Source organism: Micromonospora sp. NPDC005979, from assembly GCF_040614415.1.
Taxonomy (GTDB): Bacteria; Actinomycetota; Actinomycetes; order Mycobacteriales; family Micromonosporaceae; genus Micromonospora.
The window spans coordinates 170,770-282,209 of record NZ_JBEXUR010000003.1 but is presented as its reverse complement, the minus strand read 5'-3'; the positions used below and the strand labels follow the sequence as shown (position 1 = coordinate 282,209).

General features: G+C 72.0%; 118 protein-coding genes, 2 tRNA genes and 1 pseudogene (2 of these 121 only partly in view). 73 read left to right on the top strand and 48 right to left on the bottom strand.

Going from position 1 to position 111,440, the window contains the following annotated elements; all coding sequences use genetic code 11:
* A protein-coding gene (locus ABZ272_RS07505; protein ID WP_355049040.1) for a 2-oxoacid:acceptor oxidoreductase subunit alpha crosses the window boundary here: on the bottom strand, nt 1–46 show its start. The gene continues 1,802 nt to the left of window position 1, outside the view; 46 of the gene's 1,848 nt are visible here — the first part of the coding sequence; its start codon is at nt 44–46; the stop codon falls past the left edge of the window.
* 224 nt (nt 47–270) lie between these two features.
* Nucleotides 271–1,710, bottom strand: coding sequence for a hypothetical protein (locus ABZ272_RS07500; RefSeq protein WP_355049039.1), 1,440 nt, complete (start codon nt 1,708–1,710; stop codon nt 271–273).
* A gap of 128 nt (nt 1,711–1,838) precedes the next feature.
* Here ABZ272_RS07500 and ndhC point away from each other — a divergent pair, with 128 nt between their 5' ends.
* Nucleotides 1,839–2,216, top strand: a complete 378-nt coding sequence (gene ndhC, locus ABZ272_RS07495) for an NADH-quinone oxidoreductase subunit A (protein WP_355049038.1) — start codon at nt 1,839–1,841, stop codon at nt 2,214–2,216.
* 90 nt (nt 2,217–2,306) lie between these two features.
* Here the strand turns inward: ndhC and folP are convergent, their stop codons facing one another.
* Nucleotides 2,307–3,176, bottom strand: a complete 870-nt coding sequence (gene folP / locus ABZ272_RS07490) for a dihydropteroate synthase (RefSeq protein WP_355049037.1) — start codon at nt 3,174–3,176, stop codon at nt 2,307–2,309.
* A gap of 153 nt (nt 3,177–3,329) precedes the next feature.
* Between folP and ABZ272_RS07485 the strand changes: the two genes are divergently transcribed.
* The 4 genes from ABZ272_RS07485 to ABZ272_RS07470 are packed head-to-tail and all read left to right on the top strand — an operon-like array spanning nt 3,330 to nt 5,792.
* Nucleotides 3,330–4,022 carry a DivIVA domain-containing protein gene (locus ABZ272_RS07485; RefSeq protein WP_355049036.1) on the top strand — a complete coding sequence of 231 codons (693 nt, stop codon included), beginning with the start codon at nt 3,330–3,332 and terminating at the stop codon, nt 4,020–4,022.
* Entirely contained in the window at nt 4,019–4,516 is a 498-nt protein-coding gene (locus tag ABZ272_RS07480; RefSeq protein WP_355049035.1) for an SRPBCC family protein, read from the top strand. Before ABZ272_RS07485 ends, ABZ272_RS07480 begins: the two co-directional genes overlap by 4 nt.
* Before the next feature lie 57 nt (nt 4,517–4,573).
* Nucleotides 4,574–5,143 carry a DNA-3-methyladenine glycosylase I gene (locus tag ABZ272_RS07475; RefSeq protein WP_355049034.1) on the top strand — a complete coding sequence of 190 codons (570 nt, stop codon included), beginning with the start codon at nt 4,574–4,576 and terminating at the stop codon, nt 5,141–5,143.
* 25 nt (nt 5,144–5,168) lie between these two features.
* Nucleotides 5,169–5,792 (top strand): hypothetical protein, encoded by a 624-nt coding sequence (locus tag ABZ272_RS07470; protein ID WP_355049033.1) that lies wholly within the window; start codon nt 5,169–5,171, stop codon nt 5,790–5,792.
* Here the strand turns inward: ABZ272_RS07470 and ABZ272_RS07465 are convergent.
* From ABZ272_RS07465 to ABZ272_RS07450, 4 genes are read right to left on the bottom strand one after another with little or no spacing between them, the layout of a single operon-like run.
* Nucleotides 5,789–7,030, bottom strand: a complete 1,242-nt coding sequence (locus ABZ272_RS07465; RefSeq protein WP_355049032.1) for a DUF1501 domain-containing protein — start codon at nt 7,028–7,030, stop codon at nt 5,789–5,791. The genes ABZ272_RS07470 and ABZ272_RS07465 overlap by 4 nt on opposite strands.
* An 18-nt stretch (nt 7,031–7,048) precedes the next feature.
* Nucleotides 7,049–8,347: a DUF1800 domain-containing protein gene (locus tag ABZ272_RS07460; RefSeq protein WP_355049031.1), complete on the bottom strand. Its 1,299-nt coding sequence runs from the start codon at nt 8,345–8,347 to the stop codon at nt 7,049–7,051.
* A gap of 59 nt (nt 8,348–8,406) precedes the next feature.
* Nucleotides 8,407–9,198 (bottom strand): enoyl-CoA hydratase-related protein, encoded by a 792-nt coding sequence (locus ABZ272_RS07455; protein WP_355049030.1) that lies wholly within the window; start codon nt 9,196–9,198, stop codon nt 8,407–8,409.
* A gap of 4 nt (nt 9,199–9,202) precedes the next feature.
* Complete coding sequence (locus ABZ272_RS07450) at nt 9,203–10,021, bottom strand: PaaX family transcriptional regulator C-terminal domain-containing protein (RefSeq protein WP_355049029.1); 819 nt, start codon at nt 10,019–10,021, stop codon at nt 9,203–9,205.
* 190 nt (nt 10,022–10,211) lie between these two features.
* On the opposite strand from ABZ272_RS07450, the gene ABZ272_RS07445 reads away from it, so the two are divergent.
* Nucleotides 10,212–10,379, top strand: coding sequence for a DUF3117 domain-containing protein (locus tag ABZ272_RS07445; RefSeq protein WP_007455245.1), 168 nt, complete (start codon nt 10,212–10,214; stop codon nt 10,377–10,379).
* 146 nt (nt 10,380–10,525) lie between these two features.
* A complete protein-coding gene (locus ABZ272_RS07440) occupies nt 10,526–11,998 on the top strand; it encodes a leucyl aminopeptidase family protein (RefSeq protein WP_355049323.1) in 1,473 nt (490 codons plus the stop codon).
* Nucleotides 11,999–12,001: 3 nt separating this feature from the next.
* Here the strand turns inward: ABZ272_RS07440 and ABZ272_RS07435 are convergent, their stop codons facing one another.
* On the bottom strand, nt 12,002–12,589 hold the full coding sequence (locus tag ABZ272_RS07435) for an O-methyltransferase (protein WP_355049028.1): 588 nt from the start codon (nt 12,587–12,589) through the stop codon (nt 12,002–12,004).
* 284 nt (nt 12,590–12,873) lie between these two features.
* On the opposite strand from ABZ272_RS07435, the gene ABZ272_RS07430 reads away from it, so the two are divergent.
* The gene (locus ABZ272_RS07430; RefSeq protein ID WP_355049322.1) at nt 12,874–14,280 is read left to right on the top strand and encodes a trypsin-like peptidase domain-containing protein; all 1,407 of its coding nucleotides are present in this window, start codon (nt 12,874–12,876) and stop codon (nt 14,278–14,280) included.
* A gap of 76 nt (nt 14,281–14,356) precedes the next feature.
* A complete protein-coding gene (locus ABZ272_RS07425; protein ID WP_355049027.1) occupies nt 14,357–14,779 on the top strand; it encodes a preprotein translocase subunit TatB in 423 nt (140 codons plus the stop codon).
* A gap of 75 nt (nt 14,780–14,854) precedes the next feature.
* On the opposite strand, the gene ABZ272_RS07420 is transcribed toward ABZ272_RS07425, so the two are convergent.
* The 3 genes from ABZ272_RS07420 to ABZ272_RS07410 form a co-directional block, all read right to left on the bottom strand.
* Nucleotides 14,855–16,003, bottom strand: coding sequence for an Mrp/NBP35 family ATP-binding protein (locus ABZ272_RS07420; RefSeq protein ID WP_355049026.1), 1,149 nt, complete (start codon nt 16,001–16,003; stop codon nt 14,855–14,857).
* Nucleotides 16,004–16,079: 76 nt separating this feature from the next.
* Complete coding sequence (locus ABZ272_RS07415) at nt 16,080–16,688, bottom strand: DUF1003 domain-containing protein (protein ID WP_355049025.1); 609 nt, start codon at nt 16,686–16,688, stop codon at nt 16,080–16,082.
* Complete coding sequence (locus tag ABZ272_RS07410) at nt 16,681–17,967, bottom strand: CBS domain-containing protein (protein WP_355049024.1); 1,287 nt, start codon at nt 17,965–17,967, stop codon at nt 16,681–16,683. The genes ABZ272_RS07415 and ABZ272_RS07410 overlap by 8 nt, the downstream gene beginning before the upstream one ends.
* 33 nt (nt 17,968–18,000) lie before the next feature.
* Here ABZ272_RS07410 and ABZ272_RS07405 point away from each other — a divergent pair, with 33 nt between their 5' ends.
* Both ABZ272_RS07405 and ABZ272_RS07400 read left to right on the top strand, forming a co-directional pair.
* The gene (locus ABZ272_RS07405; RefSeq protein ID WP_355049023.1) at nt 18,001–18,876 is read left to right on the top strand and encodes a PhzF family phenazine biosynthesis protein; all 876 of its coding nucleotides are present in this window, start codon (nt 18,001–18,003) and stop codon (nt 18,874–18,876) included.
* A 12-nt stretch (nt 18,877–18,888) separates the two neighbouring features.
* Nucleotides 18,889–19,419 (top strand): hypothetical protein, encoded by a 531-nt coding sequence (locus ABZ272_RS07400; protein WP_355049022.1) that lies wholly within the window; start codon nt 18,889–18,891, stop codon nt 19,417–19,419.
* Nucleotides 19,420–19,424: 5 nt separating this feature from the next.
* On the opposite strand, the gene ABZ272_RS07395 is transcribed toward ABZ272_RS07400, so the two are convergent.
* Nucleotides 19,425–20,138, bottom strand: a complete 714-nt coding sequence (locus ABZ272_RS07395; RefSeq protein WP_355049021.1) for an HAD family hydrolase — start codon at nt 20,136–20,138, stop codon at nt 19,425–19,427.
* A 94-nt stretch (nt 20,139–20,232) separates the two neighbouring features.
* On the opposite strand from ABZ272_RS07395, the gene ABZ272_RS07390 reads away from it, so the two are divergent.
* Complete coding sequence (locus tag ABZ272_RS07390) at nt 20,233–21,192, top strand: DMT family transporter (RefSeq protein WP_355049020.1); 960 nt, start codon at nt 20,233–20,235, stop codon at nt 21,190–21,192.
* A gap of 7 nt (nt 21,193–21,199) precedes the next feature.
* On the opposite strand, the gene ABZ272_RS07385 is transcribed toward ABZ272_RS07390, so the two are convergent.
* The 3 genes from ABZ272_RS07385 to ABZ272_RS07375 all read right to left on the bottom strand — a co-directional run bounded on the left by ABZ272_RS07385 (nt 21,200) and on the right by ABZ272_RS07375 (nt 23,078).
* Entirely contained in the window at nt 21,200–21,844 is a 645-nt protein-coding gene (locus ABZ272_RS07385; protein ID WP_355049019.1) for a hypothetical protein, read from the bottom strand.
* Between the two features lie 123 nt (nt 21,845–21,967).
* On the bottom strand, nt 21,968–22,243 hold the full coding sequence (locus ABZ272_RS07380; protein WP_355049018.1) for a hypothetical protein: 276 nt from the start codon (nt 22,241–22,243) through the stop codon (nt 21,968–21,970).
* A 10-nt stretch (nt 22,244–22,253) separates the two neighbouring features.
* The gene (locus ABZ272_RS07375; protein WP_355049321.1) at nt 22,254–23,078 is read right to left on the bottom strand and encodes an SDR family NAD(P)-dependent oxidoreductase; all 825 of its coding nucleotides are present in this window, start codon (nt 23,076–23,078) and stop codon (nt 22,254–22,256) included.
* A 125-nt stretch (nt 23,079–23,203) separates the two neighbouring features.
* Here ABZ272_RS07375 and ABZ272_RS07370 point away from each other — a divergent pair, with 125 nt between their 5' ends.
* Entirely contained in the window at nt 23,204–24,160 is a 957-nt protein-coding gene (locus ABZ272_RS07370) for a CoA ester lyase (protein ID WP_355049017.1), read from the top strand.
* Nucleotides 24,161–24,237: 77 nt separating this feature from the next.
* On the opposite strand, the gene ABZ272_RS07365 is transcribed toward ABZ272_RS07370, so the two are convergent.
* Nucleotides 24,238–24,798: a DUF4190 domain-containing protein gene (locus tag ABZ272_RS07365; RefSeq protein WP_355049016.1), complete on the bottom strand. Its 561-nt coding sequence runs from the start codon at nt 24,796–24,798 to the stop codon at nt 24,238–24,240.
* Between the two features lie 117 nt (nt 24,799–24,915).
* Here ABZ272_RS07365 and ABZ272_RS07360 point away from each other — a divergent pair, with 117 nt between their 5' ends.
* Nucleotides 24,916–25,821, top strand: coding sequence for an SDR family NAD(P)-dependent oxidoreductase (locus tag ABZ272_RS07360; protein WP_355049015.1), 906 nt, complete (start codon nt 24,916–24,918; stop codon nt 25,819–25,821).
* On the opposite strand, the gene ABZ272_RS07355 is transcribed toward ABZ272_RS07360, so the two are convergent.
* On the bottom strand, nt 25,822–26,361 hold the full coding sequence (locus ABZ272_RS07355; RefSeq protein ID WP_355049014.1) for a DUF4190 domain-containing protein: 540 nt from the start codon (nt 26,359–26,361) through the stop codon (nt 25,822–25,824). It lies immediately after the preceding gene.
* Between the two features lie 177 nt (nt 26,362–26,538).
* Here ABZ272_RS07355 and ABZ272_RS07350 point away from each other — a divergent pair, with 177 nt between their 5' ends.
* A complete protein-coding gene (locus tag ABZ272_RS07350; protein ID WP_355049013.1) occupies nt 26,539–27,735 on the top strand; it encodes an acyl-CoA dehydrogenase family protein in 1,197 nt (398 codons plus the stop codon).
* A 104-nt stretch (nt 27,736–27,839) separates the two neighbouring features.
* Here the strand turns inward: ABZ272_RS07350 and ABZ272_RS07345 are convergent, their stop codons facing one another.
* The 4 genes from ABZ272_RS07345 to ABZ272_RS07330 all read right to left on the bottom strand — a co-directional run bounded on the left by ABZ272_RS07345 (nt 27,840) and on the right by ABZ272_RS07330 (nt 31,219).
* Nucleotides 27,840–28,247: a CoA-binding protein gene (locus ABZ272_RS07345; RefSeq protein ID WP_355049012.1), complete on the bottom strand. Its 408-nt coding sequence runs from the start codon at nt 28,245–28,247 to the stop codon at nt 27,840–27,842.
* A gap of 179 nt (nt 28,248–28,426) precedes the next feature.
* Complete coding sequence (locus ABZ272_RS07340; RefSeq protein WP_355049011.1) at nt 28,427–29,389, bottom strand: DUF2092 domain-containing protein; 963 nt, start codon at nt 29,387–29,389, stop codon at nt 28,427–28,429.
* The gene (locus ABZ272_RS07335) at nt 29,386–29,976 is read right to left on the bottom strand and encodes a sigma-70 family RNA polymerase sigma factor (RefSeq protein WP_355049010.1); all 591 of its coding nucleotides are present in this window, start codon (nt 29,974–29,976) and stop codon (nt 29,386–29,388) included. The genes ABZ272_RS07340 and ABZ272_RS07335 overlap by 4 nt, the downstream gene beginning before the upstream one ends.
* 196 nt (nt 29,977–30,172) lie before the next feature.
* On the bottom strand, nt 30,173–31,219 hold the full coding sequence (locus ABZ272_RS07330) for an Rv2578c family radical SAM protein (RefSeq protein WP_355049009.1): 1,047 nt from the start codon (nt 31,217–31,219) through the stop codon (nt 30,173–30,175).
* 91 nt (nt 31,220–31,310) lie between these two features.
* Between ABZ272_RS07330 and ABZ272_RS07325 the strand changes: the two genes are divergently transcribed.
* A complete protein-coding gene (locus ABZ272_RS07325; RefSeq protein ID WP_355049008.1) occupies nt 31,311–31,730 on the top strand; it encodes a DUF393 domain-containing protein in 420 nt (139 codons plus the stop codon).
* Here ABZ272_RS07325 and ABZ272_RS07320 read toward each other — a convergent pair.
* From ABZ272_RS07320 to trxA, 3 genes are all read right to left on the bottom strand, one after another.
* Nucleotides 31,694–32,626 carry an HTTM domain-containing protein gene (locus ABZ272_RS07320; protein ID WP_355049007.1) on the bottom strand — a complete coding sequence of 311 codons (933 nt, stop codon included), beginning with the start codon at nt 32,624–32,626 and terminating at the stop codon, nt 31,694–31,696. The genes ABZ272_RS07325 and ABZ272_RS07320 overlap by 37 nt on opposite strands.
* The gene (locus ABZ272_RS07315; RefSeq protein ID WP_355049006.1) at nt 32,623–33,063 is read right to left on the bottom strand and encodes a hypothetical protein; all 441 of its coding nucleotides are present in this window, start codon (nt 33,061–33,063) and stop codon (nt 32,623–32,625) included. The genes ABZ272_RS07320 and ABZ272_RS07315 overlap by 4 nt, the downstream gene beginning before the upstream one ends.
* A 154-nt stretch (nt 33,064–33,217) precedes the next feature.
* Nucleotides 33,218–33,580 (bottom strand): thioredoxin, encoded by a 363-nt coding sequence (trxA, locus tag ABZ272_RS07310; RefSeq protein ID WP_030329190.1) that lies wholly within the window; start codon nt 33,578–33,580, stop codon nt 33,218–33,220.
* Nucleotides 33,581–34,128: 548 nt separating this feature from the next.
* On the opposite strand from trxA, the gene ABZ272_RS07305 reads away from it, so the two are divergent.
* The 11 genes from ABZ272_RS07305 to ABZ272_RS07255 all read left to right on the top strand — a co-directional run bounded on the left by ABZ272_RS07305 (nt 34,129) and on the right by ABZ272_RS07255 (nt 42,573).
* Entirely contained in the window at nt 34,129–34,644 is a 516-nt protein-coding gene (locus ABZ272_RS07305; RefSeq protein ID WP_355049005.1) for a MaoC family dehydratase, read from the top strand.
* 87 nt (nt 34,645–34,731) lie between these two features.
* Nucleotides 34,732–35,256, top strand: a complete 525-nt coding sequence (locus tag ABZ272_RS07300; RefSeq protein WP_355049004.1) for a hypothetical protein — start codon at nt 34,732–34,734, stop codon at nt 35,254–35,256.
* Nucleotides 35,257–35,295: 39 nt separating this feature from the next.
* Entirely contained in the window at nt 35,296–35,919 is a 624-nt protein-coding gene (locus ABZ272_RS07295) for an RNA methyltransferase (protein ID WP_355049320.1), read from the top strand.
* Nucleotides 35,920–35,957: 38 nt separating this feature from the next.
* Entirely contained in the window at nt 35,958–36,677 is a 720-nt protein-coding gene (locus tag ABZ272_RS07290) for a DUF6758 family protein (protein WP_355049319.1), read from the top strand.
* Nucleotides 36,678–36,793: 116 nt separating this feature from the next.
* Nucleotides 36,794–36,952 carry a hypothetical protein gene (locus ABZ272_RS07285; protein ID WP_007455302.1) on the top strand — a complete coding sequence of 53 codons (159 nt, stop codon included), beginning with the start codon at nt 36,794–36,796 and terminating at the stop codon, nt 36,950–36,952.
* Between the two features lie 6 nt (nt 36,953–36,958).
* The gene (locus ABZ272_RS07280; RefSeq protein ID WP_355049003.1) at nt 36,959–37,825 is read left to right on the top strand and encodes a PH domain-containing protein; all 867 of its coding nucleotides are present in this window, start codon (nt 36,959–36,961) and stop codon (nt 37,823–37,825) included.
* 103 nt (nt 37,826–37,928) lie between these two features.
* A complete protein-coding gene (locus ABZ272_RS07275; RefSeq protein WP_355049002.1) occupies nt 37,929–38,726 on the top strand; it encodes a SigE family RNA polymerase sigma factor in 798 nt (265 codons plus the stop codon).
* Nucleotides 38,723–39,985: a hypothetical protein gene (locus tag ABZ272_RS07270; RefSeq protein WP_355049001.1), complete on the top strand. Its 1,263-nt coding sequence runs from the start codon at nt 38,723–38,725 to the stop codon at nt 39,983–39,985. The genes ABZ272_RS07275 and ABZ272_RS07270 overlap by 4 nt, the downstream gene beginning before the upstream one ends.
* Nucleotides 39,986–40,079: 94 nt before the next feature.
* Entirely contained in the window at nt 40,080–40,952 is an 873-nt protein-coding gene (locus ABZ272_RS07265; protein WP_355049000.1) for a PHP domain-containing protein, read from the top strand.
* 41 nt (nt 40,953–40,993) lie between these two features.
* The gene (locus ABZ272_RS07260; RefSeq protein WP_355048999.1) at nt 40,994–41,608 is read left to right on the top strand and encodes a MarC family protein; all 615 of its coding nucleotides are present in this window, start codon (nt 40,994–40,996) and stop codon (nt 41,606–41,608) included.
* Between the two features lie 137 nt (nt 41,609–41,745).
* On the top strand, nt 41,746–42,573 hold the full coding sequence (locus ABZ272_RS07255) for a PD-(D/E)XK nuclease family protein (protein ID WP_355048998.1): 828 nt from the start codon (nt 41,746–41,748) through the stop codon (nt 42,571–42,573).
* Nucleotides 42,574–42,611: 38 nt separating this feature from the next.
* Here ABZ272_RS07255 and ABZ272_RS07250 read toward each other — a convergent pair whose 3' ends face one another.
* Nucleotides 42,612–43,469, bottom strand: a complete 858-nt coding sequence (locus ABZ272_RS07250) for an oxygenase MpaB family protein (protein ID WP_355048997.1) — start codon at nt 43,467–43,469, stop codon at nt 42,612–42,614.
* 75 nt (nt 43,470–43,544) lie between these two features.
* Nucleotides 43,545–43,973 carry a Fur family transcriptional regulator gene (locus tag ABZ272_RS07245; protein WP_355048996.1) on the bottom strand — a complete coding sequence of 143 codons (429 nt, stop codon included), beginning with the start codon at nt 43,971–43,973 and terminating at the stop codon, nt 43,545–43,547.
* Nucleotides 43,974–44,172: 199 nt separating this feature from the next.
* On the opposite strand from ABZ272_RS07245, the gene ABZ272_RS07240 reads away from it, so the two are divergent.
* On the top strand, nt 44,173–44,655 hold the full coding sequence (locus tag ABZ272_RS07240; RefSeq protein WP_355048995.1) for a DUF2231 domain-containing protein: 483 nt from the start codon (nt 44,173–44,175) through the stop codon (nt 44,653–44,655).
* A gap of 38 nt (nt 44,656–44,693) precedes the next feature.
* Here ABZ272_RS07240 and ABZ272_RS07235 read toward each other — a convergent pair whose 3' ends face one another.
* Entirely contained in the window at nt 44,694–45,020 is a 327-nt protein-coding gene (locus ABZ272_RS07235) for a hypothetical protein (protein WP_355048994.1), read from the bottom strand.
* A gap of 51 nt (nt 45,021–45,071) precedes the next feature.
* Here ABZ272_RS07235 and ABZ272_RS07230 point away from each other — a divergent pair, with 51 nt between their 5' ends.
* A complete protein-coding gene (locus ABZ272_RS07230) occupies nt 45,072–45,254 on the top strand; it encodes a hypothetical protein (protein WP_355048993.1) in 183 nt (60 codons plus the stop codon).
* 98 nt (nt 45,255–45,352) lie between these two features.
* On the top strand, nt 45,353–45,547 hold the full coding sequence (locus ABZ272_RS07225; RefSeq protein ID WP_355049336.1) for a hypothetical protein: 195 nt from the start codon (nt 45,353–45,355) through the stop codon (nt 45,545–45,547).
* Between the two features lie 14 nt (nt 45,548–45,561).
* On the opposite strand, the pseudogene ABZ272_RS07220 reads toward ABZ272_RS07225, so the two are convergent.
* Nucleotides 45,562–45,702, bottom strand: a pseudogene (locus tag ABZ272_RS07220) (FmdB family zinc ribbon protein); the annotation flags it as partial.
* A 63-nt stretch (nt 45,703–45,765) separates the two neighbouring features.
* Nucleotides 45,766–46,443: a 5-formyltetrahydrofolate cyclo-ligase gene (locus tag ABZ272_RS07215; RefSeq protein ID WP_355048992.1), complete on the bottom strand. Its 678-nt coding sequence runs from the start codon at nt 46,441–46,443 to the stop codon at nt 45,766–45,768.
* Nucleotides 46,444–46,528: 85 nt separating this feature from the next.
* Here ABZ272_RS07215 and ABZ272_RS07210 point away from each other — a divergent pair, with 85 nt between their 5' ends.
* From ABZ272_RS07210 to ABZ272_RS07185, 6 genes are all read left to right on the top strand, one after another.
* A complete protein-coding gene (locus ABZ272_RS07210) occupies nt 46,529–48,883 on the top strand; it encodes a diguanylate cyclase (protein WP_355048991.1) in 2,355 nt (784 codons plus the stop codon).
* Between the two features lie 9 nt (nt 48,884–48,892).
* The gene (locus ABZ272_RS07205) at nt 48,893–49,855 is read left to right on the top strand and encodes a UTP--glucose-1-phosphate uridylyltransferase (RefSeq protein ID WP_355048990.1); all 963 of its coding nucleotides are present in this window, start codon (nt 48,893–48,895) and stop codon (nt 49,853–49,855) included.
* Nucleotides 49,852–51,165: a gephyrin-like molybdotransferase Glp gene (gene glp / locus ABZ272_RS07200; RefSeq protein WP_355048989.1), complete on the top strand. Its 1,314-nt coding sequence runs from the start codon at nt 49,852–49,854 to the stop codon at nt 51,163–51,165. The genes ABZ272_RS07205 and glp overlap by 4 nt, the downstream gene beginning before the upstream one ends.
* 67 nt (nt 51,166–51,232) lie before the next feature.
* A complete protein-coding gene (locus tag ABZ272_RS07195; RefSeq protein ID WP_355048988.1) occupies nt 51,233–51,883 on the top strand; it encodes a GNAT family protein in 651 nt (216 codons plus the stop codon).
* Nucleotides 51,884–52,062: 179 nt separating this feature from the next.
* Complete coding sequence (locus tag ABZ272_RS07190) at nt 52,063–52,842, top strand: hypothetical protein (RefSeq protein ID WP_355048987.1); 780 nt, start codon at nt 52,063–52,065, stop codon at nt 52,840–52,842.
* 277 nt (nt 52,843–53,119) lie between these two features.
* A tRNA-Ala gene (locus tag ABZ272_RS07185) sits at nt 53,120–53,196 on the top strand.
* 71 nt (nt 53,197–53,267) lie between these two features.
* On the opposite strand, the gene ABZ272_RS07180 is transcribed toward ABZ272_RS07185, so the two are convergent.
* From ABZ272_RS07180 to ABZ272_RS07170, 3 genes are all read right to left on the bottom strand, one after another.
* Nucleotides 53,268–53,951: a lytic polysaccharide monooxygenase gene (locus ABZ272_RS07180; protein ID WP_355048986.1), complete on the bottom strand. Its 684-nt coding sequence runs from the start codon at nt 53,949–53,951 to the stop codon at nt 53,268–53,270.
* Between the two features lie 144 nt (nt 53,952–54,095).
* A complete protein-coding gene (locus tag ABZ272_RS07175; RefSeq protein ID WP_355048985.1) occupies nt 54,096–54,674 on the bottom strand; it encodes a hypothetical protein in 579 nt (192 codons plus the stop codon).
* A gap of 321 nt (nt 54,675–54,995) precedes the next feature.
* Nucleotides 54,996–55,694: a hypothetical protein gene (locus ABZ272_RS07170; RefSeq protein WP_355048984.1), complete on the bottom strand. Its 699-nt coding sequence runs from the start codon at nt 55,692–55,694 to the stop codon at nt 54,996–54,998.
* 193 nt (nt 55,695–55,887) lie between these two features.
* Between ABZ272_RS07170 and ABZ272_RS07165 the strand changes: the two genes are divergently transcribed.
* On the top strand, nt 55,888–56,889 hold the full coding sequence (locus ABZ272_RS07165; RefSeq protein ID WP_355048983.1) for a hypothetical protein: 1,002 nt from the start codon (nt 55,888–55,890) through the stop codon (nt 56,887–56,889).
* Between the two features lie 52 nt (nt 56,890–56,941).
* Here the strand turns inward: ABZ272_RS07165 and ABZ272_RS07160 are convergent, their stop codons facing one another.
* Nucleotides 56,942–57,793, bottom strand: a complete 852-nt coding sequence (locus tag ABZ272_RS07160; RefSeq protein WP_355048982.1) for a DUF4352 domain-containing protein — start codon at nt 57,791–57,793, stop codon at nt 56,942–56,944.
* A gap of 138 nt (nt 57,794–57,931) precedes the next feature.
* Nucleotides 57,932–58,597 (bottom strand): 4'-phosphopantetheinyl transferase superfamily protein, encoded by a 666-nt coding sequence (locus ABZ272_RS07155; protein ID WP_355048981.1) that lies wholly within the window; start codon nt 58,595–58,597, stop codon nt 57,932–57,934.
* 183 nt (nt 58,598–58,780) lie between these two features.
* On the opposite strand from ABZ272_RS07155, the gene ABZ272_RS07150 reads away from it, so the two are divergent.
* Nucleotides 58,781–59,050 (top strand): hypothetical protein, encoded by a 270-nt coding sequence (locus tag ABZ272_RS07150; protein WP_355048980.1) that lies wholly within the window; start codon nt 58,781–58,783, stop codon nt 59,048–59,050.
* A gap of 52 nt (nt 59,051–59,102) precedes the next feature.
* Here ABZ272_RS07150 and ABZ272_RS07145 read toward each other — a convergent pair whose 3' ends face one another.
* The 3 genes from ABZ272_RS07145 to ABZ272_RS07135 form a co-directional block, all read right to left on the bottom strand.
* Nucleotides 59,103–59,885, bottom strand: coding sequence for a peptidase (locus ABZ272_RS07145; protein ID WP_355048979.1), 783 nt, complete (start codon nt 59,883–59,885; stop codon nt 59,103–59,105).
* A complete protein-coding gene (locus ABZ272_RS07140) occupies nt 59,885–61,174 on the bottom strand; it encodes a VWA domain-containing protein (RefSeq protein WP_355048978.1) in 1,290 nt (429 codons plus the stop codon). Before ABZ272_RS07140 ends, ABZ272_RS07145 begins: the two co-directional genes overlap by 1 nt.
* A 359-nt stretch (nt 61,175–61,533) precedes the next feature.
* Nucleotides 61,534–63,087 (bottom strand): phospholipid carrier-dependent glycosyltransferase, encoded by a 1,554-nt coding sequence (locus ABZ272_RS07135; protein WP_355049318.1) that lies wholly within the window; start codon nt 63,085–63,087, stop codon nt 61,534–61,536.
* Nucleotides 63,088–63,333: 246 nt separating this feature from the next.
* On the opposite strand from ABZ272_RS07135, the gene rsmI reads away from it, so the two are divergent.
* Nucleotides 63,334–64,182, top strand: coding sequence for a 16S rRNA (cytidine(1402)-2'-O)-methyltransferase (rsmI, locus tag ABZ272_RS07130; RefSeq protein ID WP_355048977.1), 849 nt, complete (start codon nt 63,334–63,336; stop codon nt 64,180–64,182).
* 13 nt (nt 64,183–64,195) lie between these two features.
* On the opposite strand, the gene ABZ272_RS07125 is transcribed toward rsmI, so the two are convergent.
* Nucleotides 64,196–65,407, bottom strand: a complete 1,212-nt coding sequence (locus ABZ272_RS07125; RefSeq protein WP_355048976.1) for a hypothetical protein — start codon at nt 65,405–65,407, stop codon at nt 64,196–64,198.
* A 158-nt stretch (nt 65,408–65,565) separates the two neighbouring features.
* Here ABZ272_RS07125 and metG point away from each other — a divergent pair, with 158 nt between their 5' ends.
* Entirely contained in the window at nt 65,566–67,368 is a 1,803-nt protein-coding gene (gene metG, locus ABZ272_RS07120) for a methionine--tRNA ligase (RefSeq protein WP_355048975.1), read from the top strand.
* Nucleotides 67,369–67,411: 43 nt separating this feature from the next.
* Here the strand turns inward: metG and ABZ272_RS07115 are convergent, their stop codons facing one another.
* Nucleotides 67,412–68,659, bottom strand: a complete 1,248-nt coding sequence (locus ABZ272_RS07115; RefSeq protein WP_355048974.1) for a hypothetical protein — start codon at nt 68,657–68,659, stop codon at nt 67,412–67,414.
* Between the two features lie 76 nt (nt 68,660–68,735).
* Between ABZ272_RS07115 and ABZ272_RS07110 the strand changes: the two genes are divergently transcribed.
* The 6 genes from ABZ272_RS07110 to ABZ272_RS07085 all read left to right on the top strand — a co-directional run bounded on the left by ABZ272_RS07110 (nt 68,736) and on the right by ABZ272_RS07085 (nt 74,722).
* A complete protein-coding gene (locus tag ABZ272_RS07110; RefSeq protein WP_355048973.1) occupies nt 68,736–69,635 on the top strand; it encodes a TatD family hydrolase in 900 nt (299 codons plus the stop codon).
* A complete protein-coding gene (gene rsmA, locus ABZ272_RS07105) occupies nt 69,629–70,498 on the top strand; it encodes a 16S rRNA (adenine(1518)-N(6)/adenine(1519)-N(6))-dimethyltransferase RsmA (protein WP_355048972.1) in 870 nt (289 codons plus the stop codon). Before ABZ272_RS07110 ends, rsmA begins: the two co-directional genes overlap by 7 nt.
* An 86-nt stretch (nt 70,499–70,584) precedes the next feature.
* Complete coding sequence (locus ABZ272_RS07100) at nt 70,585–71,535, top strand: 4-(cytidine 5'-diphospho)-2-C-methyl-D-erythritol kinase (RefSeq protein WP_355048971.1); 951 nt, start codon at nt 70,585–70,587, stop codon at nt 71,533–71,535.
* A 120-nt stretch (nt 71,536–71,655) separates the two neighbouring features.
* Nucleotides 71,656–73,461: an ABC-F family ATP-binding cassette domain-containing protein gene (locus ABZ272_RS07095; protein ID WP_355048970.1), complete on the top strand. Its 1,806-nt coding sequence runs from the start codon at nt 71,656–71,658 to the stop codon at nt 73,459–73,461.
* Between the two features lie 102 nt (nt 73,462–73,563).
* Nucleotides 73,564–74,019 carry a DUF4383 domain-containing protein gene (locus ABZ272_RS07090; protein WP_355048969.1) on the top strand — a complete coding sequence of 152 codons (456 nt, stop codon included), beginning with the start codon at nt 73,564–73,566 and terminating at the stop codon, nt 74,017–74,019.
* Nucleotides 74,020–74,245: 226 nt separating this feature from the next.
* Nucleotides 74,246–74,722: a DUF4383 domain-containing protein gene (locus ABZ272_RS07085; protein WP_355048968.1), complete on the top strand. Its 477-nt coding sequence runs from the start codon at nt 74,246–74,248 to the stop codon at nt 74,720–74,722.
* A gap of 7 nt (nt 74,723–74,729) precedes the next feature.
* Here ABZ272_RS07085 and ABZ272_RS07080 read toward each other — a convergent pair whose 3' ends face one another.
* Both ABZ272_RS07080 and ABZ272_RS07075 read right to left on the bottom strand, forming a co-directional pair.
* Nucleotides 74,730–75,416 (bottom strand): TetR/AcrR family transcriptional regulator, encoded by a 687-nt coding sequence (locus ABZ272_RS07080; RefSeq protein ID WP_355048967.1) that lies wholly within the window; start codon nt 75,414–75,416, stop codon nt 74,730–74,732.
* A gap of 222 nt (nt 75,417–75,638) precedes the next feature.
* Entirely contained in the window at nt 75,639–76,604 is a 966-nt protein-coding gene (locus tag ABZ272_RS07075) for an acyl-CoA desaturase (RefSeq protein WP_355048966.1), read from the bottom strand.
* Nucleotides 76,605–77,027: 423 nt separating this feature from the next.
* On the opposite strand from ABZ272_RS07075, the gene ABZ272_RS07070 reads away from it, so the two are divergent.
* The 8 genes from ABZ272_RS07070 to ABZ272_RS07035 all read left to right on the top strand — a co-directional run bounded on the left by ABZ272_RS07070 (nt 77,028) and on the right by ABZ272_RS07035 (nt 84,778).
* Nucleotides 77,028–77,099 (top strand) — tRNA-Gln (locus ABZ272_RS07070).
* Nucleotides 77,100–77,209: 110 nt separating this feature from the next.
* Entirely contained in the window at nt 77,210–78,796 is a 1,587-nt protein-coding gene (gene glmU, locus ABZ272_RS07065) for a bifunctional UDP-N-acetylglucosamine diphosphorylase/glucosamine-1-phosphate N-acetyltransferase GlmU (protein WP_355048965.1), read from the top strand.
* Between the two features lie 57 nt (nt 78,797–78,853).
* Complete coding sequence (locus ABZ272_RS07060; protein WP_355048964.1) at nt 78,854–79,834, top strand: ribose-phosphate diphosphokinase; 981 nt, start codon at nt 78,854–78,856, stop codon at nt 79,832–79,834.
* A gap of 311 nt (nt 79,835–80,145) precedes the next feature.
* Nucleotides 80,146–80,841, top strand: a complete 696-nt coding sequence (locus tag ABZ272_RS07055) for a 50S ribosomal protein L25/general stress protein Ctc (protein WP_355048963.1) — start codon at nt 80,146–80,148, stop codon at nt 80,839–80,841.
* 91 nt (nt 80,842–80,932) lie between these two features.
* Entirely contained in the window at nt 80,933–81,523 is a 591-nt protein-coding gene (gene pth, locus ABZ272_RS07050; RefSeq protein WP_355048962.1) for an aminoacyl-tRNA hydrolase, read from the top strand.
* A 134-nt stretch (nt 81,524–81,657) separates the two neighbouring features.
* A complete protein-coding gene (locus ABZ272_RS07045; protein ID WP_355048961.1) occupies nt 81,658–82,488 on the top strand; it encodes an inositol monophosphatase family protein in 831 nt (276 codons plus the stop codon).
* A gap of 65 nt (nt 82,489–82,553) precedes the next feature.
* Nucleotides 82,554–83,465: a sulfate adenylyltransferase subunit CysD gene (cysD, locus tag ABZ272_RS07040; protein ID WP_355048960.1), complete on the top strand. Its 912-nt coding sequence runs from the start codon at nt 82,554–82,556 to the stop codon at nt 83,463–83,465.
* Nucleotides 83,465–84,778: a GTP-binding protein gene (locus ABZ272_RS07035; RefSeq protein WP_355048959.1), complete on the top strand. Its 1,314-nt coding sequence runs from the start codon at nt 83,465–83,467 to the stop codon at nt 84,776–84,778. The genes cysD and ABZ272_RS07035 overlap by 1 nt, the downstream gene beginning before the upstream one ends.
* A gap of 204 nt (nt 84,779–84,982) precedes the next feature.
* On the opposite strand, the gene galK is transcribed toward ABZ272_RS07035, so the two are convergent.
* Together galK and galE are read right to left on the bottom strand one after the other, a co-directional pair.
* Nucleotides 84,983–86,152, bottom strand: a complete 1,170-nt coding sequence (galK, locus tag ABZ272_RS07030; protein WP_355048958.1) for a galactokinase — start codon at nt 86,150–86,152, stop codon at nt 84,983–84,985.
* A 51-nt stretch (nt 86,153–86,203) separates the two neighbouring features.
* On the bottom strand, nt 86,204–87,187 hold the full coding sequence (gene galE / locus ABZ272_RS07025; protein ID WP_355049317.1) for a UDP-glucose 4-epimerase GalE: 984 nt from the start codon (nt 87,185–87,187) through the stop codon (nt 86,204–86,206).
* Between the two features lie 170 nt (nt 87,188–87,357).
* Between galE and ABZ272_RS07020 the strand changes: the two genes are divergently transcribed.
* From ABZ272_RS07020 to ABZ272_RS06995, 6 genes are all read left to right on the top strand, one after another.
* Nucleotides 87,358–88,485: a hemolysin family protein gene (locus ABZ272_RS07020; protein WP_355048957.1), complete on the top strand. Its 1,128-nt coding sequence runs from the start codon at nt 87,358–87,360 to the stop codon at nt 88,483–88,485.
* A gap of 33 nt (nt 88,486–88,518) precedes the next feature.
* The gene (gene trpS / locus ABZ272_RS07015) at nt 88,519–89,544 is read left to right on the top strand and encodes a tryptophan--tRNA ligase (RefSeq protein WP_355048956.1); all 1,026 of its coding nucleotides are present in this window, start codon (nt 88,519–88,521) and stop codon (nt 89,542–89,544) included.
* Nucleotides 89,545–89,570: 26 nt separating this feature from the next.
* Nucleotides 89,571–90,140 (top strand): 2'-5' RNA ligase family protein, encoded by a 570-nt coding sequence (locus tag ABZ272_RS07010; protein WP_355049316.1) that lies wholly within the window; start codon nt 89,571–89,573, stop codon nt 90,138–90,140.
* Between the two features lie 79 nt (nt 90,141–90,219).
* The gene (locus tag ABZ272_RS07005) at nt 90,220–91,143 is read left to right on the top strand and encodes a YhjD/YihY/BrkB family envelope integrity protein (protein WP_355048955.1); all 924 of its coding nucleotides are present in this window, start codon (nt 90,220–90,222) and stop codon (nt 91,141–91,143) included.
* Nucleotides 91,144–91,151: 8 nt separating this feature from the next.
* Nucleotides 91,152–91,529 (top strand): GntR family transcriptional regulator, encoded by a 378-nt coding sequence (locus tag ABZ272_RS07000; RefSeq protein ID WP_355048954.1) that lies wholly within the window; start codon nt 91,152–91,154, stop codon nt 91,527–91,529.
* Between the two features lie 86 nt (nt 91,530–91,615).
* Nucleotides 91,616–92,053, top strand: coding sequence for a hypothetical protein (locus ABZ272_RS06995; RefSeq protein WP_089017805.1), 438 nt, complete (start codon nt 91,616–91,618; stop codon nt 92,051–92,053).
* A 185-nt stretch (nt 92,054–92,238) separates the two neighbouring features.
* Here the strand turns inward: ABZ272_RS06995 and ABZ272_RS06990 are convergent, their stop codons facing one another.
* Together ABZ272_RS06990 and ABZ272_RS06985 are read right to left on the bottom strand one after the other, a co-directional pair.
* Nucleotides 92,239–93,861 (bottom strand): glycoside hydrolase family 13 protein, encoded by a 1,623-nt coding sequence (locus tag ABZ272_RS06990; RefSeq protein ID WP_355048953.1) that lies wholly within the window; start codon nt 93,859–93,861, stop codon nt 92,239–92,241.
* A 73-nt stretch (nt 93,862–93,934) separates the two neighbouring features.
* Nucleotides 93,935–94,981: a LacI family DNA-binding transcriptional regulator gene (locus ABZ272_RS06985; protein ID WP_355048952.1), complete on the bottom strand. Its 1,047-nt coding sequence runs from the start codon at nt 94,979–94,981 to the stop codon at nt 93,935–93,937.
* A 197-nt stretch (nt 94,982–95,178) separates the two neighbouring features.
* Here ABZ272_RS06985 and ABZ272_RS06980 point away from each other — a divergent pair, with 197 nt between their 5' ends.
* The 11 genes from ABZ272_RS06980 to ABZ272_RS06930 all read left to right on the top strand — a co-directional run bounded on the left by ABZ272_RS06980 (nt 95,179) and on the right by ABZ272_RS06930 (nt 108,184).
* Nucleotides 95,179–96,429: a maltose ABC transporter substrate-binding protein gene (locus ABZ272_RS06980; RefSeq protein ID WP_355048951.1), complete on the top strand. Its 1,251-nt coding sequence runs from the start codon at nt 95,179–95,181 to the stop codon at nt 96,427–96,429.
* A complete protein-coding gene (locus tag ABZ272_RS06975; RefSeq protein WP_355048950.1) occupies nt 96,429–98,069 on the top strand; it encodes an ABC transporter permease subunit in 1,641 nt (546 codons plus the stop codon). The genes ABZ272_RS06980 and ABZ272_RS06975 overlap by 1 nt, the downstream gene beginning before the upstream one ends.
* Nucleotides 98,066–98,944, top strand: coding sequence for a sugar ABC transporter permease (locus ABZ272_RS06970; RefSeq protein WP_355048949.1), 879 nt, complete (start codon nt 98,066–98,068; stop codon nt 98,942–98,944). Before ABZ272_RS06975 ends, ABZ272_RS06970 begins: the two co-directional genes overlap by 4 nt.
* A 68-nt stretch (nt 98,945–99,012) precedes the next feature.
* Nucleotides 99,013–99,360, top strand: coding sequence for a hypothetical protein (locus tag ABZ272_RS06965; RefSeq protein ID WP_355048948.1), 348 nt, complete (start codon nt 99,013–99,015; stop codon nt 99,358–99,360).
* Between the two features lie 278 nt (nt 99,361–99,638).
* The gene (locus tag ABZ272_RS06960) at nt 99,639–100,706 is read left to right on the top strand and encodes a BMP family ABC transporter substrate-binding protein (RefSeq protein WP_355049315.1); all 1,068 of its coding nucleotides are present in this window, start codon (nt 99,639–99,641) and stop codon (nt 100,704–100,706) included.
* Nucleotides 100,707–100,895: 189 nt separating this feature from the next.
* Nucleotides 100,896–102,542 carry an ABC transporter ATP-binding protein gene (locus ABZ272_RS06955; protein ID WP_355049314.1) on the top strand — a complete coding sequence of 549 codons (1,647 nt, stop codon included), beginning with the start codon at nt 100,896–100,898 and terminating at the stop codon, nt 102,540–102,542.
* The gene (locus ABZ272_RS06950; RefSeq protein ID WP_355048947.1) at nt 102,539–103,888 is read left to right on the top strand and encodes an ABC transporter permease; all 1,350 of its coding nucleotides are present in this window, start codon (nt 102,539–102,541) and stop codon (nt 103,886–103,888) included. The genes ABZ272_RS06955 and ABZ272_RS06950 overlap by 4 nt, the downstream gene beginning before the upstream one ends.
* A 3-nt stretch (nt 103,889–103,891) precedes the next feature.
* Nucleotides 103,892–105,169 (top strand): ABC transporter permease, encoded by a 1,278-nt coding sequence (locus ABZ272_RS06945; RefSeq protein ID WP_355048946.1) that lies wholly within the window; start codon nt 103,892–103,894, stop codon nt 105,167–105,169.
* A gap of 113 nt (nt 105,170–105,282) precedes the next feature.
* A complete protein-coding gene (locus ABZ272_RS06940) occupies nt 105,283–105,993 on the top strand; it encodes a cytidine deaminase (RefSeq protein ID WP_355048945.1) in 711 nt (236 codons plus the stop codon).
* A gap of 135 nt (nt 105,994–106,128) precedes the next feature.
* Entirely contained in the window at nt 106,129–107,412 is a 1,284-nt protein-coding gene (locus ABZ272_RS06935; protein ID WP_355048944.1) for a thymidine phosphorylase, read from the top strand.
* Nucleotides 107,413–107,503: 91 nt separating this feature from the next.
* Nucleotides 107,504–108,184 (top strand): DUF4272 domain-containing protein, encoded by a 681-nt coding sequence (locus ABZ272_RS06930; RefSeq protein ID WP_355048943.1) that lies wholly within the window; start codon nt 107,504–107,506, stop codon nt 108,182–108,184.
* Between the two features lie 2 nt (nt 108,185–108,186).
* Here the strand turns inward: ABZ272_RS06930 and ABZ272_RS06925 are convergent, their stop codons facing one another.
* Both ABZ272_RS06925 and ABZ272_RS06920 read right to left on the bottom strand, forming a co-directional pair.
* Entirely contained in the window at nt 108,187–109,287 is a 1,101-nt protein-coding gene (locus tag ABZ272_RS06925) for a putative RNA methyltransferase (RefSeq protein WP_355048942.1), read from the bottom strand.
* A 1-nt stretch (nt 109,288) separates the two neighbouring features.
* A complete protein-coding gene (locus ABZ272_RS06920) occupies nt 109,289–109,780 on the bottom strand; it encodes a MarR family transcriptional regulator (RefSeq protein WP_355048941.1) in 492 nt (163 codons plus the stop codon).
* Nucleotides 109,781–109,839: 59 nt separating this feature from the next.
* Here ABZ272_RS06920 and ABZ272_RS06915 point away from each other — a divergent pair, with 59 nt between their 5' ends.
* Nucleotides 109,840–110,253, top strand: a complete 414-nt coding sequence (locus tag ABZ272_RS06915) for a PPOX class F420-dependent oxidoreductase (RefSeq protein WP_355048940.1) — start codon at nt 109,840–109,842, stop codon at nt 110,251–110,253.
* 44 nt (nt 110,254–110,297) lie between these two features.
* Nucleotides 110,298–111,371 carry an adenosine deaminase gene (locus ABZ272_RS06910; protein ID WP_355048939.1) on the top strand — a complete coding sequence of 358 codons (1,074 nt, stop codon included), beginning with the start codon at nt 110,298–110,300 and terminating at the stop codon, nt 111,369–111,371.
* 5 nt (nt 111,372–111,376) lie between these two features.
* On the opposite strand, the gene ABZ272_RS06905 is transcribed toward ABZ272_RS06910, so the two are convergent.
* Nucleotides 111,377–111,440: the end of a hypothetical protein gene (locus ABZ272_RS06905; RefSeq protein WP_355048938.1), read on the bottom strand. The gene runs 254 nt beyond the window's last position; 64 of the gene's 318 nt are visible here — the last part of the coding sequence; its start codon lies off the right edge, out of view; its stop codon occupies nt 111,377–111,379.

Genomic DNA, 111,440 nt, shown 5'->3' with positions numbered 1-111,440 from the left:
CGAACCGGATGACCACCCGGTCGAGTTGACGGATCTGCTTGGTCACTGTGCCACCTTCGTTCGCGACTGCGGGCTCGCAAGCGCTGTCGTTCCCCACCCAGAGCCTACGTCGAACGGACCCCCGGGCCTCCCCGGAGGTCCGCCGACTGAGACCGGATCAACGCCGAAATTGCTGTGGAATGCGGGGTTTCGCCCCGCCCGCCGTAATTCAGATCACCGTCCGCCGGCCCGCGACGACCCCGGCCGGCGGCGGCCAGGGTCGTCGATCGATCAGTCGGTGGGCGGGGTCGGGGGCTCGCTCACCGGTCCGCCGAGCCGGCGCCGCAGCGAGGTGGTGGCCAGCGCGAGGGCCAGCACCACCAGCAGCGCGGAGACCGCGACCAGGATGACCGCGGTGCGCTGGACCGAGGTCATGCTGTCGTCGGTGGTGGCGCCCGCCGGCAGTACGCCCTGGGAGCCGGTCGGCGCGGGCGGCGAGACGACCGGCGTGGCCAGCGCCGCCGCCGCGGTGATCCGGAAACTCATCTGCAACCGCCGGGTCGCGCCGTTGCGTGGGTCGAGTTGACCGACCACGGCCCCGGACAGCGGCGCCTCCCGCTGGGCCTGTGGAGTCGCCTCCACCGGTAGCCGCAGCTCACGGGTCTCGCCAGCGGACAGCAGACCCGCGTCGCAGCGGGTACGGGACGCGTCGAGAGCCACGCAACCCGGCGGTGGGGCGGGCGCGCTCACCCCGGACGGCAGGACCACCTCCACCAGCCCGGTGGCGTCCACCGTGCCAGTGTTGCCCAGCCGCACCGCGAGGGTGCTCTGGGCGCCACTGATGTCGAACGCGACCTCGTCGGCGGCCAGTGAGATCCCGGGCACCGGCGGACCGGGCGGGAACAGCACCGCGAAGCCCTGGTCGTCAGCCACCTCGCCGGGTGTTCCCGGCACGTCCGCGACGACCCGCACCGAGCCGCTGAGTGGCATCCGCTCCCAGGCGTCGCCGGCGATCCGCAACCGGATCAGGCTGCTGAACCGGGTGCCCGCCTCGGTCGTCCACGCCCCGCAGCGGTACGCGCCGCCGCCCTCCTCGACGCACCCGTTCGTGCCGGCGTCACTCACACCGGCCGGCAGGGTGTACGACAGCCGGACCCGCTGCGCGGAGGTGCCGGTGTTCGTCACGGTGACCCGCAGCGTGGTGGTCGTGCTGGGCGCGTTCCAGTACGACTCCGGGAGGGAGACGTCCTCGGTGGTCACCTGCACGCCGAGAGGGCTCGGCGGCGGCGCCTGCGTGCCGCCCGGCGCGGGCGGGTTGACCGGTGGGACCGGGGGTGCGGGCGGCCCGGCCGTCGGCGGACGGGTGGCGCCGCCCGGGGCGGGAGCGCTGGTGACCGGCGGCGGAGGAACGGTGGTCGGCGGGGGCGCCGGCGGTGTGGTCTCCGGTGGGGGCGCGGTGGTCGGCGGTGCCGGGTCGGTGGGCTCGGGATCGCCGCCCGGATCTTCGGTCGGAATGGGTTCCTGCGGCGGGGTGGTCTCCGGATCCGGGTCGGGATCGGGCGCCGACTCCGTCACGGCGGTGACCGGGTGCGCGCGCGGTGCCGCCGCGCTGGCGAGGGCCGGTGCGACGGCCAGCGCCGCGAGCAGCCCGAGCGCGAGCGACGTTGCCAGTAGGGGGGTGGGATGCCGCCCTGCGGCCCAGCGATCGGGCGAAACCTTCACGCGGGCCATCTGTCCTCCGGTTGCAGGGGTAGGAGTCCAATACTCTTAATAGTTGCCCCGGTGCACTAGTCCCACCTGGAAACAAATCCGTAACGTGTTGGGGACGGTCCCTCCGGGGCGGGCGGTAGGCTCCGGACGTGACCGGTTACCTGGGCTCGTACGCGACGCTCGGGCTCTTGCTGCTCGTCAGTGTCCTGTTCTTTGTGACGGCGTTCTCGGCCAACCGGGTGTTACGTCCCGCCCGCCCGGCCGACCCGCTCGGTAAGCGGGCCAGCTACGAGTGCGGGCTCGACCCGGTCGGCGGGGACTGGGCGCAGATGCAGATCCGCTACTACGTCTACGCGTATCTCTACGTGCTGTTCGCGGTCGAGGCGGTGTTCCTCTTCCCGTGGGCGGTGGTCTTCGACCGACCCGGCTTCGGCCTGGTCACGGTGGTGGAGATGGCGCTCTTCGTGGCGGTGCTCGCCCTCGGCATCCTCTACGCCTGGCGCAGAAACATCCTCCGCTGGACCTGACCCACCAGCCGCGTTGATCATGAAGTTATCGTCCCGACACGCACGGCAGGGCAATAACTTCATGATCAACGGGGGTCGGGCGGGGTTGGGTTAGGCCAGGGCTCTTCTGGTGGCTCTGGGTGGGCGGTCGCCCCGGATCGAGGCCACCATGTCCAGCACTCGGCGGGTCGGCCCGACCTGGTGGGCCCGGAAGACGCGGGCGCCCAGCCAGGCCGAGACCGCCGTCGCGGCGAGCGTGCCCTCCAGGCGCTCGCCCACCGGAAGGTCGAGCGTCTCGCCGATGAAGTCCTTGTTGGAGAGCGCCACGAGCACCGGCCAGCCGGTCACGGTCAGCTCGCCCAGCCGGCGGGTGATCTCTAACGAGTGGCGGGTGTTCTTGCCGAAGTCGTGCGCCGGGTCGATGAGGATCCCGTCGGGGCGTACCCCCTCCGCCACCGCACGCTCGGCGAGCCCGGTCACCGTCGCGACCACGTCGGCGACCACGTCGTCGAAGGCGGCGCGGTGCGGCCTGGTCCGCGGGGTCAGGCCGCCGGCGTGCGAGCAGACCAGCCCGGCGCCGGTGCTCGCCGCGACCCGGGCGAGCGCCGGGTCGACGCCCGACCAGGTGTCGTTGAGCAGGTCCGCGCCGGCCGCCACGGCCTCCGTCGCCACCTCGGCGCGCCAGGTGTCGATGGAGATCACCACCTCCGGGAACGCGGACCGTACGGCGGCGATGGTGTCCACCGTGCGTCGGATCTCCTCGGTCACGTCCACCTCGGTACCCGGACCGGCCTTGACCCCGCCGATGTCGATGATCTCGGCGCCCTCGTCGACTGCCCGTTCGACCGCCCGGAGCGCGCTGTCCGCGGCGAAGGTGGCGCCCCGGTCGAAGAACGAGTCCGGCGTGCGGTTGACGATGGCCATCACCACCAGCTCACCCGGCGCGAACGTCCGCGAACCAAGCCGAAGTGCCCCGGCCATGCCGCCTCCCGCCTCCTGCGCGCCGTCGCCGCTGCTCCGGCCGCCACCGACGCTAGCCGGTCCGTACGGGCACGCGCGGGGCGGGCGTGGGCGTCGATGGCTGATCGGGGTGGTGGGGTCGCTACCGGCGGGCTGTCGTGCCACGATCAGTGCATGGGTCAGCTTCTGCTCCTCCTGGTCGTGGCGTTGACCGTCGCGGCTGTGGTTTTCGGCGTGACGGTGCTGGTCGGCGGGCGCGATCCCGGTCTCGCTCCGACGGAACCGGATTCGCAGGCCGTACCGCTGCCGGGCACCCGGCCGCTGCGCGAATCCGACGTCGGCGCGGTCCGCTTCGACACCGGTCTGCGTGGCTACCGGATGGCCCAGGTCGACCAGGCGATGCGCCGCGCCGCCTACGACATCGGCTACAAGTCCGAACTGATCGGCGTGTTGGAGGCGGAGGTTATCGCGCTGCGCGAGGGCCGGACCGACGACGCGGACGTGCTGCGCCGGGCGCGGGAGCAGTCCGCCGGTGCGGCGCCTGACGCCACGGCAGTCGAGCCCGCGGCCACCTCCTCGGCCGCCGACGCGGACGGCGTGGCACCGGCGACCGACCAGGCCGTGGACGCCGACGGCGTCACCCCGACCACGTCTTCGGCTGTGGATGCCGACGGTGTCGCCCCGGCCACCTCTTCGGTTGCGGATGCCGACGGTGTCGCCCCGGCCACCTCTTCGGCTGCGGATGCCGACGGTGTCGCCCCGGCCGCCGACGACGCGAGCGTCCGTACGCCCGCCGACGACGCACCGACCGGGGCCTCCCGGGGCGCCGGACAGCAGGGCGCGGTGGTCCGGTCGGAGTCGGCGTGACCGGCCCGGAGGGCGCCGATGCTCTCCGGGAGGCGGCCCAACCGGGCGCCGGCGAGGTGACCGCCACGGTCATCGTCAACGCGCCGGCACCCCGCGTCTTCGCCGCGCTGCTCGCCTGGGAACGGCAGTCCGACTGGATCCCGTTCACCCGGGTCCGGGTCGTCGAGGGCGACGGGCGCGAGGGCAGCCGGATCGAGGCGGTGACCACGCTCGGCCGGGCGACGCTGCGCGACGAGATGCTGGTGGTCCGGGTGGACGAGCCGTACGAGATCGGCGTGGTGCACCACGGCCAGGTGCTGCGCGGCCCAGGTGTCCTGCGCTGCACCGAACTCGGGCAGGCCCGTACCCAGGTCGTCTGGCACGAGTGGTTCCACCTGCCCGGCGGCGCGGCCGGCCGGCTGGCGTGGCCGGTGCTCTGGCCCGGTTCCAAGCTGGGCCTCACCCAGGCGCTCAAGAGGTTCGCGCGGCTGGTCGAGCAGGGCCGCCTGCCCTGACGGCGTCGTCGGCCGGTTGAGCATGGGCTGTCGGTGCGATGGCCTAGCGTGTGCGACGTGAGTGACCTGGTGATCGGCGCCGACGGGCTGGCCCGCTGCGCCTGGGGGGCGAGCACCCCCGACTATGCCGTCTACCACGACACCGAGTGGGGTCGGCCGCTGCACGGCGACGACGCGCTCTACGAGCGGATGACCCTGGAGGCCTTCCAGTCCGGCCTGTCGTGGCTGACCATCCTGCGCAAGCGGCCCAATTTCCGGCTGGCCTTCGACGAGTTCCACATCCCCACCGTCGCCGGCTACGACGACACGGACGTGACCCGGCTGCTCGCCGACGCCGGCATCGTCCGCAACCGGGCCAAGATCGAGGCGGCGATCGCCAACGCCCGCGCCGCCCTCGAACTGCCCGACGGGCTGTCCGCGCTGCTCTGGTCGTTCGCGCCGGAGCGGCGGCCGGCCCGTCCCGCCTCGTTCGCCGAGCTGGCGCCGATCACCGCCGAGTCGACGGCGATGGCCAAGGCACTCAAGAAGCGCGGCTTCCGGTTCGTCGGCCCCACCACGGCGTACGCCCTCATGCAGGCCACCGGGATGGTCGACGATCACATCGTCGGCTGTCACGTCACCCGCTGACTGCCGGCGTGATGGGATGGCAGGCATGACGACCGAGACCGCGTACCGGGCCGACGGGGCCGGCCACGCCGACGGGCCGGGCACCTGGGCCGTGCTGCTGCCCGCCGAGCGTTACGAGGCCGAGCGGCTCGTGCACCACGACTCGCTGAAGCTGACCGGCCTGACCGACGCGGGGCGGCCGGGCCCCGGCGACCGGGTGGCGGTGCTGGCCGACGCGCCGCCACGCCTGGTGGCCCTGGGCCGGGTCGCGGCGCCGACACAACGGCACCGTGAGGACCCGGACGACCCGCAGTCCCCGGTCGAGCCGGAGACGCTCGTGGTGGCGTACACCCGGCGGGCCTTCGACGAGCCGGTGCCGGCCGACCTGCTCACCCTCGACGGGCCGGTCACCGCACTGGATCCGGCGACCTTCCGGGCGCTGGCCGACCAGCTCGGACCGCCCCCGGCACGGCGTACCTGGCTGGTCAGCCTGGACCTGCCGATCGAGGCCGGCACGCCCGCCGAGGCGGTACGCCTGTTCTGGTCGTACGTGCAGGAGCTGGGGCCGCGTGAGCTGCCCGCCTTCGTCGCGCCGTCCGGCGACGAGCTGGCCATGCAGGCGTTCGTGCTCGGCGCGGAGGCCAACCAGGACCCGGAAGAGGACGACTAGAAGAGTTTGTCGAGGCGTCCGCGCCAGTCGGCGAGCACCGGGCCCGGGTCGGTGTCCAGCACCCGTTCCAGCAGCGTGGCGTAGACGTCCCGGAAGTCCGTCGTGTACTTCAGGTCCCCGTCGTCGAGGTCGGTGAGGCTGGGCGCGTCCCCGTGCCAGCCGCCGCGCACTCCCGCGCCAAGCAGCAGCATGTCGGACGCGGTGCCGTGGTCGGTGCCGTCGGAGGCGTTGGCCCGGACTCGGCGGCCGAACTCGGAGTAGACGGCCACCACCACCTTGCGGCCCGCCTCGGTGCGGCTCATCCGGTCGGCGAACCTGGTCAACGCCCGGTCGAGCTGACCCAGCAGCACGGCCTGCAACTGCTTCTCGTCGGCGTGCGTGTCGAAGCCGCCGAGCGAGACCGAGAAGGCCCGGGTGGACACCCCGGCCTCCACACACTGCGCTACCAGGTCGAGTTGCGCGTCCAGGGGCGTAGCGGCCCCTCCGGTGGCGGTGGCCGGAGCCTGGTCGCCGTCCGCGTCCGTCGTGTCCGGGTCGGCGGAGTCGCGGACCTCGCGGATCATCTCGTCCACCGAGCGCATGTCGGCGAAGCAGGCGGCGGCCCGGGCGCGGGCCGGCGACTCGCCCGCCTCGGCGGCGGAGAACGCCTTCAGCGTGTCCGCCGAGAGCCCCTTGGCGGCCTTGCGGTCGGTCACCGGGACGGCTGCGCCCGCGCTGCGCTCCCCGGCGAGCAGCGGCGGCAGCGCCGGCTCGAAGGAGACCGCCAGTCGGGGGTCGCCGCCCGCCCGGTCGAGCCAGCGGCCGAGCCAGCCGGTGGTGCCGGGCCGGTCCGGTTGCGCGGTGTGCCAGATGTCCATCGACCGGAAGTGGCTGCGGTCCGGCTTCGGGTAGCCGATTCCGCGCACGATCGCGAGTCCACCGGTCGACCAGCGCTTGTGCAGGCCCTCCAGCGCCGGGTTGAGGGCGAAGTCGTCGTCGAGGCGACGCACCTCGTTGTCGGGGTACGCCAGCTCGGGGCGGGCCGCCCGGTAGGCCGGGTCGCCGTACGGGATGACGGTGTTCAGGCCGTCGTTGCCGCCGTAGAGGGTCACCAGCACCAGCGTCTGTGACTGCGGGTCGCGGTCTCCGGCGGTGTCCAGCAGGTCCCGCAGGCTGTACGCGCCCGCGCCGGCGGCCAACGCGCCCGCGCCGACCACCCCGCTGGTGAGCAGGAACCTGCGTCGGGTCAGGGTGTCCATCTTCTCGACTCCTTCCGCTCAGCTGACGGTGTACTCGGGGCTGACCAGGCCGGCAGCCAGTAGTTTTCGAGGTTCGCCGGCCAGCGGGGTGAGGGCGGCCCGGGTACGGGCGCTCCACCCGTCGACGACCAGCAGCCGGGCCAGGGCGTCCGCCCGTCCGGCGGTGGGCGCGGCGGTCAGCCGGTCCAGCACGGCCGGGGTGGCCGCGGCGGCGAGCATCCCGGCCAGCCGGAGTCGGCCCTGTAGCGACGAGGTGGTCAGCCAGGCGGGGCCGGCCGGCCAGCCACCCACGCTGGGCGGTCGCAGCGGTACCTGGTCCAGCGCGTTCAACCCGCTCAGCAGTTGCTTGCGCTGCTGCTCGGGCAGCTCCTTGGGGCGGATGCCGAGCTGTCGCAGCGCGCCGACCATCCACTCCACGGGCTGCTTCACCAGCGTGCCGCGGGTCTGGGCGAAGGCCGGTGACGAGAACAGCGCCCGCAGGATGGCGATGGTGTCCGCGCCGGCCAGGCCGTCCGGCGTCGGGACGTCGGCGCCGGCGTAGCGGAACCAGAGCCGCCGGGCCACGAACGTCGCCGCCGCCGGTTGGGCGGCCAGCAGTCCGGCGTACGCCTCGGCGTCGAAACGGCCGTTCTGGCCGAGGATCGTCTTCTCCCCGGGGTCGTGTCGTTTGGCCTCGAAGCGGGCCACCCCGGTACGGCGGTCGACGGTCCAGCCGGTCAACGCCCGCGCGCCGGCCTTCACGTCGGCCTCGGTGTAGCCGCCGATGCCGAGGGTGAACAGCTCCATCAGCTCGCGCGCCAGGTTCTCGTTGGGCGCCTTACGGGTGTTCTTCTGCCCGTCCAGCCAGACGATCAGTGCCGGGTCGCGCACCATCGCGGCGACCAGGGGGGCCAACGGCCCGCGCCCGTGCCGGCGCAGCGTCTCCAACTGGCCCTGCATCATCCGCGCCGACTTGACCTTCTGGGCACTCGTCGCCCAGTGCCCGTGCCAGAAGAAGAGCAACTTCTCGGTGAGCCCGTCCTCGGCGGCGACCATCCGGTCCAGCCACCACAGGGTGACCTGCGCAAGTTGCTCCTTGCGCTGGGCGTTGGCCTTCTGCCGCTGCTCGCGGGTGGACTCCTTGGTCAGCGCGGCGTACGGGTCGGCGGGCAGGGCCGGCGGTGGCGTGGCCGCCGCGCCCCGGTCGGCTCGCCCCGGGGCGAGCAGGTTGTCCAGGGTCGCCGCCGGCCCGGCCCGTTCGGCCGCGTCCACCTCGTCGGCGGTCGGCCCGAAGGTGGCCCGACGCAGCAGGTGCGCCACCGCTTCACGATCGCTCATGGAAGCCGACGCTAGGCGGTCCGCGTACGAGGACGGTAAGGGCCGGGTGCGAATCGCGTTCAGTGTCCCTCGAAGACCGGTTTCTGCTTGGCGACGAAGGCGAGGGTGGCCGCCTTGTGGTCGGCGGTGGCGCCGCAGATGGCCTGGGCCTGGGCCTCGGCCGAGAGCGCGTCGGCGAGGGTGCCGGCGTCGGCGATCGAGAGCTGCCGCTTGATCGCCCCGTACGCGACGGTGGGGCCGGCGGCGAGTCGCGCGGCCAGTTCCTGCGCGGCCGGCAGCACCTGCTCGTCGTCGTCCATCAGCCGGGTGAGCAGCCCGAGCCGGCAGGCCTCCTCGGCGCGGACCGGTTCGGCCAACATCAGCAACTCGACGGCCTTGGCGTGGCCGACCAGTCGGGGCAGGGTCCAGGAGGCGCCGGTGTCGGCCGCCAGACCGACCTTGGCGAAGGCCATCAGGAAGCTGGTGCTCGGCCCGCCGATGCGGATGTCGGCCAGGAAGGCCAGCGACGCGCCCGCCCCGGCGGCCATCCCCCGCACGGCGGCCACCACCGGCTTGGGCAGGTTGGCCAGCCGGGCGGCGATCGGGTTGTAGTGCACCCGGACGGTGCCCAGCGGGTCGGTCGAGCCGTTCTCGAGCGTCGAGGTGTGCTCGCGCAGGTCCTGCCCGGCGCTGAAGGACCCACCCGCGCCGGCCAGCACGACCGCCCGGCAGGACCGGTCGGTCTCCAGCTCCGCCAGCGTGTCCCGCAGCGCCTCCTTCAGCGCGACGTCGAACGCGTTCATCGCCTGCGGCCGGTTCAGCGTGAGGGTGACGACGGCGTCGGTCCGGTCGACGAGCAACGGCTCGGTCACGTGTCTAACGACCCTTCTGTCGAACGATGCGGTTGCCGGCGTCGAGGCACTGCTCGACGTACCGGTCGGCGGCTGGACGCAGGCGGGCCGCGTGCCGGTCGAAGAAGCTGGCCGCGGCGGTGCCGGGCCAGCGCTCGGGCAGCAGCGCCGGGGGCAGCTGCGGGTCCCGGAACAGGAAGGTACGCCACGCGTGCACGAGCCGGAACCGGACGGCGTACGCCTCCTCGTCGCTGCTGCGCACGGTGACCGCGCTCAGGAGCGGGCGCTGGTCGGCGACGAACCGCTCGTACGCGCGGCCGATCTCGGCCAGGTCCCACGCCCGACGGACGACGCCCATCGCGCCCGGGGTACCGGAGAAGTGCGATGCGGTGAACCGTTCGAACCGGATGCCGGCCTCGGCCAGCAGCAGGTCGACGTCCTCGGCGGGGCGGGTCGCGACCCACGTCTGCTCGTCGAGGGTGCCGTAGCCGAGGAAGCTGAGGGTGGCGGCGAGTCGTTGCCGGTCCCGCCGGGAGCCCGGCGCGTCGAGGACGAGCAGATCGAACCGGCCGTCCCAGGTGACCCGGCCGGTCCGGTAGATCCGGGCCGCCGCCTCGTCGAGTCGTCGGGCGGCTTTTGGTGTGATCGAATATCCCGGTCCGGAGGCCAGCCGGAGCGGGTCGAGCCAGCCTTGACGCACCATCCGGGACACGGCGGTGCGAACGGCGGGCGGCGCGATTCCCAACGGCGCCAGTAGCTTGACCAGGGCGGCGACCGGTGCGCGGCCACCCCTCGGTCGGAGATGGTCGCCGTACAGGTCGAAGAGTGCCGACCGTGCCTGCATGACCGCACATTGTGACAGGCCTTCTCAAGATAAGCTAGATGCTGTTACATCAATGCTGCTCCGGTTTGGGTCCGGCGGTGTTCATCAGGGAAAATCGTCTGTCGACACCCCCGCGAGCGTTGCGGGTGGTCGTGACGAAGTGGCTGTGGGGCAACCCACCGACCCTGGTGTAGGTCTGAGGGGAGACAACATGGCGGCGATGAAGCCGCGGACGGGCGACGGTCCGCTGGAAGTCACCAAGGAGGGTCGGGGCATCGTCATGCGTGTCCCGCTGGAGGGCGGTGGCCGGCTCGTCGTCGAGATGACTCCCGACGAGGCCAACGCGCTCGGTGACGCGTTGAAGGCAGCCGCCGGCTGAGTGAGGGACGACCCGGACGGCGTACGCCGGTCGGAGCGTTTCTTGGACCCTGAGCCACCGGGAACGCCGGTGGCTCAGGGTCTTCATATCTGTGCGCGGGCATGGCCCGATCCACTTTGTGAAACTTCCTGGAGGTGCGGTTCCGCGTGCTCGCCATCCGTCCGCTCGCCGAGCCCGAACGGCTCGACGTCCTCGTCCTGCCCGTACGCCCCGCCGAAGCTGCGGCGGGAGGTGACGTCTCGGCGGAGCTGACGCCGACCGCGGTGACGCCGCCCGGCGATACCGCCGACGAGGCGGCCGTGCTGGTGCCGGCCGCCCGACTGAGCGGACGGGCCGGCGAGATCAGCACCCAGCTGCGTCCCGGGCGCGACCCCGGTCGGCTGGTGCTGCTGGGTATCGGCGACGGCGGGGAATCCTCCTGGCGGACGGCCGGCGCGGCCCTGGCCCGCTCTGTGTCAGATGAGACGCATATCACTATCGCCCTGCCGGCCGGTGTGACCGCGGCCGCCGTGCGCGGGCTGACCGAGGGCCTGCTGCTCGCCTCGTACCGGTTCCGGCTGACCGACGACGAGCCGCGCACGCTCGACGGCGTCGACCTGCTGGTCACCGACCCGGCGGCCCACGAGGACACGGTCGCCACCGCGCGGACCACCGCCGCGATGACCCGTCTCGCGCGCGACCTGACCAACACCCCCTCCTCGGTGAAGAACCCGCAGTGGTTCGCCGACCAGGTGGCCGCCGCCTCCGCGGACCTGCCGGACCTGCGCCTGACGGTCCGTGGTCCGGCCGAGCTGACCGCCGAGGGCTTCGGCGGGATCCTCGCCGTGGGCGGCGGCTCGGCCAGCGGCCCGCGCCTGCTGGAGATGGACTGGCATCCCGCGAACGCGCGCACCCACGTGGTGCTGGTCGGCAAGGGCATCACCTTCGACACCGGCGGCATCTCGATCAAGCCGGTGCCCGCCATGAAGCTGATGCGCAAGGACATGGCCGGGGCGGCGGCGGTCGTCGCCGCCACCCTCGGCGCGGCGGCGATGCGCCTGCCGATCCGCGTCACCACCCTGGCCCCGCTCGCCGAGAACATGGTCAGCGGCTCGGCGTTTCGTCCGGGCGACGTCATCCGGCACTACGGCGGGACGACCAGCGAGACCACCAACTCCGACGCCGAGGGCCGTCTGGTCCTCGCCGACGCGATCGCCTACGCGGTGCGGCAGCTCAAGCCCGACCTGCTCGTCGACCTCGCCACCCTCACCGGCGCCAACGCCGTTGCGCTGGGCAAGCGGACCGCCGCCCTCTACAGCGAGAACGACGACCTGGCCGCCGACGTGCTGAACGCGATCGAGGCGGCTGGCGAGGCGGCCTGGCGGATGCCGCTGCACGGCGACTACGTCGAGTACCTGGGCAGCGAGATCGCCGACCTCTACAGCGCGCCCACCCAGGGCGCCGGATCGGTCACGGCGGCGCTCTACCTCCGCGAGTTCACCGGCGACCTGCGGGACCGCTGGCTGCACCTGGACATGTCCGCCCCGTCCTGGGCGGACGGCGACCACGCGGAGTTGAGCCGGGGCGCGACGGGCTGGGGTGTCCGCTCGCTGCTGCGCTGGCTGGCCGCCGTCGACTGACGGTCAGCACTTCACCGCGGCGAGCACCCCGTGGCCGACCGGGAGCAGCGCGGGGATCCAGTGCTCCGACTCCCGCAGCGCCTTGATCGTCTCGCGGACCGTCACCGTCCCCGCGTCCCGGGCGGCAGGGTCGGCGATCCGGCCGCCGGCCAGCATCCCGTTGAGCGCGAGCACCCCGCCCGGACGCAGCAGCCGCAGCGCCGCCTCCACGAAGGCGTGGAACCCGGTGGCCTCGGCATCGACGAAGACGAGGTCGTACACCCCGTCGGCCAGTCGGGGCAGCACGTCCAACGCGCGGCCGGTGATGATGCGGGTACGGCCGCTGGCGAAGCCCGCCTCGGTGAAGATCCGTCGCGCGATCCGCTGGTGCTCCACCTCCACGTCGATGGTGGTGAGCACGCCGTCGGCCCGCATGCCGCGCAGCAGCCAGACGCCGCTCACGCCCGTACCGGTGCCGATCTCCACGACCGCGCGGGCGTTGCCGGCGGCGGCCAGCAGCCGCAACGCCGCCCCCGCTCCGGGTGTGACCGCGTCGAGGCCCACCTCGTGGGCCAGGCTGCGGGCGGTGCGGAGCACGAGATCCTCGGTCACGTACGACTCGGCGAACTGCTGAGCCTGGCTCGTCGAACTGCCGGAACCGGCGACCGTGGCGATGGGGCACCTCCGGGCGGCGCGTGGTGCGGGGGGCGGGTTGGCACTGTGAGCGTAGAGGCGACCGGCGCGAGGCGCAGCCGCGCCTCCGCCCTCTCCGCGATCACCGGAGGCAACCGCTGACTCCACCGCGCGCATCCGTGCAATCCTGGAAGCGGTATTCCGTCAGTCTCGACCGCGCCGAACCGTGGCCGGGCGAGGCCGCACGGGATCCGGGGGACGGACTGGGAGGCACCGACGTGACCGACGGCTGGGAATGGCGCCGGGACGGTGAGACTCCGGCTCCGGCACGCCCGCCGGGGGTAGGAGCCCCGCCGGAGGGGCCGCCGGACGCGCCGGGGAGCGGCACCGCGCCCTCGGCCGCCGACACCGCATCCACGGCCGAGCCCCCGAAAGTGTCGGACCCGAATCCGCCGCCCCCTACCGCTGGCGCGTCGCCGTGGTGGTCCGACGCGCTCGGCGATCCGTGGCGTGACCCGGCGGCCCCCACCGCGGTCGTGGTGCCTTCGGTGGTGCCCGCCGGTACCGAGCCGGAGCCGGTCACCGACCCGGACGCGCCCGGCCGACCGACGCTGCGACACCTGCTGCTCATCCCGGTGATCACCGCTCTGCTGGCCGGCACCCTCGGCGGCGCGCTGGGCTACGCGTTCGCGGTGCGTGGCGGCGCGGCCGGCCCGGTGCTCGGTGCGGCTGCCGCGGATCCACCGGCGTTGGCCCAGCGCAAGCCGGAGTCGCTGGCCGGGGTCGCCGGACGTGTGCTGCCCAGCGTGGTCACCATCCGTGTCAGCAGCCTCGGCGGGACCAGCGAGGGCTCGGGGTTCATCGCCAGCGCCGACGGGCACGTGATCACCAACGACCACGTGGTGGCCGGCAGCAGCGGCAAGGCCTCGGTGGTCTTCAACGACGGCAGCTCCGCTCCGGCGACCGTGGTCGGTCAGGACCCGGAGTCCGACATCGCGGTGATCAAGGTGAACCGGACGGGTCTGCGACCGGTGGAGTTCGGGGATTCCGACGCGCTGGCCGTCGGTGACCCGGTCCTCGCCGTGGGCTCACCCCTGTCGCTGGCCAACACGGTCACCGCCGGCATCGTGAGCGCCCTGGACCGGACGATGCAGGCCGGTGAGCCGGGCGGCCCGGTGCGCTACTACGCGGCGATCCAGACCGACGCCGCCGTCAACCACGGCAACTCGGGCGGCCCGCTCGTCGACGGCGCCGGCCGGGTGGTGGGCGTCAACTCCACCATCAAGTCGCTGGTGGCCGAGGGGCAGGAGGCCGGCAACATCGGTCTCGCCTTCGCCATCCCGATCAACCAGGCCAAGCGGGTCACCCAGGAGATCATCGGCACCGGCAAGGCCCGGCGTACGGTCATCGGCGCCCAGGTCGGCGGCCCGGGCGCGGGTGGGGGCGGCGGCGTACGACTGGCCGCCGTGGAGCCCTCCGGGCCGGCGGCCGGGGCCGGGCTCAAGGTCGGCGACGTGATCCTGAAGCTCGACGGACGGCCGATGACCGAGCCGACCGACCTGATCGCGCTGGTCCGCAAGTTCGCGCCGGGGTCGGTGGTGACCGTCGAGTTCCGGCGGGGAAACGCACGACGGAACACGTCGGTGACCCTCGCCGCGGATGCCAAGTGAACAGCGGGTCACCCCCTGCCGCAAAGCCGCCCGACGTGCGTAGTCTTGCTGCTGACGCCGAGAGGAGGCCCGCGGGATGTTCGAGAACCTGAACATGTGGGAAGTCGGGGCGCTGCTGCTCCTGGCGCTGTTGATCTTCGGTGACCGGTTGCCCGCCGTGATCAACGACGGCCTACGGCTGGTCCGTAACCTGCGGAACATGGCCCGCAACGCCACCGGCGACCTCAGTCGTGAGCTGGGCACCGACATCCAGCTCGAAGACCTGCACCCGAAGGCCTTCATCCGCAAGCACCTCCTCAGCGAGGAGGACGAGGCGGCGATCCGCAAGCCGCTACAGGGCGTCTACGACAACCTGCGCGCGGACGTCGACGGTGTGCACAACGAGCTGAAGGACGTGGCCAACGCCGCGGACCTGCGCTCGAACGGGACGCGACCCGGCACCGCCACCGGTACGCCCTCGGCGCCAGCGCCCCGGGTCAGCTACGACGACGCCACCTGATCCGACCCGGCACCTGAACGAACGCGCCCCGCAGGCCTCGGATGGCCGGCGGGGCGTTCGTCGTTGTGGTGCGGCTCAGCGCCCGGCGGGCTTGAGGCCGAGCGGCTTGCCGAGCAGCGACTCACGGCGCAGCGCGAGCCGGTCGGCGACGCCGCCGAGCGCCCGCGCGGCCGGGGACTCCGGCTCGGCCAGCACAATCGGGTTACCGGCGTCGCCGGCCTCGCGGACCCGGGTGTCCAGCGGGATCTGTCCCAGCAGCGGCACCTGGGCGCCGATGGTCCGGCTCAGCGACTCGGCGACCGCCGTGCCGCCACCGGACCCGAAGATCTCCATGCGGGATCCGTCCGGCAGTTCCAGCCAGGACATGTTCTCGATGACGCCGACAACCCGCTGGTGAGTCTGCAGGGCGATCGCCCCGGCCCGCTCCGCCACCTCGGCGGCGGCGGTCTGCGGGGTGGTGACGATCAGGATCTCCGAGTTGGGCAGGAGTTGGGCCAGCGAGATGGCCACATCGCCGGTGCCCGGCGGCAGGTCGAGCAGGAGCACGTCCAGGTCGCCCCAGTAGACGTCGGCGAGGAACTGCTGGAGCGCCCGGTGCAGCATCGGGCCACGCCACACCACGGCCGCGTTGCCCGAGGTGAACATGCCGATCGAGATCACCTTCACACCGTGCGACTGCGGCGGCATGATCATGTCTTCGACACGGGTGGGCCGGCCGTCCGCGCCGAGCATGCGGGGCACCGAGTGACCGTAGATGTCGGCGTCCACCACGCCCACCGAGAGCCCCCGGGCGGCGAGCGCCGCCGCCAGGTTGACCGTCACGCTGGACTTGCCGACGCCGCCCTTGCCGCTGGCCACCGCGTACACGCGGGTGCGCGAGCCGGGCTGGGCGAACGGGATGACCGGCTCCTCGCTCGCGCCGCCGCCGCGCAACTGCGCCTGTAGCGACTGCCGCTGCTCGGGGCTCATCACGCCAAAGTCGATCTCCACGCCGGCCACGCCCGGCACCGCCGCCACCGCGGCGGTGATGTCGGTGCGCAGCTTGTCCTTGAGCGGGCAGCCGGCGACGGTGAGCAGCAGCTCGACCCGGACGACGCCGTCCGCGCCGATCGTGGCGGAGCGGACCATGCCCAGCTCGGTGATAGGCCGGCGGATCTCCGGGTCGTTGACGGTGGCCAGGGCGGCCTGGATCGCGTCCTCGACGGTGCTCACGGGTGCTGACATGCCCGCAATGCTACGTCGCGGGGCATCCCGGCCGACCGCTGGCCGAGGGTGGTGTGAGCCAAACGATGAGCCTTCGTCAGCGCTCGGGCCGGGCGTCGCGGGCGTAGTCGCCGTCCAGGTCGTCGCGCGGCTCGTCCAGCCCCGGGCCGTCGGTCGACCGCTGGCCGCCCTTCTCCTGCTGCCGGCGCTCCAGGCGTCGCCGGCGCTGCCCCGCCTCGTCCAGCTCCTCGGCCAGGCGGGTCAGCTCGGAGCGGAGGAAGTCCCGGGTGGCCACCTCGCCGAGCGCGATCCGCAGCGCGGCGATCTCCCGGGCCAGGTACTCGGTGTCCGCCTTCTGGGCCGTGGCCCGCCGCCGGTCCTCCTCCAGGGCCAGCCGGTCCCGGTCGGCCTGCCGGTTCTGGGCCAGCAGGATCAGCGGCGCGGCGTAGCTGGCCTGCAACGACAGCACCAGCGTGAGGAAGGTGAAGGTGTACGGGTCGAAGCGCAACTCGGCCGGGGCGAGGGTGTTCCAGCCGAACCAGATCGCGATCACCACCGTCATGACGACGATGAAGTTCGCGGTCCCCATGCCCCGCGCGATCCCCTCCGACCAGCGGCCGAACGCCTCCGCGTCGAACCGGGGGAGGTTGATGCCCCGGGGCTCGCGGGGCTGGTCGAGCCGCTCCGTGCGCCGCTGCTCAGCCACCGTCGCCGTCCAGTACCGCGTCCGGGGTGCCCGGGGCGTTTACGGCGTCCCGGTCGCGCCAGTCCCGGGGCAGCGAGTGGTCCAGCACGTCGTCGACGGTGACCGCGCCGACCAACCGGTTGTTGCGGTCGATCACCGGCATGGCGACCAGGTCGTAGGTGGCCATCCGGCGGGTGATCTCCGGCAGCGGGGTGGTGGGACGCAACGGGTCGATGTCGTTGACCACCACCTTGCCCAGCAGGTCGGCCGGTGGCTCGCGCAGCAACGCCTGGAAGTGCACCATGCCCAGGTAGCGGCCGGTCGGCGTGTTCTGCGGCGCCCGGGTCACGAAGACCTGCGCGGCGACCGCGGGGGAGAGCTGCGGCTCACGGATCCGCGCCAGCGCCTCGGCCACGGTGGCGTCCGGCGGCAGGATGACCGGCTCCGAGGTCATCACACTGCCCGCCGTGCCCGGCGTGTACTTCAGGAGCTGGCGTACCGGGTCCGCCTCGTCCGGCTCCATCAGGTCCAGCAGGACGTCCTGCTCCGGCGGGGGCAGCTCGTTGAGCAGGTCGGCGGCGTCGTCCGGGTCCATCTCCTCCAGCACGTCGGCGGCCCGTTCCCGGTCCAGCGCGGCCAGGATCTCCACCTGGTCGTGCTCCGGCAGCTCGCTGAGCACGTCGGCCAGCCGCTCGTCGTTCAACGCGGCGGCCACCTCGTTGCGTCGGGCGTCCGGCAGGTCCTGCAGGGCGTTGGCGAGGTCGGCGGGGCGCATGTCCTCCAGGACGGCGAGCAGGTTCGCCGTACCCCGGTTGTCGGCGATGCCGCTGAGGCCGCGCACCCGGTCCCACTCGACCTGGTGCAGGTGGCCGCGGCGGCTGAGCCGGCCGGTCTGCTCGCGGACCGCGACCCGGGTCAGCGACCACTCGCCACCCCTGGTGCACTCCATGGCGACGTCCACCACCGCGCCGGGCTGGCCGCCCGGGTCGAGCTGTACGCGCCGGTCCAGCAGCTCCTGGAGCACCAGCAGCTCGTTCGGGCGCTTCTCGAAGCGTCGCAGGTTGAGCGTGCCGGAGCCGAGCACCACCGCGTCCGCGTCGATCGACGTGATGCGGTTGATGGAGAGAAAGATGCGCCGACGCATGGGCATCTCGGCGACCAGACCCACCACCTCGGGCGGACGCGTGGTCGCCCGCAGCCGTCCCACGGCGTCACGGACCCGGCCCACCTGGTCGCCGTTCGGATCGAAGACGGCGACTCCGGCGAGGCGGGCGATGTAGACCCGGGTCGGCGTACTCACGGGCACCAGCCTAAGCGCCTAGTGTTTATCAACATGTCGACCTTGGCCTACGAGATCGTGGACGTCTTCACCGACCGCCCGTTCGCCGGTAATCCGCTGGCCGTGGTGTTCGGCGCGGAAGGGCTGGCCACCGAGCAGATGCAGGCGCTCGCGCTGGAGTTCAACCTCTCCGAGACGGTGTTCGTGCTGCCACCTACGCAGGTCGGCGCCACCTACCGGGCCCGCATCTTCACGCCGGTCGAGGAGTTGCCGTTCGCCGGGCACCCCAGCGTCGGCGCGGCGGTCACCGCGAGCCGGCGTGGGATGTTCGGTGTGGGGCAGGTCACCCAGGAGTGCGGGGCCGGCGTGCTGCCGATCGAGGTGACGTCGTCCGGGGCGACGCTCACCGGAGGCGTCCCCACCCTCGGCCCCGAGTTGGACCCGGAGCCGCTGCTGGAGATCGCCGGGCTGGGCGCGGACGACCACGACCCCGCCGGGCCCGCTCCCCGGGTGGCCGGCTGCGGGCTGGAGTTCCCCTACCTGCCGGTCCACCCGGCCGCGGTGGCCCGCGCGCGGCTGAACCCGGCGGCGGCCGAACGGTTGGGGGTGGCGCACGTCAGCGTCTTCTCCTGGGACGCCGTCGCGCAAACCGCGCACGCTCGGGTCTTCGTGCCGGGGATCGGCGTCCCGGAGGACCCGGCGACCGGTTCGGCGGCCCTCGGGCTGGGCGTCTGGCTGGTGGCCAGCGGGCTGCTGCCGGCGGACGGGCTGTCGCACTATTCGGTGCGCCAGGGCGTGGAGATGGGCCGCCCGTCCGCGCTGGGCTGCACGGTGACCGCGGCGAACGGCGTGGCGGTCGGCGCGACCGTCGCCGGCCAGGTGATGCCGGTGGCCCGGGGCGAGATCGCCGTACCGCCGTTCGTGGGATGAGCGACGGCGTCGATGCGGGAGGATGCGGGTGTGACGGACGAGGACGCTGCCGGTGGCACGCCGCTGGTGGACGAGGCGATGAAGAAGGCCGCCGTGGCCTGGGTCAGCGTGTCCGGTGGGCCGGCGCTGGCGCTCTGGTGCGCCCCGCTGGAGGGCGCGCTCCTGGTGGTGAGCGGGCCGGGCGAGCAGGCGGCGCCGGGCCTCGCCGACGCGACCGAGGCGCAGGTCAGTCTGCGCGGTGACCACGGAGGGCGGATCGTCACCTGGCCGGCCCGGGTGACCCGGCTGGCGCCGGGCACCGAGGCGTGGGACACCGCCGCGCCGCTGGTGGCGGGCAAGCGCCTGAACGCGCCCGGTCCGACCACCGACCTGGTGGCCCGCTGGGTCGCCGACGGTTGCGCCCTGAACCGCCTCGCCCCGGCCGGCACGCCCCTGGCCGGTACGGAACTGCCGTCCGACGCGCAGACCGAGCCGCCCCGGGAGACTCCGGCGGTCCGCGCCACCCGCAAGCCGTTCCGCCTGCACCGGGTCCGTCGCCGCTGATCGGGTCAACTCCCCGCGACAGCGGCGGCAGTGACCTTGGCATCCACGAGGTCGAGCACCTCACGCAGCGCGACGAGCGTGGTGCCGCGCCACTGACGGTCGGCGTTGAAGACCATGTGCTCGGCCAGATCGGGCGCGGCCAGCCGGACCGCGGTCATGCCGGCCTGTTCGGCGCCGGTCAACTCCTGGCTGCCGCCGTCACCCACGTACAGGCAGGCGTCCGGCGTCAGCCCGAGTCGACGGCAGGCGGTCAGGTAGAGCGCGGCATCCGGCTTGCAGCATCCGACCTGTACGGAGAAGACCCGCACGTCGAGCAGGGGCGCGACGGGGAGTTGCGGCAGGAAGGCCGGCAGTTCGTGCGTACAGTCGCTGATCACGCCGGTGCGGACGCCTCGCTCGCGCAGCGCCGCCAACACCGGCACCGCGTCGGCGCGCAGCCGGGTGTCCGCGCGGATCGCGCGGTGCCGGGACACCACCGCCGCGCGCAGGGCCGGGTCACTCGGGTGTACGCCCGCCTGGGCGCAGACCCACCGCATGGTCGTCTCCGCGTCGCCGAGCCGACCGGTGGCGCGCTCGTAGTAGGTGCGGTTCAGCACCTCGCTCAGCGTCTCGCTGGGACAGCCGAGCAGTTCGGCGGTGCCGAGGTGCGCGGCGCCGCGCTGCACCGAACGGGTCAGCGTGCCGAAGAAGTCGAACAGCACCGCCTGGTAGCCGGCCATGGGGGAGCGCCTTTGCGGTCGAGGGTCGTCGGCGCGAACGCGCGTGATCGTAACGGAGTGCTGACGGTCCGTGCTGTCCGTGGTCGTGTGAAGATTGCTTCCCGTGTCCCCTCGACCGCCCCTGGACCCGTTGACCACCGGCGCGATCGGCCTGGCCGTCGTCGCCGTCTCGTCGTCCGCGCCGTTGATCGCGTACGCCGCCGCTCCGGCGCTGGCCATCGCGCTGTGGCGCAACCTGCTCGCGGTGGTCGTGCTGAGCCCGTTCTCGCTGACCCGCAGGCGCGGCGAGTTCCGTGCGCTCGCGGCGCCCACCGGCCGGCGGGAGGGTCTCTTCTGCGTGGTCTCCGGGATCGCGTTGGCCGCGCACTTCGCCACCTGGATGCCGAGCGTGCGGCTCACCTCGGTCGCGATGGCCACGGCCCTGGTCGCCACCCAGCCGGTCTGGCAGGGGCTGATCGCCCGCGCGCAGGGTCGCCGGCTGCCGCCGGTGGTGTGGACGGGGATCGCCGTGGCCGTCGGTGGAGCGGTCGTCGCCACCGGCGCGGACGTGGGTGTCTCCGGCAGAGCCGTCGCCGGCGACCTGCTGGCGGTGACCGGCGGCGTCTTCGCGGCCGTCTACACGGCCTTCGGTGAACGGGCCCGTGCGAGCATCAGCACCACCACCTACACGACCATCTGCTACGGCATCTGCGCGGTGATCCTGCTGGTCATCTGCCTGCTGGGCGGGATCCGCGTGGTCGGCTTCGACGGGCGTACCTGGCTGGCGATCCTGGCCCTGGTGGCGGGGGCCCAACTGCTCGGGCACTCGATGTTCAACTACGCCCTGCACAAGGTCTCGGCGACGACGGTGAGCGTGCTCATCCTGCTGGAGGTGCCCGGCGCGGCGCTGCTCGCCTGGCTCTGGCTGGACCAGGTGCCCCGCCCCTACGCGCTGGTGGGGATGATCCTGCTGCTCGTCGGCGTGGCGGTGGTGGTGCTGGGCGGCGCCCGCGCCGCTCGCCGCGCCACGCCGCCCACCCCGCTGCCCGCCGACGCCGCCCCGCTGGAGAGCTGAGGCTTGCTCACAGGTACGCCGCGAAGTGCTCCTCCACCACGTTTGTCAGTTGCTCACCGTCGAGCGTGCCGTCGACCCGGATCACCCGTACGCCCAGCCGTTCGGCCTGCGCCGCCGCGTCCGCCGCCACCAGGTCGTCGCGCGCCCACCTGTTGCGCAATGCCCGGTCCGGGTCACTGACCCCGGCGGCGACCGTGCGCGCGCGTGGCAGGGCGGCGATCTGGCGGGCGCGGAACTCGGCGGTGGGCACCAGCACCACCAACTGCCCTATCGATCCGACGACCGCCGCCACGAGTTCGGGGCGCAGCCCCCATCCCTCGGCCACGACGCGGCGGCCGGTCACGAGCGCGCTCAGGTCGTCCAGCACCCAGGCGAAACGGCGGGGGAAACCCGCGAGAGTGTCGGCGGCCATCTGGGCCGGGTCGGTGTGGACCCAGGTGGTGTCCGGGTCGGGCCCGGTGGGCGGTGCGCCGCGTCGGACCCGCTCGGCGATCCGCCGGTCGTCGTGGCCGCGGGCGTCGTGTCGGTCGTAGAGGTACGCGGTCAGGCCGTGTCGCAGGGCCAGGTTCACGGCGACCGTGGACTTGCCGGCCCACTGTCCACCACCGATCCAGAGGGCGTGCCGCGCGGTGGCTGTCGCATCGAATTCCATGGCTCGACCCTGACCGTCGCGCCAGCCAAGATCAAGTCTTGTTCTCGCCCACCCCGGGTGATGAAGTAAGGGGAGACGCCTCGCCCGGTGGCGCTGTCCAGGATCGCGAAGAGCTGCCGACCCTCAGGCGTCGTACGCCTCGATGACGCGGGTGGTCGGGGCGGCGTCCCCGAGGTCGGCGCGCAGCGCGGCACGCTCCGGATCGACGAGGAACGACTCGTACCCGGTGCGGGCCGCGAACGTGATCACGTGCACCTCGCTCCGCCCGTCGCTGCCGCGCAGCCGCCGTTCCAGCCGGCCGTCGTGCCGGCCGAGCAGGGCCAACACGGTGTCCTCGTACCGTTGCCCGGCGGTTTCGGCCCCGGCGGCGTACTCGACGATCGCGACAAGCGTCAGCATGGTGGCCACGCTACCCATCGATGCCGACGGCCGTGGCGCTGGCTTCCCAGAGCCGGGACGCGAGCTGTGGGTCCGCCGCCTTGCGGTACGGCCGACGCGGCCGGCGGTTGTAGTAGTAGCCGCCGCCGGCGAGCCGGGCCGGATCCTGGTTCGCGAGCCAGATGAGCGTCTCGGCCCCCTTCTCCGGGCTGCGGAACGGCATGAACCGCATGCCGAAGGCGACCAGCCGACTGTCGTTGGCGAACCGGGTCCGCACCACTCCCGGATGGAAGCTGTACGCGGAGATGCCCGGCCAGCGCCGTGCCGCCTCGGCGGCGAACAGGATGTTCGCCTGCTTGCTGGTGCCGTACGCGCCCATCGGGTGATAGGCGCGCAGCGGCCTGTTGAGGTCGTCCGGATCGAGCGCGCCGAAGCGGTGCGCCCCCGAGGCGGTCACCACCGTCCGGCCCACCCGGTCGGCCAGCATGTTGGTGAGCAGGAACGGAGCCAGGTGGTTGGCCTGGATCGACAGCTCGAAGCCGTCGACGGTGGTGAGCGGTTGGAGCGCGATGGCCCCGGCGTTGTTGGCCAGCACGTCGATCCGGTCGTACGCGTCGCGCAGCCGCTCGGCCAGCCCGCGTACGTCGTCGAGGACCGCGAAGTCGGCCCGGAACAGCTCCGGGCGCTCGCCGGCTGTCTCCCGTACGCGCTCCGCCGCGGCCTGCAGCCGGGCCGGGTCCCGCCCGACGAGCACCACCTGGTCGCCCCGGCAGGCGAAGGCCACCGCGGCGGCCATCCCGATGCCGGAGCTGGCACCCGTCACCACCACCAGCCGACGCCCAGTGAGATCTTCCACAGGTCCATTCACCGCGGTCATGGCGCGAGGTTACCGTGGCGTCACCACGCCCTTTGGGATCGTTAAGTTTTCCTCGGATTCAGGTGGCGTCGGCGTGCCCGCCGGTCGCTGGAAGGAGCACATCCATGGCCGCAGTCGGTCGTCCCCGCCGGTCGTGCCTGGCCGTACCGGGTTCCAGCGTCAAGATGCTCGGCAAGGCGCAGGGGCTCCCCGCCGACCAGGTCTTCCTCGACCTGGAGGACGCGGTGGCCCCGCTGGCCAAGCCGGAGGCGCGCAAGAACATCGTGGCCGCCCTCAACGACGGCGACTGGGCCGGCAAGACCCGGGTGGTACGGGTCAACGACCTGACCACCCCGTGGACGTACCGGGACGTCATCGAGGTGGTCGAGGGCGCCGGCGCGAACCTCGACTGCATCATGCTGCCGAAGGTGCAGGACGCCGGCCAGGTGCAATGGCTGGACCTGACGCTCACCCAGATCGAGAAGACGCTCGGCCTCGAGGTCGGCCGGATCGGCATCGAGGCGCAGATCGAGAACGCGGCCGGTCTGGTCAACGTGGACGCCATCGCGGCCGCCTCGCCCCGGGTCGAGACCATCATCTTCGGCCCGGCCGACTTCATGGCGTCGATCAACATGAGGTCGCTGGTGGTCGGCGGCTTGATCCCGGACTACCCGGGCGACCCGTACCACTACATCCTGATGCGGATCCTGATGGCCGCGCGGATGCACGACAAGCAGGCGATCGACGGCCCGTTCCTGCAGATCCGCGACGTGGACGCGTTCCGCGAGGTGGCCAAGCGCTCGGCGGCGCTGGGCTTCGACGGCAAGTGGGTGCTGCACCCGGGCCAGATCGACGCCGCCAACGAGATCTACCAGCCGGCGCAGGCCGACTACGACCACGCCGAGTTGATCCTCGACGCGTACGAGCACTACACCTCGGAGGCCGGCGGCAAGCTGGGCGCGGTCATGCTGGGCGACGAGATGATCGACGAGGCGTCCCGCAAGATGGCGCTGGTGATCGCCGCCAAGGGCCGCGCCGCCGGCATGAGCCGTACCTCGTCGTTCACCCCGCCGGCCGAGTGAGCGGCCGGGCCGGGTCGACCGCCGCCGGCCGTCGACCCGGTCCAGCATTCGGCGGTACGCCCCAACGGCGCACCGCCTCAGTAGCTGCTGCTGCTGTCGCTGCCGTTCGCGACCGCGAAGATGATGACGGCGACGTAGGCGGCGATCCCCAGCACCATCAGGGCGGTGACGATCCAGCCGACGATGATGCCGGCCTTCGCCATCCCCTCGCCGTCCTCGCCGCTGGCCCGGATCTGCTTCTGTGCGACGTGCCCGAGGATCGCCCCGATCGGCGCGGTGACGCCGCAGGACGTGAGGCCGACCAGGGCCAGCACCAGCGACGCGATGGCCAGCCCGTTGGTCTTGCGCGGGGCCGGGTAGCCGTAACCGGGGTACTGCGGCGGGTAACCCGGCGGCGCGTAACCGGGCGCGGGGTAACCGGGCGGCGCGTAACCGGGCACCGGCGCACCGGGTGGCAGCTTCGCGCCCGCGTACGGGTCGACCGGCGCGTACGGGTCTGCCGGCGCGTACGGGTCCACGGGACCGGGCTGGGCCGGCACCGGCTGACCGGTCACCAGCGTGGGGTCCGGTGGCGTGCTCGACGGCTGAGCCGACCAGGTGGGGTCGTTCCAGTCGCCGGGAGGCGGGGGATTGGTCATGCGTGATCTCCGTCGGCTCGGGTGCGCCGCCAGCGTAGCCAGGAGTAACCAAACCCGACGCCCCCGCTCCCGGGTGCCGCGTTGCCCGGGCCGGTCGTAACGGGCAGGATCCCTGGCATGGCAACTGACGCGCGTGCCGCGGACCGTTCCGGCAGCCGACCGCGACGGGACGTGAGCCGTCCGGGTGTGGCCCGGCGCGGTCGGGCGGCCACGTCGACCGGCGCGACCGGCGCCGACGAGCCGGTCGCGCTGCCCGATCCGGTGACCATGCGGCTCGACGGCCGGGTCGCCCTGGTGACGGGGGCGGGCAGCCCGGACGGGATCGGGTACGCCACCGCGCGGCGCCTCGCCGACCTGGGAGCGCGGGTCGCCATCGTGTCGACCACCCGACGCATCCACGAGCGGGCCGGTGAGCTGGGCGTGACCGGGTTCGTCGCGGACCTGACCGACGAGTCCGAGGTGGGCGCGCTGGCCGACGCGGTGGCCGAACAGCTGGGCGACGTCGAGGTTCTGGTCAACAACGCCGGCCTGGCGAGCCGGACCAGTCAGGGAGTGCTGCGGCCGGTCGCGCAGCTGACCTACGACGAGTGGCGCGGCGAGATCGACCGCAACCTGTCCACCGCGTTCCTGTGCAGCCGGGCCTTCATCGGCGGAATGGCCGAGCGGGGCTGGGGACGGATCGTCAACCTGGCGGCCACCGCCGGCCCGGTCAACGCCCTGCCCACCGAAGCCGCGTACGCCGCCGCGAAGGCCGGTGTCGTCGGGCTGACCCGCGCGCTCGCCATGGAGATGATCGCCGACGGGGTGACCGTGAACGCGGTCGCGCCGGGCACCATCTACACGGCGGCGTCCACGATGGCCGAGATCAAGCAGGGTCTGGGCACCCCGGTCGGCCGACCGGGCACCCCGGACGAGGTCGCCGCCGCGATCAGCTTCCTCTGCTCGCCGGCCGCGTCGTACATCACCGGTCAGATGCTCGTGGTGGACGGCGGCAACAGCGTCCGCGAGGCCCGGTTCCGTTGATCAGTAGCCGCGGCTGTCGCCGGTGTTCCCGAGGATGACGAGCGCCAGCCAGCCGCAGCAGGCCAACAGGGTCAGCGCGGTGAACACGTACCCGAGGATCAGGCCCCAGGTGGCGAGCTGGTCGCCCTCCTCGCCGCTGGTGCGGATCTGCCGCTTGGCCAGGTGACCGAGGACGGCGCCGGCCGGGGGGAACACGAAGGCGAACACCAGCGACAGGATCGCCAGCACGTTGGTGCCCCGACCGGGGCCGCCGGGCGGTGGGCCGTACTGGCCGTAGGGGCCCTGCGGCGGGTACGGCGGCTGCTGACTCCAGTGCGCCGGCTGGTGCGGCCCCTGCCGCTCGTACGGCGACGGCTCGTCGGCGGGTGGCCCGTACGGCGAGCGCTCCGGCGGCCCGAAGGACGACTCGTCCGGCGGTGGCGCGTAGGGCGACTGGCCGGCCGGCGGTGGCGCGTACGGCGACTGGTCCCGGGGTGGCTCGTAGGGTGACGGCGGCGGCTCGTCTCCCGGCGGGCCCGACGGCGGCGGCGGGTAGCTCACGGCTGTCCTCCTCCTGTCGGGTGCCGGAAAAGTCCTTCTTGCCGGACGGTACCCGTAGCGGTGAACCTTTTCACAGCGGTTGTGTGGACTGGTCACCTTGGCCTGACGGGCCGGGAGGCCGATACTTACCGAGCGTTCAGTTACCCACGAGTAGTGCGCTGATCCCCGGAGGCCGAGATGGCTCGACTCGCCCAGACGCCCGGCCTCACCGACGTGCAGCAGTCGATCCTGGAGACCGTCCGGGAGTTCGCCGACAAGGAGATCATCCCGCACGCCCAGCGGCTCGAACACGCCGATGAGTACCCCACCGACATCCTCGACGGGATGCGCGAGATGGGGTTGTTCGGTCTCACCATCGACGAGGAGTACGGCGGGCTCGGCGAATCGCTGCTCACGTACGCCCTCGTGGTGGAGCAGCTCTCCCGGGGCTGGATGTCGATCTCCGGCATCGTCAACACCCACTTCATCGTTGCGTACCTGATCTCCCAGCACGGCTCCGCCGAGCAGAAGGCCCGCCTGCTGCCGAAGATGGCGACGGGCGAGGTGCGCGGCGCGTTCTCGATGTCAGAACCGGAGACCGGCTCCGACGTCTCGGCGATCAAGTCCAGGGCCGTCCGCGACGGCGACACCTATGTCCTCAACGGACAGAAGATGTGGCTGACCAACGGCGCGTACTCATCGGTGGTCGCCACCCTGGTCAAGACCGACACCGGCGCCGACTCGGTGTACGGCAACATGAGCACGTTCCTGCTGGAGAAGGAGCCGGGTTTCGGCGAGACCGCGCCCGGCCTCACCATCCCGGGCCGGATCGAGAAGATGGGCTACAAGGGCGTCGAGACCACCGAGATGGTGCTCGACGGCGTGACCGTGCCCGACTCCGCGATCCTCGGCGGGGCCGACCAGGTGGGCCGCGGCTTCTACCAGATGATGGACGGCATCGAGGTCGGCCGGGTCAACGTCGCCGCCCGCGCCTGCGGCATCTCCATCCGGGCCTTCGAACTCGCCGTCGGCTACGCCCAGCAGCGCAAGACGTTCGGCCAGCCACTCGCCAAGCACCAGGCCATCGCCTTCAAGCTCGCCGAGATGGGCACGAAGATCGAGGCCGCGCACGCCCTCATGGTCAACGCCGCCCGACTCAAGGACGCCGGGCAGCGCAACGACGTCGAGGCCGGAATGGCCAAGCTGCTCGCCTCCGAGTACTGCGCCGAGGTCGTCCAGGAGGCGTTCCGCATCCACGGCGGCTACGGCTACTCCAAGGAGTACGAGATCGAGCGACTGATGCGCGAGGCGCCGTTCCTGCTGATCGGCGAGGGCACCTCGGAGATCCAGAAGACCATCATCAGCCGAGGCCTCCTAAAGGAATACAAGCTCTAACCCCCACCCCTGAATGCCGCGATCTTGCAGTTACTGCGGTGACAAAGGGCGCATAACTGGGCAGAACGCCAACCGAAACTGCAAGATCGCGGGGGAAACGCGGGTCAGGTCAGGCGGGTCAGGTTTGCGGCGGCGCGTTCGATGACGAGGCAGCGGTCCTCGACGTACTCCATGCCGGCTTCCTCGGCAATCTCGCGCGCCTCGGCCGACACGATGCCCAGTTGCAGCCAGACCGCCGGCGCGCCGATCGCCGCCGCGTCCCGCACCACCTGCACGGCGTCCGCGGCCGGCCGGAACACGTCCACCAGGTCGACCGGGTGCGGGATGTCCGCCAGCGACGCGTACGCCCGCTCGCCGAAGAGTTCGTCGACGCTCGGGTTGACCGGGATGATGCGCCAGCCGTACCGCTGCATCTGCAACGGGACGCTGTGCGCGGCCTTCAACGGGTCGCGGGACGCGCCCACGACGGCGATCACGGCGGAGTCGGCGAGGATCTGCTGAGCGGTACGCACCCGCCGACTGTAGCTCCGTCGCCCGCCGCAGGCAGGCGAGGAACACCTGCGCCGAAGGGCCCGACTGGCCGTCCCCAGCAGCCAGTCGGGCCCGGCCGGCGCTTCGCGCGGAGCGAGGCAGACCGGTTACGACGTGGGTTGCCGAGCCCCGGAACCCAGGGCTCGGCAACCCACGGCGGTCAGTCGGTCGTCGGGCTGGGGACCTGGTCGGGGCGCTCGGGAAGGGTGAACGGGCCGCCCTTGGTGGCCTTGCTCCCGGCCTTGTCGTAGCCGGCGGGCGGCGTCAGGTCGAAGTGGCTGAGGTTCGCATCCGTGCGAGGTAGCCACTCGAAGGTGCTGACCTCTGACCTGTCGGTCACCTTTCCGCTCTTGTCGGCGACCGTCTTGTACGGCAGGAACGAGGTCGAGTCCACCCACAGTTCTGCGGTGTAGGCCGCCGTCCCCGCCGTCAACCGCAGGTGCACGGTGTCGCGCCCGTCCACCTTCTCCTGCCCCACGATCTCCAATTTGCCCCGGGCGAGCCAGGTCCGGATGCTCGCCGCGTCGTTCGGCACGAAGACCGTGCCGGTCGCCTTGTCCGGCGAGTCGACAAACTCGAAGTACGTCCGCTCGAGATGGCTGATCTGGGTGCCACGGTATTTCCCGTCGGCGACGATCGTCACCAGCGTGGAGTCCGGGCTGCCGTCGCCCTGGAAGATGTCGACCCGGCGGCGCCCGGTCTGCTTGTCCTCCCAGGAGTCGATCGAGCCACCCCGATAGGTGTCGTGCACCTTCACGACGTAGTCGTCCGCCTTGCCCAGCGCGGCCTGGGTCTGGTTGCTGACGTAGGTGACATCGCCCAGCTGCGACGGGTGGGACCCGTCCGTCGAGCTGGCGACGCCGCCCGTCTGCCCGGTCCGGTGGTCGGCCGTGCCCAGCACGACACCGCCGGTGGCGAGTCCGGCCAGAGCGAAGGCGGTGGCGGCCGCGATCGCCGGACGGCGCAGATACCAGCGCTTCGCGGCCGGTCGTCGGTACGCGGTCCCGTTGAGGATCGCGTGCCGCATCCGGTCGGTCGCGTCCGTTCCAGGGCCGGTCAGGTCCTCGCGAAAGGCGACGAGCAGCTCGACGCCCGCGTTGTCAGATTCCACGTTGTCGTTCATCCGTTTTCCTCATTCGCAGCGGCGGACGGTGCGTAGTGGGCGGGCATCGCAAGGCGCAGGCGTGCCTTGGCCCGGTGAAGGCGGGAGCGGACGGTGCCCGGTGCCAGGCCGAGCGCGGAGGCCAGCTCCGCATAGTCCAGGCCGGCCCAGATGTGCAGCAGAAGCAGGTCACGTTGGTCGTGTGGCATCGCGGCGAGAGCGCCGGCCAGTGCCCGCGTGGCGGCCTCGGCGTCGAGCCGTTCGTCGGCCCGGTCGGCGAAGTTGTGCTGGCCGGAACCACTGAGTGGATCTCTGCCCGACTTCTCCAGTGCCCGCAGCCACCGCACCTCGGCGCGGTGGTAGTTCCGGAGCAGGTTGTTCAGGATGCCGAACAGCCACGGACGTGCATTGGGCATCGATGTGTCGTAACGGTCCCGTCGCGAGAACGCGATCAGGAACGTCTCGGCGACCAGATCCTCGGCGAGCTGCCGCCCGACCCGGCGGGAGCTGAAGTTGTACAGCCAACCGCCGTACCGCTCGAAGAGCTCCCCGAACAGTTCTGGCGCTCCCGTTACCAACAGCGAGTCGGAGCGCTCGGTCACAGTCATGTCCCGATGGCCCCCTGGTTCGACGGTGCGTTCATGCCCTGTTCTTGTCTGGCACCGCCGCCAGGTTCCGTCTTCGCGGTCCCACACCGTCGCGAGCGTCCCCGCGTCCTGCCGGCAGGTCGTCAGCGCCACGTGTCAGGGCGCACGGGGGAGGGTATCGCCGCAGTTCCGGGGGCTTTCCACCCGGCGCGGAAGGTCAGAGCAGGGTCAGTTGCTCGACGGCGAGAGCGGGCGGCGGCTCGGGCAGGCGGCGGTTGTCGCCCACCTCGCCCCGGAGCAGCCCGTGGCGACGGGAGGCGATCCGCACCCGGGCGGTCAGCTCCCGCTGGTACGCCTGCGGGGCGTACGCGCCCGAGCGGTACAGCTCGCGGTAACGGGTGACGAGGTGCGGGTGCTCCCGAGCGAGCCACTGGGCATACCACTCGCGGGCGCCAGGCCGCAGGTGCAGCGCCAGCGGGGTCACGCTCGTCGCTCCGGCGGCGGCGATCGCCGAGACCGTGGCGTCGATCGACTCCTCGCCGTCGCTGAGGCCGGGCAGGATCGGCGCCATCAGCACCCCGACGGAGAAGCCGGCGTCGGTGAGCCGGCGGACCGCGTCGAGCCGTCGGCTCGGGTGCGGCGTGCCCGGCTCGACGCCACGCCAGAGCCCGTCGTCGACGAAGCCCACCGAGAAGGAGATGCCGACGCTCGTCACCTCGGCCGCCTGACGCAGCAGGGGCAGGTCGCGCAGGATCAGCGTGCCCTTGGTGAGGATCGAGAACGGGTTGGCGAAGTCCCGCAGGGCCGCGATGATCTGCGGCATCAGCCGGTAACGACCCTCGGCACGCTGGTAGCAGTCGACGTTGGTGCCCATCGCGACGTGCGCGCCCCGCCACTTCGGCGCGGCCAGCTCGCGCCGTACCAACTCACCGGCGTTGACCTTGACGATCACCTGCCGGTCGAAGTCCACACCCGCGTCGAAGTCGAGGTAAGTGTGAGTGTTTCTCGCGAAACAGTAAGCACAAGCATGACTGCATCCACGGTACGGATTGATGGTCCACTCGAAGGGGACGCGGGACTGGCCCGGCACCCGGTTGAGGATGGACTTGGCCTGCACCTCGTGGAACGTCATCCCGGCGAACTCGGGGGTGTCGAAGGTGCGGACGACGGCGCCGGGCAGCGCCAGCGGCAGGGGTGGCGTCGCTGGCGCTGCCCTCTCGGGGTCTCCCTCGACCGGGGGAGCGGTGAGGTTGTCCCAGCGCATGGGCATTATTCGAACACGTGTACGAGGTCTGCGCAAGTGACCCGCCGGACACCCGTGCGTGATCGTCGCTCGCACGGGGGAGGATGGACCCATGGAGAGGTCGACCTTCGTCTACGACGGTGACTGCGCGTTCTGCACGACCTGTGCGGAGTTCATCGAACGCCGGATCCCGACCGGCGCGCGGGTGGTGCCCTGGCAGTTCGCCGACCTGGACGCGCTCGGCCTCACCGTGGCCGAGTGCGAGGAGGCCGTGCAGTGGGTCGGCGCGGACGGCTCCCGCGCCGCCGGCCCGGACGCCATCGCGAAGCTGCTGGCCGACAGCGGTCTGGTGTGGCGGGTGGCCGGCGCGGGTCTGCGGTTCCCGCCGGTGCGAGCGCTGGCCTGGCCGGTGTACCGCTGGGTGGCCCGCAACCGCCACCGCCTGCCGGGCGGCACGGCGGCCTGCTCGCTCCCGCAGGAGGCGCGGGAACGCCTCTACGGCCCGAGCGGTCGCCCGACCGCCGGCGCCTGATCACCCACCCGGGCCCGATCATCGAGCCGGGCCGGATCGGGCGGCGCGGACGTCGGCTCGGCGTCCACCGGGCCGCGTCCGGCGAGCCGGCGTGCCCACACCAGCGGTCGCACCCGCTCCAGGGGCAGGAAGCTGGTCATCGCGGCCAGGTGCGGCGCGAACGAGATCGTGATGGTCGCGATGGTCACCACGTGGAACGAGTAGAAGAAGCCGACCATGGCCACTCGCCAGCGGGCCGGTAACAGGAACACCACGGGGCTGAGCAGCTCGAAGGCCACGATGCCGAACTGGGCGACGATCAGCAGGTACGGCACCTGGGCGATGAGGTCGGCCAGGTCGGTGCCGCGTCGGATGATGGCCCGGGCCAGCACCGAGCCGGTCAGCCAGTCCAGACCGCCGAAGCGCAGCTTGGCCCAGGCGGCCAGGAAGTACGTGCAGATGACCGCGATCTGGGTGACGCGCAGGGCCCAGCCGCCGGCCTCCGTGCGGGTGGTGTCGCCGTGGCGGGCCCGGCCGGCGGTGGGCAGCACGGCCAGCGCGACGAGCAGGCCGAACCGGTCGTGGTCGACTTTTCCGTAGCTCATCGCGATGATCATCCACTCGAGGTACAGCGCGCAGACCGTCCAGCCGAGCAGCCGGGGTGCCCGGCCGGTCGCGGCGAGCAGGGCGGCGAGCAGGAGCCCCCAGAAGATCACCGCGACGACCGTCGGCGTCGGGGTCGGCAGCGGGAGCAGGCGGCCGATCAACAGCGGCTGGTACAGCTCGCCGGGCACGCTGGCTCTGGTGCGTACCCATGGGGTGAAGACCACCAGGTCGGCGGCGACGAAGAGGTAGATCAGGGTCCGGAACGCGGCGATCCGTCCGCGGGGCACCGCCTCGGTCAGCCAGCGGGTCACCGGGAGACCTGCCAGCTGACGACGGTCTCGTCGGTGTGCTGCCCGGTGGGCCGGCCGGCGCGGATGCCGTGCCAACGGATGACGATGCGGACCTCGACCAGCGCGGAGGCGTCCGGGTGACGTTCGGCGTACGCGTCGGCGACCTCGGCGAGCAGCGCGGGGTCGTCGGCGTACCGGTCCTGCTGGCCCTCGATCTCGGCGCGGCGGATGCCGGTCGCGTCCTGGTCGAGCTCGACCACCGCGCCGGCGCTGTTGACGCCCTCCACCCGGGTGTCCGGGGCGGGGGCGTTCGGCGGGTTCGAGGTGGCGTACATCCGGAACGGGCCGAATGGGAAGTCGTCGTCGCTACCCCAGAACGTGCCCAACAGCAGCAGGACGAGACCGAGTGCGGTCACGCCCAACCGGGTCGTGCGCCCACGGGTGGTCAGGGTCTCCATCGGGTGGTGACGATACGGGATCTACCGGCCGTCTCGGGTCCCACCGACGGTCAGTTCCGCCTGCCCGGGTCGGTGATCATGGGCGGCTGTCGGGATATGACGAAAGGCCGGACCCGAACCGGGCCCGGCCTTCGCGTGCCGTCGCGGGGACGGCTCAGTGGTTGTGCTCGGCCAGCTGCTTGCGGACGTCGTCCATGTCCAGAGCCTCGACCTGCTCGATCAGGTTCTCCAGGGCGGACTCGGGAAGGGCGCCCGGCTGGGCGAAGACGATGACGCCGTCGCGGATCGCCATGATCGTCGGGATCGACCGGATGTCGAACTTCGCGCCCAACTCCTGCTGGGCCTCGGTGTCGACCTTGCCGAACACGATGTTCTGGTGCTTCTCCGAGGAGCGCTCGTAGACCGGGGCGAACCGCTTGCACGGACCACACCAGTCGGCCCAGAAGTCGACCAGGACGATGCCGTCGTTGCCGGTCACCTCGTCGAAGTTCGCCGAGGTCAGCTCAACGGTTGCCATTGCACTCTCCGATCACCGCGGGTTGTCTGCGTCCCGTAGAACCAGGGCTGACCGTATCGAATTCCCGGGCCGGTGCGCGCGAAACGTGCGCGGGGCTGCGCGGGGACCCTGACGAGCATCGAGCGTTGTGAGTTCATCTCGTCCTGCGGAACGCAAGTGCATGACGCACTTGCGTGACCTGCGGTAATGGGAGCGTTTCCAGGGAGATCCACCCGATCGAGCGCTACGAATCGGTAACTTGAGCCCTGACAAGGAGGTATCCGGCCTGCGGAGATCGCTGATCAACCTAGCCTTCGTCACCGAGAGTAGTGTTACGAAAAGATAAATGTGACCGCGATCTCTGTTGAAGTTACGGCACCGTAGGGCAGAATTCCTCACATCAGAGCGTGGGCGGCGGGTGCCGGGGAGGGCCCCGCCGCTCATTGCGTCTCCCCCCGGGCGAGTGACCGGTGTGACATTTCCGCCGAGGTCCCGCCCCGACCGTCGCCTTAACCAGCGGTAAGGCATGCTGTGCCGAACTCCATCGCCGCCCGTCGAAGGGGACCAGGATGCAGTTCGGCCGCTACTACGAGGAGTTCGAGGTCGGCGCGGTCTACCGGCACTGGCCGGGCAAGACCGTCACCGAGTACGACGACCACCTCTTCTGCCTGCTCACGATGAACCACCATCCGCTGCACCTGGACGCGCACTACGCCGAGACGTCCAGCCAGTTCAGGCGCAACGTCGTGGTCGGCAACTACATCTACTCCCTGCTGCTCGGCATGTCGGTGCCCGATGTCAGCGGCAAGGCCATCGCCAACCTGGAGGTGGAGTCGCTGCGCCACGTGGCGCCCACCTTCCACGGCGACACCATCTACGGCGAGACGACGGTGCTCGACAAGCGGGAGTCCGGCTCCAAGCCCGACCGGGGCGTGGTCTCGGTGGAGACCCGGGGCTACAACCAGGACGGCACCATGGTCTGCGTCTTCCGCCGCCGGGTCATGGTCCCCAAGAAGGAGTACGCGGCCAGCGCCGTGCCGGACGGGGTGGACCCGGAGCGGCCCAGCTTCCCCACGCCGCGCTGAACGCGCCCGCCGGGTCGCACGCCGGAGCAGGGCACCATCGGGCAACAGGTTCTGGCGGTGGCGGCCCTGGTCCCGTTTTCGGGGCTTATGCTGACGCCGGAGGTTCCGATGAGCCACTCCGTCGCCGGAGAGCCGCCCTCTGCCGGCCGCCGTGCCGCACCCTTGACCACCGCCGTCTACTCCGCCGCCGAATGGGATCTGCTCACCAGCCTGCCCGCTCGGGTCCTCGTGGCCGCCGCCGCGCCCGGCGCCGGCCGCCCGGAGCGCGGGGTGGAGGCGAGCCTGGCCGGTCTGGACGCGGTGGCCGCCGGCCGAGGGTTCGACAGCGATCTGGTCCGTGCCGTGGTCGCCGCGATCTACGCCCGGCACGACGGCGCGCCGGCGCCCGCCGAGCGGCTCACCGATCTGGTGGACCTGCTGGCCGCGTGTCGGGCGGCGGCCCGGGTGCTGCGTCGGCGTGCCGATCCGGCCGACTCGGCGGCGTACCGCCAGTGGGTGCAGTCGGTCGCGGCCCGCGTCTGCCGGGCGGTGCCCGGCCTCGACGGGCATCCGGCCAGCCCGGCGGACCGGCGCTTCCTGGACCGGCTCGGTGACGCGCTCGGCCTGGGCTGAGATCGCGGGGCGCCGGGGTGGCCGTACTCTCTGATGACCGTGACCGACGACCAGCTTGAGGTGGGTGTGGGCCCCTGGCCGGGGGACCTGCCCGAGGATCCGCGCTACGACCCGCAACTGCTGGCCGAGGGCGATCGGCGCAACGTCGTCGACCGCTACCGCTACTGGCGGCACGAGGCGATCGTCGCCGACCTGGACCGGCGGCGGCACGGCTTCCACGTCGCCATCGAGAACTGGCAGCACGACTTCAACATCGGCACGGTGGTCCGCAACGCCAACGCGTTCAACGCCGCCGAGGTGCACATCGTCGGTCGGCGTCGGTGGAACCGACGCGGGGCGATGGTGACCGATCGCTACCAGCACGTCCGTCACCACGAGACGATCGAGGCGTTCGTCGCCTGGGCGGCGGAACGGCGGCTACCGGTGCTCGGCATCGACAACCTGCCCGGTTCCCGGCCGATCGAGACCGCCGTCCTGCCGCGTGACTGCGTGCTGCTGTTCGGCCAGGAGGGCCCCGGCCTGTCCGCGCCCGCGCGGGCCGCCTGCGCCCAGCTCCACTCCATCGCCCAGTACGGCTCCACGAGGTCCATCAACGCGGGAGTGGCCAGCGGCATCGCCATGCACGCGTGGATCCGGACGCACGCCGGCCCTCCGCCGGACTGACCGTCGCCCCAACGGCGCGATCGGCGTTCCGGCTTGACGTGCCGGCGCTACGGGGTGACGGTGGGGATGTGAGTGTCGCGGTGAGTTGTCCGAGATGCGGGGGCCCGGTACGGGCGCCGGATCTGATGCACACCGAGTCGAGGTGCCTGCGCTGCGGACCCGTGCCGCCGCTGCACGTGCCCGAACACATCGGGGCGGAGATCGTCGCGAGCGTGGTGGAACGGATCACCGCGGCTCCCGGTCCACCCGGGACACCGCTGTGGTGCCCGTGGCCGCTGCCGCCCGGTTGGACCCTCACCGGCGTGGCGTACGCCGGGGACGACCGCACCGGCGTGCGGGCGACGGCGGTGGCCTGCGCGGGGCCCGCGCCGCTCGACGACGGCCCGGCGGATCTGGTCTTCGTGGCCGAGGAACCGGGCGTGGGCCTGGGTACGCGACTCGCCGGCCTGGCCGGCCCCGATCCCGGACCGGAGCTCGCCGACGCGCTGACCGACCCCGGCCCCGGGCACCCCGAGCACGTCGGGCAGGCCAGGATCAGGGTCGGCGGGCACCCGACTCCACTGTGGTTGGTGAATTCTCCGACGGATCGAAGCGCGTACGCCGGCGAGGCTCGGGGAATGTGGCTACATGCGATAGCCTGGCCGGCGAGTGCGGGTCATCTGCTCGCGGAGGATGTCGTGTTACACGACCTGACCGAGTGGACTCCGCCCGAACTCGTGTACGGCGCACCGTCCCCGTACCTGTCCGGGAGAGCTTGACATCTCTTCCGGGTTGACGGAGAACGGACGCAGATATTCACTGTACGACACCACACTGATACTCTGGGTGCCGCTGCGGTAATGGGACCCGGCGCCGCGCGAGAGGATGGCCCGCCATGGTCAAGAAGGTCCTCACCTGGGCCGGAATCGCATTCTTGATCTTCTTCGTCGCCTATCGGCCAAACTCTGCGGCTGATGTGTTCAAGTCGCTGGGCGGCGGGATCATGGACATCGCCCAGGGGTTCGGCGACTTCTTCACCAGCCTCGTCGCCTAGCCGCCGATGGGCAGCCCCTCCGGTCCACCCTTCGACCCGGACGACCCCGACCGGGACCGTCGCGAGCGCGACACCGAGCCGATTCCGCGGATCGGGCCCGATGACGGCCCGGGCTACGGCGCCGGTGCCGGCCTGTCCGACGGGCCATCCCTTTCGGACGACGTCGGCTACGGTGACGGGCCCGGCTATGCCGGCGAAGGGCGGTCCGGTCGGGCCTGGATCCGCGATCCGGACCAGCCGCCGCAGATCTCCGAGGATGAGTTGGCGGGGCTGCGCGCCGACGCCATGGGGTCAACGCCCCGACGGGTCCTCCCGTTGGAGGACGAGCCCAGCTCGCTGGTCGCCCGTTACCTCTTTCCCACCGAGCGTTACCGGGGCGAGTGGAAGCGGCACTGGATCCACCTCACCAACCCGCTCCTGATCGGCGTCGCGGCGACCTTCGTGCTCGGTTACCTCTCCGGCTTCCTCGCCGGGCGGAGCGTGGGCGCGTTGACGACCATCGCGGTGCTGCTCTGGTTCGCCGTCATGGGCTGGGTGGCGTGGAAGGTCGCCGACTGGTGGTATGACCGGTTCATCCTGACCAACAAGCGGGTCATGGTGGTCAACGGGATCGTCACCCGCAAGGTCGCCATGATGCCGCTGGTCCGGGTCACCGACATGAAGTACGAGCAGACCCCGACCGGTCGGGCGCTCAACTACGGCACCTTCGTGCTGGAGTCCGCGGGCCAGGAGCAGGCGCTGCGGGAGATCAAGAATCTGCCCAACCCGAACGAGCTCTACCTACGGGTCGTCGAAGAGATGTACGAGCCGCAGGCGGTCGAGGCGCGGTTGGGCAAGGAGGCCGACGAGGCCAAGGCCGACGACGGCGCGTGAAGGTTTTCGTCCGAACATCGGAGCAAGTGCGCACCTTTCGTCATGGACCGAAACGCCGCTGACGTGGCACTCTTCCAGAACGGTTTGGGTGCGGAGGTGTGTGGTGGCGAGCAGGGATCCCCTGGAGGAGGAGTTTCGCGAGTTCGTCGCGGCTCGCTCCGCCGCCCTGCTTCGTACCGCGTATCTGCTCGCCGGCGACTGGGCGACAGCCGAGGACCTGCTCCAGACGGCGCTGACGAAGACCTACCTCGCGTGGAAGCGGCTCGGCGGGATCGAGGCGGTCGAGCCCTACGCCCGGCGTGTGATGGTCAACACGTCGACGAGTTGGTGGCGGCGGCGCTGGCACGGTGAGCGCCCCACTGAGGTGCTGCCCGAGCGCCCCGGCCTCGACGAGATCGAGCGGCAGCTCGACCGCGACCTGCTCTGGCGGCACCTCAAGGAGTTGCCCAGCCGGCAGCGGGCGGTGCTCGTCCTGCGCTACTACGAGGACCTGTCGGAAGCGCAGACGGCGGCCCTGTTGGACATCTCGCCGGGGACGGTGAAAAGCCAGGCATCCAGGGCGCTGGCCACGTTGCGCCGCCGCATGGGCGCCGACGCGCCGGATCTGGGCGCCGAGCCGACCGGGACCGGCACCGCCTCGCGACGCGGCCGCGACGCGGCTGCCCCCCGCTCCCGAGAGGCTGCCCGACCCGGCGGGACTGCCGAGACGGTCCCGTCCGGTTCGGTCGGAGGGATGGCCGCAGCCCGCCCTGCGGCAACGCCGCGTCCCGGCGTCGGTCGGGCCGCGCCCGGGCCGGTCGCGCCGCGCCCGTCCGCGCCCCATCCGATCGCCCCGGCGCTCGACCTGCCCAGCGCTTCGGTGGCCGTGCCTGTTGGCACCGGCCCCGGAGAGCAGCAGTGAAGGTCTTTCCGCGGCTCCCCGACAACCTCACGGGCGGCCTGCGGCGTCCTAATCAGGTGCGACGTGACCAGCTCGAAGGTGCGGTGCGGGAGGCTCTCTCGCGCCAGGTCGCCGTCACCCGTCCACTGACCGCCGACCCGGCCGGTCAGGCCATCCGACGCGCCAACCGGATCCGACGGCGGCGTGCCGGAGTCGGTATCGCGCTCGGGGTGGTCACCACCGTGCTGATCGGCGCCGGCATGACACACCTCTCCGGCGGCTCCGACCAGCAGGGGCCGCCCATCGTCGTCATCGGTGACCCGGACCTGTCGGCCCAACCGCTCGCCACGGCCAGCGCCGCCCCGCCTCCGACCTCGTCGAAGGCGCACGCCGACGTACTCTTCGCCGGCGCCTTGATCGACGCCGACGGCAAGCGTCTGGCGCTGCCCGGCGTCGGCCCCGCCGAACTCGCGCACCGGCTGCCCAACGGCACGGGTCTGCTGGTGGTCGGAGCGCCCACCGCCGCCGGGCGCTCCCTCTGGGTCGCCCAGGACGACGGCCTGGTGCAGGTGCTGCTGGCCGGCGCTGGTCAGATCGTTCTCGCCCCCGACGGCACGCAGGTCGCCTGGCGGGACGGCGAGGACCTGCTCGTGGCGGGAGTCGTCGGCACCCAGCTCATCGGCACGGTGCGTATCGCGGTCCCGGACAGCGCGCAACCCGTCCGGTTCGTCGGCAGCAGCCTGCTGGTCCGACTCGATCCGACCCGGCCGGGTCACGTCCTGTGGCGGCCCGGCGCGGACAAGCTGACCGAGGTGCCCGAGCAGGACACCCTGAACGTCTACGGTTCGCTGCCGGACGGGCGGCTGGTCAGCCAGGTGTCGGCGAACTCGGCGGACGAAACGTGCCTGGCGATCGTCGATCCGAAGCGGGCCACGAAAGCGGCACGTACCGCCTGCGGCAGCCACTTGAGCCCGGACGGCGTCGGCGGGATGTCCGACGACGGACGGTGGCTCCTGATGAACGGGAAGGTCGGGTCGACCGACCGCTCCCTGCTGGTCGACCTGGAGCGGCTGGGTACGACGCTGGACGCCGTACCCGTCGGCCCGGCGGTGAGCGGCACGGTCGCCTGGACGAGCGACTCGGACGTCGCGTACGTCGACAGCTCCGGCTGGCTGGTCCGGGTGAACGTCAAGCGGGTCCGTGGCGGCGAACAGGCCGAGCCGATGCCCGTGGCCGGCCTCGAGCCCGGCGACCGGCCGGTCCTGGTCAGCGGCTCCTGACGCCGCCGGGGGTCGGCCGGCTTGCCGGGCCGGGCGCCGGGGATCGCCGCCACCTACGCGAGTCTGCTTCGGGTCCGCTCGGTAGCGTCGGGGGGTGACCTCGCGTACCGGCTCCGCGCCCCGGATCGACCTGCACGCCCACTCGACCGCCAGCGACGGCACGCTGACGCCGGCCGACCTGGTGCGTGCCGGCGCGGACGCCGGTCTGGACGTGCTGGCCATCACCGACCACGACACCACGGCGGGATGGGCGCCGGCCGTACGGGCGTTGCCGCCCGGCCTGCTCCTGATCCGGGGCGCCGAGCTGTCCTGCCGCTGGGAGGGCGCGGATCCGGCGATCCCGCTGCACCTGCTGGCCTACCTGTTCGACCCGGAACACCCGGAGCTGGTAGCCGAGCTGGCTCGGGTGCGGGCCGCCCGCGAGGAGCGCGGTGAGCGGATCGTGGCGCTGCTGCGCGCCGACGGCATCGACGTGAGTTGGCCGGAGGTTCTCGCCGGCGCGGCCGGCGGGACGGTCGGTCGCCCGCACATCGCGCAGGCGCTGATCCGCGCCGGCCTGGTCGCCGACACCCGCGCGGCGTTCGGCCCGGACTGGCTGGGTGAGCGGTACCGGCTGCCGAAGGAGGACATCGACGTCTTCCGGGCGGTCCGGCTGGTCCGGGCCGCCGGGGGCGTACCGGTGTTCGCCCATCCCCGGGCCACCCGACGTGGCCGGGTGGTGCCCGACGAGCTGATCGCCGAGCTGGCCGCCGCCGGGCTGGCCGGGCTGGAGGCCGACCACGAGGACCACAGCCCGGCCGAACGGGCGCACGTCCGGGCGCTCGCCGCCGAGCTGGACCTTCTGGTCACCGGCTCCTCCGACTTCCACGGCACCCACAAGACCGTCCGGCTCGGCGCGTTCACCACCGGGGTCGAGGCGTACGAGCGAATCGTCGCCGCCGGGGTGACCGAGGTCGCTTCGGCCTGATCCGCGTATTTCGCCCACCGTGGCGCGGCTAGGTTGCTCACGTGGATCTGAAGCTGTTCGGCGAGGTTTTCGTGACCCTGCTGGTGATCACCGACCCCCCGGGCATGATGCCGATCTTCCTGGCGCTGACCGGGCCGCTGCCCGCGCGCGACCGTAACCGGGCGGCGTGGCAGGCCGTCGCGCTCGCTCTCGGTGTGATCGTGATCTTCGCGGTGGCCGGGCAGACGTTGCTCGACTACCTGCACGTGGACCTGCCCGCGTTGCAGGCCGCCGGTGGGCTGCTGCTCGTCCTGGTCGCCCTGGAGCTGCTGACCGGCAAGGCCGACGATCCCAGCCAGCAGGTCACCTCGAACATCGCGCTGGTGCCGCTGGGTACCCCGCTGCTGGCCGGACCGGGCGCCATCGTGGCGACCATGCTCTTCGTCCAGCAGGCCGACGGGTTCGGCGACTACACCGCGATCGCCGCGGCGATCCTCGCCGTCATGGTCGCCGTGTGGATCGTGCTGCGCTTCTCCGGCGGCATCGTCAAGATTCTGCGCCCCGGCGGCATCGAGGTACTGACCCGGATCGCCGGCCTGCTCCTTGCCGCGATCGCCGTCCAGCTCATCGCCGACGCGGTGGCCGCCTTCGTCACGCACTACGTGAACATGACCTGACCGGGACAGTCCGGATGTCGGGGGTTGATGGCAGGATCGCAGGCGTGCGACGAGCCTCTTCATCCGGACGATCCGCCGCTGGCGGTCGGACCCCTCAGCAGCGTCCCGGCGGCGCGGAGCAGCTCGGTTTCGAGGGGATGCCGGAGCGTCTGTTCGTCTGCACCCCGAGCAAACTCGGGACGTACGCCGACTGCCCCCGCCGCTACCGCTACTCCTACGTCGACCGTCCCACGCCGCAGAAGGGCCCGCCCTGGGCCCACAACTCGCTCGGCGCCAGCGTGCACACCGCCCTGAAGAACTGGTACGCGTTGCCCGCCGACCGGCGCCGCCCCGAGGCGTTGGCCACCCTGCTCAAGGGCACCTGGGTCCGTGAGGGCTACCGCGACGACGAGCAGGAGCGGGCCGCCTACCGGCGGGCGCTGAGCTGGCTGGAGGCGTACGTCGAGACGTTGGAGCCGGAGGCCGACCCGCTCGGTGTCGAGCGGGTGGTGGCGGTCAAGACCGCCGTCCTGGCCTTCAACGGCCGCACCGACCGCATCGACTCCCGGCCCGGTCCGGAGGGTCCGGAGCTGGTGATCGTCGACTACAAGACGGGCCGCACCGGGCTGGACGCCGACGACGCCCGGGGCTCGCAGGCGCTGGCTCTCTACGCGTACGCGGCCGAGCGGGTGTTCCGCCGGCCGTGCCGCCGGGTCGAGCTGCACCACCTGCCGACCGGCACGGTCGCCGGTCACGACCACACCGTCGAGTCGCTGGCCCGCCAGTTGTCCCGCGCGGAGGACACGGCCCGCGACATCATGGCCGCCGAGCGGGTCGTCGCCGACGGCGGTGACGCCGACGAGGCGTTCCCGGTCGCGCCCGGGCCGCGCTGCGGCTGGTGCGACTACCGGCGGCACTGTCCCACCGGGGCGCAGACCCCGGGCAAGGAGCCGTGGGCGGCGGTGGAACGAACCGTCGAGGGCTGATCGCGTCCGTCGGCCAACTCGACGCGGCGCGCGTGCGGTCAGCCGGCCAACGCCGTTCGATCGGCCGCGCGTTGCTTCGCGGCCTGAATCAACGGCCCCTCCAGGTAGCGACGGGGCACCGCGCCGAGCGCCAGTCGCAGCGCGCGAACGCTGAGATCCGCCGACAACTCGGTGGTGGGCAGCCCCAACCCGCCGTACATCCGCCGGGCCCACGGGGGAAGCAGCGCGAGCGCGGTTCCGGCGATCCCGAGGTACGCCCACCGTGGCGGACCGAGGTTGAGGCCCAGCCGGGCCGGCAGACCGAGCTTCCACGGCAGCGGTGGGGCGGTGAGGAACAGCGCCGTCTCGGCGGCTTCCCGGGTCATCCGCAGCTCCGGCCGAACGGCACGGTAGTAGTCCTGGACCTCGGCGGCGGTGCCCGGCACCGTGGCCGGGTCCAGCCCGACGAGGGCGGCCGACCGACGTTGCTCGGTGTAGTAGCCGTCCACCTCGTCATCGGTGAGCGGCAGACCGGCCCGGCGGGCGGTGCTGAGGAACGACTCGACCTCGGTGACGTGCACCCAGCGCAGCAGGGCCGGATCGTCGATCCGGAACTCCTCGCCGGTGGCGGGGTCGGTGGCCCGCAGTCGGGCGTGCAGTCGACGCAGCCGCGCGCCGGCCTGCTCCGCGTCGAGGGTCGTGCCGTAGACGGTGGTCTCCACGTAGGTGGCGGTGCGGACCAGCCTTCCCCACGCGTCCGTGCGGTAGTTGCTGTTCTGCGCGACGCCGGCCATGGCGCGCGGGTGCAACGCCTGGAGGTAGAGCGAGCGCAGGCCGGCGACGATCAGGATCGGCTCCTCGTGCACCTTCCACGTGACCGAACCCGGACCGAAGAGGCCGAGGTCATCGGAGTCCACCGACCAAGCGTGCCACGGCCGGCGCGTCGGTGCCGGCCAGCGCGGCCGGCCGGGGTTCCGGCGACGGGGAGCAAGTCAGCCGTCGGCGGCGCGGCGCGACTGACAGCTCGGGCAGAGACCCCAGAAGGTCACCTCCGCCTCGTCCACCTCGAAGCCGTGTGCGACGCCGGGATCCAGGCAGGGTGCGCTGCCCACCGCGCAGTCGATGTCGGCGATCTCGCCGCAGCCCCGGCAGACCACGTGGTGGTGGTTGTCGCCGACGCGTGCCTCGTACCGGGCGGGGCTGCCGGCCGGCTCGATCCGGCGGGACAACCCGGCCCTGCTCAGCGCCCCCAGCACGTCGTAGACCGCCTGGGTGGAGACGGAGTCGAGCCGTTCCCGGACCCGCCGGGTGATCTCGTCGACCTCCAGGTGGCCACCGTCGGCGAGGACATCCAGCACCGCCAGGCGCGGTCGGGTGACGCGCAGCCCCCGCGATCGCAGCAGTTCCTCACCTCTGGACACGCGCCAATGACAGCACGCGCGACCAGCGACGACAACAGTCGGCCGAGGGCGGTGGTCACGAACACAGCTCGTAGAGATCGATCCCGGCACTGAACCTCATCAGCGTCGTGCGCGTGTCTTTCGGGGGAGAGCCCGGGGACGACCGGCGGTTCGTACGTACGCTGGCGATCCCGGGACCGTGATCCGCCTGGAGGTGTCGATGTTCGAGAAGATCCTGGGTCTACCGACACACGTCTTCGTCGTGCACGCGATGGTGGTCTTCGTCCCCCTGCTGGCGGTGCTGGCCATCGCGTACGTGGGGCTGCCGCGCTGGCGGCACCGACTGGACTGGGCGCTGGGCATCCTCGCCCTGGTGACGCCGGTGACCGCCTTCGTGGCCGTCGAGTCCGGTGAGGCGTTCACCGACGCCCTGGTCGCCCGGGGCTACCAGGGGCAGATCCTCGACCAGATCTTCGAGCACTCGCGCTACGGCGACATCCTCTTCCGGATCGTGGTGCCGCTGGGGATCGTGGCCATCGCGCTGCTCGTGGCGACCAGCGGACACCCCCGGGTGCCACGGCTGCCGGCCCTGGTGACGCCGGTGCTCGCGGTGGCCGCCGTCGCGCTGTCGCTCGCTGCCCTGGTCTACGTCGCTCTGACCGGCCACTCCGGTGCCGAGGCCGTCTGGGGCACCACTCTCTGACGCCGCCGGCCGGTCGGGGGCGGCCGGTGGCGCGTTGGTCAGAAGAGGATCCGCGAGCAGAGCAGGCAGACGAGGGCCACCAACACCACGGCGGCAGCGGCCCCGAAACCGTAGGTGACCCGCTGCGACCGCTGCTCCGCCACGTCCAGGGCGGCCGTGTCCTGAGGTGGCAGGCGTCGCGGCGGCGCCGGCTCCAGGTGTACGGGGGGACGCCAGCCCGCCGGCGGCGGCACGCTCGGGGGTGGCCCCGCATACGCGTCGGTGCTTGGTGTGGCGGGCGGCGGTTGGTCCGCCGGGGGACCGTCGCCGGTCCCGGGCCGACGCCAGTAGTCGTCCGGGGTGCTGCCACCGCTGGGGGTCGTCACGCCGTCCGAGGCTACCAACGGAGCCGGCGGCCTGCGCTAGTGTTGCCGCTCGTGAGCACCGAGGACCCCGGCGCCGCGGTCGCGCGCGGCGATGACGACCGCACCGTCGACCTGAGCGACGACTTCGTGGTGCTGCCCGAGCAGACCTCGGACGACACCGACCACGGCTGGGGCGAGCGCAGCGGAGGCAACGACGACTGGCTCCTCGCCCAACGCCCTCCGCACTGGGACTGAACCCCGGACGGGATGGACCGCGCCCGGGGTTCAGTGGCGCATCGCCGACGTGGCGGCCTGCGGCCGAGCGGAATCAGGACGCCGAGCTTGCCGCCGCCTTGCCGCCGCCCGACCCACCGGACGACGAGGACGACCCGGACGACGAGGACCCGGACGACGACGAGGACGTTGAGGACGTCGACGACGACGAGCCGGAGTCCCCACCCGAGGACGAGGACGACTCGGACTTGGCCGGCTTGGTCGCGCCGCCGGCCGACGTCTCCGAGCCGGACGCGCGGGAGTCGGTGCGGTAGAAGCCCGAGCCCTTGAAGACGACGCCGACGGAGTTGAAGACCTTGCGCAGCCGCCCCTGACACGCCGGGCACTCGGTCAGCGGCTCGTCAGAGAAGGACTGCACCGCCTCGAGCTGGTGACCGCACGCGGTGCAGGCGTACTGGTACGTAGGCACGTTCTCCTCCGGTATCTGGACTCGGCCAGTTGGCACTCGACGTATTCGAGTGCCAATGGTGCGTCATTCGGGCCGGATTCGTCCAGCGGACGTGTGGGGCGCGACACCCTGCGCCGTGCCCGGGCCGTCATCAAGCGTACGCATTCCGCCGGTGGGGGTGACCACCGCGCGGACCGGACGGTCGTGCGGCTCGGTGGGCAGCGCCTCGACCAGCTCACCGTCGTGCAACGGGACCACGGTCAGGCTCGCCGTGGGCACCCGTGCCAGCGCCCGGTCGTAGGAGCCTCCGCCGCGGCCCAGCCGCCGGCCGTGGTGGTCGACGGCGAGCGCCGGCACGACCACCAGTTCCGCGCCGGAGACGGCGGCCACGCCGAGTCGGGGGCCGACCGGCTCCCGGATGCCCCGGCCGGCGGCGGCCAGCGCGTGCGGACCGGTGTACACCGCCCAGTCCAGGTCGAGATCCGCGCGGAGCACCGGAAGCAGCAACTCGCCCTCGGCCGGTAACGCCCCGCGCAACACCTCCGCGAGGTGGGCCCCGCCCGGCTCGGAGCCGACCGGCACGTACGCCGTCATCCGGCCCGGGCGCAGCCGGCGCACCAGGGCGACCAGCTCGGCCTGGACGCGCCGGGCGGCTGCGGCCCGCGCCACGTCGTCCAGGGTCCGACGGTGGGCGAGCAGCCGCACCCGGGTGTCCCGCTTCGTCACACGGGTCACTTCCGCTTCATCAGAAAAATCTGACACGCAACACTCCTGACGCAACGCCACTCCCACGGTTGCTCTGTGTCAGCATCGCAAGCAACGGAGGCGGAACTTCCGGGGGGACCGAGTGACGCTACGCGGGCGGTTGACGGCAGCCTTCCTCGTGGTGGTGCTCGGCCCGGTCCTGCTCGGTGCGTTCTTCGTCGCCTCGACCGTCACGGCCGTCGACCGCACCCGGTCCACCGAACGCCTCGCCGTGGCGGCGTCCGCGGTGCGTACCTCGGTCGACGCGCTCTGCCAGCAGCTCCGTGCCGCCGCCGACGCGGTCGCCCTCACCGGTGATCCGGCGGTCGTCGCCGGCCAGCTCATCGGCCGGGGGCTGGCCGCTGCGGTGCAGGTCAGCGACGTGGGGGGCCGGGTCACGTACGTCTCGCCGGGCGCGCCGCCGACACCCTGGCGGGACTGCTCCGAGCCGGTCACCGCGACGTCCGGTCCGGTCCGTGCGCTGGCGGCCCACGTCGACCGGCGGGACACGGCCGGCGCACTGCTGGGCAGTGTGGCCGCCGCGCAGTTCGTCGACCCGGCCTTCGTGGCCCGGCTGGCGGCCGTGAGCGGAGTCGCGGTCACGCTGCTCGACGGCGGCGCGAGCGCCGCCCGGTTCACCCACACCACCGAGTCCCGCGAGGTACGCGACGGGGTGCTGGCCGCCGCCGGCCACACCGCCGGCGGGCGGGTCACCGAAACCACGAAGGGCCGGTACGTGCGCCGGGTCGGACCGTCGGTGGGCCAGCCGCTGCCGCTGGTCCTGTCGGTGCCGAGCACCAGGCCACCGGGCCTGCACGTCACGCTGGCCGGCGTGGTCGTCCTGGCCGGGCTGCTCGCCGTGCTGACCGCGTGGCGGCTGGCCCGGGTGACCACCCGGCCCCTGGCGGAGCTGGCCGGTGCGGTCGACCGGGTGGCGCACGGCGACCTGACCGCCCGGGTGCCGGTGCGCGGCCGGGACGAGCTGGGCCGGCTCGCGGAGGCGTTCAACCGGATGACCCGCGAGACCGGTTCGTACGTCGCGGCGCTCACCAGCAGCCGTGACCAGCTCCGTGGGCACCTCGCGGTGCTCGGCGACACCCTGGCCAGCACCCACGATCTGCAACGCATCCTGCGGGTGATCCTGCACAGCGCCATCGCGGCCACCGGCGCCCGGGCCGGCGCGGTGCTGCTGGTGGAGAGCGGTGGGGTGCTGGTGGCACAGTGCAGTGAGGGTCTGGACGGGCGTTGGCCGGTCTCCGACCCGGACGGCCCGGAGACCCTGCGGGTGCCGGTCGGCGTCGGTGTGGTCGGCGCGGTGGCCGCGACCGGCGAGCCGCAGCGGGGACGCGTGGAACCCACCGAGCCGCCGACCGGCGAGCCGCGCTGCCGCACCTACGTGGCGGTCCCCTTCGCCGCGCCGGGCACGACCGGGCTCGGCAGCGGCGCGACGACCATCCCGGGCGGCACGACGATCATCCCGGGCGGCGAGCGGACCGCCGACGAGGCGGTCTCTCCGGCGGTGGCCCTCGGCGTGCTGGCGCTCTACGACCGGGTGGGCGCGGCCGAGTTCGACGACGACGACCTGGTCACCCTGCGGACCTTCGCCGGGCACGCGGCCGTCGCGGTCGAGAACGTGCGGGTCCACGAGGAGGCCCAGCGGCTCTCCCTCACCGACCCGCTCACCGGCCTGTGGAACTACCGCTACCTGCGCGAGTCGATCCGCCGGGAGGTCGAGCGGGCCAGCCGGTTCGGCCGGATGCTCAGCGTCCTCGCCCTCGACCTGGACCGCTTCAAGGACGTCAACGACACGTACGGGCACGCGGCAGGGGACACCGTGCTGGCGGAGTTCGCCCGGCGGGTACGCGGCGAGATCCGCGAGGTGGACCTGGCGTTCCGGCAGGGCGGGGAGGAGTTCGTGCTGCTCCTGCCGGAGACCGACGCCCGGGGCGCGGCGATCGTCGCGGAGCGGCTGGGCGCGGCGGTACGCGAGACGCCGATCGCCGTCGAGGCGTACGCGGGGCCGATCGTGGTGACCGTGTCGGTCGGCATCGCCGTCTACCCGGACCACGGCAGCACCGGGCGGGAGGTGCTGGAGGCCGCCGACGACGCCCTCTACGTGGCCAAGGCCGCCGGTCGGGACACCTACCGCGTCGCGGAGGTCCGCCCGGACGTGCCGAGGCGGGAGATTCCGGTGCCGGCCGGCGCGGTCAGCCCACCCGACGGGCTGCCGAGAGCCGGCCGGTCCGCGCAGGTCCCGCGGGAGCCGGGCGGCCACGCCCGGTCGGAGCCGGCTGCGGGCGTACCCGAATCGAACCGTCCGGGGCCCGCGCACGCGCGGCCGGAACCGGCGGACGGCCCGGTGGACGCCGCGCGAGCGGGTCCGGACGCGGCGCGGCCGGGGCCGGGCGGCGGCGCGTCTTCTGGGCCACACCCGCCGCGGCAGAGCCGTGGCCGATAGTCTCGCGGCATGTCGGAGCACTCAGCGAACCCCTCAGCGACGGTCGCCGCAACCGGCCGTCCCCTGGCGGTCAAGGCCGTCATCCCGGCCGCCGGACTGGCCACCCGCTTCCTGCCGGCCACCAAGGCGGTTCCCAAGGAGCTGCTGCCGGTCGTCGACCGACCGGTGCTGCAGTACATCGTCGAGGAGGCCGCCCAGGCCGGCATCGGTGACGTGTTGCTGATCACCGGTCGGGGTAAGACGTCGATGGTGGACCACTTCGACCGTCGCCCCGACCTGGAGACCAGGCTGGAGGAGAAGGGCGACGCCGAGCGCCTCGCGGCCGTGCGTCGGCCCGGTGAGCTGGCCGAGATCTACACCGTCCGGCAGCCGGAGCAGCTCGGGCTCGGGCACGCGATCGGGTACGCCGAGGCCCACGTCGGTGACCAGCCCTTCGCGGTGCTGCTCGGGGACGAGTTCGTGAAGCCGTCCGAGCCGCTGCTGCCGGCCATGCTGGAGTTGCAGGCCCGCACCGGCGGCGTGGTGCTCGCCTTCTTCGAGGTCGACCCGGCCGACACCAAGCGGTACGGCATCGCCTCGGTCGAGCCCGCCGAGGGCGACCTGACCGACATCGGCGAGGTCGTCAAGGTGACCGGCATGGTGGAGAAGCCGCAGCCGGAGGACGCGCCGAGCAACCTGGCCGTGCTGGGCCGGTACGTGCTGCCCGGCACGATCTTCGACGCGATCCGGCGGACCAAGCCGGGCAGCGGGGGCGAGATCCAGCTGACCGACGCGATGGAGTTGCTGCGCACCGAGGGCACCCCGGTACACGCGATCGTCTACCGGGGCACCCGCTACGACACCGGCATGCCGCTGGGCTACCTCCAGACGGTCGTGCAGATCGCCGCCGAGCGCGAGGACCTCGGCAGCGAGTTCCGCGCCTGGCTGGCCGACTTCGTCAAGGCCGACGCGGCAGGCGGATCTGGTACATGACCGCGACGGCCGACGCCGAGGCGGCCGCGAACGAGTTGACGCCGCTCGCCGACTACCTGGGCAGCGTGCTGCGCAGGTTACGAGCGCTGCCGCCACTCGACCTCGACCTCACCCAGGCGCACGGCAACGTCCTCGCCGACGACGTCGTCGCGCCGCACGCCTTCCCGGCCTTCGACCAGGCGGCCGTGGACGGGTACGCGGCCCGCTGGGAGGACATTTCCGGAGGGGGCCGGGGCCCGAGCTACGTCCCGGCCCCCTCCGGCACGCCCGGTGGGCGGACCATCCGGCTCAACGTGGTCGGCGACCTGGGCGCGGCGAGCTGGCGTCCGGTGCGGCTCACCCCGGGCGCGTGCTTCTCGGTGGCCGCCGGGGCGCCCCTGCCGGTCGCCGCGGACGTGGTGGTCCCGGTGGAGTGGACCGACCAGGGCATGGCCGCCGTCGAGATCTTCCGCACCCCCAAGCGGGGGTACGGCGTCCGCCGCGCCGGTGAGGAGCTGCCCGCCGGCACTCTGCTCGCCCGCGCCGGCACGTACGTCTCCCCGGCCCTCGTCGCCGTGTTCGCGGCCACCGGCATCGGCCACGTGGTGGTCCGGCCGAGTCCACGGGTGGTCATCGTGGCCACCGGGGACGAGCTGGTCGATGTGGGCCGGGGCAGCCAGCCCGGTCAGGTGGTGGACGCCAACTCGCACGCGCTGACCGCCGCCGCGGCCGAGGTGGGCGCGCTGGCGTACCGGGTGGGCATCTGCGACGACGACCCGGAGGGGCTGCGTGGCCTGCTGGAGGACCAGACCCTGCGGGCCGATCTGATCATCACCACCGGAGGGACCGGCACCGGCCCCGGTGACATGGTCCGGCGGATCCTGTCCCGCCGCGAGGGCGGCCGGGCCGGGCCGGTGACCTTCACCGACGTGGCGCTCTATCCCGGCACCGCCCTCGGGTTCGGCACGGTCGGCGCCGAGGAGGTGCCGGTGGTGTGCCTGCCCGGCGACCCGGGTGCCGCGCTGATCGGCTTCGAGGTGCTGGCTCGGCCGGCGATCCAACTGCTCGCCGGCGCGGAGCCGGTGTTCCGTCCCAGCGTCCGGGCACACCTGCTGGAGACCGTGTCGTCACCCGGCGGGCTGCGCGAGTTCCGGCCCGCACACGTCGCCGAGCGACGCGGCGGCGGTTACACCGTGCAACCGCTGCGTGGGGGGCCGTTCACCCTCTCCGGCCTGGCCGAGGCGAACGGGCTCCTGGTGCTCGGCGAGCGGGTCACCACCGCCGCCGCCGGCTCCACCGTGGACGTCCTGCTGCTGGACCGCCGTCGGTGAGATCCCCCGGACGGGACGTCGGGGGTCCACTTGCGCGCGAGGAGGTCCCGCGCGGGAGACTGTGCGGGTGAGTCTCTTCGGACCGGTCCGTGCGCCCGGCTGGCCGGCGGTGCTGGTCGACGGGCCGGTGCTGTTGCGCCCGTACCGGCGCTCCGACGCGGCGGCGTGGTCGCAGGTACGCCGGGCCAACCAGGCCTGGCTGGCCCCCTGGGAGTCGTCGCTGCCGGGCGGTTGGGACGAGCTGAACTCGCCGGCCGCGTTCCGGTGGGTGCACCGCGACCAGCGGCGCTCGGCCCGCGAGGGCGAGGGGATGCCCTTCGCGGTCTGCCTGCGTGAGGCCGACCGGGATCGGCTGGTCGGGCACCTCAACGTCGGCAGCATCGTGCGCCGCGCCTTCTGCTCCGGTTACGTCGGCTACTGGGTGGACGCCCGGGTGGCCGGGCAGGGTGTGATCCCGACCGCGCTCGCGCTCGCTGTGGACCACGCGTTCGGCCCGGGTGGACTCCACCGGATCGAGGTCAACATCCGGCCGGAGAACCGCCCGTCGCGGCGGGTGGTGGAGAAGTTGGGCTTCCGCGAGGAGTCGTACCACGTGCGCTACATGCACATCGACGGCGCGTGGCGTGACCACATCGGATACGCGATGACGAGCGAGGAGGTCGCCGCCGAGGGCGGTCTACTGGCCCGCTGGCACCGGATCCGCGCGACCGCGCGGTAACGACTGTCCCACGCACGGGATCGGCGCGGCGCTGCGGTATCCCGGTCGGTTCACCGTAACCTCAAGTAACTGCAAGCTGCGGCAAGCGCTCACCGCCCGGATGATCCACGCGCTCAGGCGTGATCGGTGGAAGATCCTGCGGTCGGGGAGCGGTTGCTCCGAATTCGGTGACGGGAGGGGTGAGGGTGCCGACCTCGGTGCTCCTCGCCGTCCTCGCCGCCGCCGGCCTGCTCGCCCTGGCCCCGGCGCTGGTTCGCCGGTACGACGCCACCGAGCGGCTGGTGGCGGAGCGGGCGCAGTCGACGGCGCGGGTGCTCCAACGCCGCCGGCGGCGTCGCACTGTGCCGGGACGGGCGCCCCTCCACCCGCCGCGCTCGCTTGTCGTCACCCTAAGTGAAGATACGACTACGGGAAAGTTGGCCGTACCGGTCTCCGCGCCCCCGGCGGCCCGTCGCTCCGGCCGGTTGCGCGCCGTGCCGCCGGCCTCGACGCGTTCCCGCCGCCGTCCACCGCGCCGGCAGCACACTCCCGCCGTGTACCGGCGACGCCGCGTGCTCGCCGCGCTGCTGCTGCTCAACGTCGTCGAGCTGATCGGCGTGCTGTTCGTCAGCCCCGGCTTCTGGATCGGCTTCTCGGTCACCTTCATGCTGCTGGCCCTGTACGTCGTACACCTGCGCAGGCGAGCCCTCGCCGCTCGCCGCCGGCGTCGCGCCCGGGCCCGGGAGGCGGCGTGGTTGGCCGCCCGCCAGGCCGAGGTCCGCCGCGAGCAGGCCCGTCGCGCGGCGGCCCGTCGGGAGGCGCAGCGTCGCCTCGCGGCCCAACGCGAGGGGGTACGCCGAGCCGCAATGGGCCTCGACCGCCCTGCGGACCTGCCGGCGGCGGTCAACGGCGGCTCGGTCTCGTACCGCCGCTCGGGTGGCCTGCGCGGCCGTCCCTACGAGGCCGGCCGGGGCGCCTGACCGCGTTGCCCCGCCCTGCCCGGCCGGTCTGGCGGCGGCCTGCCGGGTCTGGCGGCGGCCCTTGCCGGGCCTGGGGGCGCTTGATCGACTCGGCTTCCGGGAAGGCGCGGTGTCCGGGTGTCCGGGATACCCCGATTTTCGGGAAGGTGAGTGGATCTCGGGGCCTGCGGGGCGGCGCACCGGGGGTGGATTCGCGGCGGAGGCGGGCGACCTGTTAGCCTTGCTGCCGGCCCGCCCGGTGACAAGCCGGGTGGGACCGAAGCCGGTTCGCCGGTGGGGGGCTGTGGCGCAGACTGGTAGCGCACCTCGTTCGCATCGAGGGGGTCAGGGGTTCAAATCCCCTCAGCTCCACCAACAGAGCAAGGGCGGTTCTCGGGTGACCGAGAACCGCCCTTGCCGTATGCCATGGCTGTCGGGTCCTGCCGTCAGCTGACGGTGATGTCGCTGCACCACATGTACGTCTGGTCCATGTGCGACGCCTTCCACAGCACGAACAGGATGTGGTTCCCGCTGCGCGAGGACGGGATCGAGACGTTGAACGAGATGTTCTGCGCCGGCGCGTAGCGGCCGGTCGTCGCGATCAGGTCCAGGTTGCCCCAACCGAGTTTCTGGGTGGCCGGGTTGAACCCCTGCTTCGAAACGTAGACCTGGAAGAAGTCAGCGCCGTGGCTGGCCTGGTCGTACATCTGGACCGTCAGGTTGCGGCTGACGGGGGTCGACTTCCACGCTCCCGGCTGGTTGAGCGAGTCGTTCCGGGTGAGGGCGTTGCTGCACAGCTGCCCGTCCGGGGTGCGGGCCTGGAACTGGCCACCGAGACCGTCACGCAGCTGGCTCATCCAGTTCCACATGGTGTCGGGATTGGCCTGGAACGCCCGGTAACACATCGGGTCCTGCTGCTGCATGGCCGGGTTCGTGTGCTGGTTGCCCCAGGTCTTCCAACACTGGTACGCGCGGGTCGCCGGGTTGATGACGGTGCCGTGTGCCTGGGCCGCGCCGACCGAGGGCAGTGCGCCGGCCACCATGGCGAACAGCAGGACCAGCGCCTGGAGGGACCGACGGACGGTAGACCGGGGTCGCCCGCCGGATTGATCGGACTTGGTTGAACGCACGGTTCATCCTCCGTTCTCGGGGGTGATCGGGGTGGGAACGCTCCCAAACCCACTGTTACATCCATGTGTCTAAATATCAATGCTGATCTATCTAAAATGGGATATGAGGTGGTCAGAGTGGTCGCCACCGAGCGGGGAACGTGCTCAGAGGCCGGCTGCGGCGTCGTACCGGCGACGCTGGTCGGCCATCTCCGACTGGGTCAACGCCTCTTTGAGCGCCAACTCCTCGTACTTGTCCGGGAACATCTGGCGTAGTCGGTCGACGAACATGACATCGGCGGTCGCCTCCACCACCTGGATGCCCGGAGGGTTGGTGGACATGTCCATGATCAAAGGGCCGGCCAGCTTGACCGCCACGTCCCAGGGGCGTTTCTTCTCGGCGACTCCGCACAGGTGGAAGCCGTAGACCGTACGCACGTCGGTCAGCGCGGCGGCGTCGCTCGGCTCGTACCCGTAGACGCGGACCCCGCAGATCACCGGCGGCTTACCCTCGGTGGCCACCTGCTGGGCGCCGTGGCCGGCATGGTTGTGCTGCCCCGGGTCGGCCTGTTCGAGCGTCGTCCGCATCCGGGCGGTGATCTGGGCCTGTAGGTCCGCCGGCTTCGCGTCCTGGTCCGCCTGCCTGACCAGTACGACCGCGCCGGCCGACACCACCAGCAGGATCACCGCCACCCACACCAGCCGGTTCCGGTACCACCTGGCGGCATTCTCTGGGGACCTCATGATTGCCTCTCACCTCGTCGCCGGCTCCGGCGTCCTCACGGACCGGACGGGACCGGACGCCCCGGCGGGCACGTCGGCCTTCGGGGGCATGTGTCGGGGGTGCGTACGACGGGAACGGCGAGCTGTCCGTCGTCACGGAGATGGCCCGGCTGTGCGACAGGCGAGCGTCTGCCCAATCGGCGCGCTGCCGGCACTGCGCTGCTCCCGCGCTGGCCGTTTCCAGCGCGGTTGCCCCCGCGCTGCGGCGATACGAGCCATTCCAACACGTCTGGCACCACTGTGGCAACATCGACGTACATCATTGCAAAATCGGCAAGTTCGTCAGGCGAACCGTTCGGTCGTCACGGTGACCAGCCCATGCTGTCGCAGCAGGTTCGTCAGGTCGGCCAGGATCGCCGGCACCGCATCGGCCCCGCCGATACGCACCAGGGCCGTCACGTCGAGGCCCCAGGCGAGGGTGTGGCCGACCCGGCGCAGGTGCCAGCTGAACCGGGCACCACCGCTGTCGTGGCGACCGTCGGCGACCGACCCGGCGGTGCCGCCACCCGTCGTGCGCCATCTCCTCCGCAGCGCTGCCACCTGCTCCGCCCGCAGGTCCTTCGCGAACAGGACGCGGTACACCCGTTGTTCGGAAAAGCCGTCCGGCGGCCGGCTCGGACCGAGTCGTAGCGGCGCGGCCACCGCGATCGGTTGGTGGTCGCGGAAGTACGTCCGCAGCACGACCTCGGACGGCAGTTCGCCCCCGCCGAGGCGGCGGTAGGCGTCCGCTGCCTCGGCGGGGCCGGTGGGCACGACTCGGGCGAGGACGGCGGGGTCGGCGCGCAGGCCGAGGCTCAGCGCGGCGGAACTCCACCAGCCACCGCCCGGTGTCCAGCTCGCGCTCTGCAGGCCGGTGGCGCAGAAATCCTCCTGGCGGGTGAACTCCTCGACGAGGATGCCCGCGCCGATCGGGTCGCCCGGGGCGGGTAGGACCAGGTGGTAGTCCAGCGTGCGGCTCGGACGCGGCCGATCGATGATCACCCGCCCGATCCTGGGGCCACGACGGACCTCGGGCAAGAGCGGTCCACCCGCGTCGACCGTCCATAGCAGACCGGAGGCCGTCTGGATCAACGGCGTCGCTCATCGGACAGGCCGCAACCGTGAGGCCCTCTCAGGTGTGCATCTGGCATCAGTCGACGCCCGGGACCGCCCGGGATCCACACGGGGAGAAACGATGAAGCACACCGCTCGACGCAGGATGCTCGCCGGCACCGCCGCCGGACTGCTTGCCGCCTCGCTCGGCGTCGCCATGTCCGCGACGGCGACCGCCGCGCCCGCGAGGACCACCGCCAGCGCCTGCACCATCAGCACACTGCCCTACCCGACGGACACCTACCGCGCCGACGCGAGCGCGATCGACCCGTCGGGCCGCTTCGTCGCCGGCACGGGCCTGCGGGTCGGTGAGACCGAGAACCAGTACCTGCTGCTGGTCTGGGACAAGCAGCGGCTCACCGAGATCGTGGCGCCGGGCAACGGACTCGATCCGGTCGACGTCAACGAGAGCGGCACCGTGATCGCCAACGGCTGGGCGGAGAGCGGCATCGGACGGCCGTGGACCTACCGCGACGGCAAGCTCCAGCAGTTGCCGGTGCTGCCGTCCACCGGCATCTTCGTCACCGCCATCAACTCCGCGGGTGACATCGTCGGCTACGGCTCCGACATCGTGCCCGGCGAGTTCAGCGCCCTGCGCTGGCCGGCCGCCCGGCCGGGGACGGTCGAGGTGCTGGACGCCCCGGTCAACGCCCAGGCGACCGGCATCACGCCGAACGGGACCATCGTCGGTCAGGCGGGACCCTTCGGCGACTGGACCGGATGGGTCCGTCGCCCGAACGGCAAGGTCAAGCCGCTCGCGGTCGCCGGTGGTGGGTCGACGGTGGTCAACGCCGCCGCGGGCCACTGGGCGATCGGCCAGGTCTGGCTCGGCGGTGACAACCCGGCGAAGGTCCGGTGGGACCTCCGCAACGGATCGCACACGATCCTCGACCCGGAGGCGGGGCTCGACGACGTGAACGCCAAGGGCGTCGTGGTGGGCGGTGCCCTGGTCACCCGTGGCGCCACCTCCCGGGTCCTGCCGGGCGGCGGCAACGTCGGCGCGAAGGCCATCGCCGACACCGGTGCCATCGTCGGCTTCCGGAACGCCGACCGGGTGACCCCGGTCCGGTGGACCGGCTGCTGACCTGTCGAACGCGTGGGGCCGGTCCGATCATCGGGCCGGCCCCACCAGCACGTCAGGGCCGCCAGGAACCGGCGGTCGCGAACTGGTGCTGGTACTCCAGCACCCCCGACGTGTCGTGCACGTCGAACACCACGCTGCCGGTACGTCTGCTGCCCGCGGCCAGGTCGTTGCCGGCCGGGATCGGCTTGCCGCAGCCGGAGAAGGCACCCGTCACCGCGTTGGTCTCGGTGCCGTCCGCGGCGACCCACTGGAAGAAGAGCGGGTTCGCCGAGCCGGTGCCCCTGGTCACCGTCACCGTCACGTCCGCGATCACGAACATGCCCTCGTCGGGCTTCAGGCCGTACGTCTTGCAGGGCTTCGTGGCGGTGTGGAACTTCGTCACGGTGATCTCGACGGTGCCGCCGTTGTCGTCGATGACGAGAGTGTCCCCGACGGACATGTTCCGGGCCTTGGCGGAGGCGACGGATGGTACGGGCGAGGGCATGGCCCCGGCCGCCGGCTGCCCGGCGTCGCCGGTGACGCCGGGGGTGGGCAGCGCCTCGGTCACGTTGTTGGCGGCGTTCTTCGCGCCGATGACGACGGCCACGATGCCGCCGGCGCAGAACAGCAGGGCGAGCACGGCCGTCGTCACCGCGACGGCGACCACGGTCCGCTGCGACGTCGTCGTCGTCGGCGGGACGGGCGGCGGCAGCGTGAGCGGGTGGCCCGGCCCGTCGCCCTGCGGGTACGCGGCGCCGGAGTACGGCGGCGGGACCGGCTCGCTGCCCGCAGTCGACCAGGGGCTGGGCGTCGCCGGCGGAACCGTCGGGTCGGCGGCGGACCGCTGCGGTGTGGCCGGGAGCAGCGGCTCCGGACTCGGCTGCTGAAGGTCCTGCGGTCCGACGGGGGGCTGGGGGTGGGTCACCGTACTCCTTGACGCCTCGTACGTGCGGTTCGGGAACGCGCCGACGCTACCTCGCGGCGCCGGGCGGCCGGTCGGCACGCCGGCCCGCGTCCCACGGCCCCCGCAGCCCACGGCGGTGGCCAGCGTGGACGGTGGTGGTCAGCGCGGTGTGAGGACGGCAGCGGTGCGGACCAGGCCGTCGGCGACCACGAAGCGGCCGTGGATCGTGCTCGGCGGGTCCGCGACGCCCGCGGCCTCCGCCGCGCCCACCCGCGCCGGCGCGATCCGAGCGGTGAACGTGCCGGCGTCCGGGTCGATCTCCAGCCGGGCGTCGTGGAAGTCCAGCCAGGACCCGACGACCGGGTGCCAGACCTTGTAGACGGTCTCCTTGGCGCTGAAGAAGACGATCGGCCACCGGATGCCGGAGGGGAGTCGCGCGTAGTGCTCCTGCTCCTCGGGCAGCAGCACGAGTCGGCGTACCCCCGCATCGATCTCGCGGTGCTGCTCGGCGTCCATACCGACGGACCGCACGTCGGTGGCGCGCGCCGCGGCGGCGGCGCAGTAGCCGGCGGTGTGGGTGATGGCGCCCACCACGCCCGCCGGCCAGACCGGCGCCCGGTTGGCGGCACTGGGCACGGCCACCACCGGCAGGCCGAGGTCGGCCATGGCCCGGCGGGCACAGACCCGGCCGGCGGTGAAGTCCCGTCGACGGGTCTGCACCGCCTGGTCGCCGAGACACGCCCGCTCCGCGTCGAGGAGGTCGCCGGTCCAGTCGTCGGGCGCGGCGACCGCCACGGCGACCGTTGGCGGCAGGAGCTCACGCACGGCGGGGCCCTACCGACGGGTAGCGAGCAGGGGTTCTCTGGACCGTCAAATTTCCGACTCCCACGACCGGAGAAGGTACCGCAAAGATGTAACACCGGAGGGACGCGTCGCGCTCTCCATGATGGCTCCGGGGGGACCACCATCAAGAGCTGCCGAGTCCCGTGAGCATCTGAAGGAGCTGCGATGAGCGATGGCGCCGAACGGCCAGGGGGTCGGGCCGACGACCACGCACCCACGACCCCGGGCTGGAACTGCGGCTCCTGCGGCGACGAGTGGCCGTGTACGACGAAGCGCGACCGGCTGCTGGCGGAGTACGGGGGTGATCGCGCGATGCTCAGCGTCTACCTGGGCTCCTGTCTCGCCGCCGCCGCCGAGGATTTGCGGGCAGCGCCGGTGATGTCGTTGCAGGACCGCTTCATCGGTTGGCTGCCGCGGGGGACGCGACGAAGCTGAACCGCCGGTGGCCCCGCCCGACCGGGCGGGGCCACCGACGGGCACGGCCGACTCAGGGTCGCCGGGGCCGCCGGGTCAGAGCGAAGCCGACCACCCCGGCCACCGCGGCGAGCACGCCGCCGATGCCGGTCCAGATCCAGCGCGAGCCGAGATCCGGCAGCCAGTCCGTCAGCGAGGCACCCTCGTCGTCGGCCTCAGGCTCCGGCGTCGGTACGGCGTTGAGCACCGTGCCCGCCTTCGTGTTCGGCACCAGCGGTGCGGCCAGCTCGCCGTCATCGGCTGAGGCGCCCCGGTCGTCGACGACGCCGACCAGCAGGTCCACGTCGACGGGTGCGCCCAGGTCCGGTTCGGGCAGGTCGATGACCGAGAGCCGGACCACGTACGTGCCGGGCAGCGGATCGGCCGACCACGGTTCCGCCCAGGGACGGACCTCGCGCAGGGTGCAGCCCAACGCCACGCTGGACGCCTTGCCGTCCACCGTGGGCGTCTGCGCCCCGGCGGTGCACGCCTGCCGCCGGCGCAGCCCGTCGAACACGTCGATCGTCCACGTGGAGGCGCCGCTGCGTGCCTTCGGGAAGGTGACGGTAGCGCTGATCTCGTGGACCTGCCCGGCCGTCGCGGTGAACGACCAGTACAGGTGGTCGCCGACGGAGGCGTCCACGCGTACCGGTTGACCCGCGGTGATCGGCGTGGCGGTGAGGAACGAGGTGCCGGCCCGGGTCACGGCAGTGGCGCCGGGCGACGGGCTGGGGGCGGCCACGGCCGCCGCGGGCAGTAACGCGACCCCGCCGGCGGCGAGCAGCGCCGCCAGCGACCGGAACAGTGCCGTACGCATCAGTTCTCCCTCCAGGTGGCGACCCACCAGCGGGTGAGCAGGCCGGCGACCAGGCCGGTGAGCAGACCCGCCACGGTGAGCAGGGCGAGCAGGACCCAGCCACGGCCGAGATCGGGGCCGTCCGGGGCGCCGGCGGCGGCGACCACGTCGATGGTCAGCTCCACCGGCATGCCGGGCGTCGCCGCGGTGCCCGGGCGTGCGGCGAACGAGTTGCTGACCACCAGGCAGACGGTGGTGGGCTCGACGGTCGGCGTAGGGCTCGCCTCGGCGGCATCCTCGTCGGCGTCCTCCTCGTCCGCCGTGGCCGACCAGCGCAGGCCGGCGGAGAGCACGTCGGCACGGCCGCTGCCGGCGTCCGCGCCCCGCACCAGTTCCCGTCCGTCCGCCGCGGTGGCCCGCAGCAGCACCCCGTAGTCCCGGTTCACCGGCCGGTCCAGCGCCATGCTCACCGATGCGCGCAGCTCCTGACCGGGGCGTACGGGCACCCGGTAGTAGCGGTGCTCGGAGAACGACTCCCGGTCGGCGTACACCCCGGGGGCGAGCAGCGGCGCGGACCCGCAGGCGTCCGTGCCGCCGACCACGGTCGGCGCCCGGGTGTGGGTGTCGCCGGCCCGCTCGACGAGTTGCTTGATCCGGCCCGTCAGCTCGTCGGCGCTCTGTGCCGCGGTGTACGTGCCGCCGGTCGCCCCGGCGATGCACAGCAACTGCCGGCGTACCTTCTCGTCGGGTGCGAGGCCGAGCGTGTCGACGACCAGGCTGGTGCCCTGCGCGGCCAGTTCCCGGGCCACCTGACACGGGTCAGGCGGAGCGCAGGTGTCCTCCCCGTCGGTGATCAGCACGATCCGTCGGGTGGTGGTCCCGTTGCCCAGGTCCTGTGCGGCGGAGCGCAGTGCCAGCCCGACCGGGGTGAACCCGGTCGGCCGGAGTGTCGCGACCGCTGCCTTGGCCGCGGTCCGGTCGACCGGACCGACCGGCACGATCTGTTGGGTGTCCTGGCAGCCGACCTTCTTGTCCTTGCCCTGGTAGGTCGCGCCGAGCACCCGGATGCCGAGCTGGGTCTCTTCCGGTAGCGCGTCCACCACGTCGTTGAAGGCCTGCTGAGCCACCGAGATCCGGCTGCGTCCGTCGATGTCCGCCGCCCGCATCGAGCCGCTGACGTCGAGCACCAGCTCGACCCGGGGTGGCTCGGCCACCTGCTCCTCGTCGGCCGCCGCCGGGACTGGCCCGGTCAGCGCGGTGGTCGCCAGCAGTCCGAGAAGGACGGCCGCCGATCGTCTGAAGTTGATCACGGCCCGCAGTGTAGTGAGATCCACTTTGGAGGGCCGTCGGGGTGGTTGGTCGTTCTGCACGGCCGGAGCGTCCGCTTTGGGGGCGCTGGGTCCACGTCAGGTCACCCTCGGTCAACGGCCGGAGGATAGTCCTCGGCCCGGCCGGAATCGGTCGGAAATCCGACCCAAGTTGACCCGTTGTGCCGGTGGCGCGCGGTGGTTAAGCTCTTCATGCGCGCCCCAATCGCCCGCTTCCCCCGTGGCAGGCGATCGGGGCGCGCGTCTTTGTCTGGAACTTCGCAAGCGAGCATCGGGCCCGCACGCGTCACGCGTGCGGGCCCGATGTCCTTCGCGCTGAGCGGCGCGTCGCCTGCCGGTGCTTATATCCAGCGACCGTCGAGCCACATCCGGGCCAGCCAGTCCGAGTACGGGATCAGTTTGCCCACGAAGATCGGATAGAAGTAGGCGAAGCACAGCCCCACCAGCAGCACGTACGCCCCGGCCGCGATGCTGCCCACCAACCGTCGTTCGTAGCCGGCGTCGCCGGGCACCAGGGCTTTCGTCTCACCCACGTCACCCCCGGCCGGGGCGATCAACGCGCCCAGCACGTACACCACGGCGAGCACCAGGAAGGGCAGCGCGGGGGCCGCGTAGAACGAGAACATCGTCCGGCCGTCGAGGGCGAACCAGAACCAGGGCAGCAGACCCGCGGCCACGGTGAGCAGGATCGCGCCGGCCCGCCAGTCCCGACGGGCGATGCCCAACCAGACGAGCGCCACCAGAGCGGGCAGGAACGACCACCACAGCAGCGGAGTGCCCAGCAGCAGGATCTCCGAGGCGCAGGTCGGTGCGCCGCAGACGCCGTCCCCCGACCAGTGGAAGGCGACCGGGCGGCCGAGCAGCAGCCACTGCCACGGCCACGACTGGTACTTGTGGGGGTCGTCGAGCTGGGCGTGGAAACCGTACGCGGCGCGGTGGTACTCGTAGAGGTTGACCAGCGGGCCGATCACCGGGGTGTCGCTGAGTGACCCCGTCGGGTACGCCGACGACGTCGCCAGCCGGTAGTAGCCGTCGTCGCTCAGCAACCACCCCGACCAGGTCGCCAGGTAGGTGCCGACCATCAGCACCCCCGCCAGCACCAGCCAGGGCACCTCGTCGAGCAGGGTGTCCCGCCAGGGCCTGCGGACGCCGGCCGACCGGCGGAGCCCGACCTCCCAGAGGACCACGAAGAGGGCGAACACCGGCACGAAGTAGAGCGCGCTCCACTTGACCGCGCAGGCGCAGCCGATCAGCACCCCGGCGGCCAGCCGCCACCACGGCCACGTCCTCCAACCGGTCGACGGTCGGCCCGCGCGCCCGGGCAGGCTGGGGTCGAGGCCGTCGTCGAGCGCGCGTGCCCAGCGCCGACGCCGGGCGTCCCGGTCGAGTACCAGCGCGCCGAAGGCCGCCAGCACGAAGAACAGCAGGAAGATGTCGAGCAGCGCGGCGCGTGACAGCACCAGGTGGAAACCGTCCAACGCGAGCAGCAGGCCGGCCGCGCAGCCGAGTACCGTCGAGCGGAACAGCCGCCGGCCGATGCGGACCAGCAGCAGCACCGACAGCGTGCCGATCAGGGCCGCCGAGAACCGCCAGCCGAACTCCGGCGCGGTGGTGAACAGGTGCCCGCCGACGGAGACCTTCGAATCCGCGTCCTGGTAGCCGAAGGCCCACTCACCGATGCCGATCAGCCACTTGCCCAGTGGCGGGTGCACCACGTACGACGGGACGTTGTCCTTGTAGTTCCATTCGACGCCCCGGCTGATCAGCCCGTACGCGTCCTTGGCGTAGTACGTCTCGTCGAAGATCTTGCCCTTGGGACTGGACAGGCCGACGAAGCGCAGGATCGCCGCGATGGCCACCACCACGGCGGTGGCGAGCCACGAGTACGGGTCCATCCGGCTGTCGACGGTGGCGAACCGGCGACGGACCGCGGCGGACACACCCCCGCTGTCGCCGGGCGGCGTCGCCGCTTCCTGATGGGGGCTGGGCTCGCCCGACACCTCGACCGTTCCTGCCGGCTCGACGCTCGGGCTCTGCGCTGTCGACGCACTCGTCACCCGGCGATCGTAGGCTGCCAGGGTGTCCTGTGGCGCCCGTCGTCCCTGATACCGGTATTCGCTGTCGATGAAGGAGACAATGTCGTGGGTGAAATGTCCGAAGCTGGACGCCTGATCCTGCTCGGCGCCCCGCTCGGCAACCCCGCCGACGCCTCGGTCCGGTTCCGCGAGGTGCTGGCCAGCGCCGACGTGGTGGCCGCCGAGGACACCCGCCGCCTCACCCGGCTGGCTCGCGACCTCGACATCACCGTGGGAGGCCGCATCGTCTCCTACTTCGAGGGCAACGAGGAACGGCGTACGCCCGAACTCGTCGAGGTCATCCTCGGCGGGTACGCGGTGGCGCTGGTGACCGACGGCGGCATGCCGAGCGTCTCCGACCCGGGATACCGGCTGGTCCGAGCCGCGCTGGACGCTGGTGCGCCGGTCACCGTGGCCCCCGGGCCCAGCGCGGTGACCACCGCCCTCGCCGTCTCCGGGCTGCCCTGCGACCGGTTCTGCTTCGAGGGGTTCCTACCCCGGGCCGGAGGGGCCCGCCGGTCCCGCCTGCGCGCGCTCGCCGCCGAGGAGCGCACCCTCGTCTTCTTCGAGGCGCCGCACCGGATCGGCGCGGCGCTCACCGACCTGGCCGACACGTTCGGCGCGGACCGGCCGGCCGCGCTCTGCCGGGAGCTGACCAAGACGTACGAGGAGGTTCTCCGCCGTCCCCTCGGTGAGCTGGCCCGCTGGGCCTCGGAGACCGAGCCGCGCGGGGAGATCACCCTGGTGGTGGCCGGCGCGCCGGTGACTGCCGCGGAACGCCCCGACGACGAGACCCTGCGCGCCGCGGTCGCCGAGCGGGAGGCCGCCGGACGGTCCCGCCGGGACGCCATCACCGATGTCGCCACCGAGTACGCCCTACGCCGCCGCGAGGTCTACACGATCGTGCACAGCTGACCCGCCGCCGCGCTCACCAGGCGGCCGCCAGGAAGCCGAGGGTGATCAGCGTCGGGCCGGTGAGCGCGGCGGCCACCGCCCACCGACGGTGTCGCCGGCCGGGCAGCCGGGCCGACCCGGTCCACCGGACGATTCCGGCGGCGCAGCCGAGCACCACCACCAACCCGGGTAGCCAGCGCAGGTGTCGGCTCGCGCCGGTGTCGGCGTACGCGGTGCTGCCGTCCGGTCCGGTCATCCGGGCCCGGTGCGCGGTTCCGGGCGCGTCGCCCCCGGCGGGCACGCCGCTGACGCGTACGCCGGGTGCCAGGAACCGTCCCTCGTCCGCCGTGAACATCCCCCGGCAGCGCTGGTTGAGCCCGCCGCCGGCGCAGGAGTCGATCACCACGGTGCCGTCGCGCGCGTGCCCGACGGCGAGCCAGAACGGTCCCGCGCTGACCCAGGCGAAGAAGGCGGTGACCAGACTCAACAGCACCAGCACGGTCAGTCCGACCAGTGGGTCGGGCGGTGCGGCCGTCCGCGCGGTGGCGCGACGACCAGTCGCCGGGGTACGGGGCCGGGAACCGGGGTCCTCCCGTACCGGGGTGCCGTCCCAGTGCACCTCCTCGATCGGCGCCCAGAAGACACCGTCGCCGTCCGGCGGCTCCGTCCCGTCGGACCGGTGCGCGTTCCGGCCGCGGCTCTGCTGACGGACCGGCACCCGGCGCGGCACCGCGTCCACCGGGGCCCCGGTGGTCGGCTCCACCTCGGCCGTCGCCGCCTGACCCGGTTCGACAGCGGCGGGCGTCGCGCTCCCGGCCGCCGCCGTCCCGGCGTACGAACCACCCGGTGGCCTCTCGACGGACGAGCCGGACGCCGCCGTCTCTGCGGACGAGCCGGCCGGTGGTCTCCCGGCGGCCGGGCCCGGCGGGTGCGGCCGGGCCGGGCTGGGCGTGGGCGCCGTCGGGCTGGGGCGCGCCGGGGTCGGCGTCGGCGGCCGGGGGTTGGGGCTCGGCCGCGACCCGGCGCCGGCGTGTGGCGCGGGGCTCGGCGCGGCATCCGGCTGTGGCACCGGGCTCGGCGCGGGGTCCGGACGGGGAGCGGCGGTCGGTTCGGCGGCGGGCACCGGCCGGGGTTGGGGCGCGACCGCGCCGCCCCGGGACGCCTCGGACGCCCTGCCGGGCTCGTCGTCGACCGTCGGCCCGATGGGACGCTCGTCATGGTCCCGAGCCGCTCGTCTGCCAGTCACGAGGTTCATTGCACACCGGCAGTGGGGGCCGAACGGGCAGCTGGGCCGCGTGTCGGCGACAAATCGGACCAAAGGCCGAGGGGCTCAGCCCGGTCCGTCGACCCGTCACCCCCTATTGGTTCGCGGGCCCGCCGGACGGGTCACTAGGCTTGCTGCTCATGAGTCACGTTCTCGCGGCAGTGGCCTGGCCGTACGCCAACGGCCCCCGCCACATCGGCCACGTCTCCGGTTTCGGCGTTCCCTCCGACGTCTTCGCCCGGTACATGCGGATGGCCGGCCACGACGTGCTCATGGTCTCCGGCACCGACGAGCACGGCACCCCCATCCAGGTGCAGGCCGACGCCGACGGGGTCACCCCGCGCGAACTGGCCGACCGGTACAACAGGGTGATCGTGGAGGACCTGCACGGCCTCGGCCTCTCCTACGACCTGTTCACCCGCACCACCACCCGCAACCACTACGCCGTGGTGCAGGAGTTGTTCGAGGGGATGTACCGCAACGGCTACATCGTGCCCAAGACCACCATGGGCGCGATCTCGCCGTCGACCGGGCGCACCCTGCCCGACCGGTACATCGAGGGCACCTGCCCGATCTGCGGCTACGACAGCGCCCGCGGCGACCAGTGCGACAACTGCGGCAACCAGCTCGACCCGATCGACCTGATCGACCCGAAGTCGCGGATCAACGGCGAGACCCCGAAGTTCGTCGAGACCGAGCACTTCTTCCTGGACCTGCCCGCCCTGGCCGACGTGCTCCGGCAGTGGCTGGACACCCGCCAGGGGTGGCGGCCCAACGTGCTGCGGTTCTCCCGCAACCTGCTCGACGACCTCCAGCCCCGGGCGATCACCCGGGACCTGGAGTGGGGTGTGCCGATCCCGCTCGACGACTGGCGCGACCGCCCCGACAAGCGGATCTACGTGTGGTTCGACGCGGTGATCGGCTACCTGTCGGCCTCGATCGAGTGGGCCCGCCGCTCCGGCGACCCGGAGGCGTGGCGCAGGTGGTGGTCCGCCGACGGGCAGGGGAAGGATTCCCAGTCCTACTACTTCATGGGCAAGGACAACATCGTCTTCCACTCGGTGATCTGGCCGGCGCTGCTCTCCGGCTACTCCGGTGAGGGCTCCCGCGACGGTGAGCCGGGCGAGCTGGGCCGGCTCAACCTGCCCACCGAGGTGGTCTCCAGCGAGTACCTGACCATGGAGGGGCGCAAGTTCTCCTCGTCCCGCAAGGTGGTCATCTACGTCCGGGACTTCCTGGAGCGCTACGACGCCGACGCGCTGCGCTACTTCATCGCCGCCGCCGGGCCGGAGAGCAACGACACCGACTTCACCTGGGCGGAGTTCCTGCGCCGCAACAACGACGAGCTGGTCGCCGGCTGGGGCAACCTGGTCAACCGGTGCGTCTCGATGGCCGCGAAGAACTTCGGGGCCGTCCCGCCGGTCGACCCGGCCGGGCTCACCGAGGCCGACGAGGCGCTGCTCGCCGTCGCCCGGGCCGGCTTCGACACGGTCGGTGACCTGATCGGCCGGCACCGGCAGAAGCAGGCCATCGGTGAGGCCATGCGGGTGGTCGCCGAGGCGAACAAGTACCTCTCCGAGCAGGCGCCGTGGAAGCTCAAGGCCGAGGCCGACAAGCCCCGCCAGGGCACCATCCTGCACGTCGCCCTCCAGGTGGTCAGCGACGCCAACACGCTGCTCACCCCGTTCCTGCCGCACTCCGCGCAGAAGGTGTACGAGCTGCTCGGCGGCACCGGCGTACACGCGCCGATGCCCGTCATCGAGCAGGTCGACGACCTGGACGGGGGTCCGTCGTACCCGGTGCTCACCGGGGACTACACGGTGGGCGCGCGCTGGGAGTCGGTGCCGATCGAGACCGGCCGGCCGCTGACCGCGCCGACGCCGGTGTTCCGCAAGCTCGACCCGTCGATCGTCGACGAGGAGCTGGCCCGCCTGACCGGCTGAGCGTTTGGCGGCACGCGGCGGCACGTCCTGCCGCCGCGTGTCGTCAGAGCGCGTACCGGGTGTCCATGACCTGGTCCTCGGTGACCTCGACGCCCGGCGCCCAGGTCTCGTAGACGCCCCGGTCGTGGCACTGCGCGCCGGTGTCGACCACCGCCTGCGGGTCGGGGTGGCGCAACCGAAGCCGAAGCCAGCCGGCCTCCTCGCGCAACACCAGGCACGGCACGCCCCGCCAGGTGGCGAACCGGAGTCGGCGGGCCACCGCCTCCACCGGGTAGCGGGCCGCCCGGGTCATCGCGAGCACCCGGAAACCCCCGGGCAGGTCGGCCACCGCCTCGTACTCCGTGTCGCCGTAGAGGCCGACGAGCTGGGTGGAGCGTGGGGCGTCGCCGGTCGGCACGAACTCCTGGTCGGGGGAGAGGCCCGGGACCGCGGCCAGCAGGTGCCGCCACTGCGGGCCCACCATCCGTAGCCACGCGCGCTGCTCGGCCTGGTAGCTGTAGAGCACCACCTCCACCCCCTCGGCGGTGTACGCCAGCAGCGTCGCGTTCGCCGGCATCGGCAGGTCGGCGAAGTCCCGGGTCACGAACTCCGGGATGAGCTGGCCGTTGCTCGGCGCGAATCCGGTGCCCAGCACCGAGGGGCCCACGCGGTCCCGGGAGCTGAGCGCGGTCAGGCCCCGGTGCGCCTCGCCCGCCGGCACGTCGTAGTCACCCGCGTCCGCCGCCCGCCAGCGCAGCGCGTACGCCACGTCCGACCCGTCCCGCCCGACGTCCCCGTCGGTGCGCAGCACGGTGGTCGTCGCCGGCGTGCGCAGGTGCGCCACGTCGTGCTCCCGGTAGCAGAAGCCGTGCGGCAGCCAGCCCCGCACGTACCCGGCGAGCTGCCGCGCGGAGAGCATCTTCACCATGCGGGTTCCGCGCCGCACCACCGCCGAGGCGCGCACCGCGGCCAACACCGGGTCGCCCGCCGCGGACGGCTGCTGGCTGAGCTGGTGTATGTGCGACCAACCGTGCTCCCGGTGCGCCGGCAGCATCAGCGGCGTCTCCGGCTCCTCGGCCGCTTCGACTGCCCCGTGCACCGCGTTCACCTCGGTGACGTGCACGAACCGGTGCCACGGCAGGGCGCTGCCCGGGCGGGGGGCCCGTTCGAAGCCGGCGACCTCCTCGGCGCTGAACAGCTCGTACGCGGCGCCCCGGGCGATCTCCTCGGCCGGGTACACGTCCCCGCCGAACGCCACCCGCAGGCCGATCCGCTCGCCGGCCGCGTCGCTCGCGTGAGGTGTGACCGTCATTGCCGCGACGGTAGAGTCGCGCGGCGTAGTCGAGGTGAACGCCGGGTGGCGGGCGGATGGACGACGCCGGTGTGTGATGCTGTCGCTGATGAGCGAGCCGACTGAAACCCGCCGCGAGCGTGCCGCCCGGCGGGCCGGAGAGTTCCCGCCCGCCCCAGAGCCGCTGCCCCGGCCGGTGCTGGACAGCCACACCCACCTGGACATCACGGTGAGTGAGGCCGGCGTACCGGGTGGCGGACCGGCCGACGACCCGGTCGCCGCAGCCGTCGATCTGGCGGTCACCGTCGGGGTGGACCGGTTGGTCCAGGTGGGCGTGGACGTCGCGTCCTCGCGCTGGGGCGCGGACATCGCCGACCGGTACCGGGCCGTGCTGGCCACCGTGGCGCTGCACCCCAACGAGGCGCCCCGGCTGGCGGACCTCGACGAGGCGCTGCGGGAGATCGAGTCGTTGGCCGCCCGCGACCGGGTTCGGGGGATCGGCGAGACCGGAATGGACTTCTTCCGCACCGGCGACGAGGGGCGGGCCGCGCAGGAGGAGAGCTTCCGGGTCCACATCGCGATCGCCAAGCGGTACGGCAAGGCGCTCGTCATCCACGACCGGGACGCCCACGCGGACGTGCTGCGCATCCTCGACGACGCGGGCGCACCGGACACGGTGGTGCTGCACTGCTTCTCCGGCGACGCCGAGTTCGCCCGCGAGTGTGTGCGCCGTGGCTACCTGCTCAGCTTCGCCGGCACCGTCACCTTCGGCAGCGCCGCCGCCCTGCGCGAGGCCGCCGCGCTCACACCGCTGGACCAGATCCTGGTGGAGACCGACGCCCCCTACCTCACCCCGACTCCGCACCGGGGCCGGCCGAACGCGTCGTACCTGATTCCGCTGACCGTACGCGCCCTCGCCGAGACGACCGGCAGCGACCTGGACGAGCTGTGCGCGGCCATCTCCGCCAACGGCGAGCGGGCCTTCGGTCCGTGGTGAGCCTCCTCGGCCCGGCGGAGATCCGGGAACTCGCCACCCGGCTCGGCGTCGCGCCCACCAAGAAGCTGGGCCAGAACTTCGTGCACGACCCGAACACCGTCCGGCGGATCGTGAACGCCGCCGGCCTGACTCCCGACGACGTGGCGCTGGAGGTCGGCCCCGGCCTCGGCTCGCTCACCCTGGGACTGCTGCCGGTCGCCGGGCACGTGCACGCCGTGGAGATCGATCCCACGCTCGCGGCCGCGCTACCGGAGACCGCCGCGCGGCACGCCGGAGCGGACGCCGACCGACTCACCGTGCACCGCGCCGACGCGCTGCGCGTCACCGCCGCCGAGCTGGCCGACCCGCCGCCGACCGCGCTGGTCGCGAACCTGCCCTACAACGTCGCCGTGCCCGTGGTGCTGCACCTGCTCGCCGAGCTGCCCAGCCTGCGGCACGGCCTGGTCATGGTGCAGAAGGAGGTCGCCGACCGGCTCGTCGCCGGTCCCGGCTCCAAGGTGTACGGCATCCCGTCGGTCAAACTCGCCTGGTACGCCGACGCCCGCAGCGCCGGGCGGGTGCCGCCGAACGTGTTCTGGCCGGTCCCCAACGTCGACTCCGGTCTGGTCGCCTTCACCTGTCACGAGCCGCCCCGACCCGACGTACCCCGGAAGCGGGTCTTCGCCGTGGTGGACGCGGCGTTCGCGCAACGTCGCAAGACCCTGCGCGCGGCGCTCGCCGGCTGGGCCGGCGGCCCGGACCGGGCCGAGGCCGCCCTCACCGCCGCCGGCGTCGACCCCGGCGCCCGCGGCGAGTCGCTGACCGTGGAGCAGTTCGCGGCCATCGCCGCGTCGGCTCCGGCCGGTACGCCGGCCGCGAAGTAGGCTGGCGCCGTGCCCGCCCAGGACGCCGAGGAGCTGATCGTGGCCAAGCCGTTCGACATCCGCCTGCGCGTGCGGGACATCGCCCCGTGACCGAGGCCTGGCGACCGGACGACGAGGACGAGCGGCGCGGGGCCATCGGCCCGGTACGGGTACGGGTGCCCGCGAAGGTCAACCTGCACCTCGGGGTGGGGCCGCTGCGCCGCGACGGCTACCACGAGTTGAACACCGTCTACCACGCGATCTCCATCTACGACGAGCTGACCGCCCGCCGGGGCGACACGCTCGCCCTCACGATGGAGGGCGAGGGCACCGGCGAGCTTGCGCTGGACGACTCCAACCTGGTGATCCGGGCGGCACACGCCCTGGCCGGGTACGCCGGTGTCCTGCCGCACGCCCGGCTGCACCTGCGCAAGCAGATCCCCCTCGCCGGTGGGCTGGCCGGCGGAAGCGCCGACGCGGCCGCCGCGCTGGTGGCCTGCGACGCGCTCTGGGGCACCGGCCTGTCCCGCGACGAGCTGGCCGGGATCGCCGCCGACCTCGGCTCGGACGTGCCGTTCCTCGTCTACGGGGGCACCGCGCTGGGCACCGGGCGCGGCGAGGCGGTCAGCCCGGTGCTGGTCCGGCCGACGTCCTGGCACTGGGTGGTGGCGATCGCCGACGGCGGTCTGTCCACGCCGGCCGCGTACCGGGAGCTGGACCGGCTGCGCGACTCCGGTACCGCCAGCACACCGCTGGGCAGCACCGACGCCCTGCTCGGTGCGCTGCGCCAGCGCGACCCCCGGGTCCTCGCCCGTACGCTCGGCAACGACCTCCAGGATGCGGCGCTCGCGATGCGCCCCGCGTTGGCCGACACCCTGAAGGCCGGCGAGGCTGCCGGCGCGCTCACCGGCATCGTCTCCGGCTCCGGCCCCACCTGCGTCTTCCTCGCCACCGACGCCGCCGACGCCGAACGGATCGCCGCCGAGCTGACCAGCGCCGGCGTCTGCCGGGAGGCGCGGGTCGCACACGGCCCGGTGGCGGGCGCGCGCGTCGTCTGACGTCGCTCCCCGGCCGGCGCGGCCGGCCGGGGCGTCCGGCCGGGGCGTCCGCGTACCCTTGGGTCAGGCGTCCCGAGGTGCCCGCCGGCACCCGGACGCCTTGATCTTGAAGGGTGGAACGTGGCCAACATCGTCAACCTGGACCGGGTGTCCAAGGGGTACGGCGCCGCCGGGCGGCTGCTCACGGACGTCTCGCTCGGCCTGGACGACGCCGACCGGATCGGTGTGGTCGGCCTCAACGGCGCCGGCAAGTCCACCCTGCTGCGGCTGCTCACCAAGCAGGAGGACCCCGACGACGGCCGGGTCACCCACCGTCGCGACCTGCGCGTGCTCTGGCTGCCGCAGCAGCTCACCCTCGCCCCCGAAGCCACCGTCCGGGACGTGGTGCTCGGCACCGCCTGGCTGGGCGAGGGCATGGGCGCCGAGCACGAGTGGGCTGGCGACGCCGGTGTCCGCAACATCCTCGACGGCCTCGGCATGCCGCACCTCGGCCTCGACCAGCCGGTCGGCCCGATGTCCGGTGGTGAACGGCGACGGGTGGCGCTCGCCGCGCTGCTCGTCCGCGACGCGGACCTGTTGATCCTCGACGAGCCCACCAACCACCTCGACGTCGGCGGTGTCGACTGGCTGGCCCGGCACCTCGTCGGCCGCAAGGGCGCCCTCGTCGTGGTCACCCACGACCGGTGGTTCCTGGACGCCGTCTGCACCACCACCTGGGAGGTCGCCGACCAGACCGTCCGGGCGTACGAGGGTGGCTTCGCCGCCTGGACCCTCGCCCGCGTCGAGCGGGAGCGCGTCGCCGCCGCCGTCGAGGCCCGCCGGCAGAACCTGCTCCGTAAGGAGATCGCCTGGCTGCGGCGTGGCCCACCCGCCCGCACCTCCAAGCCGCAGTTCCGCATCGACGCCGCCAACGCGCTGATCGCCGACGTGCCGCCGGCCCGCGACACCATGTCGTTGCAGCGCATGGCCGTCTCCCGCCTCGGCAAGCAGGTGTACGAGCTCACGGACGTCGAGCTGCACGCCGGGCCGAAGGAGATCCTGCGCGACGCCACCTGGCTGATCGGCCCCGGTGACCGGATCGCCATTCTCGGCGCCAACGGCGCCGGCAAGACCACGCTGCTGCGGATGCTCGCCGGCATCACCCGGCCCGACGGGGGCCGCCTCACCACCGGCTCCACGGTCCGACCGGCGTTCCTGTCCCAGGAACTCGTCGAGCTGCCCGGACACCTGCGGGTGCTCGAAGCCGTCGAGGAGGTCGCCCGCCGCGTGCAGCTCGGCGACCGTGAGGTCTCCGCCGCGCAGCTCGCCGAGGTCTTCGGCTTCGACGACCGCCGGCTCTGGACGCCGGTCAGCGACCTCTCCGGCGGTGAGCGCCGCCGGTTGCAGATGCTGCGGCTGCTCGCCGGTGAGCCCAACGTGCTGCTCTTCGACGAGCCGACGAACGACCTGGACACCGACACCCTGGCCGCGCTCGAAGACCTGCTCGACTCGTGGCCGGGCACGATCATCGTGGCGAGCCACGACCGCTACCTGATCGAACGCGTCACCGACACCGCGTACGGGATGTTCGGCGACGGCCGGCTGGTGCACCTGCCCGGTGGCGTCGACGAGTACCTCGCCCGGACCGCCGAGCGGGCCGGCTCCACCCGGGCGGGCGGCACCCCGACCGCCGCGCCCACCGGCCCGGCCACGAGCGGCATGTCCGCCGCCGAGGTGCGCCAGGCCCGCAAGGAGCTGACCCGCCTCGAACGGCAACTCGGCAAGCTCGACCAGCGCGAGGTGACCCTGCTCGACCAACTCGCCGCCGACGCCACCGACTACGCCCGGGTCGCCGAGCTGGACACCCAGCTCAAGGACCTGCGCGCCGAACGGGAACGGATCGAGGAGAGCTGGATGACCCTGGCCGAGGAGCTGCCCGAGGGCTGACCTGCCCGGGCACGCCGGCGCGGGGGCCGTGTGCGGCGTCACACCGGCTCATGCGGGACAATCATCGGCGACACCTCACCCCACGGCGTTGGAGACCCAGACATGGCCCACACCCCCATCAACCACCCCGCGCGGCCGATCTACCGGGCGATCGGCGGGCTGATCGGTCTGTACCTGGTGGTCTTCGGTGTGCTCGGCATCATCGCGAGCGCCGGCAACGAGGTCCTCGCGCAGGATGACACCCGCGTCCTCGGTCAGGGCACCAACCTCGGCTTCTCGCTGCTCAGCGTGCTGCTCGGGCTCGTCGTCCTGGTCGGCGCCGCGCTCGGCCGCAACATCGACGTGGCGGTCAACCAGTGGATGGCGTACGCCCTGATGGTGATCGGCCTCGGCGGTCTCGCGTTCATCCGTACCGAGGCCAACATCTTCAACTTCAGCGTCGTCACGGTGATGGTGCTGCTCTCGGCCTCCCTGGTGCTGCTCATGGCCGGCATGTACGGCAAGGTCGGCACGGACGAGGAGGCGGAGGCGTTCCAGAAGGCTCGGCTCGTTCTCTGAGTTCTTCTTGGTTGCTTTCGTGGTTGCGGCCGTGGGTTTTCGCCGGAGCCCGAGCTGCTCCGGGCGGTCAGGCTTGATCCCTGCGCAGCTCGGGCTCCGGCGAAAACCTGACCTGGTCCAGCCATTCGGCGGACCGTTCCGGCTTCCTGGTTCTTCGGACAGCCGGGTCTGCCCTGGGTGACAATCCTCCTGAAACGGTCGAACTCAGGTGGATGGGGTCTCGGGTATGCCGCACTTTCCGGTCAACCATCCGGCACGGCCGCTCTACCGGGTGCTCTCCGGGCTGATCGGCGTGTACATCCTGGTCTTCGGCGTCTGGGGAGTGGCCGAGACGATCGGGGACCCGCTCTTCGCCCGCAGCAGCACCTGGGCCCTCGGACTACGGACCAACCTGGCCTTCTCGCTCGCCTCCGTGGTCTTCGGAGTCGTCCTGATCATCGGGGCGTCCCGGCGCACCAACCTCGGCCACTACATGAACCTCACCGCCGGGGTGGTGTTCCTGGTGACCAGCATCCTGATGATGTCCGTGCTGCAGACCGACGCGAACTTCCTCAACTTCTCGATGTCGACCGTGGTCGTGTCGATGCTGTTCGGGCTGATCCTGCTCGGCACCGGCCTCTACGACAAGGTCGGCCCGGCGGAGCACGCCGAGGCCGAGTTGGAACGCCGCAAACACCCGGTGGCGGACGCGCACCGGAGCTGAGACGGGGTCAGTGCCGGCGCGCGGTGATCAGGGTGGGTTTCGCCTCCAGGTGCGACAACCCGTTCCACGCCATGTTGACCAGGTGCGCCGCGACCGTCTCCTTGCGCGGCTTGCGCACCTCCAGCCACCAGCGGCCGGTCAACGCGACCATGCCCACCAGCGCCTGCGAATAGAGCTCGGCGAGCTTCGGGTCGTACCCCCGGCTCTTGAACTCAGCGCCGAGGATGTGCTCGACCTGGTGGGCGACGTCGTTCATCACGCTGCTGAACGTGGCCGTGCCGGACATCAGCGGCGACTCGCGGACCAGCACCCGGAACCCGCTCGTCTCCTCCTCGATGTAGCCCAGCAGGGCCAGCGCCGCCTGCTCCAACAACTCCCGCGGATGCCCAGCCGTCAGCGCTGTGGTGATCCGGTCCAGCAGGGCCCGGACCTCCCGGTCGACCACGACCGCGTAGAGCCCTTCCTTGCCGCCGAAGTGCTCGTAGACGACCGGCTTGGAGACCTTGGCGCGGGCCGCCACCTCCTCGATCGAGGTGGCGTCGAAACCGCGCTCGGCGAACAGTTGCCGGCCGATCGCGATCAACTGCTCCCGGCGCTGCGCCGCCGACATGCGTACCCGGGACGTGGGCTTGGGTTTCGCCGCCGTGGCCGGCGTCGGCCGCCGGCCGGCCGGCTCGTCACTCGCCTCGGGCATGTCGCCGCCTCGCTGGCGCTCCGTCACGCCCTGCCGTGGGATGGTGTCTCCGCTGTGCCCGTTCACGTCGTCGCCTCACTGGCGGGCGGCCGGACCGCCCTGCCGTGCCGTGCGACCAAACCCGGATCGGGCCCGGCCCTCGTTCGCCGAGCCGTCCGGTCCCCCCGCGTCGCTCGGTCATCCGGCCATCCTGCCAGGCGGGATCCCGTGGCACCGCCCGGTTTACCGGGGTGCGACCGGCTTCACGAGCTTGGCCGCGAGGCGCTCGGGCTTGGGCCAGCGCACCTGCGATGCCGCGCCGACCTTCTCGAACAGCCAGATCACCCGCGCCGAGATGTCCACCTGACCCCGCAGCACACCGTGCCGCGCGCTGGTCGGGTCGGCGTGGTGCAGGTTGTGCCAGCTCTCACCGAACGACAGGATCGCCAGCGGCCAGAAGTTCGACGCGCGGTCTCCCTGACGCATCGCGAACGGACGCTCGCCGTACACGTGGCAGACCGAGTTGATCGCCCAGGTGACGTGGTGCAGAAGGCCTACCCGGACCAGCCCGGCCCAGAAGAACGCGGTGAGCGCGCCCTGCCAGGACCAGGTCACCAGGCCCCCGATCAGCGCCGGGCCGAGCAACGAGACGGCCACCAGCGCGGGGAAGAGCCGGTCCACCCGGCTGATGTCCCGGTCGGCGATCAGGTCCGGAGCGAAACGCTCCCGGTTGGACAACTCGCGGCGGAACAGCCAGCCCACGTGGGCGTGGAACAGGCCCCGGGTCAGCGCCCAGACGTTCGTGCCGAACCGCCATGGCGAGTGCGGGTCACCCTCCAGATCGGAGAACGCGTGGTGCCGTCGGTGGTCGGCCACCCACTGGATGATCTCGCCCTGCACCGCCAGCGAACCCGCGACCGCCAGGGTCACCCGCAGCCACCGCTTGGCCTTGAACGAGCCGTGCGTGAAGTAGCGGTGGAAACCCACCGTGATGCCGAGCCCGGAGACCACGTACCAGACCAGGCCGATGATCACGTCCGTCCAGCCCAGCCAGCCGCCCCAGGCGACGGGCACGGCGACCAGCAGCGCGACGAAGGGGATCACGACGAACGCCCACAGAGCAGCCAGGATCCCGGGGGACTGGGTGCCGTCGGTGAGCGGTTTCGGGCCGGGGCCGGTGGTGTTGGGTTCGAGCATGGTGGTGGACATGACACCTCGCAGGGGGGACGGGGAAAAGATCACTAACCTACGCCTACGTCACCGTAACTTACGGTCCGGTAGATCGCACGAGGAACTTTCGAAGACACCGTCGTACGCCCGTACCAAACTGCTGGTCATGACCGATTCGCTCGCCGTCGAGGTGGCTCGCGTGCGCACCGGTGCACAGCTGTCCGTCGCGCGGATCCAGGCTCGCTGCGGCATCGGGCGCAGCCGTCTCCAGCGTCTCCTGAGCGGGGTGCCGCCACCGCCTCGAACGCGGCGCACGAACGCCACGGACGAGCGCGCGGCCCCCGAGTGTCGTGGACGATGGAGGGGATCATGAAGGATATGAGTGCTGGCGTCGGCGGGGTCGGGCGTTAAGGTGTAGCGGCGGGACGCGCTCCTGCCGCGTCGTCCTTCGTGACGATGCGATCGGCCGTGGTGTAATTGGCAACACCCGGGTCTTTGGTACCCGTATTTCAGGTTCGAACCCTGGCGGCCGAGCTGTCCCTATAAGTCCGCTTTAGGTTCTCCTGGGGGTAAGAGGGAACCGTGCCGGGCCTCGTGGTTAGCATGGCCGCGAGAGTGTCCGCCGTCCCGACGGGAGCCACGTCGTGCCCCAGCCCCACCTTCGTACCGTCGTCGTACTCGCCGCCGGTGAGGGCAAGCGGATGAAGTCGACACTGCCCAAGGTGCTGCACCCCCTGCTCGGTCGTACCCTGCTGGGCCACGTGTTGAGCGCGGCCGCGCCGCTGGCCGCCGACCGGACCGTCGTCGTGGTGGGTCACGGCGCCGACCAGGTTCGTGCGCACCTCACCGAGATCGCCCCCGACGCCACGCCCGTCCTGCAGGCCGAGCAGCTCGGCACCGGGCACGCCGTGCGGATCGCGCTGGCCGCCGTGCCGGAGGGCGCCGGCACCGTCGTGGTGATCAACGGAGACGTGCCGTTGCTGCGCCCGGAGACCGTGGGCGCGCTGGTGACCGCGCACGAGGAGGCCGCTGCGGCGGCCACCGTGCTGGCCGCCGAGGTGCCCGACCCGACCGGGCTGGGGCGGATCGTCCGGGACGCCAACGGCCGGCTGGAGCAGATCGTCGAGGAGCGCGACGCCGACGCGACGCAGCGCGCGATCCGCGAGATCAACGCCGGCATCTACGCCTTCGACGCGGCCCGGCTGCGCGACGCCCTGGGCAAGCTCTCCACGGACAACGACCAGGGCGAGGAGTACCTGACCGACGTGTTCGGCCTGCTCCGCTCCGCCGGCGAGCCGGTCGCGGTGCACGTGGCCGTCGACCATGTCGAGACGCTGGGCTGCAACGACCGGGTGGAGTTGGCGTCGCTGCGCCGGCTGCTGCGGGACCGGGTCAACGAGGCGTGGATGCGTACCGGAGTGAGTCTGCTCGACCCGGTGACCACCTGGATCGACGTGACGGTGGCTCTGGACCGCGACGCGGTGGTCGACCAGAACACCCAGCTGCGTGGTGCCACGGTGGTCGGCGCGGGCGCGCTGGTCGGGCCGGACGTCACGCTTGTCGACACCATCGTCGGCGAGGGCGCGTCGGTGGTACGCAGCCACGCGGTCGGCGCCGAGGTGGGCGCGGGCGCGAGTGTCGGGCCCTACGCGTACCTGCGGCCTGCCGCGCGCCTCGCGGACAAGGCGAAGGTCGGCACGTTCGTCGAGGTGAAGAACTCCGAGATCGGGGCGGGCTCGAAGGTGCCGCACCTGACCTACGTGGGTGACGCGACGATCGGCGAGCAGAGCAACATCGGCGCCGCGTCGGTCTTCGTGAACTACGACGGGGTCAACAAGCACCGTACGGTGATCGGCAGCCACGCCCGGACTGGCGCGGACAACATGTTCGTGGCGCCGGTCGAGGTGGGCGACGGCGCGTACACGGCGGCCGGTTCGGTGATCGTGGACGACGTGCCGCCGGGCGCGATGGGTGTCGCCCGGGCGCGGCAGCGCAACATCGAGGGCTGGGTGGTGATGCGGCGGGCCGGTACGGCGGCGGCCGAGGCCGCGCAGCGTGCCCGCGACGCGAAGGGTGCGCAGCGATCCGGCGACGCGAAGGGTGCGCAGCGATCCGGCGACGCGAAGGGTGCGTCGGAGGCGGCCGGGACCGCAAGTGACAGTGAGGCAATGCACGGGCGGGCCGAGACGGTGGGCGGTGCGTCCGGCGCGGGAGATACTGCAACCGAATAGTCCCCGACCCACCACCACCGGGCCGGGAACCGCCGACAAACGGGAGCAGACGGGCCCATGGGCAGCATCGTCGCCGAAAACCGCAAGAGCCTGATGCTCTTCTCCGGACGGGGTTTCCCGGAGTTGGCCAAGGAGATCGGCGAGGTGCTCGGCGTGGCACCGACGCCGGCTGACGCGTACGAGTTCGCCAACGGCGAGATCTTCGTACGGTTCAAGGATTCGGTGCGTGGTTCGGACGCCTTCGTGGTGCAGTCCGTGACGCACGGAGTGAACACCTGGGTCATGGAGACCCTGATCATGGTCGACGCGTTGAAGCGCGGTTCGGCGAAGCGGATCACCGTGGTGCTGCCGTTCTACCCGTACGCGCGGCAGGACAAGAAGCACCGTGGCCGGGAGCCGATCTCGGCCCGCCTGGTGGCGGACCTGCTGAAGACCGCCGGTGCGAACCGGATCCTCACGGTCGACCTGCACACCGCGCAGATCCAGGGCTTCTTCGACGGGCCGGTGGACCACCTCTTCGCGATGGACGTGCTCGCCGAGTACGTGGAGCACAGGTACGCGGGTCGGCCGATGACCGTGGTGGCGCCGGATTCGGGCCGGGTGCGGGTGGCCGAGCGGTGGACCGACCGGCTGGGCGGCTGCCCGTTGGCGTTCATCCACAAGACCCGTGACCCGATGAAGCCGAACCAGGTGGTGGCCAACCGGGTGGTCGGTGAGGTGGAGGGTCGGGTCTGCCTGATCGTCGACGACATGATCGACACGGGTGGGACGATCACGAAGGCGGCGGACATCCTCAAGGAGTCGGGGGCGGCGGAGATCGTGGTGGCGTCCACCCACGCGCTCCTGTCCGACCCGGCCACGGAGCGGTTGAAGAACAGCCCGATCAGCGAGGTCGTGGTGACCAACACGCTGCCGTTGCCGCCCGAGAAGCAGCTCGACAAGTTGACCGTCCTGTCGATCGCGCCGCTGCTGGCGCGGGCGATCCGCGAGGTGTTCGACGACGGCTCGGTGACCACCCTGTTCGGTGGTCTGAGCTGAACCGGGTCAGGTCCGGCCGGCAGAGCTGACAAACTGGTCGAAACGGGCTGATCCGCCAGCGGGAAACACCGCCGGCGGATCAGTCCGGTGCCGTGACCGGGGACTGCCGGAAACCTGGGAATTGGCTCGGGTAGACTGGTGCGGTTGCCACGGCGAGGGTGCCCGGCGGGCCGCTGAAGAGCGCCGCACGGAGGCACCGTCATCGACGCGGTGCTCCGGGCAGTCGTTCATGACGCATGAGCCCCAGCGAGCCCCTCGCCCCAGCACCGCCAGACGACAAGCCGCCGCAGCGAAGCATCAGGAGTTTCCCCGTGTCCGAGGTAAAGATCAGCGCCGAGCCCCGCACCGAGTTCGGCAAGGGTGGTGCCCGTCGTACCCGCCGGGCCGGCAAGGTGCCCGCCGTGCTGTACGGCCACGGCGAGAAGCCCAAGCACATCGCGCTGCCGTCGCGGGAGTTCGCCGCCGCGATCCGCAAGGGTGGCGCCAACCAGCTCTTCGCGATCGACATCACCGACGGCACCCAGGTGCTGGCGCTGCCGAAGGCGATCCAGCGTGACCCGATCAAGGACACCTTCGAGCACGTGGACCTGCTGCTGGTCCGCCGCGGCGAGAAGGTCACCGTCGAGGTCCCGGTTCAGCTGACCGGTGAGGCCGCGAAGGACACCCTGATCGTGCACGACCACGACACCCTCTCGGTGACCGCCGATGCCACCAAGGTTCCGGACCACCTGGAGGCGTCGATCGAGGGTGCCGAGGCGGGCACCACGATCACCGCCGCCGACGTCGAGCTGCCCTCCGGCGTGGAGCTGGCCGCCGACTCCGAGCTGCCGGTCGCCTCGGTGACCGCCGCGCCGACGGCGGAGCAGCTCGAGGCGACGCTGCCCGAGGTCGAGACGGCCACCGACGAGGCCGAGGCCGAGGTCGGCGAGACCACCGAGGGCTCCGAGGGCGCGGACGCCCCGGCCGCCGAGGGCGACGAGAACACCGAGGCGCGTACCGAGGCCTGATCGGTTCGTACTCTGCTGGCAGGCGTCCCCGAGCTTCGGGGGCGCCTGTCGGTGTATCGGGAGTCGGCGCAGACGTTTTGAGGGGCGGATCGTGACGGACGAGGCGGGACCGTGGCTGGTGGTCGGCCTGGGCAACCCGGGGCGGGAGTACGCCGGGAACCGGCACAATGTCGGTTTCATGGTGGCCGAGCTGCTGGCGGGGCGTGTCGGCGCGCGGTTCGGTCGGCACAAGCGGGCGGTGGCCGAGGTCGCGGAGGGGCGGCTGGGGTTCGGTGGTCCGAAGCTGGTGCTGGTGAAGCCACTGACGTACATGAACCTCTCCGGTGGGCCGGTGGCGGCGCTGTCGCAGTTCTACAAGGTGCCTCCGGCGCAGGTGGTCGCGGTGCACGACGAGCTGGACATCGAGTTCGGCCAGGTGCGAATCAAGTTCGGTGGCGGCGAGGGCGGGCACAACGGTCTGCGTTCGATGTCGAAGTCGTTGGGCACGAAGGACTACGTCCGGGTGCGGTTCGGGGTGGGTCGCCCGCCGGGGCGGCAGGATCCGGCGGACTTCGTGCTGTCGGATTTCGGCGCGGCGGAGCGCAAGGAGCTCGATTTCCTGGTGGACCGGGCTGCCGACGTGGTGGAGTCGGTGATCGTCAAGGGCGTGGAGCCGACCCAGAACCTGTATCACGGGGGTTGAGTCGGGCGGTGCGTACCGGATTGGAAACGCCGGGCCGGTAGTCTGCGCCTTTCGGCGTGCCGTGACCGGCGACGCGGGTCGCGGCCGATCGGTGCGTGCGGGCACGGCCGCGGCGAGGCGACGGGAGCGGGCAGATGGGCAGTCCTCCGATGATCGACGGGGCGTTCGCCCGGTGGTTGGCCTCCCGGGCCGGTCAGGCGCTGCTGGACCTGCGTACGGAGATGGGCTTCTCGGACACCGGGGCGCTGAAGTCGGCCGGGGACAAGGTGTCGCACGACCTGATCCGCACGGAGTTGGCGCGGTGGCGGCCGGGGGACGCGGTGCTCTCCGAGGAGGACGAGGGCTCGCGGTTGGCCTGGGCGGCGGAGGTGAACGCCGGGGCGGTGTCCCGTCTGACCGCGGACCGGGTCTGGATCATCGACCCGTTGGACGGCACCCGCGAGTTCGCCGAGGAGGGCCGCTCGGACTGGGCGGTGCACGTGGCGCTCTGGGCGCGGAGCGCGCCGAGCCCGCACGGGCTGGTCGCCGGTGCGGTGGGGTTGCCGGCGCAGCACCGGGTGTTGGGCACCGACTATCCACCGGCGTACCCGCCGATGACGGTCGAGGCGGCGACGGCTGGTGAGCGCAAGATCCGTCTGGCGGCGAGTCGGAGTCGACCGCCGGTGTTCCTCACCGACCTGGCCGAGGATGTGGGCGCGCACCTGGTGCCGATGGGTTCCGCCGGGGCGAAGATCGCCGCGGTGGTGACCGGCGAGGTGGACGCGTACATCCATGCCGGCGGGCAGTACGAGTGGGACTCGGCGGCGCCGGTGGCTGTGGCGACGGCCACCGGACTGCACGCTTCCCGGATCGACGGTTCTGCGCTTCGATACAACGAGGCGGATCCGCGCCTGCCGGACCTGCTGGTCTGTCGCAAGGATCTCGCCAGCCGGTTGCTTGCAGCGCTGCAGAGGCATTCCGGGTAGCCTGAGCGCACTTCTTGACATGTCCGACCGGAAAGGTCTGGAAATCGGATGAGCGAGCGAGTGTCATGACCTCCCCCGCGGCCTACCGCGTCTCCCACCTGGACGCCCTCGAGGCGGAGAGCATCTTCGTGATGCGTGAGGTTGTCGCCGAGATGGAACGTCCGGTGCTGCTCTTCTCCGGCGGCAAGGACTCGATCGTCATGCTGCGGTTGGCGCAGAAGGCGTTCGCTCCGGCCAACATCCCCTTCCCCGTCATGCACGTCGACACCGGGCACAACTTCCCCGAGGTGCTCGAATACCGCGATCAGCGGGTCGCCGAGATGGGGTTGCAGCTCGTGGTGGCGAGCGTGCCGGAGGCCCTGACCAGCGGGCTGGTCCGGGAGTCGGGCGACGGCATGCGCAACCGGATCCAGACGCCCGTGCTGCTGGACGCGGTGGAGAAGCACCGCTTCGACGCGCTGTTCGGTGGCGCCCGCCGGGACGAGGAGAAGGCACGGGCCAAGGAGCGGGTGTTCAGCTTCCGCGACGAGTTCGGCCAGTGGGACCCGAAGAACCAGCGTCCGGAGCTGTGGTCGCTCTACAACGGCCGGCACCACCCGGGCGAGTCGATCCGGGTCTTCCCGCTGTCCAACTGGACCGAGCTGGACGTCTGGCACTACATCGCCAGCGAGCGCATCCCGCTGCCGTCGATCTACTACGCGCACGAGCGTGAGGTGATCGAGCGCGAGGGCATGCTCTACGCGGTCAACGAGTTCTTCCGGCCGCGCGCCGGCGAGGAGCGGTTCAAGGCCCAGGTGCGGTACCGCACCGTCGGCGACGCCTCCTGCACCGCGGCCGTCCGCTCGGACGCGGACACCGTGGAGAAGGTCATCGAGGAGGTGGCGGCCACCCGGATCACCGAGCGGGGCGCGACCCGTGGTGACGACCGGGTCAGCGAGGCCGCCATGGAGGACCGTAAGCGGGAGGGCTACTTCTGATGAGCACCGAGATCATGGCCCCGGCCGCCGGCGCCGAGACCGCGCCCGAGGCGCGGGCGATGGACCTGCTGCGGTTCGCGACCGCCGGCAGCGTGGACGACGGCAAGTCGACCCTGATCGGCCGGCTGCTGTACGACACCAAGTCGCTCTTCATCGACCAGTTGGAGGCGGTGGAGGCGGTCAGCGCGGCCCGGGGCGACGAGTACACCAACCTCGCGCTGCTCACCGACGGCCTGCGCGCCGAGCGGGAGCAGGGCATCACGATCGACGTGGCGTACCGCTACTTCGCCACGCCCCGGCGCAAGTTCATCATCGCGGACACTCCCGGGCACATCCAGTACACCCGGAACATGGTCACCGGCGCTTCCACGGCCGACCTGGCGTTGATCCTGGTGGACGCGCGCAAGGGCCTGGTGGAGCAGTCCCGCCGGCACGCGTTCCTCTGCTCGCTGCTGCGGGTGCCGCACCTGGTCCTGTGCGTCAACAAGATGGACCTGGTGGACTGGTCGCAGGAGGTCTACGAGCGGATCGCCGACGAGTTCACCGCGTTCGCCGCGAAGCTCGATGTACCGGACCTGACGGTGGTGCCGATCTCCGCGCTGCGGGGCGACAACATCGTGGCCCGGTCGGAGAACATGCCGTGGTACGAGGGCCCGTCGCTGCTGCACCACCTGGAGCGGGTGCACATCGCCAGTGACCGCAACCTGGTCGACGTCCGGTTCCCGGTGCAGTACGTGATCCGTCCGCAGTCGACCACGGTCACCGACTACCGGGGCTACGCCGGTCAGGTCGCCTCGGGCGTGCTCAAGCCGGGCGACGAGGTGATGGTGCTGCCGTCCGGCTTCACCAGCCGGATCGCCGCCGTCGAGACCGCCGACGGGCCGGTCGCGGAGGCGTTCCCGCCCATGTCGGTGACGGTACGGCTGGCCGACGAGATCGACATCTCCCGGGGCGACATGATCTGCCGGCCGAACAACGCGCCCGCCGTCGCCCAGGACATCGAGGCGATGGTCTGCTGGATGGACGAGACGGCCCCGCTGCGGGTCGGTGGCCGGTACGCGATCAAGCACACCACCCGTTCGGCACGGGCGATCGTGCGCGGGCTGCACTACCGGTTGGACATCAACTCGCTGCACCGTGACGAGTCGGCGGACGAGCTGCGGCTCAACGAGATCGGTCGGGTCCGGCTGCGCACGACGGTGCCGTTGCTGGCCGACGAGTACCGCCGCAACCGTACGACGGGCGGCTTCGTCATCATCGACGAGACCACCAACCGCACGGTAGGCGCCGCCATGATCGTCGAAGCCGCCTAACCCGCTCCGCGCGCCCGCTCGCGCCGCCAAGATCGCGCTCGATCCATGAAGTAGTGGCCTCCCCGAATGGGAAGGCCACTACTTCCATGAACAAGCACGATCATCCCGCCTCACCCCCGAACCGCCGGTTGATCAAGAGGTTTGCGTCAGTCCGAGCGCGGATTTTGACGCAAACCTCTTGATCACCGAGTCGACGACAGGAGGTTAGGGCAGGCGGGTTGCGCCGGGGGAGGGCAGGACCGGGGTCGTGGTGGGGGGCGTGTAATCGCGCTCGGCGTAGGCGATTGCGACTGCGTCGGCCACCGCTTCGACGCGGTCGGTCTCGACCAGGGCGAGGACGCAGCCACCGAATCCGCCGCCCGTCATGCGCGCGCCCAACGCGCCGGCCGACAGCGCCGCCTCGACCGCCGTGTCGATCTCCGGCACGGTGATCTCGAAGTCGTCGCGCATCGAGACGTGCGAGGCGGTGAGTAGCGGGCCGATGTCCCGGACCCGGCCGGCGCGCAACAGCGCGACGGTGTCGAGCACGCGCTGGTCCTCGGTGACCACGTGCCGGACCCGGCGTCGGGTCTCGGCGTCGTCGAGCCGGGCCAGGGCGGCGTCGAGCTCGTCGACGGTCACGTCGCGCAGCGCGGGCACCCCGAGCGCCTTGGCGGCGGCCTCGCAGGAGCGGCGGCGGGCGGCGTACTCACCATCGGCGTGCCGGTGCGGCGCGCGGCTGTCGACGACCAGCACGGTCAGCCCGGCGGCGTCCAGGTCGAACGGGATGTGCTCGACGGACTCGTCGCGGCAGTCGAGGAAGAGCGCGTGCCCGGCGCGGCAGCGGATCACCGCGGACTGGTCCATGATGCCGGTCGGCGCGCCCACGTAGACGTTCTCCGCCCGCTGCGCCAGCCGGGGCTGCCGTTCGGCGGGCAGCTCCAGCCCCGCGAGGTCGAGCAGGGCGGCGAGCACGGCGGACTCGAGCGCGGCCGACGAGGAGAGCCCGGAACCCAGCGGCACGTCGGAGGCGATGGCCAGCCGGGCGCCGGGCACCGCGTGGCCGGCGTCGCGCAGCGCCCAGACCACCCCGGCCACGTACGCGCCCCAGCCGGTCACCCGGCCGGGCTCGGCCACGTCGTCCGCGTCGAACGTGATCGTCTCGCCGGAGAGCTCGGACCAGACCGTCCAACGTTCGTCGTCCCGCCGGTCGGCGGCGACCACGGTACGCATGGGAAGCGCGAACGGCAGCACGAAACCGTCGTTGTAGTCGGTGTGCTCGCCGATCAGGTTGACCCGACCGGGCGCGGCCCAGAGGCCGGCGGCGGAGGCGTCGTACCGATCGGTGAAGCCGGCGGCGGCCCGCTCGGCGACGTCACCGGTGGGGCTGGTCATGGTGCCTCCTTCGCGACTGCGGGGCCCGCAAGCCCGGCTCACTCCTCGCGCTCACGACTGCTCCAGGACGTGCGCGCGGTAGAAGGCCCAGGCGTCGCCGACCATGTCGTGCAGGGTGGGCTTGCGCGGCACCCAACCCAGCTCGTCGCGGGCCAGCGCGGACGAGGCGACCAGTTCGGCCGGGTCGCCCTCGCGGCGCGGCGCCACCTCGACCGGGAGCTGGTGGCCGGTGACCTCGCGGACCACGTCGACCACTTGGCGGTTGGTGAAGCCGTTTCCGTTGCCGAGGTTGTAGATGCGGTGCTGGCCCGCGCTGGCGGCGTCCAGCGCGAGCAGGTGCGCGCGGGCGAGGTCGGCGACGTGGATGTAGTCGCGTACGCAGGTGCCGTCCACGGTCGGGTAGTCGTCGCCGAAGAGTTGGAGCTTCTCCCGCCGGCCGGCCGCGACCTCCAGGGCGATCGGGATGAGGTGTGTCTCCGGGTCGTGCCGCTCGCCGAGCGCGACGTCGCCGGCGAGGTGCGCTCCGGCCACGTTGAAGTAGCGCAGGGACACGGCGGCCAGCCCGTGTGCGGCGGCCTCGGAGGTGAGCGCCATGTCGACCGCGAGCTTGGTGGCGCCGTACGTGTTGGTGGGCGCCTTGACCGCGGTCTCGGTGATCGGCAGCTCGGTGGGGTTGCCGTAGACGGCGGCGGTGGAGGAGAAGACCATCCGGGGCACCCGGGCGGCCCGGACCGCGTTGATCAGGGCGAGCGTGCCGACCGTGTTGTTCTCCCAGTACAGCTCGGGTTTCACCATCGACTCGCCGGCGGCGATGAGGGCGGCGAAGTGCAGCACCCCGTCGAAGCCGGCGTCGGGGGTGAGGACCCGGGCGGCGTCGTGAATGGACGCCTCGACGTGCGTCGCGTCCGGGGCGAGCGCCTCGCGGTGACCGGTGCGCAGGTCGTCCAGGACCACGACCTGGTGGCCGGCGTCGAGCAGCATCCGGGTCACCACGCTGCCGATGAAGCCGGCACCCCCGGTGACGAGCAGTTTCACGTCGTTGCCTCCTGCCTGGCCCGCCGGGACGTGGCCCTTGGTGATCACCCTACGGCGGCGCTCGGGAGCGGTGTGGATCGCGCCGTACGCCATTCCATCATAATCTCTCACGTTTAAACAGAGCCGAACATCTCCGGTGCGGTGGGCACCCGGTGTCTACCATCTCTTTCATGCGGGAAGCAGCCCGTTCCGGGCTCCGGCGGCGGGTGCGGAAACGGTCCCGCCGTGACCCCGGGCCGCTCGCGCGGGCCGTCGCCCGGATGCTGGTGCGCACCGCCGACGGCGCGACCCGCCTCGTCACCGATCTGCTCGGTACCGGCCCGGCGGCCGGCCGGGAACGCATCTCCGAGGCCGAGCTACGGGACCTCGTGGCGGTCAACACGGTGCTCGACCCGGACGAGCGGCGGATCATCGACGAGGTGCTGGTGGCCGGGGCGAGCCTCGTCCGCGAAGTGATGATGCCCCGCACCGAGGTGGTCTTCCTGCCGGCCCGGCTGACCATCGCCGAGGCCGCCCGGCTGGTACGGGCCGAGACGCACTCCCGTTACCCGGTCACCGACGGCACCCAGGACGACGTGGTCGGGTTCGTGCACCTGCGGGACGTGCTGCTCCGCCCGGACGCCGACCCCTGCGCCACCGTGGGCGAGCTGACCCGCGAGGTCAAGCAGGTGCCGGGGAGCAAGCGGGTCCTGGCCGCGCTGACCGAGATGCGCCGGGAAGGGCACCACCTGGCGGTGGTGGTCGACGAGTACGGCGGAACCGCCGGCATCGTCACCCTGGAGGACCTGATCGAGGAACTCGTCGGAGAGATCCACGACGGGTACGGCAGGCCGCCCGAACCGAGCCACGCCGGCCTGCCGGCCGTGGTCGACGGCCGGCTCAACCTCGCCGACTTCGCCGAGCGGACCGGTGTGGCGCTCCCCGCCGGTCCGTACGAGACCGTCGGCGGGTACGTGATGGCCGTCCTGGGCCGCCTGCCGCTGACCGGCGACGAGGTGCCGGTGCCCGGCGAGTCGCTGGACGGCGGCGGGCCCGATCCGGCGGCGCCGGCCGACGGTTGGCTGCTGCGCGTACTGGCCCTGGACGGACGCCGGGTCGCCCGGCTCGCGGTGACGGCGGCCCGGATGCCGGAGCAGCGGCGCGATCCCGCCGTCGGCCATCAGCGCGAGGCGGACCGGGGCGCGGGACAGCAGCGGGGCACCGCGGTCGGGCCGGGCCCACGGCCGGGGACGGGCGGGCCACGCGAGGTCAGCGCCCCGACACCGGCTGGCCGGGGCCGACGCGCCGGCCCGTCATGACGGCTCCGCATGCTTGCTGACAGAATTATCGTCATGCCCGACGTTCCCGAGCGACCCCGCGTCTTCTCCGGCATCCAGCCGACGGCCGACTCGTTCCACCTCGGCAACTACCTGGGAGCCGTGCGGCACTGGGTGGCCCTGCAGGACACCCACGACGCGTTCTACTGCGTGGTGGACCTGCACGCGATCACCGCCGGTCACGATCCGGCGGTGCTGCGCCAGCGGACCAGGGTGGCGGCCGCCCAGCTCTTCGCGGTCGGTATCGATCCGGACCGCAGCACCCTGTTCGTACAGTCGCAGGTGCCCGAGCACCCGCAGTTGGCCTGGGTGCTCGGCTGCATCACCGGGTTCGGCGAGGCCAGCCGGATGACCCAGTTCAAGGACAAGTCCCAGAAGCAGGGCAACGAGCGGGCCAGCGTCGGGCTGTTCACCTACCCGGTCCTGCAGGCCGCCGACATCCTGCTCTACCAGGCCAACGCGGTGCCGGTCGGCGAGGACCAGCGTCAGCACCTGGAACTCTCCCGCGACCTGGCCCAGCGGTTCAACTCGCTGTTCGGCGCGACGTTCACGATCCCCGCGCCGCACATCGTCAAGGACACCGCGAAGATCACCGACCTGCAGGACCCGACGGCCAAGATGTCCAAGTCGTCGTCCTCGCCGGCCGGCATCATCGACCTGCTGGAAGACCCGGCCCGCTCGGCGAAGAAGATCCGCTCCGCGGTGACCGACACCGGTCGGGAGATCGTCTTCGACGCCGAGACCAAGCCGGGCGTGTCCAACCTGTTGACCATCTACTCGGCGCTCAGCGGGCGTGGCATCGACGACCTGGTGTCCGCGTTCGCGGGTCGCGGCTACGGCGACCTCAAGAAGGAGCTGGCCGATCAGGTGGCGGAGTTCGTCCGTCCCATCCAGGAGCGCACGCGCACGTACCTCGACGACCCCGCCCAACTGGACAAGCTGCTCGCGGCCGGCGCGGAGAAGGCCCGGTCCGTGGCCGGCGAGACGCTGCGGTCCGCGTACGAGCGGGTCGGTTTCTTCCCGCCGGTGCGCGGCGAATAGCGCTGCGGGGACGGGTGGGCGAGTCGGTGGCCGACGTGGCGGCACGGAGCGTGGATCGCAGTGGCGGGGTGCCACCGTCGGGCGACACCGTGCAGATCGGCATCGCGGTGGACATCCCGGAGCCGTGGGGGGCGCAGCTCACCCGGCGACGGGTCGAGGCGGGTGATCCCCTCGCGGTGCCCGCGCACGTGACGCTGCTCGGTCCGACCGAGATCCCGACCGACGAGCTGCCCGGCATCGAGCGGCACCTCGCCACGGTGGCCGCCGCGCATCTGCCGTTCACGCTGCACCTGCGCGGGACCGGCACGTTCCGGCCGGTGACCCAGGTGGTGTTCGTCGCGGTGGCCGCCGGCATCAGCGAATGCGAGTTGCTGGCCGCGGCCATCGCGGCCGCGCCGGGCCTGCACCGCCAGACCCGCTTCCCGTACCATCCGCACGTCACCGTCGCGCATGACGTCGCTCCGGAGGCGTTGGACAAGGTGTACGAGGATCTGGCCGACTTCTCCGCGATGTTCGAGGTCGACGCGTTCACCCTGTTCTCGCACAGTGGGCCGGCCCGGTGGCAGCCCCGCCGGGACTTCCGCCTCGGCGACTGACGTTCGGCGGCGCGCCGGCTGGCGAGCGGTCTTGTACTGGTTGCCGGGACGGCGGCGGGAGATCGGCGAGGATGATCGCGTGAACGTGATCGGCCGGATCGAGGCGGGCATCGACCGCTGGGTGGGTGCCGCGCGGGCCCGGTCGGGCCTGTTCGACCACGTGTGGCGTGCCGGGACGCTCTACGCCGACGTGTTGGCAGGAAGGCTCGCCGCGGCGATCGCGTACTACGGCTTCTTCGCCGTCTTCGCTCTCGCTCTGGTCGCGTACTCCGTCTTCGGCGCGATCCTGGAGGACAACGACGAGGTCAGCGAGGCGGCGTCCGGGTTCCTGAAGGAGAACCTGCCGTTCCTGGACGCGCAGCAGATCGCGAACTCCAGCGGGACGGTCGGTGTGGTCGGCCTGGTCATCCTCGTGTTCACCGGCATCGGCTGGGTGGAGGCGATCCGCTCCTCGCAGCGGCTGATGTACGCGCTCAACCAGCAGCCCGGCAACCTCGTGGTCCGGCGGCTGGTCGACCTCGGGGTGATGATCGGCGTCTTCGTGCTGCTCGGCCTCTCGGTGGCGGCGGTGGACGCGTTGGAATCGCTGCTGCGCTTCCTGCTGCGCAGCACCGGGTCGGTCGGCCTGACCACCGTCAGCGCCGTCCTCAGCGTGCTGGTCAACGCGGTGCTCGCCACCGCGCTGCTGCTCGCGGTGCCCCGGCTGCGAATGAGCCGGTCCCGGCTGCGTCCGGTGGTGCTGCTGGTCGCGGTCGGCATCACGCTGCTCAACACGCTCGGGCGGTACTACGTGGTGCGCACCGAGCGAAACCCGGCGTACACCGTGGTGGCCGGCGCGGTCGGTCTGCTGCTCTACCTCTACCTGCTGAACCAACTGGTGCTGTTCGGCGCGGCGCTGCTCGCGACCAGCCGGAGTGGGCGCGTGGTAGACCTGGCGGAGGGCGCTCCCGCGGTGGATGTCGACGAGGACACCGACCCCGGCGCTCCGGGCGGTGCGGGGTGAGGGTGGAGATGTCCGACGTGCTGATCACCGTCGACCAGGACTCGCCGGTGCCGCCGTACGAGCAGATCCGTGTGCAGCTCGCCGAGCTGATCGGCGACGGCCGGTTGCCGGTGGGCAACCGCCTGCCCACCGTCCGGCAGCTCGCGGCCGACCTGCGACTGGCCGCGAACACGGTGGCGCGGGCCTACCGGGAGCTGGAGGCGGCCGGCCTGTTGCAGACCCGGGGACGCAACGGCACCTTCGTCGCGCCCGGGAGGGACGACGCCGTCGACCGGCTGCACCGGGTCGCCGTCGAGTACGCCGCCGAGGCGCGGCGGCTCGGCGTGTCCCCGGACCGTGCGGTCGCTCTCGTGCGGGCCGCCCTGGACGCCACCCGACACGACTGAGCCGACCGGTCTCTCATCGGCCGCCGGACGGGCGGTAACTGAACAGAACGCCACCGGCGCTCACGTTCGCGGACCATGATGAGCCCGTGGGCGCACTCATGACACTGGACCTGCCGGCCGACTCGCCGATGCTCGGCCTGCCGTGGATCATCACCTTCGGGCCGCTCGGTGACCTGGACGAGTGGGAGCCGGTGGTCTGCGGGCCGTACGAGCGGCCGCACGCGTTGGCGTTGGCCGAGGCGGTGGTGGCCGAGGAACAGTTGATGGCAGTGGTGGAACCGCTGCTGCCGGCGCTGTCGGCCGACGAGATCCGCAGCGAGATCGCCGCCGCCCAGGTGGCCGCCGAGGACGAGGCCCGGCAGGTCGAGGGGGCCGACCTGTACGGGGACTTCGAGGACGTGATCGACGAGGAGTTGGACGCGGCAGCCGACGAGGCGGGTCACGGCGAGCCCGCCGAGCCGCCGGACGAGGCCGAGGTGCGTGCCGGCTTCACCCGGATCGCGGCGCTGCTCACCGCGAAGTGACCCGACCGTCGGTCGGGGGCCCGGGGCCGGAGCGCACCACGGGCGTCACACGAACACCGGCGCCGCGCGGAATCCGTTCCGCGTGGCGCCGGTGCACCTCACCCCCCACCACAAGGGGCCGGCAAGCCCAGTCGCCCGTTGGCGCGGGGCACGACGGACGACCGGGTCGAGATTGGCTTACCCGCTCAGCGCCGTTCGAACCAGGCGGCCGCGTCGACGGGCAGCAGTTGGTCGGTGAGCGGCGCGCTCGCCACGACGGGCGGGCCGTACCCGTCGACCGCCACGGGCGCCGCGCTGAGGTTGACGACGCAGGTCAGCACGGTGTCACCCGCGCTGCGGGAGAACGCCAACACGCCCGGCTCGGTCTGTGACCAGGTGACCTCGCCGGCGTCCGCGGCCAGCGCCGGATGCTCGCGGCGGATGCGCAGGGCCGCCCGGTACAGCTCCAGCGTCGAGCCCGGGGTGCCGGCCTGCGTGTCGACCGACAGGGCGCGCCAGGTCGCCGGGGCGGGCAGCCAGCTCAGCTCGCTGCCGGCCGGGCCGAAGCCGTACGGCGCCAGCTCTCCGCTCCACGGAATCGGCACCCGGCAGCCGTCGCGGCTCTCCCCGGTACGCAGGAACGCCGGATCCTGCCGTAGCTCGTCGGGGAGGTCGAGAACCTCGGGCAGGCCCAACTCCTCACCCTGGTAGAGGTAGGCGGAGCCGGGGAGCGCGAGCATCAACAGACTGGCGGCGCGCGCCCGGCGCAGTCCGTCGGGGCCGTCACCGTAGCGGGTGACGTGTCGCTGCTTGTCGTGGTTGGACAGCACCCAGGTGGTGGGCCCGCCGACCACCGTCGCTTCGGCGAGCGCGGTGTCGATCACCTTGCGGAACGAGTCGGCCGACCAGGTGGCGTCGAGGAAGTCGAAGCTGAACGCCTGGTGCAGCTCGTCCGGGCCGATGTAGCGGGCCAGTCGCTGTGGCGTCTCGGCCCACGCCTCGGCCACCGCCATCCGACCGCCCGGGTAGCTGTCCAGGATGGGCCGCCACGCACGGTAGATCTCGTGCACCTCGTCCTGGTCGAAGTACGGCAGCCGCGCCCTGCCGAGCAGGTCGACCTGGCGCTGCCCGGTCGTCGCCGTGCTGAAGCCAACGTCCGGCAGCCCTTCGGCCTTGATCATGCCGTGGGCCACGTCGACGCGGAAGCCGTCCACGCCCCGGTCCAGCCAGAACCGCAGCACGTCCTCGAACTCGGCGCGAACCTCCGGGTGCCGCCAGTTCAGGTCCGGCTGGGCCGGGTCGAACAGGTGCAGGTACCACTGGCCGTCGGCGACCCGGGTCCAGGCGGGGCCGCCGAAGATGCTCTCCCAGTCGTTGGGGGGCAGTTCGCCGTGCGCGCCCTTGCCGTCGGCGAAGAGGTAGCGGGCCCGCTCGGGCGACCCCGGACCGGCGGCGAGTGCGTCGACGAACCAGCGGTGCGCGCTGGACGTGTGGTTGGGCACCAGGTCGACGATGATCCGCAGGCCGAGGGCGTGTGCGTCGGTGGTCATCGCGTCGAAGTCGGCGAGCGTGCCGAACATCTCATCGACGTCCCGGTAGTCGGCGACGTCGTACCCGCCGTCGACCATCGGGGAGGTGTAGAAGGGGGTCAGCCAGAGCGCGTCCACCCCGAGGTCGCGCAGGTACGGCAGACGCTCGCGGATGCCCTCCAGGTCGCCGACGCCGTCACCGTTGCTGTCGGCGAAGCTGCGCACGTAGACCTGGTAGACGACCGCGGAGCGCCACCAGTCGTCGTCGGCGCGGGGCAGGGTGGTGGTGCTGACGGTCATTGGTGATGTTTCCCCGTCTGTCTCAGGCTCGGGCGCGGCTGTGTGAGCAATATGCCGCCCGCCTTTGCAAGAGTCAAGCAGATCTTGCGTAAGGAAACCGCACGGCGGCCGGGGCCACTGCGGTGGAGCCGCGGACGACCAGTTCGGGTCGGAACAGGTACTCGGAGTGCGGGGCGCCGTGCCCGTTGATCTCGTCCACCAGGGCCCGGACCGCGGCCACCGCCATCGCGGTCACCGGTTGCCGCACGGTGGTCAGCGGCGGGTCGGTGAAGGCCATCAGCGGCGAGTCGTCGTAGCCAACCACCGAGAGGTCGCCCGGAACGGACAGGCCGCGTTGCCGGGCCGCCCGCACCGCGCCGAGCGCCATGAGGTCGGAGCCGCAGACCAGTCCGGTGACGCCACGGTCGAGCAGCCGGCCGGCCGCCGCCTCGCCACCCTCCACACCGAACAGCGTCAGCTCGGCCAGGGGGGCGAGATCGGCCTCGGCGATGCCGGCCAGCCGGGTCATCGCCGCCCGCCAGCCGGCCACCCTGCGCCGCACCGGCACGAACCGGTCCGGGCCGGTGATCAGGCCGATCCGCCGGTGCCCGAGGGCGACGAGGTGGGCCACCGCCAGGTCGGCGGCCTCCCGGTCGTCGCAGGAGACGAAGGGCGCCGCGACGTCGGGGACGTATCCATTGATCATCACGACCGGCAGCGGTCGGGCGATCAATGCCCGGTAGCGGTCGTGGTTGGCGGCGGTGTCGGCGTGCCGGCCGGAGACGAAGACGATTCCGGAGACCTGCCGGTCCAGCAGCATCTCCACGTATTCGTCCTCGGTCACGCCGCCGGCGGTCTGGGTGCAGAGCACCGGGGTGAACCCACTCTGCGCCAGTGTCGACTCGATGACCTGCGCGAACGCCGGGAAGATCGGGTTGTCCAGCTCCGGCACCACCAGACCGACCAGGCCGGCGCTGCGCTTGCGCAGTCGCGCCGGTCGCTCGTAGCCGAGTACGTCGAGGGCGGTGAGAACGGCCTGTCGGGTCTCCGGTGCCACGCCGGGGCGGTCGTTGAGCACCCGCGACACCGTGGCCTCGCTGACTTCGGCCTGTTGGGCGATGTCGGACAGTCGAGCGCGCATGGCGGCACTTTAGCCCACCGGCAAGTTCTTGCGGGGCTCTCTGCAAGCCCTTCCATTGTCTGCAACGTCTTGCTAACGTCCCCGCAACATACGAGGGCGACAGCGCAATATCGCTGCGCCGATCAGCAAGAAATTCCAGCTTTCCACTGGCGGTTCCGTCCTTCCCCCGGCCGACCGCCATGACGACAGGAGTACCGATGCGCATCCGTACCGCGGGTGTGGTTGCCGTTCTCGGCCTGGCGCTCGCCGCCTCCGGCTGCGGTGGCGAGAGCGACGAGCCGGCCACGAAGGAAACCCCCACGGCAGCCGGCGGCAAACTGGTGATCTGGGCCGACGACAAGCGGACCGCGGCGCTCAAGCCGTTCGCCGAGAAGTTCGGCCAGGAGAACGGCGTCACCGTCGAGGTGCAGGCCGTCCCGAACGAGGACCTCCAGAACAACTTCGTCACCGTGTCGAGCCAGGGCGGCGGTCCGGACGTGGTGATCGGCGCGCACGACTGGATCGGCAACCTGGTCCAGAACGGCGCCATCGATCCGGTGCAGCTGCCCGCCGAACAGAAGGCCGCCTTCAGCGAGAGCGCCGTCAAGGCCGTCACGTTCAACGGCCAGCTCTACGGCGTGCCCTACGCCCAGGAGAACCTGGCGCTGATCCGCAACACCGACCTGGCCCCCGAGGCCCCGAAGACGATCGAGGACCTGGTCGCCACCGGCAAGCAGCTCAAGGCGCAGAAGAAGGTCACCGAGACGCTCTGCCTCCAGGTCGGACAGAAGGGCGACGCGTACCACATCTACCCGCTGTACGCCTCGGCCGGCGGTTACCTCTTCGGCACCACCGCGAACGGGGACTACGACCCGAAGGACCTCGGCGTCGGCAAGCCGGAGTCGATCGCCGCGTTCAAGAAGATCGCCGCGCTCGGCGAGAAGGGCGAGGGCGTGTTGAAGCGCTCCATCGCCGATACCAACGCGACCGCCACCTTCACCGGCAAGAAGTGCGCCTTCCTGATCTCCGGGCCGTGGGCCACCGCCGACGTGAAGAAGGCCGGCATCGCGTACGACATCTCCGCCGTACCCGGCTTCGCCGGCGGCAAGGCGGCCGCTCCGTTCATCGGCGTCCAGTCCTTCTACGTGGCCGCCAAGGGCAAGAACAAGGCGCTCGCCCAGGAGTTCGTCGTCAACCACGTCGCCAAGCCGGAGCTGGCGGTGGCGCTCTACCAGGCCGACCCGCGTCCGCCGGCGCTGACCGCCGCGCTGGACCAGGTCAAGGGCAGCGACCCGGACCTCGCCAAGTTCATCGAGGCCGGCAGGAACGGTCAGGTGCTCCCGGCCATCCCGGCCATGGCCGCGATCTGGGACCCGTTCGGCAAGGCGGAGGCCGCCGTCATCGGCGGCGCCGACCCCACCAGCACGGTCACCGCGGCCGGCCGGACGATCGCCGGTTCGATCAAGTAATGAGTACGCCGTCGTCCGGCCCGGGGACTGCCCAGCAGGCTCCGGGCCGGGGACCCGTGGGCACCGGGTCCCCGCGCACGTCCCGTACCGCGCGGAACCACGCGCCGATCACCGCAGCCGGCCTCGCCGCGAAGGTGATCCTGCTCGGCCTGGTGGCCGGGATCGCGATCTGGGCGGCGTTCCCGCTCGTGCAGGCCGAACAGTGGATCGGGCTGGCGGTGCTGGCGCTGACCACCGCCGCGCTGTTCTACCTGTACGCGGGCCGCCGGCACGTCCCGGCGAAGTACCTCGTCCCGGGCACGCTCCTCCTGATCGCCTTCCAGATCGTGCCGGTCCTCTACACCGCGAGCACGGCCTTCACCAACTTCGGCGACGGCCACCGGGGCAGCAAGGAGGACGCGATCGTCGCGATCCAGAGCAGTTCGGTGCGGCAGGTCGCGGGCGCCGCCCAGTACCCGATGTCCGTCGCCACGAAGGGCGACCCCGCCGCCGGCGCCCTGGTCTTCCTGGTCACCGACCCGGCGACCGGCACCGTCTCCGTCGGCGACAGCGGCGGTCTGCGTCCGCTCGACCCCGGCGCGGTCACCGTCGCCCCCGGTGGCAAGGTCACCGCGGCCGACGGCTACACCGTGCTGAACGTCGGCCAGGCCAGCGCCCGCAGCAGGGACATCACCGACCTGGTGGTGCCGACCGCCGGCGGCGCGCTGCGCTCGTCCGGCCTGTCTCGGGCGTACGAGGGCAGGGCCGTGCGGGCGTACGACGCGGGCTGCGACTGCGTCCGGGACAGTGAGAGCGGCCGGACCTGGACCGCGGACGGCGAGGCCGGCGTGTTCGTCGCCGCCGACGGCGAGCGCCTGGCCCAGGGGTGGAAGGTGAACGTCGGGCTGTCCAACTTCACCCGGGTACTCACCGACGAGCGGATCTCCGGGCCGTTCCTCGGCACGCTGGTCTGGAACTTCGCCTTCGCGATCGGCTCCACCGGCGGCACGTTCGTCCTCGGTCTGCTGATCGCGCTCGCGCTGCACTCGCCCCGGATGCGGGGCACCAACCTCTACCGGATGCTGCTGATCCTGCCGTACGCCATGCCGTCGTTCGCGATGCTGCTGGTCTGGCGGGACATGTTCAACACCGACTTCGGGCTGATCAACAACCTGTTCGGGCTCGGCGTCGACTGGTTCGGTCAGGACTGGACGGCCCGCGCCGCGGTGATCCTGGTGCAGCTCTGGCTCGGCTACCCGTACATGTTCCTGGTGGCCACCGGCGCGCTCCAGGCCATCCCGCGGGAGTTGACCGAGGCCACCTCGGTCGACGGGGCCTCACCCTGGCAGTCCTTCCGCGCGGTCACCCTGCCGCTGCTGCTGGTCGCGCTCTCGCCGCTGCTGATCTCGTCGTTCGCGTTCAACTTCAACAACTTCAACGCGATCTACCTGACCACCGAGGGTGCGCCGTTCCCGGCGGACAACCCCAGCAATGGCGCCACCGACCTGCTGATCACCTACACGTATCGGCTGGCGTTCGGTGGGCAGGCGGCACAGTTCGGCTTCGCCGCGGCGATCTCGCTGTTCATCTTCGCCATCGTCGCCGTGGTGTCGGCGATCAGCTTCCGGCGGACCCGTCAACAGGAGGAGGTGTACGCGTGACCACGCCCATCAACCCGAGACGGCGGAACCGTTGGTTCGCCCAGGTCGGTTGGCGGCACCTGGTCGGACTGCTCGGCGTGCTGTTCAGCCTCTTCCCGCTCGTGTTCGTCGTCTCGGCGGCGCTCAATCCGCTCGGCACCCTCTCGTCCACCGAGTTGGTGCCGACCGCCGGGGTGTCGTTCGAGAACTTCGGGGACCTGTTCGCGCGTACCGAGTTCGCCCACTGGTTCCTGAACTCGCTGCTCATCGCCGGCGGCGCCTCGTTCGCCTCGGTGTTCCTCTCGGCGCTCGCGGCGTACGCCTTCTCCCGGATGCGGTTCCAGGGTCGACGGGTGGGGCTGCTGTCGTTGCTGTTGATCCAGATGTTTCCGCAGTTCCTGGCGATCGTGGCGATCTTCCTGATCTTCGGCACGATCACCGACCTGTGGCCGGCCGTCGGCTTCAACACCCCGTGGGGCCTGCTGCTGCTCTACCTGGGTGGTGCGCTGGGGGTGAACACCTGGCTGATGAAGGGCTTCTTCGACACCCTGCCCCGGGAGCTGGACGAGTCCGCCACCGTGGACGGCGCGTCGCACGCGCAGGTCTTCTTCCGGATCATGCTGCCGTTGGTGGCGCCGATCCTCGCGGTGACCGGGCTGCTCGCCTTCATCAACACCATCAACGAGTTCCTGATGGCGAGCGTCTTCCTCACCGACACGGACGCCAAGACCCTCGCGGTCGGCATGCGGGGCATGTTGCAGGGCGCCGAGCGGAACACCAACTTCGGGATCTTCGCGGCCGGCACCCTGCTCACGGCGATCCCGACCGTGCTGGTGTTCCAGTTCCTCCAGCGCTTCATCGTCTCCGGCCTCACCTCCGGCGCGGTGAAGGGGTGAGCCCTTCGACGCGCCGATCGACCGACCCCACTACTACAAACTGTCGTTGATAGGGGAGGATGGGCGGCGTGGAAGCACTGCGACTCATCCTCCTCTATGTCCATCTGATCGGCTTCGCCCTGCTGCTCGGCGGCTCGATCGCCCAGTACGTCAGCGGGAAGCTGCGGATCAACCCCGCCATGCTCTGGGGCGCCGTGATCCAGTTGCTGACCGGTCTCGGGCTCTCCGCGCCCCTGCGCGGTGGCGGTGACGACGAGCCGAACCCGGCGAAACTTGTGACGAAGTTGGTGATCGCGCTGCTGATCTTCGTCATGGTCTTCTTCTCCCGTAAGCGGGACGTGGTCAACCGTGGCCACTTCCTCGCGATCGTCGGCCTGACCCTGGTGAACGCGGCGGTGGCGGTCTTTTGGCGGTAGCGTCCGAGGGGGGAACCGCACCCCGGAAACCGGACTTCGGCGACACCTGGGGGCTCGGTTAGCAGCACGAAGAGTGACGTGCCCCACGCAAGGGTTACACCCGGGTAACAGGCACTCAACAGTCGTGCACGATTGTCGGCCGGTGGGTGGGCGCGGGCGTACGCTCCCGTCCGTAACGTGGGACAGCCGGCGGCACACCCGCAGGTCGGCTGATGGGCTGCCACCGCACTAGGCGCGGTGTGCAATGGGAAGGAGACGTCTTGCGCTCGGTGCGTGGGATGCGGATCGCCTCGATCCTCGCGGCAGGTGGGCTCGTGCTCAGCGCCGCCGCGTGTGGCGAGGCCCCGGATGATGACAACAACGCCGGCAGTGGCGCCAAGAAGTTCAGCGCCTGCATGGTGACCGACGTCGGCGGCATCGACGACAAGTCGTTCAACACCTCGGCCTGGAAGGGCCTCCAGGAGGCCAAGGCCGCCAACGACAACATCGACATCAAGTACGTCGCGTCGAAGGCCGAGGCCGACTACGAGCCCAACCTGACGCAGTACGTCAACCAGAAGTGCGACTTCATCCTGGCGGTCGGTGGCCTGATGGCCAACGCCACCTCCAAGATCGCCAAGGCGAACCCGAACCAGCAGTTCGGCATCGTCGACGCCAAGCCGGGTGACGCCAACATCTACCCGATGCAGTTCGACACCGCCCAGGCCGCGTTCCAGGCCGGTTACCTCGCCGCCGGGATGAGCAAGTCCGGCAAGGTGGGCACCTACGGTGGTCTGCCGATCCCGCCGGTGACGATCTTCATGGACGGCTTCGTCGACGGCGTGGCGTACTACAACACCACCAAGAAGAAGAACGTCCAGGCGCTGGGCTGGAACAAGGAGACCCAGAAGGGCTCCTTCACCAACGACTTCGCCAAGCAGGACGAGGGCAAGAAGGTCTCCGACGCGCTGGTCGCCCAGGGCGCGGACATCATCATGCCGGTCGCCGGCGGCTCCGGCCTCGGCACCACCGCGGCGGCCAAGGCCTCGGGCGGTAAGTACAACACCATCTGGGTGGACGTCGACGGCTGCGAGAGCACCCCGGACTGCGCCGCGATCATCACCACCGTGGTGAAGAACATCCCGGAGGCCGTCAAGGAGGCCGTGGTCAAGGCCGCCGGTGGCGAGAAGCTGCAGGCCAACCCCGGCTTCGTCGGCACCCTGGCCAACACCGGTGTCTCGATCGCCCCGTACCACGACTTCGACGGCAAGGTTCCGGCCGAGCTGAAGTCCGAGGTCGACAAGATCAAGGCGGACATCGCCGCCGGCACCATCACCGTCACCTCGAAGGCTCAGCCGACCAAGTGACGTCCGGCGGACCTCTCCGGTGAGATCATCGGGGGGTCTGCGGGGCACAGGTACGACCGATCGGCCGCTTCGGCCCCGCGGGTGACCGTGGGGGTCGGGGCGGCCGATCGCGCACCGCGTCGGCCAGGCCGCTCCGGTCCGCTCGACGGCAGCTAGGCTGCACCATCGCTCGCACTCCAGGAGGTTGCGCTGAGACTCGAACTGCGCGGCATCACCAAGCGGTTCGGTGATCTGGTCGCCAACGACCACATCGATCTGACGGTGGAGCCTGGAGAGATCCACGCCCTGCTCGGCGAGAACGGCGCGGGCAAGTCGACCCTGATGAACGTGCTCTACGGGCTCTATCAGCCCGACGAGGGCGAGATTCTGGTCGACGGCACGCCGCTGCGGCTGAAGGGCCCGTCCGACGCCATCGCGGCCGGGATCGGCATGGTGCACCAGCACTTCATGCTGGTGCCGGTGTTCACCGTCGCCGAGAACATCATGCTCGGCGCCGAGCAGGTCCGGGGCGGCATCGCCGGCTTCCTGGACCGGCGGCGGGCCCGGCGCGAGGTCACGGAGGTGTCCGAGCGCTACAACCTGCGGGTCGACCCCGACGCGGTGATCGAGGACCTGCCGGTCGGCATCCAGCAGCGTGTGGAGATCGTCAAGGCCCTCACCCGCGACGTCGACCTGCTCATCCTGGACGAGCCGACCGCGGTGCTCACCCCGCAGGAGACCGACGAGCTGTTGACGGTCATGCGGTCGCTCAAGGCGGCCGGTAAGTCGATCGTCTTCATCACCCACAAGCTGGGCGAGGTCAAGGCGATCGCCGACCGGATCACGGTGATCCGACGCGGGAAGACGGTCGGCACGGCCTCGCCGGAGACCAGCCGCGACGAGCTGGCCGCGCTGATGGTGGGCCGCAGCGTGCGCCTCACGGTCGACAAGTCGCCGGCCACGCCGGGCGAGCCGGTGCTGGAGGTGGCCGGGCTGGTCGTCGACGACGACCGGCAGATCCGGGCGGTCGACGGCGTGGACCTGACCGTACGCGCGGGTGAGGTGCTCGGCGTGGCGGGCGTGCAGGGCAACGGCCAGACGGAGCTGATCGAGGCGATCATGGGTCTGCGCCCGGTGCTGGCCGGCACGGTCAGCCTGGGCGGTGACCGGATCGACGGCTGGACGCCCAAGCGGGTGCTCCGGGCCGGCGTCGGCTACGTGCCCGAGGACCGCAGCGTGGACGGCCTGGTCAAGGAGTTCAGCGTCGCCGAGAACCTGGTGCTGGACATCTACGACCGGCCACCCTTCGGTAGCGGGCTCGCCCTGAAGCCGGACGCCATCGCCAGCTCAGCGAAGGAGCGGATCGAGCAGTTCGACGTCCGCACCTCATCGGCGGACGCGGCGGTGGGCACCCTCTCCGGTGGCAACCAGCAGAAGGTGATCGTGGCGCGGGAGCTGTCCCGGCCGCTGAAGCTCTTCATCGCCGCCCAACCCACCCGTGGCGTGGACGTCGGGTCGATCGAGTTCATCCACAGCCAGATCATCCACGAGCGGGACATCGGCACCGCCGTGATGGTGGTGTCCAGCGAGCTGGACGAGGTGGTCGGGCTGGCCGATCGGATCGCGGTGATGTACCGCGGACGGATCATCGGCATCGTCGGCCCGGACACCCCGCGTGAGGAGATCGGCCTGTTGATGGCCGGCATCCACCCGGACGCGGCGGGCGCGGGCGCGCCGGCCGAGCCCGACGCGACCACCGCCGGCACCGCAGCCCAGCCCGGCACGGCTACCTCTGGTGGCGCGGCCGACGGGGGTCCGGCGCGCGCCGACGGCCCCGCGAGCGAGGACGAGGCATGACCAACCCCAATCCGCAGTCGGGCTCTCCGGACAAGGAGCCGGCGAGCGAGGCGCAGGCGGCCCAGAACGCCCTCGGCAACACCGAGCGGGCCGGCACGACCACGACGGAGAAGACGCCGGAGCCGAAGCCGTCCCTGGGCCGGCTCTTCCTGGACAACCTCTGGGCGGCCAACACCTTCACGGTGACCCTGTTGTCGCTGGTGCTGGCGATCGTCGTCGGCGCGGTGCTGATGGTCGTCTCCGACCCGGACGTGCTGCACACCTACACCTACATCACCGCCCGCCCCTCGGACGCGTTCAGTTCGAGCTGGACGCTGGTGAGCGAGGCGTACGCGAACCTGTTCAAGGGCTCGATCTTCGACCCCGAGGCGTTCTCCGGCTGGGTGAACGGCAGCAACGGCTGGCAGGCCGTGCTCGCGCCGATCTCCGAGACGCTGACGTACGCCGCTCCGCTGGTCTTCACCGGCCTGGCGGTGGCGCTGGCCTTCCGTGGCGGCCTGTTCAACATCGGCGCGCAGGGTCAGGCGACCGTCGGCGTCATCCTGGCCGCACTGGCCGGCTTCCTGCTGCCGCTGCCGCCCGGCCTGCACCTGCTGGTGGCGGTGCTCGCCGGCGCGTTGGGCGGGGCGATCTGGGGCTTCATCCCGGGCATCCTCAAGGCTCGCGCGGGCGCCCACGAGGTGATCAACACGATCATGCTCAACTACGTCGCCACGTACTTCCTGACCTGGCTCATCGTGCAGAACGGCGTACAGGACCCGACCCGGACCGACGCGATCAGCAAGGCGGTGGACACCTCCGCGCAGCTACCCCGTCTGCTCGGTGACAACCTGCGGGTGCACGCCGGCATCCTGCTCGCCGTGCTGGCCACCTGGGCGGTCGCCTGGCTGCTCAACCGGTCCACCCTCGGCTTCGAGTTGCGGGCGGTCGGCGCCAACCCGGACGCCGCGCGGACGGCCGGCATCAGCGTGACCCGGACGTACATCCTGATCATGGTTTCCTCCGGGATCCTGGCCGGTCTCGGCGGCTCGAACATGGTGCTCGGCTCCACCGCCAGCGCGTTGACGCCGCTGGTGGTGGCGCAGATCGGCTTCGACGGCATCCTGGTGGCGCTGCTGGGCCGGGTGAAGCCGTGGGGAGTGCTGCTCGCCGCGCTGCTGTTCGGTGCGCTTCAGGCCGGTGGTAACCGGATGCAGTCGTACTCCGGCATCTCGCTGGAGCTGGTGACCGTGCTCCAGGCGCTGATCGTCATCTTCATCGCCGCACCCGCCCTGGTGAAGGCGATCTTCCAGCTCCGGGCCGCACGGGCCGCCCGGTTGCAGACGAGCCTGGCGAAGGGCTGGTAACGCATGTCCACCATGGCTGTCCCCGACGTCGCGGTCGGCGTCGACGAGGGTTTCTGGACCCGGACCCGCAAGGTCGGCCTCACGCTGACGGCGCTCGGCCTGCTGGCGGCGGTGCTGTTCGGGGCTCTCGCCACCGACCAGCAGGCCCGGTTCACGCTCAGCGACGACGCGGCCGGCGCCGCCTTGGAGATCAACGGCACGATCGGCGCGATCCTGTTCGGGATCATCACGATCGCCGCCGGCGCGGCCCTGCTCGCCGGGGTGCCGAAGCGCTGGTTCCTGCCGGTGCTCGGCGTCGGGCTGGTCGCCTTCGTGCTCTCCTTCCTCTGCTGGCAGGTCTCCGCCGCGCCGACCGGGCAGAACTTCATGCCGCTGGTCAACATCATCCGGGGCACGTTCATCCTGGCCCTGCCGCTGATCTTCGGCGCGCTCGCCGGTGTGCTCTGCGAGCGGTCCGGCGTGGTCAACGTGGCAATCGAGGGGCAGTTGCTGATGGGCGCGTTCAGCGGCGCCCTGTTCGGCAGCCTCTCCGGCAACGTCTGGGTGGGCCTGGTCGCCGCCGCCATCGGTGGCGCGTTCATCTCGCTGCTGCTGGCCGTCTTCGCCATCCGCTACCTGGTGGACCAGGTCGTCATGGGCATCGTGCTGAACCTGCTCGCGGTCGGCGTCACCGGCTTCCTCTACGAGCGGCTGATGCAGACCGACGCGGAGAAGTACAACAGCGCGCCGCGCTTCAGCAACTGGGAGATCCCGCTGCTCAAGGACATCCCGGTGCTTGGTCCGGCGCTGTTCCGCGGCAACATCTTCCTCTACCTTGGCCTGCTGCTGGTGCTGGTGATCCACATCGGGCTGTTCCGCACCCGGTGGGGGCTGCGGACCCGGTCGGTGGGCGAGCACCCGATCGCCGCCGACACGCTGGGCGTCAAGGTGCTCCGGCTGCGTTACCGCAACGTGCTGCTGGCCGGTGTGGTCGCCGGCATCGGTGGCGCGTCGTACACGCTGGCGCTCTACTCGTTCACCAAGAACATGATCGGCGGCAAGGGCTTCATCGCGCTGGCCGCGCTCATCTTCGGTCGGTGGAACCCGACCGGGGCGCTGCTCGCCGCGCTCTTCTTCGGCTTCGCCGACCAGCTCGCCACCTACCTGAGCGCGATCAACAGCTCGATCCCCAGCCAGTTCCTGGCCATGCTGCCGTACCTGGCGACGATCCTGGCGGTCGCCGGCCTGGTCGGCCGGGTCCGGGCGCCCGCCGCCGACGGCAAGCCGTACATCAAGGGCTGACACCCACCCTCGTTCTGTTGATCAAGAGGTTTGCGTCAGGAACATCACCGATCCTGACGCAAACCCCTTGATCACCGCTGCGAGGGTTGGGGGTTTTTCCGGAGAATGGTGCTATGAGCGACATTGACTGGGCGCGGTTGCGCGCTGCCGCCGTTGAGGCGATGCGGCACGCGTACGCCCCGTACTCGACCTTTCCCGTCGGCGCGGCCGCGCTGGTCGACGACGGTCGTGTGGTGGTCGGATGCAACGTGGAGAACGCCGCGTACGGCGTGACGCTCTGCGCCGAGTGCGGAGTGGTGTCCAGCCTGCACGCCACCGGTGGCGGCCGGCTCGTCGCGCTCTCCTGCGTCGACGCCACCGGCGAGCCGCTGATGCCGTGCGGCCGGTGCCGGCAACTGCTCTGGGAGAACGGCGGTCCGGAGTGCCTCATCGAGACGAAGACCCGCCCGCTGCGGATGGCCGAGCTGCTGCCGCACGCCTTCGGCGTGGAGGACCTGGAGGCGGTCACCGGTGAGACGCCGGTGCCGGTCGTCCCGGAGCGGCTGGCCGCCTGGCGCGGTCGCGGCACCGTCTTCGTGCACCCGGACATGTCCGCCGGGCAGCAGGTCTGGACGGCGTACTGGGAGCGGTCGGCCGGGGACGACGCGGGCGCCGAGACCGGTGTGCTGGAGGAGGCGCCGAGCTGGGATGATCCCGCCGAGGCGATCACCTGGGGGATGGCCCGGACGCCCCGGGTCGTCGTGGTGGACGAGACCGGCACGATCTTCTGGGCGGGTGAGGGGGAGCCGCCTCTGGAGATCCCGGTTCGGTGGTCCGCTGCTTGAGGTTGGGGGATTGGGCCGACCGTGCCCGGCTCCGGGCGGTCAGGCTTGATCCCTCCGCCGGGCACGGTCGGCCCAATCCCGACCTGGTCGCCGGCCGTGGGTCGGTTTCCCCAGAGAACTAGGAAGATCTTTCTGATGAGTAGTGGTTTTGCTGCTGTTGATGTTATTCGGGTCAAGCGGGACGGGGGTGTGCTGTCGGACGCGCAGATCGACTGGGTGATGGACGCGTACACCCGGGGGGTCGTCGCCGACGAGCAGATGTCGGCGCTGGCCATGGCCATTTTGCTCAACGGCATGACCGGCCCGGAGATCGCCCGGTGGACCGCCGCGATGATCGCCAGCGGTGAGCGGCTCGACCTCTCGGCCGTCCGGCGTCCCACCGTCGACAAGCACTCGACCGGCGGCGTCGGTGACAAGATCACCCTGCCGCTCACCCCGTTGGTGGCCGCCTGCGGCGCGGCCGTTCCGCAGCTCAGCGGTCGCGGTCTCGGGCACACCGGCGGCACGCTGGACAAGCTGGAGTCCATTCCGGGCTGGCGGGCCGCGCTGACCAACGACGAGTTCATCAGCCAGCTCGGCGAGGTCGGTGCGGTGATCTGCGCGGCGGGCGCGGGGCTGGCTCCCGCCGACCGCAAGCTCTATGCCTTGCGCGACGTGACCGGCACCGTCGAGGCGATCCCGTTGATCGCCAGCTCGATCATGAGCAAGAAGATCGCCGAGGGTACCGGCGCGCTGGTTCTCGACGTCAAGGTCGGCTCGGGCGCCTTCATGAAGTCCGTCGACCAGGCGCGTGAGCTGGCCCGCACCATGGTGGAGCTGGGTGGCGCGCACGGCGTCCGGACGGTCGCCCTGCTCACCGACATGTCGACCCCGCTCGGCCTGGCCATCGGCAACGCCGTCGAGGTGACCGAGTCGGTCGAGGTGCTGGCCGGTGGCGGCCCCGCCGACGTGGTGGAGCTGACCCTCGCGCTGGCCCGGGAGATGCTCGACGCCGCCGGCCTGCCGGACGCCGACCCGGAGGCCGCCCTGCACGACGGGCGGGCGATGGACTCCTGGCGGGCGATGATCCGGGCGCAGGGCGGCGACCCGGACGCGCCCATGCCGGCCGCCCGCGAGGTCGAGGTGGTCCGGGCCGACCGGGACGGATACGTCGCGGCCGTCGACGCGTACGCCATGGGGGTTGCGGCCTGGCGGCTCGGCGCGGGCCGGGCCCGCAAGGAGGACCCGGTCAGCGTGCCGGCCGGTGTGGTGTTGCACCGGCGGCCGGGCGACGCGGTGCGGGCCGGCGACCCTCTGTACGAGCTGCGTGCGGAGGATTCGACCCGAATTCCGGCGGCTCTGGCGGAGGCAAGTCGCGCGGTGCACATTGCGCCGACCGCGCCGAGCGCGGCACCGCTGGTCATCGAGCGGATCGGCTGACCGAGCCGGGGTCGGGCCGGCGTGGTGCCAGTCACCTGGGAGCGCTATTGTCGCAGGCCAAAGGCGTCGCGTGCAGACAGGAAGTTGCCCCGTGACCGTACCTGCCCCCGACCCGCGCGAGGTGCGCGATGCGAGCCTGGACGAGCTGTCCCGGCTCGGTCTGCCGCTGCCGCCAGCCCAGTTTCCGCTCGTGTGGGAGCCGGGTGACGCGATCGAGCTGCGTCCCCGGGCCGAGATCGAGGCCCGGATCGCCGTGCTGCACCTCATCCTGGCCCGCTGCTTCGGGATGCCCCCGCAGGCGGCGATGAGCTGGCTGCTCGGCTCGCACCTGGTCGAGATGGTCACCCCGCCCGAGTGGCAGTTCGTGATGGGCGGCAAGGGTGACCACCGCTCGTTCGTGCTGCACCACGACGCGCTCTTCGCGCTGGCCTGGGTGCTGGGGTTGAGCAAGCAGCTCGACCCCACCCTCGCGGTGGACGAACGGCTGGTCGAGCGGCTGCCGCACATCGCCGAGGGGGAGACCTTCGGGCGCTGGCAGTCCCGCATCCTCGCCGCGCCGCAGCATCCGGCCGACGCGGCGGCCCTGCTCGACCTGCACTACTGCCTGGACTGGGCGTACCTGGAGTCCGAGCGCAACGGTCGCCCCCTGCCGGGCCTGGTCGACGCCAACGCGATCGGGCAGCGGCGCTGGGCGCTGGAGTGGGCGGTGATCCTGCGCGGGCCGTACCACGACGAGCCGCCCGGCTGGGAAGAGGTCGACCTCTCGACCTGAGGTCAGCGGGGCCGGTAGGCGTCCAGCCGGACCGCCACGGACACCCGGACGGGCTCGGGCAGCGCGGCCAGCCGTTCGGCGAGCGCGCCCGGGTCGGTGTGCCAGGCGCTCGGACCCATCCCGACCAGCGTGGCGATCTCCGGCCGGGTCAGGGTCAGCTCCGCACGGTGCACCGTCGAGCTGACCGGCGTGAAGTGCCCGCCCAGGGTGGCGGTCACCCGGTCGGCCTTGTCCGGGTCCACCCGGAGCAGGCGCAGGGCGTCCACCAACTCGGTGAGGTGCTCGTCGGCGGGCGTCACCACCAGCAGCGTCCCGGCGCGGTCGAGCACCCGGTGGAACTCCGGACCGTTGCGCGGGGCGAACACGTTCAGCAGCACGGCCGCCACGCCGTCGGCCAGGGGCAACCGCTGCCAGGTGTCGGCGAGGGCCGCGGCCGCCCGGGGGTGCGCCCGCGCCGCGCGTCGCAGCGCCGGCTTGGAGACGTCCAGGGCCAGACCCACGGCGTCCGGCAGCGCCGCCAGCACCGCGCCGAGGTACCGGCCCGTGCCCGCGCCGGCATCCACCACCAGGGGGTACGCGTCAGAGCCCGCGGCCGGCTGTTCGGACCGTACCCCGGTGGTTTCGTCCTTTGCTCTGCTTCCCTCCACGCGACAGTACGGTGCGGAAAGTGTTGCGTCGGTGGAAGCAGAGCAAAGGGCGGGCGGAGCGGCGCCGGCCGAGGTGGGGGCGGGCGGAGCGGCGGCGGCCGAGGTGGGGGCGGGCGGAGCGGCGCCGGCCGAGGTGGGGGCGGGCGGAGCGGCGGCGGTCGGCGGCGCGGGAGTCGCGCGCAGGCGCGCGACGGCCTCCGTCGCGGCGGCGGCGAGCGCCGTCGAGATGATGTCGTAGTGGCCGGCGGCCTGGAACTCCGCGCGTGCGGCGACCATCTCGGCGCTGTCGCCGACGTGCGGGGCCCGACCGGTGAGCAGGTTCACGTAGCCCTGACGCGCGACGTCGAAGGTGTGCCGGCGTGGACAGCGCAGCGCACGGGTATTGCCGGCGGTCGTCTCGGCCAGCGGTTCGCCGCAGACCGGGCAGCTCAGCCGGTCGAGAATGTGCGGGTCCACGTCAGGCCTCCAGACCCCGGCGGGGACGGGGCGCGCGGCTCTGCGCGAGGTGGTCGACGACCCGGTGGGTGAACGCGCCGAGCGCCTCGACCTCGGCCGGGGTGAGCAGGTCGAGGAAGTGCTGCCGGACGGCGGTCACGTGGCCGGGCGCGGCGGCCTCGATGGCGTTCCGGCCGGCCGGGGTGAGCACGACGATCGCGCCGCGGGCGTCGTCCGGGCACTCCTCCCGGGTCACCAGGCCGCGCTGCTGCATCCGGGTCAGGTGGTGCGAGAGTCGACTGCGGGACCAGAGCATCCGGTCCGCCAGCTCGCTGAGACGCAGCCGGCCCTGCGGCGTTTCGGAGAGGTCGGAGAGCACGTCGTAGTCCGGCTCGGACAGACCGGCGTCCTGGGTCAGCTCCCGGGCCAGTTCCAGGTCGAGCAGGCGACGCATCCGGCGGTAGCCCCGCCAGGCGCGGTCCTGGCGTTCGTCCAGCCAGCGGGTCGCTTCCACGCCGCTCACCCTAACGCCTTGGTTGACATGTCATCGAATCGGCTCCTACGGTCGATGACATGTCAACCAAACTGTGGGACCTCTTCGGCGCCCGTGGACGCGGCGTGCTCGTCACCCTGCGCCGCGACGGCCGACCCCAACTGTCGAACCTCGACTACCTGGCCGAACCCGGGCTGATCCGCTGCTCCACCACAGGCGACCGGGCCAAGGTGCGCAACCTGCGCCGGGACCCCCGGGCCAGCTTCCACGTGACCACGCCGGACGGCGGCGCGTACGCGGTCGCCGAGGGAACCGTGACGCTCACCGAGCCGGCAGCGGCAACCGGCGACGCCGAGGTCGACGAACTGGTCGAGGTCTACCGGGGGATCCGCGGCGACCACCCGGACTGGGCGGACTACCGCGCCGCGATGGTGGCCGACGGGCGGGTGGTCCTGCGACTCGCCGTCGACCGCGTCTACGGCTGGCTCGGATGAGCGGCTGGCGTGGCCCGACCCTGGCAGGTGACTAGGGTCTGGGCATGGTCGCAACTATCCGGTACGAGGACATCGTCAAGGTCCCGAAGGCGCTGCTGCACGATCATCTCGACGGCGGGCTGCGTCCCGCGACGATCGTCGAGTTGGCGGCCGAGGCGGGGCACGAGCTGCCCACCACCGACCCCGAGGCGCTCGGACGCTGGTTCTCCGAGGCTGCCGACTCGGGGTCGCTGGAACGCTACCTGGAGACGTTCGCGCACACCGTGGCGGTCATGCAGACCGGACCGGCGCTGCGCCGGGTGGCACGCGAGTGCGCGCTGGACCTGGCCGCCGACGGCGTCGTCTACGCCGAGGTCCGCTTCGCTCCCGAGCAGCACCTGGAGCGGGACCTGACCCTGGACGAGGTCGTCGAGGCCGTGCTGGCCGGGTTCGCCGAGGGAACCGCCCAGGCCGTCGAGGCGGGCCTCACCATCCGGGTGGGCACGCTGCTCACCGCCATGCGGCACGCGGCTCGCTCGCAGGAGATCGCCGAGCTGGCCGTACGGCACCGGGACGCCGGCGTGGTCGGCTTCGACATCGCCGGCGCGGAGGCGGGCTTCCCGCCCACCCGCCACCTGGACGCCTTCGAATACCTCCAGCGGGAGAACTTCCACTTCACCATCCACGCCGGTGAGGCGTTCGGGCTGCCGTCGATCTGGCAGGCGATCCAGTGGTGCGGCGCGGACCGGCTCGGTCACGGCGTACGGATCGTGGACGACATCGCCCCGAACGGCACGCTCGGTCGGCTGGCCGCGTACGTCCGGGACAAGCGGATTCCCCTGGAGTTGTGCCCGTCGTCGAACGTGCAGACCGGTGCCGTGGCCTCGATCGCCGAGCACCCGATCGGTCTGCTGCGGGACCTGCGGTTCCGGGCCACCGTCAACACCGACAACCGGCTGATGAGCGGCACGTCCATGTCGCGGGAGATGTCGCTGCTGGTGGAGACGTTCGGCTACGGCTGGCGCGAGTTGCAGTGGTTCACCATCAACGCGATGAAGAGCGCCTTCATCCCGTTCGACGAGCGGCTGCGGATCATCGACGAGGTGATCAAGCCGGCGTACGCCAAGCTGCTGGCCTGATCTCGTCAGCCGTGCGGGTGGTCCTGCCGGTGGTGGGTGTGGTGGCCGGCGAGCAGTCCGGCCACCCGG

Bases quoted from the DNA above. Each gene is read 5' to 3' on its own strand.
- ABZ272_RS07500 (WP_355049039.1), bottom strand. From the start codon at position 1,710: ATGGCCCGCGTGAAGGTTTCGCCCGATCGCTGGGCCGCAGGGCGGCAT.
- folP (WP_355049037.1), bottom strand. From the start codon at position 3,176: ATGGCCGGGGCACTTCGGCTTGGTTCGCGGACGTTCGCGCCGGGTGAG.
- ABZ272_RS07485 (WP_355049036.1), top strand. From the start codon at position 3,330: ATGGGTCAGCTTCTGCTCCTCCTGGTCGTGGCGTTGACCGTCGCGGCT.
- ABZ272_RS07470 (WP_355049033.1), top strand. From the start codon at position 5,169: ATGACGACCGAGACCGCGTACCGGGCCGACGGGGCCGGCCACGCCGAC.
- ABZ272_RS07465 (WP_355049032.1), bottom strand. From the start codon at position 7,030: ATGGACACCCTGACCCGACGCAGGTTCCTGCTCACCAGCGGGGTGGTC.
- ABZ272_RS07460 (WP_355049031.1), bottom strand. From the start codon at position 8,347: ATGAGCGATCGTGAAGCGGTGGCGCACCTGCTGCGTCGGGCCACCTTC.
- ABZ272_RS07450 (WP_355049029.1), bottom strand. From the start codon at position 10,021: ATGCAGGCACGGTCGGCACTCTTCGACCTGTACGGCGACCATCTCCGA.
- ABZ272_RS07445 (WP_007455245.1), top strand. From the start codon at position 10,212: ATGGCGGCGATGAAGCCGCGGACGGGCGACGGTCCGCTGGAAGTCACC.
- ABZ272_RS07425 (WP_355049027.1), top strand. From the start codon at position 14,357: ATGTTCGAGAACCTGAACATGTGGGAAGTCGGGGCGCTGCTGCTCCTG.
- ABZ272_RS07420 (WP_355049026.1), bottom strand. From the start codon at position 16,003: ATGTCAGCACCCGTGAGCACCGTCGAGGACGCGATCCAGGCCGCCCTG.
- ABZ272_RS07405 (WP_355049023.1), top strand. From the start codon at position 18,001: ATGTCGACCTTGGCCTACGAGATCGTGGACGTCTTCACCGACCGCCCG.
- ABZ272_RS07400 (WP_355049022.1), top strand. From the start codon at position 18,889: ATGCGGGAGGATGCGGGTGTGACGGACGAGGACGCTGCCGGTGGCACG.
- ABZ272_RS07395 (WP_355049021.1), bottom strand. From the start codon at position 20,138: ATGGCCGGCTACCAGGCGGTGCTGTTCGACTTCTTCGGCACGCTGACC.
- ABZ272_RS07385 (WP_355049019.1), bottom strand. From the start codon at position 21,844: ATGGAATTCGATGCGACAGCCACCGCGCGGCACGCCCTCTGGATCGGT.
- ABZ272_RS07380 (WP_355049018.1), bottom strand. From the start codon at position 22,243: ATGCTGACGCTTGTCGCGATCGTCGAGTACGCCGCCGGGGCCGAAACC.
- ABZ272_RS07370 (WP_355049017.1), top strand. From the start codon at position 23,204: ATGGCCGCAGTCGGTCGTCCCCGCCGGTCGTGCCTGGCCGTACCGGGT.
- ABZ272_RS07365 (WP_355049016.1), bottom strand. From the start codon at position 24,798: ATGACCAATCCCCCGCCTCCCGGCGACTGGAACGACCCCACCTGGTCG.
- ABZ272_RS07360 (WP_355049015.1), top strand. From the start codon at position 24,916: ATGGCAACTGACGCGCGTGCCGCGGACCGTTCCGGCAGCCGACCGCGA.
- ABZ272_RS07350 (WP_355049013.1), top strand. From the start codon at position 26,539: ATGGCTCGACTCGCCCAGACGCCCGGCCTCACCGACGTGCAGCAGTCG.
- ABZ272_RS07340 (WP_355049011.1), bottom strand. From the start codon at position 29,389: ATGAACGACAACGTGGAATCTGACAACGCGGGCGTCGAGCTGCTCGTC.
- ABZ272_RS07335 (WP_355049010.1), bottom strand. From the start codon at position 29,976: ATGACTGTGACCGAGCGCTCCGACTCGCTGTTGGTAACGGGAGCGCCA.
- ABZ272_RS07330 (WP_355049009.1), bottom strand. From the start codon at position 31,219: ATGCGCTGGGACAACCTCACCGCTCCCCCGGTCGAGGGAGACCCCGAG.
- ABZ272_RS07325 (WP_355049008.1), top strand. From the start codon at position 31,311: ATGGAGAGGTCGACCTTCGTCTACGACGGTGACTGCGCGTTCTGCACG.
- ABZ272_RS07315 (WP_355049006.1), bottom strand. From the start codon at position 33,063: ATGGAGACCCTGACCACCCGTGGGCGCACGACCCGGTTGGGCGTGACC.
- trxA (WP_030329190.1), bottom strand. From the start codon at position 33,580: ATGGCAACCGTTGAGCTGACCTCGGCGAACTTCGACGAGGTGACCGGC.
- ABZ272_RS07305 (WP_355049005.1), top strand. From the start codon at position 34,129: ATGCAGTTCGGCCGCTACTACGAGGAGTTCGAGGTCGGCGCGGTCTAC.
- ABZ272_RS07300 (WP_355049004.1), top strand. From the start codon at position 34,732: ATGCTGACGCCGGAGGTTCCGATGAGCCACTCCGTCGCCGGAGAGCCG.
- ABZ272_RS07285 (WP_007455302.1), top strand. From the start codon at position 36,794: ATGGTCAAGAAGGTCCTCACCTGGGCCGGAATCGCATTCTTGATCTTC.
- ABZ272_RS07280 (WP_355049003.1), top strand. From the start codon at position 36,959: ATGGGCAGCCCCTCCGGTCCACCCTTCGACCCGGACGACCCCGACCGG.
- ABZ272_RS07255 (WP_355048998.1), top strand. From the start codon at position 41,746: ATGCCGGAGCGTCTGTTCGTCTGCACCCCGAGCAAACTCGGGACGTAC.
- ABZ272_RS07240 (WP_355048995.1), top strand. From the start codon at position 44,173: ATGTTCGAGAAGATCCTGGGTCTACCGACACACGTCTTCGTCGTGCAC.
- ABZ272_RS07205 (WP_355048990.1), top strand. From the start codon at position 48,893: ATGTCGGAGCACTCAGCGAACCCCTCAGCGACGGTCGCCGCAACCGGC.
- glp (WP_355048989.1), top strand. From the start codon at position 49,852: ATGACCGCGACGGCCGACGCCGAGGCGGCCGCGAACGAGTTGACGCCG.
- ABZ272_RS07175 (WP_355048985.1), bottom strand. From the start codon at position 54,674: ATGAGGTCCCCAGAGAATGCCGCCAGGTGGTACCGGAACCGGCTGGTG.
- ABZ272_RS07165 (WP_355048983.1), top strand. From the start codon at position 55,888: ATGAAGCACACCGCTCGACGCAGGATGCTCGCCGGCACCGCCGCCGGA.
- ABZ272_RS07150 (WP_355048980.1), top strand. From the start codon at position 58,781: ATGAGCGATGGCGCCGAACGGCCAGGGGGTCGGGCCGACGACCACGCA.
- ABZ272_RS07145 (WP_355048979.1), bottom strand. From the start codon at position 59,885: ATGCGTACGGCACTGTTCCGGTCGCTGGCGGCGCTGCTCGCCGCCGGC.
- ABZ272_RS07135 (WP_355049318.1), bottom strand. From the start codon at position 63,087: ATGGACCCGTACTCGTGGCTCGCCACCGCCGTGGTGGTGGCCATCGCG.
- metG (WP_355048975.1), top strand. From the start codon at position 65,566: ATGAGTCACGTTCTCGCGGCAGTGGCCTGGCCGTACGCCAACGGCCCC.
- ABZ272_RS07115 (WP_355048974.1), bottom strand. From the start codon at position 68,659: ATGACGGTCACACCTCACGCGAGCGACGCGGCCGGCGAGCGGATCGGC.
- ABZ272_RS07110 (WP_355048973.1), top strand. From the start codon at position 68,736: ATGCTGTCGCTGATGAGCGAGCCGACTGAAACCCGCCGCGAGCGTGCC.
- ABZ272_RS07090 (WP_355048969.1), top strand. From the start codon at position 73,564: ATGGCCCACACCCCCATCAACCACCCCGCGCGGCCGATCTACCGGGCG.
- ABZ272_RS07085 (WP_355048968.1), top strand. From the start codon at position 74,246: ATGCCGCACTTTCCGGTCAACCATCCGGCACGGCCGCTCTACCGGGTG.
- ABZ272_RS07080 (WP_355048967.1), bottom strand. From the start codon at position 75,416: ATGCCCGAGGCGAGTGACGAGCCGGCCGGCCGGCGGCCGACGCCGGCC.
- ABZ272_RS07075 (WP_355048966.1), bottom strand. From the start codon at position 76,604: ATGTCCACCACCATGCTCGAACCCAACACCACCGGCCCCGGCCCGAAA.
- ABZ272_RS07060 (WP_355048964.1), top strand. From the start codon at position 78,854: ATGGGCAGCATCGTCGCCGAAAACCGCAAGAGCCTGATGCTCTTCTCC.
- ABZ272_RS07045 (WP_355048961.1), top strand. From the start codon at position 81,658: ATGGGCAGTCCTCCGATGATCGACGGGGCGTTCGCCCGGTGGTTGGCC.
- cysD (WP_355048960.1), top strand. From the start codon at position 82,554: ATGACCTCCCCCGCGGCCTACCGCGTCTCCCACCTGGACGCCCTCGAG.
- ABZ272_RS07035 (WP_355048959.1), top strand. From the start codon at position 83,465: ATGAGCACCGAGATCATGGCCCCGGCCGCCGGCGCCGAGACCGCGCCC.
- galK (WP_355048958.1), bottom strand. From the start codon at position 86,152: ATGACCAGCCCCACCGGTGACGTCGCCGAGCGGGCCGCCGCCGGCTTC.
- ABZ272_RS07020 (WP_355048957.1), top strand. From the start codon at position 87,358: ATGCGGGAAGCAGCCCGTTCCGGGCTCCGGCGGCGGGTGCGGAAACGG.
- trpS (WP_355048956.1), top strand. From the start codon at position 88,519: ATGCCCGACGTTCCCGAGCGACCCCGCGTCTTCTCCGGCATCCAGCCG.
- ABZ272_RS07000 (WP_355048954.1), top strand. From the start codon at position 91,152: ATGTCCGACGTGCTGATCACCGTCGACCAGGACTCGCCGGTGCCGCCG.
- ABZ272_RS06990 (WP_355048953.1), bottom strand. From the start codon at position 93,861: ATGACCGTCAGCACCACCACCCTGCCCCGCGCCGACGACGACTGGTGG.
- ABZ272_RS06985 (WP_355048952.1), bottom strand. From the start codon at position 94,981: ATGCGCGCTCGACTGTCCGACATCGCCCAACAGGCCGAAGTCAGCGAG.
- ABZ272_RS06980 (WP_355048951.1), top strand. From the start codon at position 95,179: ATGCGCATCCGTACCGCGGGTGTGGTTGCCGTTCTCGGCCTGGCGCTC.
- ABZ272_RS06975 (WP_355048950.1), top strand. From the start codon at position 96,429: ATGAGTACGCCGTCGTCCGGCCCGGGGACTGCCCAGCAGGCTCCGGGC.
- ABZ272_RS06960 (WP_355049315.1), top strand. From the start codon at position 99,639: ATGCGGATCGCCTCGATCCTCGCGGCAGGTGGGCTCGTGCTCAGCGCC.
- ABZ272_RS06950 (WP_355048947.1), top strand. From the start codon at position 102,539: ATGACCAACCCCAATCCGCAGTCGGGCTCTCCGGACAAGGAGCCGGCG.
- ABZ272_RS06945 (WP_355048946.1), top strand. From the start codon at position 103,892: ATGTCCACCATGGCTGTCCCCGACGTCGCGGTCGGCGTCGACGAGGGT.
- ABZ272_RS06940 (WP_355048945.1), top strand. From the start codon at position 105,283: ATGAGCGACATTGACTGGGCGCGGTTGCGCGCTGCCGCCGTTGAGGCG.
- ABZ272_RS06935 (WP_355048944.1), top strand. From the start codon at position 106,129: ATGAGTAGTGGTTTTGCTGCTGTTGATGTTATTCGGGTCAAGCGGGAC.
- ABZ272_RS06915 (WP_355048940.1), top strand. From the start codon at position 109,840: ATGTCAACCAAACTGTGGGACCTCTTCGGCGCCCGTGGACGCGGCGTG.
- ABZ272_RS06910 (WP_355048939.1), top strand. From the start codon at position 110,298: ATGGTCGCAACTATCCGGTACGAGGACATCGTCAAGGTCCCGAAGGCG.